The following is a 113,964-nucleotide window of genomic DNA, read 5'->3' on the forward strand; positions in this document are numbered from 1 at the left end:
AAACAACAGTAGAAGAAGATTCAGCTACTTCAAAAACAGAAGCGGGAGCATCACAGGGTGTAAACGCAGCGGTTGAAGGAGAAGATGAATCGGCAAAAGTGAATGCAGATACGGATGCAGCTGTTATGAACGAAACAACAGTAGAAGAAGATTCAGCTACTTCAAAAACAGAAGCGGGAGCATCACAGGGTGTAAACGCAGCGGTTGAAGGAGAAGATGAATCGGCAGAAGTGAATGCAGATACGGATGCAGCTGTTATGAACGAAACAACAGTAGAAGAAGATGCAGCTACTTCAACAACAGAAGCGGGAGCATCACAGGATGTAAACGCAGCGGTTGAAGGGGAAGACGGATCAGCAGAAGTGAATGCAGATACGGATGCTGGAATCATGAATGAAACCATGTACAGTGAAGAAGATGATTCTTTCACTTCCAAAACAGAAGCGGGAGCCTCACAAGATGTAAACGCAGCTGTTGAAGGGGAAGACGGATCAGCGGAAGTTGGAGCTAATACTGACGCTGGTATCATGAACGAAACAATGTACAATGAAGAAGATGATTCTTATGCCACTACTACTTCTGGAAACCTTACTTCCGGTCTGAATGCTTCTGCATCTGATGAAGAGAATGAAGTAATGGCTGATGCTATGACCGATTCAAATGTTTGGGTAAGTGCTGAAAGCAACGAAGAAGACGATTCTTCTAAAGCTTCATTTGGTACTGAATCGACAAATGGTCTTGTATTGGGAACAGAAGATAAAGAAGATGGTGACTCGTCTAAAGTAGAAGCGATGAAAGATACTTCTCTTATGACAACAGTTGAAAACAGCGACGACTATTCTAAGTTTGAAACAAACGCAGCAAACAACCTGATGCTAGGTGCTATGACGAACGATGAAGATAACGAATCTGCCACTAATGTCATGAACGCAGTTGAAGCAGGACTATGGGCTGAATCAATGGATTCTGAAGAAGAAGAGTATACAAGTGCTGGATTAAATGCTGGTACAGATACAACTCTTGGATTCTTGACTTCTGATGAAGAAGATGAATCTTCTCTAATGTCTAACCTTGGTGTAAATGCAGATGCAAGTTACACTCAATGGGAGAATGAAGATTCTTCAGACTCTGAGTTCAACCTTGGTCTTTCGACAGATCTTGGTCTAAATACAATGCTACAGTCTGATGATGAAGGTTCTAATTTAGGACTGTAATATGAGAAAAAGGAATGATCCTCAATGGATCATTCCTTTTTTATTGAACAGCTTTCTTCAATTCCAATTCTTCTTTTTCGAAGCGCTCGAACATGATGAAAAAGAGTCCTGCACTCACCAGAGCAAGGATCGACAGGATGATAAATGTCCAATCATATCCCACATAAAGCGATAGAGTGATGGATAGAGGTGCGATCGTTCTCGCAACTGTGAAGCGCAGGCTGGCTGCGGCAAAATACTGTCCCCTCATATGGTCCGGTGCAAGCTTTGAAACGAAGCTTTGCTGGATACCTGCTGTCATGAGCTCTGCGAATGTGAACACCGCCATGGCAATCACAAACATCCAAACCGAGCTTGTTTGTCCAAACATAAAGATTGAAACGGCGTAGATGACAGAGGATAGGATGAACACATTGCGCTCACGGAATTTAGTGATCCATCTCGTGATGACCACTGTAAGAAGGGCCACCAGGAATCCATTTTCAGATAGTATTAACCCGAATACCTGCTCACTCACAAGGGTCAATGACCAGTCCCCGAAGCTGAACAGAGTGGCTTGATCCATCACATCTTTAATATATACGGGAATCAGCAGGTCCAGTTGCATAAACGTTTGACCCACAAGAATCCCTGCTAATATGAATAATAAAAACGTTTTGTCATTAAAAATAACACTGTAATCCTTCATCTGATCTGATATCACACTATGCCAGGCTTTCTTTTTTCCTTCTGTCACTAATAGCTTACTAGTGTCTCTGGGTGCTGTTTCCCTCGTCATTTTATATAAAAGAAGAGCTAAGAACATGCAAATAAGCGCAGCGGCAATTAAAAGCTCGAAGCGGTAGTGAACATAGAAAATCCCGCCAAGTATCGGTCCTACGACTACCGCGATATTTATGGACGTGTAAAAGACGGCAAACACATGGCTGCGGTCCTTTTCATCCACCACATCGGCGACCATCGCCTGACTTGCCGGCCAATAAAACGAACCGAATACCCCTACTAAGCTAAAACAGATAAAGCCGATCATGGCTGAATCGAGCCAAGGTGAACTGGCAAGGCCAAAGATTAAAAAGGCAAAGCCTTGTCCGAAGGCCGAAATGACCATCATCCGCTTACGCCCGAAGCGATCCGCGCAATAGCCTCCCATCAGATTCGCGAGTACAGCGAATACCTGTGAAAGCACCAATAATAATCCTGCCGTCTGCTTCCCGAATGACTCTGTAAAATAAATCGTCAAAAACGGAAAGAACATCCAGAACGTAATGTTGATCGCTGCTTCCCCAAACAGCCGGACCTTTAAATTACGGTCCCAATCCCGAATTCTCATCTAAATTCCTCCCCTCATGAAACGCTAGATGAACTAGAATATCATAGCTCGATAGGACAAAATAAACAAGACTGATTTACTGGTATTTACAAAATATTTACTCATGTTGAGGCGGCGTCTAAAGATACCAATTTCTCCTTTTTGAATACAATAAAAATATTGATGGGGAAAGGAACGGTGGATGGAGGTGATCGATAGGCTTATCCTTATTACTGGTGCTTGGACGCAGGTGATCGGAACGGTGATTGCAGCAATTGGCGAAACCATGGTCATACAAGAAGAACGATACAGTCAAGAGCCTCTCGGGTTTCGGTTGGTCTCTATCGGAAACGGATTTGAAGCGGCAGGAAATGCACTTCAGGGGGTGGGAGCGGAAAAGCTGTCGGACGGTTCGTTTGGAGAAACGTTAAGAGTGATCGGTGATTGGATTCAAGCTTCAGGGAATGTAACCAATGTCGCAGCAGCTGAACTCCAATTTAAAGGAAGAGAAGAGGAAGGATTGAATCTTGATATATTTGGTGACACCATCCAATCCTTAGGGGCAGGACTGGAAGCCTATGGGGCCACGTTGGGTACGCGGGAGTTTTCAGATCTTCTTGCAGCTGGAAATTCACTTCAATCCCTTGGTGCAGCAATTGAAGCGATAGGAGAAGTATATATTTTAAACGAAATGAAGGATATCGGATTACAGATCACCGCATTCGGAAGCTATGCCCAGGCAGCAGGTGCGACGATTGCAGCCATTGCATTGACGAAGCAGTATGGGTGAGCTTTTAACCGGAAGGGGAGGATTTCTTTCAAAATGTGCTGATAACGTGATGATTGGAAGGTAGAGAGGATCATGGGAGAAGGATACCCCAGATCGAAAGGAAAGGATTGCGTCTTTTTACAGGTTTTTTGCGTCAAAATATTATTATATGCGTCTATATTTTGATTTATGCGTCGTTTTTCAAAATTATTGCGTCAAAATTTCAATCTATGCGTCACTTTCCAGTTACACCCAACGGATTGAGCGCTCAGTCAAGCGATATTCTTCCAATCCAACCTCATCCCCATAAAAAAATCCCAAAAGGCAGCCAAACCACCTTCCGGGATCCTCCACAGTCAAATCTTAAAACGCCCAACCGCCATCGCGGAATACTGCATCAGTCGAGCCGTCTTCTTTAATTCCATCGATGTTCATTTTGTCAGAACCAATCATGAAATCAACGTGAGTGATACTGTTGTTCAAGCCATTCTTCTCAAGCTCTTCTTCACTCATTTTCTTTCCGCCTTCGATACAGAATGCATAGGCATTACCGATCGCAAGGTGGTTTGATGCGTTCTCATCGAATAATGTGTTGTAGAATAACACATTCGATTGAGAAATTGGGGATTGATGAGGAACAAGGGCGATTTCCCCAAGATAATGAGATCCTTCATCTGTATCCACAAGGCGCTTCAGGATTTCTTCGCCTTCTTCCGCCTTAACGTTTACAATGCGGCCGTTTTCAAATGTAATCGTAAAGTTGTCAATTACATTTCCACCGTAGCTAAGTGGTTTCGTGCTTGATACTGTTCCGTTCACACCTGTCTTTAATGGAACGGTGAATACTTCTTCCGTTGGCATGTTGGCCATGAAAGTGGTTCCTTGTTCGTTCACACTTCCTGCTCCTACCCACAGGTGACCTTGAGGAAGCTCGATCGTAAGGTCCGTCCCCGGTGCCGTGTAGTGCAACCTTTTGTAGTTTTTGTCATTCAGGTATTCCACTTTTTCATGAAGGTTTGCGTCGTGATCCTTCCATGCCTGGACAGGGTCAGCCTGGTCGGCACGGACTGCTTTGAAGATGGCCTCCCAAAGTAAGTCCACTTGCTCTTCTTCAGAAGCATCCGGGAATACTTTTGCAGCCCAATCTTTAGAAGGAGCGGCCAGTACGCACCAGCTTACTTTGTCAGATTGAATGAATTGACGGTATTTGGACATTGCTTTTCCAGCTACCTTTTGGAAGTTTGAGATACGATCTGGATCTACCCCTTTAAGCAAATCAGGGCTTGAAGACACGATGCTCATGAATGCAGCTCCGCCTTCAGCAAGCTCTTCCACTTCACGTGCTTTCCACTGAGGGAACTCCTGGAATGCTTCGTCAGGGGCAAGGTCATATTTCGTGCGGTTGACAATATCGTCATTCCAGTTCACATACACGTGCTTAGCTCCTACTTCATAGGCTTTCTTTACCACTAAGCGGACGAATTCTGCCGAATCGATGGACGTGTTGATGACCAGGGTCTGACCCTTTTGAACATTGACGCCGACTTCTACAGCAAGACTTGCGTATTTCTCAAGATTTTGTTGGAAATTAGTCATATGTATTCTCCTTTTTTCAGAATGTTCTATTACATTCTTATTGTATCAGTGCGGGCACCGTTTGCAAGTGTTTACACCCATCTTTCTATCGTATGCGAAAGAATGGAAAAGTATTTGTATCGTGCGCGGTGAAAATGAACGTTCTGTGGCATCCGAACAAGAAACATAGCGAACCTCGGGGAAACTATACTATAATAATTGAAGCAATACTTCAGATCAAAAAGGGGGAAGAAACAGTGCAGTGGAACGTTCTATTATTACGAATGTCTGCCATCTATGGGTTTATTGGAGCATTTCTTGGGTCTCATATGGCAGGAGCCGGATCATATGCGTTTAAGCCCATTCATGCTCATATTTTAGTAGTCGGCTGGTTAAGCTTATTTGCATATTCATCTTATTATCGTTCCTATCAAGTGCCGAAATCTTCGAAACTGGCATTTGCACATGTCTGGACTGCAATCATCGGTTCGCTTGGATTAACCGTTGGAATGTGGATGTATAACTTAAATCCATTCAACCTGCCGGGAAGCTTCACGATGGTCTTCTATATAGTAGGGGGAAGCACGTTATTACTCAGCTTTTTCCTATTCATGTTCATGACATTTAAATATAGTGAGAGTAAGAAGTAGGAGAAGGGCCTGTTTTCAGTTGGAAAACAGGCTTTTTGGTTTTGGTTATGAGTGATTTGTGGTTAAGTTGTACCAGGTACATATCGTGTGAAAGGTAACTGGTGCAATCTGGACACTTCTCCATCCCAAACAAAAAACTCCTCCCATTGAAATGGAGAGGAGTTTTCATAACTAGGTGGAAGCTTCGTCCTGCTGCTCTTGAAATAGGAACCTGTAGTCCATCGGGTTTTGAATCAAATCGGCCAGGGTGTATTCATCAAGGACAGAGAGGTAGGCGTTTAACGCTTTTCCGAGTACATGCTTAAGTCCGCAGACTGGAGTGATGACGCAGCTGTTGTTTTTAGCATCAAAGCATTCGACAAGATGGAAGTCTTCTTCTGTGGTCCGGACGAGCTTTCCGATATTTATATCTTCCGGGGATTGTGCCAGTTTGATGCCGCCGTTTCTGCCGCGGATCGTTTCAATCAGACCGTTTTTCCCCAGTTCATACGTCACTTTCATCAGGTGATTCTTTGAGATGCTGTAGGCATCAGCGATTTCTTTTATATTAGAGAGTTCTTCTTTTGGTTTTGATGCCAGGAAGATTAGGACTCTCAGTGAGTAGTCAGTGTATAAAGTTAGTCTCATTTATCTCACCTTTCCGATCCGATACATTTATTATACAGAAGGAAGCATGTTTGTGTCTAAATGTGGCTGTTTTGTTAAAGATGTATTTTATATATTGCTTTGTGTAAAAAAGAGGAGTACGCTAAAGATGTATTTAAAATATATCTTTAGAGGTGACCAAAATGCTATCTCAAAAAACCATTGAAATCGTGAAGTCAACTGCGCCTGTGCTAGAAGTCAAAGGAACGGAAATTACGTCCACTTTTTATAAAAATTTATTTACTAATCATCCGGAATTACTAAATATTTTCAATCATGCCAATCAGAAAAAGGGCAGACAGCAAACCGCACTAGCCAATACGGTGTATGCAGCTGCACAGAATATCGATAAGCTCGAGATGATCCTGCCTGTTGTAAAACAAATCGCTCACAAGCATAGAAGTTTAGGCGTTAAGCCTGAGCATTATCCGATCGTTGGCGAGCATTTACTGCAAGCCATCAAGCAAGTTCTTGGAGACGCAGCGACAGATGAGATCATTGAAGCATGGGGAGAAGCATACGGTGTAATCGCCGGGGTATTTATTGATGTAGAAGAAGAGATGTACAAAGAAACGGAGAACAAAGACGCCGGATACAGAGACTTTAAACCGTTTATCGTAGCGAAAAAGGTAGTGGAAAGCGGTAGTATTACCTCTTTCTATCTTCAACCAAAAGAAGGGGGCAAGGTCCCAACCTACATGCCGGGTCAATATATTTCTGTTCGGGTGACCATTCCCGGTGAAGAGTTCACCCATATCCGTCAGTACAGTTTATCAAGCGCGCCTATGGAAAACCTCTTCAGAATTTCTGTTAAAAGAGAAGCCGAATTCGATCCTCAAGGGAAAGTGTCTAACTACTTACATGACAAGGTCGCCGTAGGAAGTGAGATTGAAGTCAGTGCACCGGCAGGCGATTTCTATTTAACGGATTGCGAATCACCAGTTGCTTTGATAAGCGGAGGTGTCGGAATCACGCCTATGATTAGTATGCTTGAAACGGTCGCTCGAACGAAACCGGAACGCCCAACTGCCTTTGTTCATGCGAGTAAACATGAAGGGGTACATGCCTTTAGACAAGATGTCGACGGTTTAATGGAAGAGTTGATGAATGGGGAAGCGTGCTATATTTACGAAAATCCACGTGACGAATCTCAAGGTCATTATAAAGGATATGTGAACAAAGAAATCCTTACACAATATGTGGATGGAGAAACGGTATGCTATGTATGTGGGCCGGTCCCATTTATGAAAGCTGTCATCACAACATTGAAAGAGATGGGAGTTCCTGAAGCTAACATTCACTTCGAGTTCTTCGGACCAGCGATGGATTTATCGAAGAAGGAAAGTGTGAGTGTATAAAAAGCGGTTCGGGGGTTGGATTTGAAAATAAAATCCAAAGTTGAAAATAAAAGTGATGAAGTTCCCGAATTCAGCCATTCAAACAGAAAACGCCAGGATTTCCTGGCGTTTTTTGTATTTACAGTCGATGTTCGTCCTCATCCACCCGGTTTTTAAACGCTTCCTGGGTCACAATCAGTTCTTCATCCCCAGCTGGGTCTTCTGAGTGTTTTCCCTCTGGTGTACTATTCTGAGGGAAGTTTCCTGGATGTCCCTTTTTCTTAGATTCGAACGATTTTCCTCGTGCCATGTCAGCCACTCCTTTTCATCCGTGATACAGGTAGTTTTTCCAGCTCATTCGAAAATATGTGAAGATGAATTGTCAGAAAATAGACTCATCTTATGCATACAAACCTTGAGTTTTTTGGATATACTATTGGTAACAAGTGGGGAGTGATCGATAGGTCTGAGACGAGCCGCGACCACAATAGTTTGGAGTAGGGGGGATTATCAATGGATTTTTCGATGATCATGTCCGAGCAACGGATTAAGAAGGCTTATGAGGATGGCGACTTTAAAGAGCTGCCGGGATTCGGTAAACCGCTTAATTTAGATGATGATTTAGGAGTGCCCCAGGAATTGAAGATGGCCCATCGGATGATGAAGAATGTAGGCTACTCAACGGATGAAATGAATGTGAAAAAAGAAATGATGCGCATTGAAGATTTGTTGCGGGTATGTGATGATGACCTGGAGAAGCAGGAGCTGAAAAAAAGCCTGAGTGAAAACATGCTCAAATACAACGCGATGCTTTCGAAGAAAAGAATCAAAACGAATGGTTCACTATTCAAAAATTATGAACATAAAATTGAAAATAAGCTCCTGAAATAATGAAAACACCACTTTCGACTAGGAAAGTGGTGTTTATTTATTTCTTCTCGGGCTCATCTTTAAATAAGAAAAATGAGATCACTCCAGATAAGAGGGCCGCTCCAATGATGATCATGGTTTTGGCTTCGGAAGGGATCTCAGAGTATCCTTTGCCGAGCATCCAATTTGCTACCACGGCTACGATAAACATGATGGGAATCATCATGATGATTCTTCGTTTCAAGGTGCCACATCCTTTAGTACTCTAATGATGCTTTTAGTTTATCACATTTTACACGTCGACACTGCGTTGAATCCGTTCGGCACTTGTGGCGGTTTCTTGAACATATTGAGCGATCATACGGTTATCACCATGAAGGGTTTCAATGGTAGCGCTGATTTCCTCTAGCCCTGCAGAGGTCTGTTGAATGACAGCTGCAAGCTCTTTCGTCGATAGCTCAGCTTCTTCTGTTTGGCCACTTACTTCTGATGCAGTAGAAGTTAAGGTCTCGAACTCTTTTGACAGGGAAGCAAGCTTTTCACGCAGTGTCGTGAAATACTCTGTTACATCACCGGTTGCCCCGACATTTTCATCCAGCTTTTCTGAGCTGAGATTCATGATTTCGACAGCAGAAGAGTTCACTGAGTTAACAGAAGCGAGATTGTCGTTAATGCGGGTGGCCGTGTTTCGCGTAATCTCTGCCAGTTTCCGGATTTCATCGGCTACAATACTGAATCCCCGCCCGGCTTCTCCTGCCCTCGCCGCTTCAATGGACGCATTTAAAGCGAGCAAATTGGTTTGGTCCGTAATGTCTTGAATGCTTCCAATGAACGTATTCGTTTCTTCAATTTTGCTTGTTAATTCGCTGAAAGTTTGACGAAGGCCTTCAATGATATTCTTCAACTCAATCATGTTTTCCTGCAAGTAAGTGACACGTTCACTGCCTGAAACAGCGATGGAATTCGCTTGTGTGGAATGGGCAGTCAGATTGTTTGAAAGCTTGGAAACCTCATCCATTTTACTCATCGTCGTCTCGGAAACAGCAGCAATGTTGTTAATCTGATCACTTTGTGTGACGCTTCCTGCTGATATTTCATTCACGGCCGTCCTCATTTCATCATGTGAGACGAGGTGGGTTTGTATCTGCTCGTTGATTTGATGAATGCTTGTTGAGATGGTCGCTAATTCTTTTTGTAGAAAGTTTCGTTGTTCTTCTTTTTTCATGCCTTCGCTTTCTGTCATTTTGATAAATTCCTGAAGCTGTTTGAATTGATTTCGGTTCAAGTGGATCACCACTCCAAGGACCGTCCCCAATAGTACATATACAAGTAAAGCAGGGATGAATAATTCTGTGAAAATCGGGTCGTTTGCAGGTGCAAGGGCGCCATTCAAAATGAATAAGGCGAGTCCGGACACGTAACCGATCCCAAAGATCACTGGATTAAAATGAATCGCACTGATGACAGCCAAAAATAATAAGATGACCAATTCGTTTGGATTGGACCCTTCTAAAAAAAGCCAGATTCCGATGATGGCATAAACAGTGGGAATGCTGAAATATACAAAGGAATGTGGTTTTTTCAACATTAGCTGCAACACAATGAAATATGCGGCGAGAATGATGATCTGTGATGCGAATACCGTTACGGTAATGATCCCTGACTCATTCATGATGGAATACGTGAGGGCTGCGATCAGGCTGATGGAATAAGTGATCAGGAGCAGCAGATTTTTTCTTTTACTATCGACTTCTTTCAATTGCTTTGGGGTCATGACAGTTCTCTCCTTTAATATAAATACCTATATATTACATATATCGACAAAAATAGGTTGCGCTTTCATAACGGTTTACGGTAATTCGAGAGAAAATTTCGAACTCTTTTATCTATCAATAATTAGAAGTTCCATCCGATATTAGTAGTAGACTACAAAGAGTAAGGTGGAGCGATCGATGGATAAGACGTCTTTGATAGGAGTCATTTTAGGATTGATAGCGGTTGGAGTAGGGATGGTTTTCAAAGGAGTGAGCCCTGTTGCCTTGCTTAACCCTGCAGCCATCTTGATTATTTTACTTGGAACGGTGGCAGCAGTGACCATTGCCTTTCCAACCCATGAAATTAAAAAAGTCCCGAAGCTATTCGGTATACTTTTCAAAGAACAAAAACTGCAGGACCCGAAACAAACCATTCAATTTTTCTCCCAACTGGCAGATCTTGCAAGAAAAGAAGGACTGCTTGCACTCGAGGCCAAAACCCAGGAAGTCGATGATCTTTTTTTGAGGGACGGACTTTCATTAGCGGTGGACGGACAAAGCGCTGATTATATAAGGGATGTGCTGCATGAAGAAATCGATGCCATGGAAGAGAGACACAGTGCCGGGGCGCTCATTTTCACTCAAGCGGGTACCTATGCACCGACCCTCGGGGTACTTGGAGCGGTGATTGGGCTTATTGCGGCCCTCAGTCACATGGACAATACGGATGAACTTGGTTATGCCATTTCCGCGGCCTTCGTTGCAACACTCCTCGGTATCTTCACGGGTTACGTTCTGTGGCATCCATTTGCCAACAAGCTGAAGCGTAAGTCAAAGCGTGAAGTACAGATGAAAATGATGATGGTAGAAGGGATCCTGTCGATCATCGAGGGAGAATCGCCGCGGGTGATCGAACAGAAGCTGGCATCCTACTTACCGGCAAGTGAACGAATATTGTTGTTAAAGGGGGATGAGGATGAGGCGGCGTAAGAAGAAACATGACGACGAGCATATGGACGAGTCCTGGCTGATACCTTACGCGGATTTGCTGACCCTGTTACTTGCCCTGTTTATCGTGCTTTATGCGTCAAGTTCGGTGGATGCACAGAAATTCAGGGAACTCTCCCAGGTGTTTAGTGAAATTTTCACGGGGGGAACCGGAATGATGGAATACCCCAGTCCAGTAGCACCCCAGCAGTCGAGCGATCAGGAAAGCAAACAGGCAGCCTCTGCAGGGAATGATGAGGAAAAAGAGAAGGAATTAAGTAAGGAAGAGCTTGATAAGCAGGCATTTCTGAAGGATCAGGAAGAGTTAAAGGAAATTCAGGAAAAAATCAATCAGTATATCAAAACGAATAATCTGGAGATTCAATTCGTCACGAAGCTTACCGATGAAGGATTGCTTCTCACGATCCGGGACAATGTGCTGTTTGCCTCGGGATCAGCCATAGTCCAAGGCAGTGACCTGAGTGTGGCAGGTGAATTATCGGCACTCCTTGAAATGAATCCCCCACGGAACATCATCATTAGCGGTCACACGGACAACGTGCCGATCAGTAATGCCGAATACGATTCAAACTGGGAGCTAAGCGTCATGAGGGCCGTCAATTTTATGAAAATCATTTTGGACAATCCGAAGCTTGATCCCCAGTGGTTCAGTGCTAAAGGGTTCGGAGAATTTGAACCGATTGCCGACAATGCTACATCAGAAGGCCGTGGGCAAAACCGCAGGGTGGAAGTATTGATTCTTCCCAGGGTTTCAGAATAAGAATCAGGATCTGCAGTCAGAAGTTGGCTGCAGATTTTTTTATTGGTCAGAAGTTGCCGTATTTCCGGGGAAATGAACGGGTTTTGTCGAATGGCCACCCCTCTCAAAACTCTCTTTAATAGACTTTCACCAAATAAATCATCCTCATATTTTCCGATTTTCAAACAAAATGTTTCACACCACCAAATTTAGGGAAAAGTTTGAAAAACCATTTAGAAGCTGTGGCTAATTTTTCAGGAACAGGGGTCTCATTTATGAAAGTGAAGGACATTATACATACTTTTGAACGATCATTTACTTCTGCCCCAACCACCAATTCCAAACCTTAGCCACTGCCTCTACTAAAAAGGAGGAGCACGATTGGATACGTTTTTTGACATCATAGGTAAAGTTTCGGCATGGTTATGGGGACCTCCATTAATCATTGTCCTTGGTGCAACGGGTTTGTACCTGACGTTTTTATTGAAATTCATACAATTTCGCTATCCCCTCTACATATTTAAGCAAACGATAGGGAGCGTTTTTAAAAAGCCAAAGGGCGAGGGAACGGTGACGCCGCTTCAGGCATTGACGTCGGCTCTATCATCCACCATCGGGGCAGCGAATATTGTCGGGGTACCGGCAGCGATCATGTTTGGTGGGCCGGGAGCTGTTTTCTGGATGTGGGTGATTGCCTTAATCGGGATGGCCCTTAAGTTTTCCGAGAGTGTACTTGCGGTTCGCTATCGTGAGAAGAACGAAAAGGGAGAGTACGTTGGCGGTCCCATGTACTACATGACGAAAGGGTTAAACATGAGATGGCTCGGTGTATGGTTTGCCTTCGCCCTTATGATCGAGCTGATTCCAAGTGTGATGGTGCAGGGGAACGCTGTAGCATCAACGGTAGAAGAAACATTTAATGTTGATGGACTTATCACGGGCATTGTCGTTGCCCTCATCGTTGTATTAATCGTATTTGGCGGCATAAAGCGTATAGGTAAAGTGACGGAAATTTTTGTACCATTCATGGCTCTGATCTATGTAGGAAGCGCATTGGTCATCCTATTTATGAATATTGATGCAGTGCCGGAATTCTTCAGTCTGATTCTGTCGAACGCATTTCAACCAATGTCTGCAATGGGTGGGTTCGCCGGTGTGGCAGTGGCTGAGACGATCCGTTGGGGATTTGCACGTGGGTTATATTCCAATGAGGCAGGACTAGGAACGGCACCGATTGCCCATGCTGCTGCACAAACCGATCACCCTGTCAGGCAGGGGCTATGGGCAATCGTTGGAATCGTGATTGATACGATCATCGTTTGTACAGCAACGGCCTTCGTAGTGTTATCTTCAGGGGTCTGGACTGCTGAGAATGCATTGGATGATCCTTCAGCACTAACAACAGAAGCTTTCTCTAGTTATTTCGGGGAGTTTGGTGGTATCCTCGTTACGATTTCATTGATTTTCTTCGTACTATCGACGATTATCGTCATCGTCTTTTATGGAGCAAAGCAGGCAGAGTTTCTATTCGGCTATAAAGCAGCACAAGGGATCAAAATTGTTTATACGGTTGCGATCGTGCTTGGTTCAGTTGGTGCAGCAAAAGTCATTTGGCAATTCCTTGACTTAGCCCTTGCAGCGATCTTAATTCCGAATATCATTGCGGTCCTTCTTTTAAGTAAAGAAGTGAAGAGGCTTACTCATGAATTCTTTACCTCGGATGAGTATTACATGAAAGACACTGGCAAGGTAAAAGAAAAGAAAATCTCATAGTTCAGAAGACTTGTTTTTCCGAGAGGGGGAGCAAGTCTTTTTTTGTGTGTAATTCTAACTGTACTGCGTATTTTGAGCCGTTTTCCAGTTGTGGATGATTATGGAATTAGTGATAATGATTTTCATTTAGTTGTTGACTCCTCTTGAAACCTTATTGTAATATAGGTTTGTATTAGTTGATAATGATTTTCAATATCAATTATATTCAATAAAAGTTTTGGGGATAGTCATGAAGCAACGTTACCTTTTTATTACCCTCATCTTGCTTTCACTCCTGTCTTTATTTGTAGGAGTGAGCCATATTACACCGATGGATTTACTTCAATTTCAATCCGAAGAGACACAGATTTTTCTCATCAGTCGATTACCGAGATTGCTTGCGATCTTACTTGCTGGTGCGGGAATGAGCATCGCAGGCTTGATCATGCAAAGCTTGAGTCGAAACAAGTTTGTATCCCCTACGACAGTCGGAACCATAGATGCTGCCAGGCTTGGGATCCTTGTATCGATGATTGTGTTTGTGAATGCCTCGATACTTGAGAAGATGATTGTTGCCTTTGCATTTGCGTTAGCCGGCACGCTGCTTTTTATGCAAATACTCGATCGGATCAAGTTCAAGGATGCAGTCTTTATCCCCCTCGTCGGGTTGATGCTTGGGAATGTGTTATCTTCGGTGACAACGTTTTTTGCCTACAAGGCAAATGTGATTCAAAATATGGCGGCATGGCTGCAGGGTGATTTCTCATTAATCATGAAAGGTCGATATGAACTTTTATACATAAGCATTCCCATTATGATCATTGCTTATCTTTATGCGAATCGATTTACTGTCGCCGGGATGGGGGAGGACTTCTCAAAGAACCTTGGTGTTTCTTATCGCAAAATAGTGAATATTGGTCTCGTTCTCGTTGCGCTCATCACGGTGACAGTCGTATTGACCGTCGGGATGATTCCATTCCTGGGGTTGATCATACCCAATATCGTTTCCATCTTTAAAGGAGATCACTTACAGAAGACATTACCTCATACGGCCTTACTTGGAGCCATCTTCCTTCTTGTCTGTGATATTTTGGGTCGGGTCATCATCTACCCTTATGAAATTTCGATCAGTTTAATGGTTGGGGTCATCGGCAGTGCCATCTTCTTATACTTGCTGGTAAGGAGGAAGGCATATGCGTAATCGTTGGAAAATGCTTATTTTACTGGGGATTTCTCTATTATTCTGTGGTGTTTATTTATTTTACGAGCTAAATGGAAGCTATGATTATGCACTGCCTCGGCGGGGGATGAAGGTGCTTGCCATGGTCATTACGGGAGTCGCGATCGCCTATTCAACGGTCGTGTTTCAAACGATCACACATAATCGGATTTTAACACCGAGTATTATGGGGCTTGATTCTCTTTATCTTCTTCTTCAAACAGTAATGATCTTTTTCCTGGGATCGGATCACATACTTGTCATAAACAAGAATATAAACTTCTTATTATCGATTACAGCCATGATTGTATTTGCCCTTATCCTGTATCAATTATTATTTCGTCATAGTAATCAACCAATCTATTTTTTATTGTTGATCGGAATCATCGTTGGTACATTCTTTGGAAGCATCACCACATTCCTGCAAGTGTTGATTGATCCCAATGAATTTTTAATGGTTCAGGATAAGATGTTTGCGAGTTTCAATAACATTAATGCAGATCTGGTTTGGCTTGCCCTTTTCATTGTCACCATCGTGATGATGTTTGGCTGGAGAAAGATCCATTACCTGGATGTCATGTCATTGGGAAGGGAAATGTCCATTAATCTTGGCGTCCCGTACGATCAGATGGTGCGTCGTATGCTGGTGATTGCATCTGTGCTCATTGCTGTTTCTACCGCCTTGGTCGGGCCGATTACCTTTTTCGGGTTGATTGTCGCGAACTTAGCTTATCAATTCTTTCGGACCTACAAACATAGCATATTCATTACCGGTGCGAGCTTGATGAGTGTCATTGCCCTCGTTGGCGGACAGTGGATGGTAGAACGGATCTTCACGTTTTCCACGACTCTAAGCGTGATTGTGAACTTCATCGGAGGAATGTACTTTATATATCTTTTGTTAAAGGAGAGTAAAGCCAAATGATACACATTCGAGGGCTGTCCAAGTTTTACGGGAAAAAGCTGGTGGTTGAAGACGTGACTGTCACGATTCAACCTGGTCAAATCACTTCGTTCATTGGACCGAATGGTGCCGGGAAGTCTACCCTATTATCAATGGTAAGCCGTTTGCTAGATTCAGATAGTGGTGAAATCATACTGGATCAGGCCGATCTCAGGAAAATGAATTCAGACGATCTTGCCAAAAGAGTCGCGATCTTAAAGCAATCCAACTTTCTTAACGTCCGTTTGACGGTGAGGGAACTGGTATCGTTTGGACGATTTCCTTATTCGAAAGGACGATTGACAGAAGATGATGAGAGGGCAGTTAACCAGGCGCTTGATTATATGAATCTGGTGGACTTAGAGGGGAACTACTTAGAAGAATTATCAGGTGGGCAAAGGCAGCGGGCATTCATTGCCATGGTCATCGCCCAGGATACCGATTATATTCTCCTGGATGAACCCCTGAACAACCTGGACATGAAGCATTCGGTCCAGATTATGAAAATTCTGCGCAGATTAGTAGATGACCTGGGAAAGACGGTCGTCATCGTCCTGCATGACATTAACTTTGCCTCTGTTTATTCAGACAGAATCGTAGCGATGAAAAACGGAAAGGTCATTAGAGAAGGTTCAACAGATACCATCATACAAACCCAAACATTAAAGGAAATCTATGATATGGATATTCCTGTGCAACAGATGAATGACAATCGGATTTGTGTGTATTTTAATTCATAAAAAAAGAGGAGAAAAGAAAATGAAAAAATGGTCATTTATAACAATATTACTTACAGTCTTAGTAGTTTTGGCAGCGTGCGGTTCAAAGGAAGAATCAACGATAGAAGCGAAGAGGTCCAGTGGAAATGAAGAAACGAAAGAAATCACAGTAAAGCATGAGCTTGGCGAAACGAAAGTGAAACAAAACCCTGAAAAGGTAGTCGTGTTTGATTTCGGTGTCCTTGATACGTTAGATGAACTTGGAGTGGAAGTAGCGGGAGTACCGCAAGCAACCATTCCTCCATACCTGGAAAAGTACAGCAGCTCAGACTATACGAACGTAGGAAGTTTGAAAGAGGCGGATTTTGAAGCGATCAGCTCGATGAAGCCGGATGTGATTTTCATCTCTGCACGCCAATCGGAAATGTATGAAGAATTCGCAAAAATCGCTCCGACTGTGTATGTTCAAACGGATTATACCAATTACATGGAATCGTTCACGAATAACATGGAAACCATTGCAGAAATCTTTGATAAAGAAGATGAAATGAAGAAGGAATTAGAGGATGTTCAAGCAGAGGTCGACAGCATTAAAGAGAAAACTGGAGGCCTTGATAGCAAAGCATTGATCTTGATGGGGAATGAAGGAGAAGTAAGTGCATACGGACCGGGATCACGTTTCGGAATTCTTCACGATGTATTTGGATTCAAGCCTTCTGATGAAAACATAGAAGAATCCACTCACGGACAAAATGTTACGTTTGAATATGTATTGGAACAAAATCCAGATGTACTGTTTGTGATCGACCGTGATGCTGCATTTGATCCTAACGCAAGCGTCAAAGATTCAATTGAAAACGAACTTGTACAAAAGACGAACGCCTACAAAAAGGAAAAAATCGTATATCTGAATGGTGGCCCATGGTACCTTTCAGGAGGCGGACTTCAATCGATGAAACAAATGGTTGAAGATGCGAAGGCAGGTTTATAATATGTTTTATCAAATAAAGAGCCTGGCAGTGAAAGAGGGAACATCATCTAAAGTGGTTGAAAGGTTTTCTGGTGAGGGATTGATTGAAAAGCAGCCAGGGTTTATAGACTTAAAGGTCCTCGTCAAAAAAGTCCGCCGCGGCGACGAAGAAGTGATTGTCATGATTCAATGGGAGTCGGAAGCGGATTGGAAAAATTGGGAGAAGAGCCCTGAGCATATTGCAGGTCATAAAGCGAGTGCCGGCAAGCCTAAGCCCGACCATATCCTTGAATCGAGTCAACATGTGTATGAGGTAAAGGCAAGTAAATAATGAAATTAAGTGTCCTGAGTAATATCGGGACGCTTTTCTTTTATTTTCCATCTTGTCTAAATTCAAACAAAAGTTTAGAATATTAACAAAAGTTATTTTTCTTTATAGGGGTGGGAGCTTGTGAACGAAAAAGAAAAGCTTTTGTTGACGTATATTGAGGAAAATCCATTTATGACTCAACAGGAATTGTCCGAGCGAAGCGGGATGTCACGCTCAGCCGTTGCGGGGTATATTTCGAATCTGGTGAAGCAGGGGAAAATCATGGGGCGTGCGTATGTTCTTCCGAAGAAAAACGGGATCACGTGCATCGGGGGAGCGAATATCGACCGGAAGCTTCAGTTGGACGGAAAATTGATTGCTGAAACATCAAACCCTGCTAGAACAGAGCAATCCAGTGGTGGCGTGGCTCGCAATATTGCCGAGAATTTAGGACGGTTAGGAAAACTGGCCAATTTGATAACAGTTGTAGGAGAAGATACGGAAGGAAGCTGGCTTTTATCTCAAACGAAGTCGTATGCCGATGTATCCGCATCCCAGCGGCTTCTAAATGAAAGCACCGGGGCTTACTCCGCCATATTGGACGAACGAGGGGAAATGCTGTTTGCCCTTGCTGATATGAACATTTATGAAAGCGTTGACATTGGTTTTATTGATAAGAGATGGGGATTGATTTCTTCATCGGAAATGGTACTGCTTGACACCAATTTTCCAGAGGAAGTACTTAAATACATCATCCGCAGGTGTCAAACGGAGGGAGTGCCCCTTACGATCATCCCGGTTTCTGAACCGAAAGTGTTGAAGCTGCCAACATCATTGGAAGGGGTTTCTTGGTTCATATGCAACAAAGGGGAAGCAGAAACGTATTTAGGAATGACGATCGAGACAGAGGGTGACTATTTTAAAGCGGCCAAAGCCATCACTCAAAGGGGGGCGGAAAGGGTCGTGATTACCCGGGGAGATCAAGGATTAATTTATTACACTACTTATAAAGAGGCGAGAGCCGTTCTCCCTCCCAAGGTAGAAGTCGCTGATGTGACCGGTGCTGGAGATGCCCTTGTCGCAGGAATATTATTCGGTTATTTAAAAGGATCCGATACAGACGGAGCCTGCCGGATCGGGGTGATCTGCTCGTCGATTACTCTGCAATCTAAATTTACGGTGGCACCAACGTTGAACAAGACCAAGCTTCAACAAGAGTTTAGTCATTACTATTGATTAGGGGGAAAGGTACGTGAATATCAATTCATATATGGAATACTCACAGGAAGTATCAGAAGCAAGGAAGACGGGAAAGGCGATTGTGGCATTGGAATCAACGATTATTTCTCATGGAATGCCTTATCCACAAAATGTGAAAACCGCCCGTGAAGTAGAGGATATCGTTCGTTCAAAGGGGGCAGTGCCGGCAACGATTGCCATTTTGAACGGGAAAATCAAGATCGGATTGTCTCATGAAGAGCTTGAATATTTAGGACAGGCGACGGATGTGATCAAGGCAAGCCGCCGCGACATCCCATATATCCTTTCTTCTAAAAAGGACGGAGCGACTACGGTTGCTGCTACCATGATCTGCGCAGAGCTTGCTGATATTTCCGTTTTCGTGACAGGAGGCATTGGTGGTGTTCACAGAAATGCAGAGGTGACGATGGATGTTTCAGCGGATCTTGAAGAACTTGCCGTGACGAATGTGGCCGTTGTCTGCGCAGGCGCAAAATCCATTCTGGATATAGGCTTGACGATGGAATACTTGGAAACGAAAGGGGTGCCTGTTTTAGGATACGGAACAGAATCCTTACCTTCCTTTTACACAAGAAGCAGTCCTTTTTCAGTGAACTATAAAGTTGACACACCAGAAGAGACGGCAGACATTTTAAAAGCAAAATGGGATCTTGGCTTAAAGGGTGGCGTGGTGGTAGCTAACCCGATCCCTGACCAGGACGCACTGGATGAAAACGAGATGAATAGAATCATAGAAAGAGCATTAAAAGAAGCAGAAGAACAAGGGATTGCCGGAAAGGAAGCAACACCATTCCTCCTGGGCAAAGTAAAGGAATTAACAGACGGAAAGAGCCTTACAGCAAATATCGCACTTGTAAAAAACAATGCTCATGTAGGGGCAGATATTGCCGTTCAGTATGCAAAGCTTGCGAAGGTAGAAAGTTACTAATCTATGTGAAAAATAGTGAAACCTGGGCAGATGGTCATGCCCAGGTTTTTATTATGAAATGGATTAACCGTTTATATGTTTGAAGAGGTAGGGTAAAATGGTGGTAAATAACGTTACGAAAAAGGAAGGTACTATGGCTGATATGCAACCCTATCATGCATTGAGTGTTGATTCGATTCCAGTCCCGGCTGCAATAATAGATGTGAAAGGCCAAACTTTCATAGTAGAGAATGAAGAGTGGAAAGGATTGACCCTGCAAGAAGAAAATCTTCTTCAGAAAATTTTAGTAGAAAAGAATTGTTCGATCCGATTAAATCATTATACCTACACGGTTAAACGTAAACAGATAGATGAACAAAAAGAATTAGTGATGGTTGTTCCAGAGGTGTGTGGAGAGAAGCACGTTTCCCATGATTATTCGAATAACTCCCGCTCGGCCATATATGAGTCTCTTATTTTCAACACCCCGACGTGTGTTTGTATCCTTGATAACAAAGGGAAAGTAGTGGAAATGAACCAATCCTTCCAGGAGCTGTTTCATATTCCGAATACCGTTCTGGGTGAGTCTCTGTGTAATCAAACACCCCTTCAGAATCAAGCCTTTATCACCTTAGTGATGAACGGAATAAGGGGAGTGAATACAACCGGGGAAGAAGTAACCTTCATGATGAATAAGGAACGGAAGATTACATGCAATATTACAATCTCCCCGGCCAATTACAAAAGCGATGGGACCGTCGACAGTGTCGGAATCATCCTTCACGACATCACGGAAAAGAAAAACTATGAAAACGAACTGGTTTCATTGAAAGCGGAACTTGAGAACACACTTCGGCTCCAAAAGACAATCACCTACAAGATCAATAAGAGAGATAATGAATTTGTTATCGAGATGGCGGCAGGGGAGCTATTGAAAAAATTAAATCTGACTCCTTCAAAGGTGATTGGTAAAACCATTGAAGAAGTATTTGACTCCCATCATTTAGGTAAAATCCAGCCTAAATTAAAGCGCATATGGGAAACAGGGGAAGAGTTGACGTATGAGGATGAATACAAGGATTTAGAATATATCGCCTCCATCGTTCCAGTGGTACAAGATGGGAAAGTAGTGGAAATCATCTGCTCCATCTCAGATATTTCCCTGATCAAAGATATTCAGAGAAAACTGATCGAAAGCGAACAAAAGTATAAGTCGATTGTGAAATATAGCCCTGATAATATTTATATGGTTGATACAAAGGGGATCATCCAGGAAGTGAACCCCGCTGTGAAAACGCAGTGGAATCATATATCTCCTCATATGATCGGAAGTCACTTCAGTGAATTCATAGCAGAAGGCAGCCGTCAAACAGCCGTCAATCACTTTGAAGTCGCCCTTGAAGGAGAAGCGTCAAGGTTTGTCACCACCTTCGAAAATGGAGAAGGTGGCAAAAGCCATGTAGCGGTCACCAACATCCCGATCCGGGTCAAAAACAAGGTCATCGGGATTTATGGATTTGGACAGGACATCACAGAAAAACTGAAGATGGAAGAAGAACTAAAGGAAGCGAAAGAATTACTGGAAGCGTACTTCGAGCATGCCGGGGACGGAATTGTCCTTTTAGATCCAGAGGGAAGCGTATTAAAGGTCAATCAACAGTTTGAATCGATGTTCGGTTGGAATAAAGATGAAATTACAGGAAATAAAATCACTTTTATTCACCAGGAAGACCAGGTAGGACAATTCAAACAGAATTTAATGACCATCAAGGCCGGGAAGCGAATAAAGGATTATGAAACGGTGCGGTACCGAAAAGACGGGACACCGATCGAAATTGCCTTTAATATGAACCCGATCTTAAATGACGATGGAAACCTGATCGGAATTTCAGCCATCATAAGGGACTTATCCGAGAAGAAGCGAAATGAGGACTTACTGAAGAAATCAGAACAGTTAGCGATGATCGGACAGCTTGCAGCAGGAGTGGCCCATGAAATCAGAAACCCGCTGACGACACTGAAAGGCTTCCTTCAACTGATGAAAGAAAATGCGAAGGATGACTTTTACTTAGGGGTCATCCAGGGAGAGCTTGATCGCATCGAAATCATCACCAATGAATTTCTGGCATTGGCAAAACCAAGAGCCGTTCAATTTTCCCTGACTTCCCTGACGACCCTGCTCACAAGCTCAGTCGAATTCATTAAGATGGAATGCCTGAAGCAAGGAGTCGATGTAAGGTTCTCTGTGGAAGAAGCGGAAATCTATTGTGATTCCCATCAAATGAAACAAGTCATATTAAACGTCATGAAAAACGCCCTGGAAGCTATGCCTAGTGGGGGCCTCCTCAGTGTTCAGCTTGAAAAAGAAGACGGTTATGCGAAAATCTCCATCCAGGACAATGGAAATGGAATCCCGCCGGAGCGCATGAAGCATTTAGGAGAACCGTTCTACAGCACGAAAGAAAAAGGTACCGGTCTCGGACTGATGATTTGCCAAAAAATCATCAAAGAGCATCACGGCTCACTATCGATTCAAAGCAATGTAACCGAAGGGACGACTGTTACGATCTTGCTGCCGATTGCAAAAGAAAAATAGAAAGAACTCCACATGTGAGAGAGAACTCTTACTGTGGAGTTCTTTTATTTTGTCGATTTAACCAAGGGAAGTAATCCGACAAAAATTGTAAAAAGTGAGTGGTTCCAAGCTATCAATCACTGATATTTTCCGGGAAATAGTACGTTCTACAAATTTCTTATTTCTCTTTTCATTCTTAAGAACTTGTCTACTAATGGCGATTAGATGGAGCACATCGCCAAGTTTCAACATACTGGAAAAAGGTTAAAGAGAGAGAAAGAGGTGAGGAGAGATGGAGACAAACGTCTTTATAAGTGGTGGAGGAATTGGCGGACTGACACTCGGCTTGAAATTAGCGCAGTGCAATATAGACGTAACGGTTGTGGAACGTTTACCAGGTCCAGGTTCCGTATACAAAGGCGAACTCCTCCAGCCGAAAAGCCTGGAAATATTTGATTCCCTTGGAGTCATCGACTCCGTCTTCGAAAATGGCCATATCATTTCCGATTTGGAACTCATTGAATTGAAAAATGCTAAATCAAAAGCGGAAAATTCCACGATGAGCTACTCGATCCTTCCCAGTCGATACCCTTATTCATTAATGATCCATCATGAAACGTTAAAGGAGATCTTACGGGATAAAGGGCAGGAGTATCCAACATTTCATTATCGATCGAATACAGTATGTAAGAAAATAGACGGTCATACGGTGACCATCGAGGATCGGGAGACGAAAGAGATACAAGAGATTCATAGTGATTTCATTATCGGGGCGGAAGGAAGAAGCTCTGTCACCCGTGACTATATGGAAGTGGAGGTGAAGGGAAAAAAGTACAACCATCATTTCTTGACGGTTACATTTCCACGGCCCAAGGAAATGAAGAAGGGACGCATCATTTCTACATATCAATCATTCCTGGGGCTGTTCCCGTTGCCAAACGATGAAGTACGATCCGTCTATCTCATCCCGGCAGGGGAATATAAAACTCTCAGGAAAAAACCGATTTCAGAATTTCATAAGCTCTATATCCAATTGTGCCCGGATCTCGATGGGTACGTGAACCAAATTGAGGACTGGAAGAAAATCCAGCTGATGGTCCCGTTGAAATATCATGCGGAAACTTACGTGAAGGACCATCTTGCCCTGATCGGGGATGCCGTCCACACGGTACACCCCATGGCAGGAGAAGGAATGAATATGGCGATACAGGATGGGAGCATTCTTGGAGAATTGCTGTGTGATATGTATTCAGCAGGTAAATTAGATCCGGCTAATCTGGAATGGTATCCGAAGGTCCGGAAAAGAAGGGTGGCCCATCAAATGCATCTCAGTCATTTATCGGCCCTCGTTTATTCGTATCCGTATCGCCCGGTTGGCTGGCTGAGGAACAAGAGCCTGCAGCGCATGGAAAGGGATTCAATCTCGCAATACAAGCAGATGCTGAACATATCCGGTCTCGGCATGTGGAGGGAAACCCTGTACGACCGGATGGTCCAGGGGGGAGTGCTCCCAATCAGAAAGGATTCGTTGACAGAAGAAGAAAAATCCCACACAAAATTTACGGAAGTCCAGGATTACCCCTGGAAAGGGAAGGAGGCACTACAATGATCGGAGAAATGGTGAAAGTATGGCGGGCAAGAACTTGGATGAAAAAGAATGTGCCGTTCCTGTACAGCTGGCATGCCTATGTAGGGTATGAAATGGATCTGTTTGACAGCTTTACAAAGCCAGCCTCCATACAGGAAGTGGCACTTGCTAAAAATATCGAAATGGACCTCCTCGAACAGTGGGTGGAGGTCGGCATCACCATCAAGCATATGAAGCGGGTGGAGGATGAGAAAGTCACCACAAGGAACCGCTGGAAGCTGCCGACTTCAAAGAAAGACCCACATTCATCAGGTATTTTGCTGAAAGAAATGATGGAGCTGCACATACCCGCCATGTTGTCGTATCCTCAATTATTGCGCAATCAAACGAAGCAGCATTTCAACTCGGATGTCCATGGCTCGACTGTAGCGAAAACGTCGATCCTGTTAGAGCGCTTTGCCTTTCCGAAGGTGCAGAAGGCAATAAAAAAATACAATGTGAATTCTATACTGGACTTAGGCTGTGGGGAAGGCGGGTATGTGAAAAGAATAGGAGATCGCCATCCTGATAAGAGAATGGTAGGGATCGAGATTCATGAAGCCGTCGCAAAGGCTGCAGAAGAGTCGCTTAGTGACTATAAAAATATTGAAATCCTTTGTAAGGACCTGCATGAATATGAGCCCGGTCAGCTCTTTGACATGATCATGGCCAATAATCTCTTTCACTATATCGATCCATCCGAAAGACTGCAATTCTTTGAAAAAGCATCGACATGGCTTGAAAAAGAAGGCTTGTTCTTTGTTCTGACCCCGATGCAGAAGTCAAAGCACGGGCAGCAGTTTTCCAGCGCCTTCAACAGCTTCTTCATGACATTCCAGAACCTGTATCCGATTCCGTCTCAGAAGGAAATGGAGACATTGGCAGGTAAAACGAATTTCAAGGTGGAGTCCGTCGAACCAATCGTGAAAGAAGGCGGATGGTATGTGATGATATTCAGGAAGAACTGATCCTTGTGGTGGGGATTGGTTTTTTTGTTTGGGCGTATGTCGATTTGTATCGTTTTATCCTTAGTCGATAATATAATCCTAATGTCGAAAATATATAGGGAAACTCGATAATAAAGAGTTTCACAACCCCTTTGAGGTACCGCATCAATACACATTTGTCCCTTTCCCGAACCAATATTCAATCTCGTATAATAAAAAACACCGTTGAGGGTGCAATTCTTAAGGCAAATCAATCAAAATAGTTCAGCAGCTGAATCTCGGACATATTTTGACAGTCAAATTCCGTTTAAAAATCAACTGTTAAATATCCAGCGAAATTCAACAGTCAAAATTTTCACCCACCGTACACATCCGTCACAATTATTTTCACTAAAAAGGGTAATCACTTGTCATTTTAGGGTAAAAATAGAAAAGATGATTACAGATGTGGAGGAGAGCCAATTGAGTAGACAGGATGTATATGATTGTATCGGTATCGGGATCGGGCCGTACAATTTAAGTTTGGCGGCATTAATGGAGGAGAAGACGGATCTGCAGGTGAAGTTTTTCGATCAGACTCCGGAGTTTCAGTGGCATCCGGGGATGTTGATCAATCTGACGGATCTGCAGGTTCCATTTATTGCGGATTTGGTGACGTTTGCAAATCCACAAAGCCGGTACAGTTATTTGAATTATTTACATACTCATAATCGCTTATATAAATTCTTCTTTTTTCAAAAGTTTGAAATGCCAAGGCAGGAGTACAATGATTATGCCCGCTGGGTGGTGAGTCAGCTTAGCTGCTGTCAATTTCATAGTGAAGTGATCGGGGTCACGGATGAGGGCAACTGCTATAAGGTTGTGATCGATAACCGGTTGACCGACGAGCGTGAGATTTATTATGCGAAGCATGTGGTGATGGGCACGGGAAGCAAGCCGTTGATTTTAGACGGAATGGATGGTCTGCCGGATGTGGACGTCCATCACACGAGTAAGTATCTGTTCCATAAAAACACGACGATGGAAGGGTCCTCGATTACGATTGTAGGGTCCGGGCAAAGTGCTGCCGAGGTGTTCTTTGATTTATTAAAGGAGCAGGAGAACAGGTCTTACCAGCTGACATGGCTGACCCGTTCCGAGGGGATTTTGCAGCTCGAGTCGTCGAAGCTGGGACAGGAATTCTTTGCCCCTGACTATGTGGATTATTTTCATGGACTGACGTATGAGAAGCGTGTGGAGGCATTAGCAACGTTAGATCAGCTCAGAAACGGGATCGATCCGGATACCCTCAATAATATTTACAATATCCTTTATAATCATTCGGTCAGTAATAGCTCGCCGGACATTACGATCCAGCCTTTAACGGAAGTGAGTAAGATTCGGAAAGAGGAGGATCAGTACGTACTGAATTGCCGTCAATGGCAGGAAGAGCGTGATTTTTCATATCAGACGGATAAGGTGATTTTGGCGACGGGTTATAAGCCGAATATTCCCGAATGGTTTTTTGAGGAGTTCGAGGACAAAATCGTCTGGGAAGATGAGAAGAAGTATAAAGTCTCGCGGAATTATAAGCTGGAATTCAAAGAGAACAAAGACCGGGGGCATCATTTCTATACGGTGACGAGCCTGGAGCATTCTCACGGTGCAGGGGCAACGAACTTAGGGTTGGCTGTGGACCGGAATATTCAAATCATCAATGACATCGTTGGTAAAGAGGTATATGAAGTGCAGAGGAACACGATTTTTTCTCAATTCACGATGGATAAATAAGGGAGTCGTGTTTGAATGTATGCACAAAGGGTAAAGTACATGTGTGATAAAAAAACAAACGATAACTAGGAGTGTTTCAATTTTATGGCTAAAATAGCAACGTTAATCACAGACATGTTTGAAGACGTAGAATTTACAGATCCTGAAAAAGCGTTTAAAGAAGCGGGTCACGAAGTTGTGACGATCGAAAAAGAAAAAGGGAAATCTGTGAAAGGGAAGCAGGGCGATGCAACGGTGAAAATCGATGAAAGTATCGATAGCGTCAATCCTGCAGACTTCGATGCCTTATTATTACCAGGTGGATTCTCTCCCGATCAGCTGCGTGCAGATGACCGTTTCGTGAAATTTACAAAGCATTTCATGGATGAGAAAAAACCGGTATTCGCGATTTGCCATGGTCCACAATTATTAATTACGGCAAAAGCACTGGAAGGACGAAAAGCGACAGGCTTCAAGTCCATTAAAGTAGATATGGAATATGCAGGTGTGACATACGAGGATAAAGAAGTCGTCGTATGTGGCAACCAGCTTGTGACAAGCAGGACACCGGATGATCTTCCGGCATTCAACCGTGAATCACTGGCGCTCCTTTCTAAATAGGACAATTAAATGAAAGGGGACATTCCCCAAGGTATTTTGTACCTTTGAGGGAATGTCCCTTTTTTCATATAACGACTGACTATTATTTACGCAGGTTACCCATCTCTTCAATGATCGCAGTCATTTCACTAGGGCTGAATCTGTCCTTGCGATCGACCATTACATAAAGGTCATGAAGATCTTCATACATTTCTTCATTGAAATCTTCAGGCTTTACGGCACCGGCATTGACTATTTTCAATTTTTCTTTAATGGCTGTGACCATGAACTCGATATTTTCCGTTGTGTTTTGTGATAAATCCATTAGGGATCGTCCTTTCTAACGTGCATTCATTACATTTATCTTTCCATGATTCGTCCACCCTGTCAACATAACTTCCAACTGAGAAGGATTTTTTTTGGAGAATGTTTTACACTATTAAGGAATGGGAAATGAGTAGGTAAGTTAAAACGTTAGGAGAGGCACGTTCATGGTATCTGTGTTGTTTGTATGTTTGGGAAATATTTGCCGGTCCCCTATGGCGGAGGCGATATTCAGGGCAAAGGTTAAAGAAGAGAATCTGGATGGCGTGATTGAGGTTGACTCTGCAGGCACGGGAGATTGGCATGTCGGGAAGAAACCTCATGAAGGAACTTTAGCCGTTCTTAGAGAAAATAATATAAAGAGTGATGGTTTGCTGGCGCGACAATTTCATGGTGAAGATAAGAAATATGATTACATCGTGGCCATGGACGCTTCGAATGTACAAAACATGAAGAAGATTCTTGATCGTGATCATCACGTAAAGGTGTTCAAGCTCCTGGACCTGGTGGAAGAAAGCCGGGAGAAAGATGTTCCCGATCCGTATTTCACGGGGAATTTTCAAGAAGTGTATGATCTTGTGGAGTCGGGCTGCATCCAGTTATTAGAAAAAATAAAAAAAGACAATCAATTGAAGGAGGGTAATACATATGGGAAGCAATAAATTTTTCAAAGGGGTTTTGTTAGGTGCCGTGGCAGGAGGGCTGGTTTCCCTCTTGGATAGAACGACCCGTCAGGAAATGGGTACATCTTTAAAGAACAGTGGGAATTATATTTCAACATACTCAAAAAATCCTCAAAGACTGGTCGAGTCATCGAAGGAAGTGTATGAGAAATTACGTACGACAGCTGATCAGGTCAGCAGGGATATTCAATTCATCAGTGAAAAGGTAGATGAAATCAAAGGGATGACCCCACAGGTGAAAGAAATCATCGAGGAAACGAAAGAAACCTTTGAAGACTCTTCAGAAGCTTATAAAGATACGTTTTCAGATAGGGAAACATCAAATGAACTAACAACTCAGGATGAAGAGAGCCAACCTATTGCGTCTTCATTTAAGGGGTATTAACGAAACGAGGTGAGAACATGTCGGATGAGACGGTCAAAGGAGGATGGAAAGGATTTTCAAAAAGTCTTTTCTCAAATATTAGTGCGAATGATGTAACGGGGCTGGCCGCACAAATTGCCTATTACTTTCTTTTATCGCTCTTTCCACTGCTGATATTTATCGTAACACTCTTGCCGTACCTTCCCGTCGAGCAGGGGGACATACTGGGGCTGGTCAGGGATTTTGCACCGGGTGAAACGATGTCCATGATCGAGGAAACCCTACAGGACGTCATGTCGAACCGGAATTCCGGTTTACTGTCTGTCAGTATCATCGCCACGATATGGTCGGCATCCAATGGGATGAATGCCATCGTGAAAAGTTTAAATCGTGCCTATGATGTAGAGGAAACAAGATCATTCATTGCGACCCGTCTCATGTCTATTCTATTGACACTAGCCATGATTCTCGTATTTGTCATAGCTCTTTTACTTCCGGTGTTCGGGAAACAGATCGGTCTTTTATTATTTTCTCAATTCGGATTTTCAGAGCAATTTTTAACGGTATGGAACGGGATTCGCTGGGCGATCAGTCCCATCATCCTGTTTATTATTTTCGTTGGGCTGTATTTCTTTGCTCCAAGTAAACGGATCAAATGCTTAAGTGCGTTCCCGGGGGCAATCTTTGCGACGCTTGGCTGGGTACTCGCATCCTTGGCCTTTTCTTATTACGTCGGAAGCTTTGGGAATTATTCAGCCACATACGGCAGCATCGGAGGGATCATCGTCCTCATGATCTGGTTCTACTTAACGGGAATCATCATCATGATCGGCGGGGAAATCAATGCACTGGTCACGATTAAAGATAAAGATTCGTGTTAAAATAGGGGAAATCACTCCCCGGACATAGTACAGGTTCAAGTAGGGGAAGATTCTATTAAACATTCGTGTTTAAGGGGGTCTTCTTTTTTGATGTGAAATAGAAAGCGAGGTGGAGCCTATGTTGATTGCTGCGATGGTGGAGAGGCTTGGTATCATTGTAACCATAGCCTTTGTCATGACGAGGATCAGTTTCTTCCGTCATTTAATCGAGAAGCGGACCCATGTGAAGAAAACCCAGACACTGCTCCTCATCCTGCTGTTTGGATTCTTCGGGATCATCGGTACATATACAGGGTTGATTGTGAATCCGTTTCAAGAGGAATACACGAAATGGCAGTGGCATCTTCAACAGAATGAAGCGATCGCCAACTCAAGGGTGATCGGTGTCGTAGTCGCTGGGTTACTGGGTGGTCCATGGATTGGACTTGGAGCAGGATTGGTCGCAGGAGTCCATCGGTATTTTCTTGGAGGCTTCACGGCATTCTCCTGCGGGATTTCGACGGTGTTAGCTGGATTACTGGCTGGGTGGATCGGGAAGCGGGAAAAGAAGAACCGGCTTGTTTCCCCTCAAAAAGCGTTTTTGGTTGGTTTTGTGGCAGAAGGGATGCAGATGCTTCTCATTCTTCTATTATCAAAGCCATTTGATGATGCTTATTTACTCGTTTCCGATATCGGATGGCCGATGATCCTTGCAAATGGAGTCGGAGCCGGGATTTTCCTGTTGATCATTAAAAGTGTTTTTTATGAAGAAGAGCGAATGGGAGCGGCTCAATCCCAGAAAGCACTGCGATTGGCTGATAGCACGGTGAAATACATGCGAAAAGGATTGAATGTCTCCTCTGCACAGGCAACGTGTGAAATCCTGATGAGAGATGTGAACGCTCTGGCAGTTTCCATCACGAACACTTCCCACATCCTCGCTCATGTTGGTCTGGCCTCGGATCACCATCAACAAGGGCGCCCGATTCAAACGGAGGCGACAAAACGGGTCATTGAAACGGGAGAGCTCATGAAGGTGGGAAGAGAAGATATTCAATGTGACCGGAATGGATGCCCATTGGGAGCCGCGATCATGGCCCCCCTTTTAAAAGGGGATGAAATTGTCGGAACGCTTAAATTCTACTTTCATTCGGAAAAAGAGATCTCGCCGATCCTGATGGAATTAACGAAGGGGATCGCAACCCTGCTTAGCCATCAGCTTGAACTGGCGGAAATCGATACCCATAAAGAGCTTGCGAAAGAGTCTGAAGTAAAGGCGCTGCAGGCACAGATCAATCCACATTTCTTGTTCAATACCATCAATGTCATCGTGTCGTTGACGAGGATCAATCCCGATAAGGCCAGGACCCTGCTGATTTCACTATCTCAATTTGTGCGTCAGAATTTGACAGGAAGCACAAAATCCACCTCGACCCTTAAAGAAGAAGGACAGCATGTAAAGGCTTATCTCGCCATTGAAGAAGCACGATTCTTTGACCGGCTGGAAGTGGTGTATGAGATTGATGAAGATTCTCTGCAGGCTAAAGTTCCGTCTATTACCCTTCAGCCCATTGTTGAAAATGCGATTAAGCACGGGATGAAGAATGTGGAGGAAGGATTTGTGTTAAAGATATCGATTGATTCGAATGGTGATAGGGTGACTGTCCGTGTGGAGGATAACGGTGCCGGGATCGATGAAGAGAGGGTGGAGAAGCTTTTGCTTGAGCCCGTAGAATCACAGTCAGGTACAGGAATCGGGCTCTATAACGTGAACAAGCGATTGGAAATGATGATGGGGAAAGGATCAGGTCTATCGATCACATCATCAATAGGAAACGGAACCGCCGTTGAATTTACGGTAAGGAGTGAAAAAGGATGAAAGTCGCCATTATTGATGATGAGCCCTATAGCCGGGAGGAGATGAAGCATCTCTTAAGCGGTTATTCATGGGTGGAAGTAGTCGGTGAAGCAAGTTCTGCTGAAAAGGGATTGGAAATCATTTTAACAAAAGAACCCGACGTCTTATTTCTTGATATTGAAATGCCGGGGATGAGCGGAGTCGACTTAGCGGAAGCCCTGCAAAAAATGAAGCACAAACCGGAAATCGTCTTTGCCACTGCCTATCCGGATTATGCCCTTAAAGCGTTCCGGGTGGAAGCCGTTGACTACTTATTGAAGCCCTTTGAAGAAGATCAGCTCGCTCAAACGATGGAGCGGTTGAAGAATCTTTTGAAAGTGGGAATGAAAGAGCAGAGCGGGAGCCCGTCCATGGGGAAACTTGCGGTTCAGGATGAAGATAAAATTGTATTCATCAGCCCGAAAGACATTCTATATATCTTCCGAGAAGAGCGGGAAACCTTCATATGTACGGAGAAGAAGAAGTATACGTGCCGCTTGCCGATCAAGGAATTGGAATCGAAGCTCAATACATACCCATTTTTCCGGGTTCATAAAAGCTACCTCGTTCAGCTGCCATTTGTGGAGGAGCTCATCCCGTGGGGAAGCGGCGTATTTCAGTTGAAGGTTCATGGAGCGGATGAGGCGATTCCGGTGAGCAGGAATTATGTGAAGGAATTGAGGGAGCGGTTGGAGTTGTAGGTATTTGGTTAGTACCAGGTACAAGGTAGAGGATTTGTACCTGGTACATATGCGGGTTATTGTTCCAGGTACAATTTTGGCTTTGGGTGTCTGGTACAAATCGCGCATTCGGAGCCGCGCACCAAGCTGTTCATCAGTAACACCTTCTCTTCTTTCTCTGCACATTAACCCCCGCTCAGAACATCTTAACCCCGATTTCCGACATCTTGAACAGAATGTGACGAAACGGTGAATATGCTTGCTATAATGAAAGCGTATTCATAAATGAGCGAAAGGGGATCATAAGCATGGTTACATTTCTGGTCTCGATTGTTGTATTAATTATCGGTTATTTCACATATGGAAAATTAATTGAAAAGATTTTTGGAATCAATGAAAGTCGTTCGACTCCTGCTTATGCGAAGGCGGATGGAGTGGATTATGTACCAATGAAAACAGGTAAGAACTCCATGATCCAGCTGTTGAATATCGCGGGTGTAGGACCCATTTTCGGTCCGATAATGGGAGCACTTTATGGACCGGTTGCCTTCCTTTGGATCGTACTTGGTGCAATTTTTGCCGGAGCGGTTCATGATTACTTAACGGGAATGATATCGATCCGTAACGGTGGAGCTCATTTACCGGAGCTTGCAGGACGATTCCTTGGTAAGACGATGAAGCATGTGGTGAACGCATTCTCGATTCTATTACTCGTGCTGGTTGGTACGGTTTTCGTTACAGCACCTGCAGCATTGATCGCGAATCTGACTCCTGCTTGGATTTCTTTAGGTGTCATTATCGCTGCAATTTTTATTTATTATATTGTCGCAACCCTATTACCGATTGATAAAATCATCGGTAAAGTATACCCACTTTTCGGAGCCCTGCTTGTAGTGAGTGCAGTTGGTATCGGAGCGGGATTAGTGATTACCGGGGCGGATATTCCCGAGATCAGCTTAACGAATATGCATCCTGAATCAGTAGCGATTTTCCCATTATTATTCTTGACGATTTCTTGTGGGGCACTTTCAGGCTTCCATGCCACACAATCACCAATCATTTCAAGAACAACGCAAAATGAAAAGAACGGACGCAAAATTTTCTACGGTATGATGATTCTAGAAGCGATCATTGCGATGATCTGGGCAGCAGCTGCCATGAGCTTATTCCAGCCAGGTGAACTGAATGCCATCCTGAAAGAAGGCGGACCTGCAGCGGTTGTAAGTGAAGTATCGATCCTTATGCTTGGATCAATTGGTGGAACACTTGCTATCCTTGGAGTTATCATTCTTCCTATCACATCTGGTGATACATCATTCAGAAGTGCGCGTATGATCATTGCCGATTATATCAAAGTAGGACAAGTGAAAATGTCCAGCAGACTTTGGATTGCGATTCCATTGTTCGTGATCTCGGTCGTGTTGACACGAATCGACTTTAACCTATTATGGAGATACTTCTCCTGGGCGAACCAATCGACAGCCATGATCGCCCTTTGGGTAGGTGCCATGTATCTGGCCCTTCAAAAGAAACCTCACTGGGTCGCAACGATTCCAGCGATCTTCATGACGATGGTGACCTTCACGTATATCCTGAGTGCTCCGATCGGTTTCGGTTTATCAATGGGCACGGCGTATATGGGAGCAACAGTCGTAACCATCGCCGCAATCTTAGCCTTTATTTACACATTAAGAAAACGCTTGAACGATGGATCCGTCATTCAAGTCGACGAGGACGTTCCTCAATCAGCAGCCTAATTGGGAAAGAGTTTTCCGGTAATTACCGGGAGACTCTTTTCTTTATTTGCACAAAATAAGAATGGTTCAAAAACCACAAGTTTTCTTGATGACGACTAATTATTAGGAGTGATTCAGAATGACAAAGAAAACGAAAAAAGACGGCGGTACAAAGCAAAACGGCAAGCACAAACCGAAACAGAAAACATCCGGTTCTGCAAACGGGCAGAATGGATACCACTAGAACAGGACGGCCAATCCTTTACGGATTGGCTTTTTTATTTGGAACTTGAGATGTTTTCTGATGGTAGATGTATTATAATGAAGGTAGTTTCAAAAATTTAGTAGTCTCAAAAGGAGATTCCATTATGTCGAATAATAATGATCAGCAAATACAGCCAGAAAAGAAAAAAATCAGCCTGCAGGAAGCGATGAAGCAGCAGCTGGCAAAGAAAAAAGAAGCACAGGCAGGCGGCAAGCAAGCAACTGGCGGTCTGGCTTCGAATCAACGCATGCAAAGTCAACAAACAAAGAAGCCCAGCAATACTCGTCGTAAGATGGGGAGCTAATGGGGGAGAGCGCTCGGGAATTGGGGAGTGCTCTTTTTTTGGTTTTGGATGGTGTTTCTCCTGAGGCGGCAAGGTTGGGCTTGGGGCAGCGGTCGGTACTGTGAGAACCTTGGCGAAGTGTGTAAAATGGCAGATATATCAGGAATTCGGCAGATAAACTGGAAAAATGGCACATAAATCGTGAGAACGGCAGATATATCACAGAAGCGGCAGATAATTTTTTCAGTGTAGAGATCAGGCGTCGATTGGTCGTGCGAAATTTGTCAATATATGAAGAACGGTCGATAAGTCCAAATTCCACCACTTCATCCCGCCACACTCCCTTCGAATATCCAATCCCACTAAAAAAATCAAACTTTTTCCTCTCCATATTCGTCAAAGTAGTAGAAAAGAGGTGATCTCCCTTGAATGAAGACCAGGTACGCGATTTCACTCTGTCGAAGGAGGAAATGCTGGAAGAAGTGATGAATGAATACGGCAAAGAGGTGCTATATATAGCTTATTCCTATGTGAAGGATCACAGTCTTGCTGAAGATATCGCTCAAGAAGTGTTTGTCCGGTTTTATCAAAGGTACGAATCGTTTCGGGGAGATTCCTCATTGAAGACGTGGGTCATACGGATTGCGATCAATCAGAGTAAGGATCACCTGAAGAAGTGGGAGACGAGGAAGCTGCTTTTTACAAATAAGCTTAGTGAATTGGTTCATGAGCGAAGGAGTCGATGGCCGGAATCCCAAATGATACATAGGGAAACGGGCAGGGAGCTGCATACCAGATTATTATCTTTGCCAATCAAATTCAGGGAAGTGCTTTTTCTGTATTATTATGAGGAACTGAAAATCACGGAAATTGCCGAGTGCTTGGAGATCAATATCAATACGGCGAAAACTCGATTGAAAACTGGAAAAGAGAAACTGCAAAAAATGTATCCAAAAGGGGTGCATCAGGATGGATAGAGAGCTTCAGAGGCAGGTTAAAAAAATGACGGATGAAGGATTAAAAGGATTCGATTTTAATCATCACATGAAGGATCGTGTAAGGAGAAGAGTGGCTGTAGAGAAGCCGGTAAAAGAATATCGGCGCAGGTGGTATGCGCCATTGATCAGTTTTTCCATTGTTCTCATCGTTGTATTTGCGTTTGCCGTCGTGAAGGGAGAGCAATGGGGAATCCTGGGTAGCGAGAAGCTGAGTGGCTTCTTCACGAATAAATCGAATTTTGATGTGGAAATCCGCTTTGATGGGGGGACGACCATAAGTACGTTTACCGACACGATCACAAATCAAGATGGTGAGGAAAAAGCTCTTACCTTCTCTAAAGAAGAAATGAGTGAAGTTTACACAAAGATAGAGAGCCTGAATCTGAAAGGGAACGAGCAGTTGTCGTACCGGGGAGATTGCACCATTCTATCTCTTGAGAATTACAAGATGAAGATAAGAATGGATGACGATGAATATGAGTATCATCATTCAGATTGTGGAACGACGGCTGACAGAAGGGAATTCGACGAGCTGCGCCAACTGATCATCACCATCATCAAGAGAAAACCAGGGTACGAAGAAATATTGAAACAGAGACTGATAATGTGAAAATTCCATTTACTTCCTCCCTTAATCATGCTATCATAATAAAAATTTCAATTAAATGCCAAGAAGAGATGAGTAGATATCTGAAATCTTTACAGAGAGCTCCGGAAGCTGAAAAGGAGCAAGAGGGACGGTATTGAACCAAGACTCTGAGCAGTACATCGGAACCGTATAAGGGGATGGTGTGACGGGAGCTCCCGTTATCGGGCTAGGGTATAAGCCGGTTGTCCGTACCTGAAAAGGTTAGTATGGTGACATATTAACGAACTGGGGTGGCACCGCGATAAATAATCTCGCCCCCAAGATCAACGTCTTGGGGGTGGGATTTTTTTGTTTCACAAAACATATCGCGGGGAGGAATAATCAATGAGGAAGTGGAAGTATCCTTTATTGCTGTTAGCAGGTATCGGGATTTCGAATGTCGGAGGGTGGATTTATTTAATTGCCCTTAATTTGATTGTATTGGATGAATGGGGATCACCTTTGGCCGTGGTGATTTTATATGTATTGAATCCTGTGGCGGCCCTTTTGACCAATGCCTGGGCCGGAAGCTTGATTGACCGGGTCAACAAGCGGAATTTGATGGCGGGGCTTGATTTTTTCAGAGGGCTATTGATTGCGGTACTGCCTTTTCTTTCGTCGAGTTGGTGGGTGTATGCGGTTGTGTTGATCATCAATATGGGAAGTGCCATGTTTTATCCGGCGTCCATGGCGTACATCACGACCTTCATTCCGCGGGGGAATAGACAGCGATTCAATGCTCTCCGGGGATTGATCGGATCGGGTGCGTTTCTCATCGGACCGGGAATTGCCGGACTGATGTTCATGATGGGGACACCGACGTTTGCCCTTTATATGAATGCACTGGCCCTCTTTTTATCAGGAGTGATCACCCTCTTTCTACCGAAGCTTGAGGATGGGAGCCCCGTTGATAAAGGTGATACCAAATGGGAAGTCATCAAAGATGATTGGCGGATGGTGTGGAGATTCAGCCGGCGCACCGCTTATGTGATGGTCCTCTATGTTTTGTTCAGCTGTATGCTGGTGATGACGGCAGCGATTGATTCCCTGGAAGCCGCATTTTCAAAAGAGGTGCTGCATCTCTCAAATAGCACGTATGGATTTCTCGTAAGCATTGCAGGGGCAGGATTTATACTGGGATCGATCCTGAACACGGCACTTTCTCACAGACTCAATTATATGCACCTGATGGGATTTGGTTCAATGGTTGTTTCGGGAGGATATTTACTATACTCCTTCTCACCTGGTTTCCTTGGTGCAGCAATCGGATTCGCTGTTTTATCCTTCGCCCTGGCCTTTTCGACGACAGGGTTTGAAACCTTTTATCAAGAACATATACCCGCTGAGATCATGGGACGGGTTGCTAGTATATATGGATTATTGGAAGGGGTACTGGTCATCCTTTTCACGGTGCTTATTGGGGTGGGAGCCGAATTGATATCGATCCGTTTTGTGGTGGCTGCGGGGTCGATGATCATGGCAGGCGTTACGTTGGTTCTATATGTATTCACCATGAAGAAATCTTTGGGAAAACAGTTGGAAAATTATTCTGAATGTTATAATAAATAAAAAGGGGGTAGGGTGATGAAGATAACGGTAGATCAGTACTGGGACAGATGGGAAGAGTTGATGGACCGCGTGGAGGCGAGCTTTGAGAAGTGGAACGGCTTGGAGGATCTGTTGTTCATTGCTCAGAAAGAAAAGGACCTCTATAAGGAGTTTTGCTGCCGGTTCGGGATCATGAGGACCGTCAACTATCTTGGGGAGTATGAGGAATTATTCGATCATTTTGAGTGGTGCAATGGCTTTTTTATAGATAATGAAGAGAACCTGCAGGATTGGGTGGAAAGCTTCTTCTGGATCTATAAATGGATGGCGGAGCATCTGGTGAAGATGCCCGGCATTGACACGGAGCAGTTAGATGCATTTTTCAGTGACTTTCAAGAAGCATATGACCGTTATGGCTATAGTCTGCGTCCTTTCTATCAGCATCAGCATAAACGGGCGTTGAAAACAGGGAATGCAGAAGAAGCGGAAGAGTATTATCAAAAATGGATAGGAGCGGAAAGAGATTCCCTTTCAGATTGTGAAGCCTGTGAATATCAGACACAGCTTGAGTATTTTTATTTTACCGGGGAAAAGGAAAAAGCCCGCCCCATTGAAATGCTTTTATTATCAAAAGAAGTGACATGTGGTGAAATCCCCCACTTGACCTATAGTAAGCTGCTCTTACCTTATTATGAAGATGGGCGGGTGAAGGAAGCCTTGCGCTATCAGTCAGAAGGATACTTTTTCATTTATGATAAGCCACACTTTTTAGTAGAAGCTTCCGAACATATCAGGTTCCTTGCCTTAACGGAACCTGTCAGGGGAATTAAAGTTTTAGAGCGTCACATCGAGTATGCGGATAGTGGAAAGGATCCTTATGGGATGTTTTACTTTTATATGAGTGCGATCGTTCTTCACCGAAAGCTTGTTGAAGCCGGCCATCGACCGGGATTTGCCGTTGATGTGATGAGTGAGATTGCAGAAGAGATCGCAGGGGATTTTGATGAGAGGAATGGGAATGATTTCTTTGGTCGTGAGATGGAGAAGCTATATTCTATGTAACAAATATTGACAGCCCCTGCATATCTATATATAATCATCTAAAATAACTGAAACATTGCCGAGGATCAGTAAAGGGATCTTGTCTTTTCAGAGAGGGAGCGGTTTGGTGAAAAGCTCCCATTGATGAACCTTTGAACCTGCCTCTAAGTTCTGTATCGAATGAAGATATCAGCGGTCCGATACCGTTATCATGGAATGAGTGTAAAGCTTTGCTTTGAATCAGGGTGGTACCGCCAGAAATGGTCCCTGATGAGAAGCAGGGCTTTTTTTGATTTATGTGGGTGTCGGGCAGTTCGCCGATATATTCGGAATTTCGCTCGATAAAATCAGGATTTCGCCGTTAAATCTAAAATATCGCCGATAAAATCCAAATATCACCGTTAAAACCAATCCAACGAAAAATGAGGTGCTCACAAATGGCTAAAGAATTTGTAAAAGATGTAACGGGCATGGAGGAAGACTTCGCCCAGTGGTATACAGATGTCGTGACGAAGGCAGAGCTGATTGATTACTCAAGCGTCCGCGGGTCGATGATCATCAGACCTTACGGATATGCACTTTGGGAAAATATTAAAGATGCCCTCGATGCAAAAATAAAAGAAACAGGGCATGAAAATGTGTATATGCCACTCTTCATACCGGAAAGCCTTCTTCAGAGAGAGAAAGATCATATCGAAGGCTTCGCGCCTGAAGTGGCATGGGTGACCCATGGAGGGGAAGAGGAGTTAGCGGAACGGCTGTGCGTGCGTCCGACTTCTGAGGTATTGTTCGGGGAGCACTACAAAAACATTATCCATTCCTATCGTGATCTGCCTAAGCTTTACAACCAATGGGCCAATGTGGTCCGTTGGGAAAAGACCACCCGTCCATTCCTTAGAACATTGGAATTCCTGTGGCAGGAGGGACATACGTGTCATGAGACCGATCAGGATGCTCATGATGAAACGGTGAAAATGCTGGAGGTTTACGCCGAGCTATGCGAAGAGCTATTGGCGATCCCGGTCATCAAGGGGCAAAAAACAGAAAAAGAAAAGTTTGCCGGTGCGAAATATACGTATACGATCGAAAGCCTGATGCATGACGGGAAAGCCCTGCAATCAGGAACGTCCCACCATTTAGGTGACGGATTTGCGAAGGCATTCGGCATTCAATTCACGGACCGTGATGGAAAGCTTCAGTATGTGCAGCAAACGTCGTGGGGATTCACGACCCGCATCATCGGTGCCATGATCATGGTGCACGGGGATGATCGAGGGCTTGTGGTTCCACCGAAGATTGCGCCAACTCAACTCATGATCGTACCGATTGCCCAGCACAAGGAAGGTGTCCTTGATTTTGCCTATAATCTGAAAAGCCAGCTTGCCGGGGTTGCCCGTGTTGACATCGATGCGAGTGATAAAAAGCCGGGTTGGAAGTTTAATGAGTATGAAATGAAGGGCATCCCACTTCGCCTGGAAGTCGGACCAAGGGACATCGAGAACGGTCAGGTGGTATTAGCGAGGCGTGATACAGGTGAGAAGATCACGGTCAAGAAGGAAGAGTTGGAAGGGAAAGTAGCCGAACTTCTGGAACACATTCAACACAATCTTTTAGAAAAAGCGAGAGATCACCGCGATGAAAAAACAACGGTAGCCAAAACGTTTGAAGAGTTCAAAGAAACCGTTAAGGAAAAAGGCGGATTCGTAAAAGCGATGTGGTGTGGGGACCGGGCTTGTGAGGACACGATCAAGGAAGAAACGAGTGCGACATCACGTTGCATGCCGTTTGAACAGGAAGAGGTGTCGGATACATGTGTGTGTTGTGAAAAAGGTGCGAAACACCTGGTCTATTGGGCGAAAGCGTATTAAGAGACAAAAGAATGGTTCTTCCGTCCTTTTTCTCCCCAAAGCCTTCTTTTTCCCGTGTTTGATTAATAAACATAGGTAAAGGAGGCATCGATTATATGGAATTTGAACTCATCCTCGTTTTATTCATGGCAGTCGTGGTCATCAGCCTTTGGGTCGTGCATTCCAAGCTTAACCGGATCACCGAGCATGTGCAGCAGCTGGATGAAGAATACTTGTCCGATGAGCAGATTGAGAAGGAACTAGAGGAAGAATGGTATAAAGACAAGTAATGATGAAGGCGTTTCTCAGAGGAGGGACGCCTTCCGGTTTTTAGAAAAAGGGCTACCATTCTAAATGGCAGGTTGATACTATTAAAAATAGAAATGAACGAAAAGGGAGGGGCAAGGATGAAACATAAGGACTTGACCATCGAAACACCAAGATTGGTCATCAGACCCTTTGTAAACAGAGATTACAAAAACTGGTTAAGGGAAAATCTGAACAGGCTCCCATCCCAGCATAAATATGATGTTGGCTATCAGGACATGAGTGAATGTACGGAGTTTTGGTTCAGGGAGATGCTTCTGAAGCATGATGAGATGATCGATCGGGACCAGGTCTATATTCTGGGGATCTTTCTTAAAGAAGGTGGCGCGAGTATCGGGACCATCGACTTCTCCACTCTGATGCGGTACAACTTTAACTGGGGCAGGGTCGGTTATATGGTACATAATCGCTACTGGAACCGTGGCTACGGGAAGGAAGCGGTGAAGGCAGCCCTTCAGCTGGCTTTTGTGAAATTGAATTATCACAGGATCGAGGCCCATATCAATCTCGATAACGCTCCATCGATCAGCCTTGCAGAAGGTGTCGGCATGCAGTATGAGTGCACGCGGAAAGGATTCATTTATGAGTTTGGGAAGTGGACGGATAATCTGGTGTATTATGTGAATGCTGGTGAATCATAAAAAAACGATGAGAGCTCATGTGCCCTCATCGTTTTTTATTATAATCCTTCGATGGTCAGTTCTTTCACTGGCAGGAATTCTTCCCCTGTATCCATGTACTTCACGTTCACCTTGTCATTTTCCTTCAGGTAGATCGCAAGTAAGCTGTTTTCCGAGGAAACGATATAGTTGTTGCCGTTGTCGAGTAAGAATGATACGACCGTGTAGTCACCTGTCTTTTCTTTATAGACACGGACGACTGTACCATTTGTCTGTTTCTCCTCTGCTTTCGAGCTGCCGTCCACACTGCCGCCTCCTCGTTGGAGTGCCGTTTTGTATTGCTTCAAAGCCTGGTTTGGCGTATTGGCATAGGCTGATATTTCCGGGTTGGCTGCCGAGACGATGAAGTAGTTTTGTAAGAAACCATTCGCATCGAGCACCGGAGTCAGCCAGCTTGCTTCTCCGTAGAAGTTATAGAGCACCGGCATTTCGCCATCCCATTTTTTCTCGATGAATTTCTTTTGGATGATCTGCAGGGCTCCCTGTGAATCCATGTAGGACTCTTCAAGGTTTCCTGTATAGAACGTTGCTTCTCCCGTTCTTGAGTTCGTCAGGGAGTAACCGAGCATGGAATCGACACCTTCTTTTGGCGAGGTGAAATCGGTAAAGTAGTACATGTCACCATTTTCGTCAAAAATAGGGCTTACATTGGCTTCGGTCCCTTCATCTGACGGAAGCTTGACGTCTGATTTACCGAAGCGGCTGTTCCAGAATCCTTGAACGTAGTTACCGAAATAGCTGTTCTGGAGGCTGACGGTTTCCGGTGAAATCGCTCCGTCAATGAAATCCGGTACATCATCGATTTTGTATGACTTGGTATCACCGGATTTAGGATCGACCATGACGATTCCTTTCGCTTCAAATCCGTTTCGTGCAGAAATGAACTCACCGTACGTTCGAATATAGAATGGTTTTCCTTCGTCATCGATCTCCAGCTGAACATCACCATTGAAAATCTGCTTCGGATAGTTCAAGCGGATGTGTCGCTCGATTTTTTTATTAAAGAAGGCAGATGGTGTGTAGACCATTTCTTCTTTGATGAATTTAGGGTTTGCTGATGAATCGGTGGCACTTAGCGTGAAGTAACCAGGTGTTTCATCCCCCTTGAACCATTTGAAGAATCCGGAGAATTCAACCGGTGCAATGTACACGTACTCCCCATTGACCTTTTGAATCTGCAGTCGTCCAAGCTCATAGTAACTCGTATTCGGTACCTGACCGAATGCTTTCTTCATTTTGTTACGGGCAAATTGTGGAGGGACGCTTGCCGGCGTTTCCTTTTCATCAAAGGCTTCTATTTCCGTTTTTACGTCCATTTTCGCTGATTCAAATTTCTGATCGGCATTGAACACAAAGGCGGTCAGGAAGTATGCCCCAACGAGGAGACTACCTAGGAACAGTGCGCCTTTCACCATTCGTTCGGTCCCGGTTGCAAGTGTGGCACCGAACCCGGCGGCAACGATGAGTAAGATCCACATACTTGTAAAGTTTTGATCGAGATTCGTCATGTAATAGAAGACGAATACAATGATCGTCGTGATCAGGAGGGTGGCTCCGAACAGTGCTGCAAAGGACGGATACCCCTCTTTTTTATTCTGCTTTTTCATGATTGCCATCGGTACGACGAGTAAGGCCATGACCAATCCGACAATGACTGAAAATAGTAATATATTTCCCATAGTGTTCCCCTTTCAAGTGCTTCTGTTTATAGTGTATATACGGATGAGGGGGTGTGGAGGTTTCAATTGTTTTTTTTTTGAGGGAGGCGTTGGTCGCCCAGTCATCATTCGCTATAATAGAAAGAAGTAACCATTTCAGGAGGAGCCTATGGATATATTTGATATCGCGAGGATTGCGGGGGTATCACGGAAGACGGTACAGCGGGTGTTGAACCATTCGGATCAGGTACGACCGGAGACCCGAAATCGCATTTTGCAGGTTATGGAGGAGAATCACTACCAGCCCAATGTGTCAGCGAGAAGACTCGTGAAGAAAAAGACGCACACGATCGGGCTATTTATCATTCAGGATCCTCAGAAGCATCGTATTTATTCGGATGACCTTTTTTACAGTGTGGTGATCGGGGCCATGATCAATGCCTGCTCGGAGCGGGGCTATAATATGCTTGTGACCATGACGGATCTGAATGATTCCTCCCCCGTTTTAAAGCTTTACCGTGAAAAGAGCATCGATGCGGGAATCATCATCAGCTGGAGTAACGTCCAATCAATCGTGGATCAAATAACTTCAGCGGGCTTTTTGGTGGGGGTTTTTGATCAAAACAATGTGTCGGGGGGGACACCTCAGATCCCGATGCCCGTATTACAAAACGAAGTGAGTGCGATGGGGGCGACCAATCACTTCATAGAGCTTGGTCATGTGGAAATCGGGATCATTACGGGTGATGAAGATAATCCTGCAGCAATGGAGCGTTTGAGAGGCTATCAAAAAGCGATGGAAGCAGCAGGGATCCACATTCAATCGGATTACATATTCAACGGTAAGTTCATCGAAGATTCAGGAAGGGATGCCGTCAATCATTGGATCGGGCAGGGCACTCTTCCTTCAGCTATCGTTTGTTCCAATGATCATATCGCATTCGGTGCCCTCAAGGCTTTAAAAGATGCCGGAAGAAGTGTTCCTGACGATGTGTCTCTCATTGGCTTTGATAATTTATTGCTTACGGAATATACATCTCCTGCACTGACGACCATGAATGTTCCAAGAGTAGAGATGGCCGTGTCACTGGTAGAGCAACTGATTCACAGAATCGAGGAGATCCCCTATGAAAATATGAGTCCTTTTCAAGCTGCACTCGTCAAACGGGATTCCTGCCGTCAAAAAAATTAAGAAGAAAAAATGCTGTATTCCCAATGGAGTAAGCATTTTTTTTTCGTGGGAAATGGGATTGTTATTGTAAAAAAATGTTGTCAAAGAGTGGAGATGCTTTTATAGTTATATACAAATGTCCCACGTGAGACATAACGAATAACAGGAGGCGTTCCAATGATCAAAAAAGCAGTCACTTCTTTTACCGCCGCATGTCTCATCATGAGCCTTACACCAGGAAACATAGGAAAAGCATCGCATCACAAAGAAAAGCCATATCACCTCAAAGATTCGACGTTAAAGGATAAAACGATTAAAGGTGACTTAGTCATCACCCCTGGTGCAGGGAAGAATATTACATTTGAGAATGTGACGGTCCTTGGCACCACCATTGTGAAAGGGAAAGCGCCTGAAACCTTTGAATTGAAAGATTCCCAGTTACATAGCCTCTCTGTTCAAACACCTGCTCATTCTACTGAGATTACCGTTTCTGGAGAATCCAATGTCAATGATACACGTCTCGATGGACAGGTTTTGTTAACAGAAAATGAAATTACATCGGAAGGGTTTCAGGATGTAACGGTATATTCTTCCCCTTCCAAAAAGAAAAAAGCTACACTGCAAGGTGAGTTTGATACAATCACAACTACCGCCAAAAAGGGTCAGGCTAAAGTAGAGCTTGGGGGTATTGCTGAACGGGTAAAATTGAACGCGCTTTCAAATGTCGCTCTTCCCACTAATGGATTAGTGAAAGAGCTCCATGTGTTGAAGGCAGGTAAGGGATCTGTCATTACTGGTGATGGTTCCGTACAAGAAGCAACTTTGGATAGCCCCGTCACTTTTAATGGAAAAGAAACTTCTGACGCTTCTTCTTTCACCACTCCATGGTCCCTGATGTGGCATGATGAATTTAATCAAACAGAGATTGACCGTGGAAAGTGGACGTTTGATATCGGCAACGGGTATACCGATGCAAACGGTCAATTTATCCCGGGCTGGGGGAATAATGAAAAGCAATATTACACAGACCGCCCTGAAAATGCGAAGACGAAAGACGGTAAGCTCGTCATCACAGCTAAAGAAGAAGAGTATGAGGGGTACTCTTATACATCGGCTCGCCTAAAAACGAAGGGTCTTTTTTCAAAAACGTATGGGAAATTCGAAATGAAGGCGTCGCTTCCGGTTGGGAAAGGGTATTGGCCGGCATTCTGGATGCTTCCTGAAGATGATCGATATGGTGGATGGGCAGCTTCCGGGGAGATTGACATATTGGAGGCCCAGGGAAGCAATCCCCATGAAGCGATCGGCACGATTCATTATGGTGAAAGCTGGCCAAACAACAAGTACACTGGCGCTCACTATGCCTTTGAAGATGGATCGACCATTGCAGACGAGCATGTGTACTCGGTTGAATGGGAACCGGGGGAAATTCGCTGGTATGTGGATGGAAAGCTACGCCAGACCCAAAATAATTGGTATAGCAAAGGAACCGGCACGTCGGCTAATTTCACGTATCCAGCTCCATTTGATCAGCCATTCCATATGCTATTGAACCTGGCGATCGGCGGTAACTTTGATGGGGATCCAACAGAAGATACCATGTTCCCTCAATCCATGAACGTTGACTATGTGCGGGTGTATGATCTGACGGGCCGACCGTATAAGGATCCGGAGTTACCAGTTTTCGAGCAGTCCCCTTTACCAGATGAGGCAAAACAACCCCTTGAAGACGGGAACCTTATCTACAATAATGGTTTCGATCAAGAGTGGGAAGAGGTAGAAGGGATTGCAGGCGTGGAGAACACGGATTACTGGTATTTCTTGACCGTGCCTGATTTTGGCGGGAAAGCGAATGTGTCCATCGATCAGGTGGATAACGTGAACTATGCAAAAGTCGATATACAGGAGCCCGGTAATCAACCTTATTCTGTACAGCTGATACAAGATGCCTCTATCGGAAAAGGACGTTATTATCGTGTGTCCTTTGATGCGAAGTCGAATGCCGTGCGTCCGATCAATGTAAAAGTCAGCGGAGGTGCAGAGAGGGGATATGCCACGTATTCAAGAAGCGAGTCGTTTGAGTTAACGGATCAGGAGCAAACCTATGAAACGGTGTTCCAAATGACTGAGGAAACCGATCTTGCAGCCCGACTGGAGTTTAATTTAGGCTTGTCCACCCTGCCTGTCTGGATAGGAAATGTCCGGGTCGAGGAAATCCCTCCCGTGCAAGTGGATCCGGATGCTTCCAAGCCTGTGCTTCCTGACGGGAACCTTATCTATAATGGAACGTTCGACCAAGGGTTCCCCGACCGTTTGCTTTACTGGAACTTGGTAGATTCCGAGAATGCTGAATCCATGGAGGTGGATCCTGAAGAGCGGGTATTTTCGTCCAAGCCTTTAAACGATACAGACGAAGTACAATTGGTGCAAAAAGGTGTTCAGCTTCAAGCTGGAAGTGAATATAAACTGACACTGGACGGGGTGGCTGAGAGTTCCCGCGATATTCAGATTGAGATGAGAAGCAAGGATGGAGATGTTTCCTATGCAAAGGAAACGATTCCTCTGAATGATGATTGGGAAACTCATGGCATGGGTTTCTCGATGCCGGATATGACGGATTTGGAAGCGCAGCTGGTCATCCACCTTGGGGGCAGCACTCATGAGGTGAAGCTGGATAATATTAAGCTATTGAAAAAGGCGGGACCCGTTGATCCGTTTCCTATTAAAAACGGGACATTCGATAATGGTTTAGATCCATGGGAGTCCTACATCCATTTTGATGCAGGAGCAAATGTTCACCATGATGAAGGTGAGGCAAGGATCTCGATCGAGAATGAAGGTATGGAAGCCTGGAGTGTCCAATTCTTTCAAGGGAATCTGGTGCTTGAGCCCGGGAAAGAATACACGCTTTCCTTCGATGCAAGCTCTTCAGTAGCCCGGTCGATGGCAGTGACGTTGGAAAACAGTCAATATACGAGGTACCTCTCGGAAATTGCGGAACTTAATGAAAATATGGATCGCTTTGAATATACGTTTACGACCCCTTTGAGGGAGGAAACGAGTGTTAAGTTTTTACTGGGGGCCACTGGAGAGGTGCTTGGCTCACATGATGTAGTGATTGATAATGTGGAGTTGAAGTAAGTTGGGGTACAGCGTCTTTGGGCGCTGTGCTTTTTTTGATGTTTTGGGGGGAGGTGGTGAGCGTGTTTGACTGAGCGTTCAGTCAAGTTGTGTCGTGTGGGGAGTGATGAGAAGTTTGTCGAAAGATGTAAGGTGGCAGATAAAACTGTAGTTTGGCAGATAAATCTACAGAGCGGCAGATAAAATAGAAATAGGGCAGATAAATCTCCAGAACGGCAGATAAAACGTGAAAAGTGGCAGATAATTTTCCTGAAGGACAAACCAACAAAATAGAAATCCTGCAGATCAACCATAAAAAGCAATACGATCCCGATCCCGATCCAACCGTAAGCCAAAAACCAAAAAAAAAGCAGCCAATCCAAGATCAGCTGCTTTCTCCTTTACCCAGGACCACCTCAACCCCGAAGTGATCCGAGACAACAGGCTTATTTACATGATTAAAGATGACACGTGAAGACTTAACATCCACTTTCTCACTGGACAACACAAGATCAATCCTCAAATCGACCTTGTTCTCATCCCATCCGGCAATCTTCCCTTCAACGGTGACGCCTCTATCCCGTTGGGCAGCTTCATCAAATGTATCCAGGAGTCCTTTTGAAAGAAGATAATCGTATCCTTCTTCACGAACCCATGCATTGTTATTGAAGTCGCCCATTAAAAAGAAGGGGGATTCAGGAGTGACTTGTTCCATCAAGGAATCAACCTGAAACTTGAACGGTTCTTCTTCGTCCGTCCACCAGCCCAGGTGGCAGGAGTAGAAGGTGAAGGGATTTCCTTCATATGAAATGGTGGCCCCCACGATCTTACGGGTTTTCCAGTAGGATTGGTCATGGCTCTTTGAGATAAAGAAGCGGTGTTCTTCGACGACCGGATGTTTCGTTAATATTGCCACGCCTTCTTCGTACACGTCGTATCCGATATGAGCGAAGTCCCAAACGAGTGTGTAATCTGTCACACCGAGTTTCTCCAGTTCCCCAAGAAGGACGAGGGCAAAATTGTCTTTTTTAACGAAGCACCCGACTGGTTCACTTTCGATCAGCTGACTGACTTCCTGGAGGGCGATGACATCGTAGGATTTCTCCGCGATGTCATGTGCCAGGATCGAGATTTTTTCGAGTTGGTTGTCTTCCTGCCATGAGTGACAATTCAACGTGAGTAGTTTCATGTATTAAGCTCCCAGTAGATCTTGAATGTCAGATTTGATGACGTCTGCTTTCGGACCATAGATGGCTTGTACGCCTTTGTCTTTCAGGATGAGTCCTAATGCTCCGTTTTTCTTCCATTCCTGTTCAGTCCCGACAAGGCTTGTGTCTTTTACTGTTACACGAAGGCGGGTCATACATGCATCCACGTCTACGATGTTTTCTTTACCGCCAAGCATGGCAACGACTTTCGGTGCGATGGAATCAGCACTTACGGTACCGCCGCCAGTTGTAGCTTCATCTTCAATGTAGTTCCCGTTACGCCCCGGTGTCGGGAAGTTGAACTTTTTGATCAGGAAGTTGGCAACCGTAAAGTTAAGAGCAAAGAATACGATACAGGCAATAACGAAGTTCACAAGGTCGACCCACAGGCCAGCTTTGATGATCATCGGCACACGAGTCAGAAGCTCGATGGATCCGAATGAGTGAACGCGGATGTGAACGATATCCACAATCGCGAATGCAAGTCCTGTCATGATCGCGTACACAACATATAAAAGTGGGGCAGCAAACATGAACATGAATTCGATAGGCTCCGTAACACCCGTTAAGAATACAGCTAAACCAGCTGAGAAGAACATGGATTTGTATTTCTTCTTCTTGTCTTTATCCACATTACGGTACATGGCATAAGCGATACCGATCAGGGCAGCTGTGGATAAAATCATTTGACCTACTTTGAAGCGGGCAGGTGTGACGTCATTTAATAGTTGTTTGTAGCTTTCAGTATCTCCTGCAGCCAGGAAATTGTTTAAGTCAGCGATCCAGGCAAGCCAAAGTGGATCTTGACCGGCTACCGTCGAACCTGCACCTGAACCAGTCAGGATTTTGTACGTTCCGCCGAGTTCCGTGTAGTTGATTGGAACCGTTAACATATGATGCAGACCGAATGGTAATAATAAACGCTCCAACGCACCGAAAATGAATGGAGCAATGATTGGTGCCGTGTTCCGGGATGTTGCGATCCATTGACCGAAGTCATTCAGTAACCCCTGGATGAATGGCCATACAATCGCCATGATGACAGCGATGACGATGGAGCCCACAATCACGACAAATGGTACGAAGCGTTTTCCGTTAAAGAAGGAAAGGGCATCAGGCAATTTACTGTAGTTATAATATTTGTTGAAAAGATTGGCTCCTAAGAAACCTGAGATGATCCCGACGAATACACCCATGTTTAAAGCAGGTGCACCAAGGACCGATGTGAAATAATCAGAAACGACTAATGTTTGGCCGAAAAGGGAAGAGACCGTTGCTTCAGGGTCCCCAAGCATATCTCCATTGACTCCGAAGATCGCTCCGGTAATCCGGTTGATCAGGATGAAGGCGATCAGAGCAGCGAAGGCTCCGCCTGCACGTTCTTTCGCCCACGAACCACCGATGGCTACGGCGAACAGGATGTGCAGATTGGTGATGACACCCCAACCGATATCCTCCATTACTCTTGCAATCGTTTGCACTAATGTGATGTCTCCACCCATCATCGCAATCAACTTACCGAGGGAAATCATGATCCCTGCAGCTGGCATGACGGCCACGACCACAAGCAGCGCTTTCCCAAATTTCTGCCAGAAATCAAACGACAATAAATTCTTCATAAACCCGTTCCTCCTTTAATATCAATCTATTTTTCTATATATTTTACATTGAATGACATGTGTGCGTTTACATTTCAAATTAAAATGAAATGCTGATTGGTGCCTATTCATGACTTGCGTGCTTTGTAACATGAAAATAGATGCAACCGTTTGCACTGACTAAACACATTTTATGATATCCCTTTCAAGAAAGCAACAACAAAATATTATTTTAGTAAAATATTATTAGGTGGAGGGACGGACCTTGGTAGGGGGAGGTGTTTGGCAGGGGATGTGGATAACTGGCCTGGTTGTTTAGTAGTGGGAGGAATGGAAGGGAGGAACGAATTCTGAGGCTGTGGATTGTGGATAATTTTAAGAGGAGAAATGGTTGAGTCATTGTGGATGGAATAAGGGTGTGGATAAGTGGCGGAGGATCGATGGACCGACATTCTATTTCAATCATCGCAATTAAATCCCTGACGAATTCACCGCGTATTCAAGAAAAAAGCATCCAAGCCCTCAAGATTGGATGCTTATCAACATTATTTCAACAATCGCAGACCATTCAAGATAACCAAAATCGTACTACCTTCATGCCCGATGACCCCATAAGGGAGATCCAGGATTTGCAGGAAGTTCGACGCGATCAGCAGCATGATCACAGCAATGGAAAACACCACGTTTTGTTGCACGATCCGCTTCATTTTTTTCGAAAGCTTAATGGCTTCAGCAATACGGGTGAGGTCGTTTTTCATTAGGACCACATCGGCTGTTTCCAGGGCAACGTCGGTTCCTTCGCCCATTGCGATTCCAACGTTGGCCGTTGCAAGTGCAGGTGCGTCGTTGATCCCGTCCCCGACCATTCCGACCGTACCAAATTGACGTTTCAGCCTTTTCAGTTCATCTACTTTCGTTTCCGGCAGGCACTCGGCAATGAAGGAAGCAACCTTGGCTTCTTCGGCAATGGCTCGGGCTGTCTTTTCATTGTCTCCTGTAAGCATAATGGTTTGGACGCCTTCCTCTTTCAGGAGTTGCAATGCTTTGATGGTTTCTTTACGCACCACGTCTTTTAATGCGATCATAGCGACAATTTCATTTTCCTTGGCAACGAAGACCGTCGTTTTTCCTTCAGAAGCGATTCTTCCAAAGGCTCCATCCATAAATTGTTCTGCCAACACTTTATCCACAAAATCTGCTTTCCCGATCTTCCATTCAAATCCGTCCACAAGCGCTTTGACTCCCCAACCGGATACGTCTTCGAGGGAATCAGGCTGAGAGAGTTCCAGATTTAACTCGCGAGTTGCGTGGCGGACGATGGCTTGAGCAAGTGGATGGTTCGACTGGTTTTCAATCGAAGCAACGGTGGCCATGACGTCACGTTCATCCACATGATCCGCAACCACTATATCCGTTACGATTGGTTTCCCCTTCGTCAACGTTCCCGTTTTATCAAAGGCAATCGCTTTAATGTTGCTCAAGTTTTCCAAGTGGGCGCCGCCTTTAAAAAGAATTCCATGGCGGGCACCGTTTGAAATCGCCGACAAACTTGCTGGCATGATCGCTGCAACCAGTGCACAAGGTGAAGCAACAACGAGCAGGACCATTGCCCGGTAGAATGTTTCCGTCCAGCTCCATCCAAGGAAGAAGTGTGGGAGGAACATCATCAGGAAGACAACTGCAAGCACGACTTTTACATACGTTCCTTCAAAGCGTTCGATGAACTGCTGTGAAGGCGACTTTTCGCTTTGCGCGGATTGCACAAGATCAATAATTTTTTGGAAAAGTGTTTCGCTGCTTGGTTTGGTCATTTCAACCGTGATGGCACCGTTGATGTTGACCGTTCCAGCGAACACTTCATCTCTTTGATTTTTGGTGACCGGGACGGCTTCCCCGGAGATGGCTGCTTCATCGATGGACGTTGTTCCTTTTACGACAACACCGTCCGTTGGCACTCGTTCACCCGGTTTGATCAGAATATGATCGCCGATTTCAAGGCTTGAGACATGGACTTTCTTTTCGCCGGATCCTGTCACGAGCCATGCTTCTTCAGGCTGAAGCTGCATGAGTGCGGAGATTTCTTTCTGACTTTTGTTCATGGTATACGTTTCAAGTGCCCCACTGACTGCGAAGATGAAGATGAGGATGGCGCCCTCTGTCCAGTAACCGATGATGGCAGAGCCCACTGCGGCAAAAATCATCAGCATTTCTACATTCAGTTCTTTGTTTTCAATGGTTTCTTCGATTCCTTCTTTGGCTTTGGCGAACCCGCCGATGGCAAAGGCAAGGAGATAGAAGATGATGCTTAAGGTGGAGTCGTTGTTTGACGTCAACCATCCCAGTAAAATAAACACACCGCTGACCAGTGCGGCAATCAACTCTGCATGAGGCTTAATTTTTTCAAAGAAGTGTATTTTTTCATTAGGTGTCCCCATGGATAAGGCTTTGGATTGTGAGCTCATAGCGTATTCCTCCCTTTAGTTAAATGAAAATACGAGATTCTCATTGAGAATAATAATCAACGTCAATACCCCTATAAAACGACGAAAGCTGCCACCGATGAAAGGTGACAGCAAAACAGCACGTGCTCTTAGTTGATTTTATATGAAGTTAGTAAATTATAATTATTATAATCTAATCCTATCACATGTATATGATAATGGAAAGAGTTTTGTGCTAGTTATTCTGAGTTATTTCTCCACGTCGATTTTGGATGGAAAAGACGAGCAGGCTCACAAAAATCATCAGCATCATGCATGCGATCAGATAGAAGAAGCTTGAGCCCTTGAACCAGTCGATGGTGATCCCGCCAACGAATGGACCGATCATGCTTCCGAAGCTGAAGAAGATCCCGCACATGATGTTTCCGGCAGGAAGTAATTCTTTTGGCAGAAGATCAGTCATATAACTAATACCGAGTGAAAAAGTCGATCCGACCGCCATACCGGCTAACGTAAAGCAGATAAATAAGCCCATGGTTGATTCAGAGACGATTCCTGCGGCCGAAAAGCAGAGAAAACCGATCATCATGACGATGAGCAGGACATTTTGTCTTCCGTATTTGTCACTCAAAATCCCAAGTGGTACCTGGGATATAATACTTCCCACGGCAAAAGCAGGCAGGAGGATGGCGACGGCTTCAATGGAAAGACCGTTTCGGAGGGCAAAAACAGGGAAATTCCCGTTTAATGAAGCTTCCAGGAATCCATATCCCAATGGAGGCAAAAGGGCGACCCATGCGTATTTGAGAACCTTTCCGAAGCGCTGGAACGATCCAAGGAACGAGGCACTGCCGATATTTTGCTGATCGGGGAATTCGTTTTGTAATTTAAAGACGAACATCCAGACGGTCAGGCTTAATAAGGAAGAGATGATGAATGGCAATGCCTGATGGATGGTGATGAGCTGTGTCATCATCGGTCCCACGGCGAAACCGACTCCAAAAGAGACCCCGTAGATGGATATATTACGTCCGCGATGTTCTTTTGGTGAAAACGATGTGATCCATGTCTGGGTGGCGAAGTGCAGCATGTGATCGCCGATTCCAATGCAAAGACGCAGGAAGAACCAGAACCAGAAGGATTTCCAGACCGGGAACAGTAAGAGTGACGCTGCGACCACGATTCCGCCGATGATGATCATCGGTTTGTATCCGATTTTCTGAAGTGGTCTTTCCATTAATGGAGAAGCGAGTAAGATTCCTATATATAATGCGGTTGCGTTTAATCCGTTCAGGGAGGAAGAAACGCCGTCCTGTTCGAAAATAATGGCGATTAAAGGAAGGAGCATACCTTGTGAGAAGCCTGAAATCGCCACGATTCCGACAAGGACCCAGAAGCGGAAGGTCAGTGTTTGATTCATTTGCAAAAACTCCCAATCATTGATGATTACTTCTTAGATGGTACTCCCAATTTCATTGTTTGGCAATACGAAACGAATGGAGTAAAATCAAAACATCTACTAACATAATAAGGAAGGAATGAAATGAAAATGGAATTTAACATGCAAGAAGGCGGATTTTACACAGATTTAGGGTTTGGGAAACTGGAGGTTTCGGGTAACGAAGAGTATGGCTTTCGCCCATTCCAATTATTGGTTTCATCCGTAGCCGTGTGCAGCGGGGGAGTGCTCAGAAAAGTCCTGGAGAAAATGCGCATCGAATTTGACGACATACATATCAAAGCCGACGTAACCCGCAACGAAGCCGAAGCCAACCAAGTCGAAGCCATCTCCCTCCACTTCACCATAAGAGGGACGGACCTCGACAAAAACAAAATCGAAAAAGCCATGAAGCTCACACGCAAAAACTGCTCCATGGTCCAATCCGTACAAGACAGCATCAAAATCGAAGAAACGTTTGAGTTAGTGCAGTAAAGCGATGAGGGACGGACCTTCATGTTCACGAGTATAAGTCCTGTTGTATCAAGGCTTCTAACTGGGTAAAGGTCCGTCCTTTAATGCTATAGAGTGGTGAGGGACGGACCTCTAACTCAACGTAAGCCCTATTGTATCAAGGTTTATAACTAGATGAAGGTCCGTCCCTCAGTACAGTAAACTGTTAAAGGACGGACCTCCAAATCAGCATAAGCCTCATCAATTCAAGGTTCTCATCTGTTCAAAGGTCCGTCCCTCTTTATGTGTCCTCTATAGGCTTAGTTCCTGGGGTTCTTTGCCTGTTTTTTCGTAGTAGAGGATGGTTTTGGGTGTGAGTTTGAGGAGCATGTATTCCGGGTCGTCGGGGCTTGCGATCCAGGATTTGAGTTGGTCGTTCCAGAATTTTTCTTTGAGTTCTTTGGATTCTTCGACGGAAGCTTCTGCTTCGATTTCTACATAGTGCTCATGATCGGAATCGCGGTCATGGCCCAGAAGTATATGAACATGAGGGTTCTGTGCGATGTCTTCCGCTTTGTGCGCATGTTCATTGGTTGCGGTGTAGAGTGTAAGGTCTTCATGGTAGAACATCATAAAGCGCGAATATGGTTTGTTGTCGCGAATCGTGGCAAGGGTGCCGATTTTATGGTGGGAAAACAGCTCAACGATCTTACCTTCTAAGGTTTGTGCCATGGGTTGTACCTCCTAATTGGGTTCTATCTATAATGTGTCTAATCTCGTGTGATTTAAACAAATTTTCTTTTAGAAAGAAGGATCTTACACATGAATAAAGTATTTGCACTGCTTGTATTTGCCGGAGTTCCGATCTCGGTCATCGGCTCACTGCTTCATTGGCCTAATGTCATCATGTTCGTAATTTACTGTGTGACGATCATTGCCCTTGCTGCTTTTATGGGAAGGTCGACGGAAAGCTTGGCCGTTGTGTCAGGACCCCGTATCGGCGGATTATTGAATGCGACCTTTGGGAATGCGGTAGAACTCATTATTTCTATTTTTGCATTAAAAGCTGGTTTGATCGGCGTCGTACTTGCGTCCTTAACTGGATCCGTACTTGGGAACCTGCTCCTCGTTGCCGGGTTGTCCTTTTTTGTAGGGGGAATCAAATTTAAGCGTCAGAAGTTTAACGTGTTTGATGCCCGTCACAACTCGGGGCTGCTTATGTTTGCCATTATCGTTGCTTTCGTGATCCCGGAAGTATTCGCCCAGGATATGAACGAAGCGAAGACCATGTCTCTATCCATCGGTGTTTCAGTCATCTTGATTGCCCTTTATTTATTTGCCTTATTCTTTAAATTAGTCACTCACCGAGGGGTGTATCAGCATGAAGGCGAAGAAGGTGCGCACGCTCATGAAGAGCCGGAGTGGAGTAAGGGGAAAGCATTGCTGATCCTTGCCGCTTCCACTGCTGCCGTTGCCTATGTATCGGAACGCCTCGTTCATACGTTTGAAGAAGTCGGGAACACATTCGGCTGGAGCGAGCTCTTCATCGGGGTCATCATCGTAGCCATCGTCGGAAATGCTGCTGAGCACGCGTCGGCGATCATTATGGCTTATAAAAATAAGATGGATATCGCTGTGGAGATTGCAGTCGGGTCGACCTTGCAGATCGCAATGTTTGTAGCACCTGTTCTTGTATTGATTTCATTGTTTTTCGAAACAAGCATGCCGCTTGTGTTTACGTTACCGGAGCTGGTGGCCATGGTATCAGCAGTACTTGTCACGATCGTCATATCCAATGACGGGGAGACGAACTGGTTTGAGGGGCTTACCCTTTTGGCAGCCTACGTCATCATGGGGATTGGGTTTTATCTTCTATAAAAAAATGGAGGACCCGGCAGATGAGTCTGTCGGGTCTTTTCTTTGTCCTGTGAAAAATCGTGTGAACCGCCTACTCATTCCTGAATAAGATAACAGAAGAGTTTTTGTGCAAAGGAATGAGAATGGTGAGAAAAAAGAAAAAACCGACCTTAGGCAAAGTTATTGATTGTAAAATCGATTTACCTCCGAGAGGATGTCCCGGGATTTTTCCCTTTGAAGGGTGTACAAATCCTACCATTCAACTAGATCAAAAAGGAATGATAAGCTGTGAAGGAATCATCAGTGGCAGGGTGCTATGCGATTATCATCCCCTTCAAGGTGTCACGGTTAATCTGTCTTCATCATTCCCGGGTCTGGTCTTTGATGACCCGAATCCCGTCACGGACAGCACCGGCCGGTTTTCAACGAGAGTGACGGTGGCTCCGGGAACTTCGATTATACCTAACGTCATCGTGACCGCAACGGCAGTGGTCATTGGGAAGACCATCAGGGACTCGATATCAGTAAGAGTGGACTGTATTAAATGTAAACATCCTGAACTGACGCTGGATCCGATCAAGGAGCCGGTCGGGTGCAAGGGTGCAAAGCTTTCTGGACGACTCATTTGCGATGGAAGGGCAATAGGGAATGCGGCCATCTCATTTATCATTGAATCACAATCCAAACGTATAGTAATCACTCCAAATCCTACGATCACACAAAGTGACGGGAAATTCACTGCAACCCTGGTCCTATTTCCAGATGTGAATGAGACCATCACGATTACAGCAACAACTAAAATTGGCGGTAAAAGGGTTTCCTCAGAAACCAGAGAAGTGAAGGTTCGCTGCGTTAAATGTAAGAAACCGGACATAAAGTTAAAGAACTTAAAGAAGATCGATTGCCGTACCATCGTGGTTGGGAAAGTCACCTGTGATGGCGTACCCCAGGCGGATGTCCCGGTAACATTAACCGGATCCCCAATCCTGAAGTTTAAGCCACCTGTCCCGGTGACCAATGAGAAAGGAGAATTTTCATCGGTCGTCAAGGTGAAAAGTGGAACTGAATTTCAGTCTGCTTTCTATAAGGCGGAAGCGGTGGTTGGCGGGAAAACAGTGACAGACATTGATCATGTCATTGCAGGCTGTAAAAGGTGCGAAAAGCCAAAACTGACTCTCGAAGTGGAGTGCGAGGTCATCCCTTGTAAAGGCGCCAAATTGTCCGGACAATTAACATGTGACGGAATCCCCATCCGACATGCACCGGTCACGATTGATATCTTGGGTTCATCACCAGGTGCTGTGGAAGTGAAGCCAAATCCTGCTCGGACCAATGATCAAGGTGAATATGAAACAATGATAACACCAGTATCGGGAAAATCTGAAGACATATCGATTCAGGCGATGACAACTTTAGATGACAAAGTGATCAAGTCTATGATCAAAACGGTGAAAATCCATTGCCCATGCAAAAATCCGACCATTGAACTGGATCATATAAAAGAAATAGACTGCTGCGGGCAAGTGAGCGGTAAAGTATGTTGTGACAAGAAACCATTGGATAATGTGAAAGTGAAATTGTCCAGTCCGGTTTTACAGTTTGAACCTGATGTTGTGTCTACAGATGAACATGGAAGGTTTACCAGTGACGTCAAAGTGCCGCCGAACACGCCGTTCAAAGATGTTATGTATTCGGCAAGCGCCGTGGTAGGGGATAAGGAAATTTCAAAAAAAGCCTTTGTTTATGCGGGGTGCCTGAAATGTAAGGAGGTCAAACTGACGCTTAAAGTTCCTCCGTATGTGGGGTGTAAAGGAGCCCGCCTCACAGGGAGAGTACTATGTGACTCCAGGCCACTTGAAGATATCAAGGTACACTTTGAAATAGAAGAAAAGCACTTTAAGGGTACCATCGCGCCAAACCCTGCCATCACAGACGAGGAAGGAAACTATTCAGCAAAAATCCTTCCTGAATACGGAATGCATGATCGTATTTCAATCCAGGCTTTTGTCGTCATTGATGGTAAGAAAGTTTCCACCAAACCATATGACGTGCACATCAAATGTGTCTGTCCACCTGAAGAATGTTCCTGTGAGTATGATTAAAAAAGCAGCGGAGTTCAATAACGAACTCCGCTGCTTTTTTAGGGAATGTAGGAATGTTTGAAAACAGACCAGTTTGCTTTGTAGGTAGAAGCCTGACTGTTTTCTTATACTTAATAGTATAAAATGAAATTTGAATTTTGTAAATATTCTTTCAAATAAAGTTTTTGGGATAAGCTTTTCCAACTAGGAAAAACTAACGGCAAACCCTTAAGTTTAGTTTGAAAGGAGTCAATTTCATGAAAATCATGCGCACTGTTCTTATGGTCATACTCGCATTTTTCGTTGCAACAACGGGTATTCACGCTGAAAATAATCCTAAAAAAGAAAACAAGGAAGCGACGGAGAAAACTCCGAAACCACCTGAAGATACTAGCGTAAAGATCCCGAACTCAGTATTAAATATAGCAAAGGAAAATACGTATCCCAACTCAACCCAGGATCAACCGTATCTCCAACCGAGTGAGTGGTCCCAGGAACTGATCGAAACATCGAATGTGAAAATAGAAAATCCGAACCTGATCCGTATGCTGAATGAATCCACGATGAATAAAGCACCAACCATTGGATTACGGGCAACGATTTATTTAGGGGAATGGCCTTTAAACTATGCTTCAACCGAGACATCCCCTAACTGGGAATATCAAAAGGTCAACACGAACTACTTCGATAACCGCGGAGGTAAATCAAACTACCAAATCCACTACGTCCAGGAAGCACAAAAAGTAGTGAAGGGCGGTTTGACGGCTAAAGTACCACACGCAGATGATGTAGAAAAAATGATGCTCATCAAAGCAATGGATAAGTCAAAGCTGCCTCTTGCATTCCAAACGATTGTAGGTGCAGGTACGAAGAAGGATCAGGTGTACAATATTTCACCTAAACGTCTTGGATACCTCTATGCCTACGCTCCGGCGATTAACGAAAAAGGAAAAGTAACCTACGGTGAAGTGTTCCTTGTGATGAAAGGAACAAAACGCTCCGTCGTCGTGAAAAATGTTACATCCCAAGGAGTCGGAGCATGGATTCCGGTCCAGGATCACGTCCACTTCGGCTTCATGGCAAGCGAAACACCAAGATAAATGTTTGAGGAAGAGTGAAATGGGGTAAAACTTATTTCACTCTTTTATTATTTTCTTTGATATGTTATAATAATTAGAATATTCAGAATTGAAGGAGGGATATCATGGAGTATCTACTTATTTTTGGAGGCCTATTAGTGGCATTCATCACTTTAAGAGTATGGTTCGGGGCGAGAAGAGCAAAGATCTATGCTGAGTTAAAAAAACAAAAATACAATGTAATGGATCCAGCCCTGGAAAAAATAGCCCAACCACTCAAGAAAAACGACCGCGGCCCAATCGGATAAGAAGCACACCGGATGAATGTCCGTTGTGTTTCTTTTTTTGGTTGGAGAGGGACGGACCTTGTGTTGGGCTTGTTTTCAATGTGTATTTGGCCTGCGAGTCCGCGTGCTGTCCACAATTTGGCGCAACAAACACGCAAAGTGGCACAAATTTGGGCGGAAGTGGCACAACAAACAGCCAAAGTGACACGACGAGGCATGAAAGTTAGTTAATAAATAGAAAATCAGATCCCAAATTTCCATGAAAAAAGCCCAAATCCATAATAGATTTGAGCCTTCACACTATTTTCACCGGGAAATCTTCGCTTCACGCTTCGAAAAGTCTACATCTCCATAATACATTGATTTCACGAGCACGTTCGGTCCTAGGCAGCGAGCCATTGGACAATGGCAATTCAACTCTTTTGCAAGAGGCTGTTGTTTCCACTTTTCAAAAATGTCAGGCAGGGTATCCTTTGCTATATTTCCAAGTGGTGGCGTGTCGCCGAAGTCTGTGACGATGACATCTCCAGTGAAAATGTTGACGTTTAGACGGGAACGGCCGTCAGGGTCATTGCGGACGCTGACATTTTTAGCGGCATAAAGCTCCTTCAGAAAATCCAAGTCTTCCTGTGAAGAGCTGCAAGGATAGAATGGAAGTGTTCCAAATAGCATCCATACGTTTTCATCACGGAAGGAAAGAATATTTCTGATTGCTTCCCTTGTTTCTTCCAATGAAAGAGTTTCAAGGCTTGACGCGAAATCCGACGGGTACATCGGGTGAATTTCGTGACGGCCACACTTCATTTCATCAACAACCTGGCGATGGATTTTTTCCAGGTAAGGCAGTGTGTTTTTATTTAGCATGGTTTCTGCCGATACAAGGACTCCACGCTCAGAAAGTGCACGGCTGTTTTCAATCATGCGGTCAAATAGCTTCTGGCGCTGTTCCCTCGTTGGCTTTCGTTCCATATTGGCAAAGCCGACATCGATGAACTCATCGATCGTTCCCCAGTTGTGCGAGATGTGCAGGACATCCAGGTAAGGGGCAATTAATAAGTATCGGTCAAGATCCAGGGTCAGATTTGAGTTGATTTGGGTATGTACGCCTCTGGAATGTGCATACTTGAGTAAGGGCAAGACATAATTTTCAACGGACTTCTTTGACATCATCGGCTCTCCGCCGGTAATACTAAGGGAACGAAGTGTTTTGATTTCGTCGAGCTTCTGTAGAATCAATTCAATGGGAAGGGCGCTTGGATCCTTCGGAGATAACGTATAACCGACGGCACAGTGCTCGCATCTCATGTTACAGAGCGTTGTGGTGGTGAATTCTATATTGGAAAGCGTGATATCACCATGCTCATCCACATCTAAATAAGCCTCCCAAGGATCATGGTCAATCGACATTTTCTTGGAGAGAGTATCAGTTTTCATTATAAAAGCTCCTTTATTAATAAGTCACCTATTCATTATTGAGAAACGCCCAGCCCTTGTCAATCCGAAAGTTATTGGTTACCATAGTAAACGTATTGAAAGGAGAGAGAACTCTTGGGTAAAGCTATCAACGATAAAGACTCACAAGTGAGCTATTTAAAACAACGCCTGAACCTGTTCGTCGACGTTCTGGACTCAATCGATCCCGAACAAGCTGACATTGACGATATCGATCGCCTGATCGCCATGATCGATGATATAGAAGTAAAATGCGAGCAATTTAAGAAGAGTGAGTAAGAGTCCTTTAGGGGGCTCTTATTTTTTTTGAGGGACGGACCTATGATTTGGGTCGCGAGGTGGGTAGCGGTGGTGAAGGTGTTTTTGTGAAATTTGTTGGATTTTGTATAACGGTCGATATTCGGATGAATTCGGTTGAAAACATGAAATAACAGTTGATAAATCTGAACAACGGTCGATAAAAATTCATAACGGTCTATAATTTTTATATCCGCCCCATACACCTCACGCTTCATCCTATGCAGAATAGTAGACAAGAATACCAAGCAGGATTTCCCCGCTAAAACGTCAAACTTTAATAAAAACATCTATTAAAGGAGCGATCCATCCCCATGATCATCACACCAATCGAAAAACACCAGTGCGAGCAGGCAAAAAACGTGGTTCTGTCAGGTTTCCTCGAACGATTCGGATTCATCGATCACACCTTGAATCCGGATATTCATGACATATCCGTAGAATATGACGGCACGGAGAATCATTTTTTTGTAGGAAAAGAGGGTGACGACATCATCTGCACAGGAGCGATTCGAAAAGAATCAGACGACACGTATCAGATTGTGAGAATGTCAGTCCGATCCCCATACAGGAAATGTGGTCTCGGCCGTATCATGCTTGGATTCCTGGAAGGAAAAGCACACTCCCTTGGGGCTCGTTACCTCATCCTCGAAACCAACAAACAGTGGTCGGACGCTATCCGGTTTTACCAAAACAACGGGTACATTTATAAGGAAGAAGACGAGGTTTCATGTTATTTCGAGAAGGAAATTCCATTGTGAAATCCCTTTCAATCTCATTCTTATAGGAGTATAATAATGTATGAAAATTAAGACTGTTTTTGAGATCTTTAGAGGGGGAGAACGATGAATAAAGAGACCTTACAGCAAAGTATGTACGAATTGATTGTGGAAACATCCACGAACCTGCCAAAGGATGTCAGACGTGCGATCCGTTCGGCGAAAGCCCGTGAGAACGCCGGCACGCGTTCGGCGATGAGCCTGGATACGATTTCAAATAATGTAAAGATGGCGGATGACAATGTATCACCGATTTGTCAGGATACGGGACTTCCGACTTTTAAAATAAAAACACCGGTCGGCGTGAATCAGCTTGATATCAAAGAAGCGATTTATGCTGCGATGGTACAGGCGACGAAGGACGGAAAGCTTCGTCCAAACTCAGTGGATTCATTGACTGGGGCAAACTCAGGGGACAATCTTGGCTTAGGGACACCGGTCATCAAGTTCGAGCAGTGGGAAAAGGATTATATCGATGCGCGCCTGATCTTAAAGGGTGGCGGTTGTGAAAATAAAAACATCCAGTACAGCCTTCCGTGCGAGCTTGAAGGATTGGGCCGTGCCGGACGTGACCTGGATGGGATCCGTAAATGCGTGATGCATTCGGTGTATCAGGCCCAAGGGCAAGGGTGCAGTGCCGGATTCATCGGTGTCGGAATCGGGGGAGACCGTTCTTCAGGCTATGACTTGGCAAAAGAACAATTATTCCGTTCCGTTGATGATGTGAATGCGAATGAAGATCTTCGTAAGTTAGAAGAGTATGTGATGGACCATGCGAATGAGCTTGGAATCGGCACGATGGGATTCGGCGGCGAAACGACTCTGCTAGGATGTAAGGTCGGCGTAATGAACCGCATTCCTGCCAGCTTCTTCGTATCTGTTGCGTATAACTGTTGGGCATTCCGTCGTTTAGGAGTGAAGCTTGATGTGGAATCAGGCGGTATCGACGAATGGTTCTATCAGGAAGGCGAGAAGATCGATCTTACTCAAGGATCTGAAGCTGAGCTTGAAACGGCAGCGGCTTCATCGGGGGAACAGCCGAACGTTGTGGTACTACAAGCTCCAATCACGGAAGAAAAAATCCGTGAGCTGAAAGTGGGGGATGTGGTTCAAATCAACGGCCGCATGTACACTGGACGTGACGCGATCCACAAGCATCTGAGTGAGAATGATGCACCAGTGGATCTTGATGGTCAAATCATCTATCACTGTGGTCCGGTCATGCTGAAGGACGATGAAGGCAACTGGCACGTGAAAGCGGCTGGCCCGACAACATCGATTCGTGAGGAGCCTTATCAGGGGGACATCATGAAGCGTTTCGGTATCCGGGCGGTCATCGGAAAAGGTGGAATGGGTCCGAAAACCCTTGCTGCCTTGAAAGATCATGGCGGTGTGTACCTGAATGCCATAGGTGGAGCGGCACAGTACTACGCAGATTGCATCAAAGGGGTAGACGGAGTGGATCTGATGCAGTTCGGTATTCCTGAAGCCATGTGGCACCTGAATGTGGAAGGCTTCACAGCGGTTGTAACGATGGACTCCCATGGAAACAGCCTTCATGAAGAAGTGGATAAATCGTCATTGGAAAAATTAGCTCAGTTTAAAGAGCCTGTTTTTAAATAAAGGAAAAAGGACCACCTCGTTATGATGCGGGGTGGTTTTTCTATTGGGTATTTATGTTAAAATATGAAACCATAAACACATGTTTTTCGTATTACATACAAACAGGAGCTGGAGGGCTATGATGATTTTCAATAAATTAGTGAGCATGTTGTTTCTTTCCTTGATGGTGTTCTTAACTGGGTGTGCAAGCAATAGTGAAAAATCGAATATTACTTCCATTGAAGATGTAAACGTTGATATGTTAAAAGAAAACAGCGGAACCTATGTAGGGGATAACTCCAAGGTCAGTGCGATCCTTCAGGAATTACCCGGTGGAGAAACCATTCAGGCAATCGATCTTTCAGGGGAAATGGTGAAGGTGACCTATGGGAATAAAGAAGGGAGCCTTCCTGAAAGTGACGTGGATGAGTTTTGGTTTGACGGTAAGCATGCCGACCGGAAGAACTTTTATTACAACGCCATCTACCTGACACTTCTCGTTCCGAATGCCCAGGAATATCACTTCCAGGTAGATGAATCCATGGTATCCGTTTCAAGGGACAAAATGGTCAAGAACCTCCAGGATGAATTTAAAGAATTCCCAACAGGCGAGGCCATTTGGGATAAAAAAACCGTATCTGAATTTATCGATGAACATAAAGGGAAACTAACTGAAATGGCTACGAAGTATCAGACGTTTTTTGAGTGAGAGGGACGGACCTTGGTCTTTGATGGTTTGCAGTTGATGGAAGTCGTGCTTGCCATTTGCTCAACATCCGGTTAAAGTGGTACAAATTCAAAGGATCCCTGCGCGAGTTTGGACAACCCACAAGCAATTTATTCATTTCCCAAGATCACACCCATTTATGGATACTTTTAGTACACATGAATCCTTCCCGTTCTCAAAAACTAAGGGAAACGGAATGTGAAAGAAGGGTTCAATTTTGCGGAAATCACTAAAAGTGTTGATCATAGCGTCAATCTTAGTATTGCTCATCCCGGCACAAGCCTATGCAGCTTCGAATAACCCGATTGGCTGGGGATTTAAGAAAAGTCAGAATGAAGTCCCTGCAGAAGCAGGAGCACAGCATGATCGGCTGCTTGAGAAATATGACGCCTTTTATAAGGGGTCACCGGATAAAAAAGTCCTGTATCTAACCTTTGACAATGGGTATGAAAATGGCTACACAGGACAGATCCTTGATGTGTTGAAACAGGAAAAAGTGCCAGCAACCTTCTTCGTAACAGGTCACTACTTACTAAGCGCTGAAGACCTGGTCAAGCGAATGGTGAAAGAAGGACACATCGTAGGGAACCATTCCTGGCATCATCCGGACTTCACGGCAAGTTCCGATCAGAAAATCCGGGAAGAGTTGGAGAAAGTAAAAGTGAAAACGAAAGAACTAACCGGTCAGAAAGAAATGAAATACCTGCGTCCCCCAAGAGGCGTATTCTCTGAACGTACACTTCAAATCGCGAAAGAAGAAGGCTACACCCACGTCTTTTGGTCAGTCGCCTTCATCGATTGGAAAACCGATCAGCAAAGAGGCTGGCAATACTCGTACGACAATATCATGGCCCAGGCACATCCAGGCGCGATCATCCTTCTGCACTCCGTCTCCAAAGACAACGCAGACGCCATGGAAAAAGCCATAAAAGACCTAAAGAAAAGAGGCTACACCTTCAAAAGCCTGAATGAACATCCAATGGTGAAAAAATAGAGGGACGGACCTTCATTCCTAGGACCTGGTCCTAGGAATTGAGGTCCGTCCCTTCAAACCAAAGCACACTGTCATCGGGATCTTTCCGGTCACAATCGGCCAACTTGTACATATTGTCCGCCACTTTCCCATTTTGTATATACTTTATATTCTCGCAAGACATCTCTACAATCTCACCCCTACCAAACGTATCCCGGCGTGAGTCCCGAACGGAATGAAGTACATCCCCGTCATACTCGATGTCATGTAAGATAGGATCACCTTCTTCTGTATAAGTAACAATCCGAATGCGATCCTCCACATCATCCCTAACATTCTTAAAAAACTCTACAAAACGCTCCATATTCTCTATATTCCCATGAGTATTCACTACATCTGTTTCTACAGGCTCATAAGCTCCCACCTGTTTCCCTGCTTCAGTCTCCACCTGATCCCCAGGCTCTTCACAACCACCAACACAGAATAAAAGGAACAAACCAGCCATTATCGATTTCCTAACCAACCAAATCATCCCTTTCGGAAATTCCATGAGGTCCGTCCCTATTATTTTAACTGTCCCTATACTTTAGCTGCTCCAGTACTTTTAGAGGTCCGTCCCTCAGCTACTGCATCAGACGGACGACAACGTTGAAGTGTTACACTTACGGTATGCTATAATACACTTACAAGTTTTGTGCGGAAGGATGAGGATGATGGTGATAAGGGATGTTAAGGTTGAAGGACCGTATAATTTTGACCGGGTATTGGAGAGGCTCGCGCTGGATCCGTTGAATGCAGTGGATCAGGAAAACCGAAGCGTGAAGGTTCCATATTATCTCCCGGATGGGAATGGGGAGGTCATCAAGGTTCAGGCGACAGGCACCACGGATCAGCCTGAATTCAGTATGACATTTGAAAAGGAAGAGAGCCTTGAAGAGAAGCAAAACCGGATTTCGGACATTTTTCAGTGGCACACCGGTCTTCGCGACATGCACGAGCACTTCCTGCAAACTGATCTGAAGCCGATTTTCGAGGAGCATATCGGCACGCCCATCATCCTGGAATTCGACCCGTTTGCGACGATTATCAAAAGCATCATCCATCAGCAGCTGAACCTGAAGTTTGCCTTCACGCTGACCCATCGTTTTGTGACGAAATACGGCTGGGAGAAGGACGGGGTCTGGTTCTATCCATCACCGGAAAAAGTTGCCTGCCTCACAGTGGAAGAACTGCGGGAGCTGCAATTCAGTCAGCGGAAAGCGGAATATGCAATTGGCATCGGACAGAAGGTAGCAAGCGGAGAACTGGACCTGGACAAACTAGCCGGGCAGCCGGACGAAGAAGTCATCAAGGTACTTACCAAAATCCGCGGCATCGGCCCATGGACAGCCCAAAGCTTTCTGTTATTCGGACTCGGCAGGCCAAACCTGTTCCCGAAAGCGGACATCGGCATCCAAAACGCCATCAAGAAACTATTCCAAATGGATCAAAAACCGACCATGGACGAGCTTGACCAATTCAGCACATCCTGGCATCCTTATTTAAGCTATGCATCCTTGTATTTATGGAGAAGTATCGAATAGAACGGACGTGAACCAATGAAAAAGCAATACGAAAAAAAGCAGCACAATGAAGTGAAAATCGAGCTGAAACAACAGTTTCCTCTAACGATAAAAAAAATCGGCATCAACGGTGAAGGAGTCGGATTCTTTAAACGAAAGATCGTCTTCGTACCAGGAGCACTGACAGGGGAAGAAGTGGTCGTCGAAGTGACCAAGGTCCACCCGAAATTCACCGAAGCCCGCATCAAAAAGATCCGGAAGAAGTCACCACAACGCACCAAAGCCCCCTGCCCGGTCTACGAGCAGTGTGGAGGCTGTCAGCTTCAGCATCTCTCATATGAAGGACAGCTGGATGCAAAACGGGATATCCTGCTCCAATCCCTCGAGCGTCACACAAAGCTTAGATTGGAAGACCTGGACATCCGCCCGACGATTGGAATGGACAACCCTTGGCACTACCGGAACAAAAGCCAATTCCAAGTGGGGACTCAAAACGGCAAGGCTATCGCAGGCCTATATAGCATGAATTCAAACAAGCTGATCGACATCGACGAATGTATCGTGCAGCACCCGCTTACAAATAAAGTGACAACGGAAATCAAGCGCATCATTAATGATTTCAACATCCCTGTCTTTGATGATAAAAAGAAAAAGCCGATCCTGAAAACAATCGTCACACGTATCGGGTTTGAAACAGGGGAAGTTCAGGTCGTACTCGTGACGTCTGAGAAAAAAATCCCCCGCAAGGAATTGCTGATCAACGAGATCCAGAAACGACTACCGGAAGTCGTTTCCATCGCCCAAAACATCAATCCGAAGAAGACTGCACTCGTCTTTGGAGATGAAACGATTCATCTGTCAGGTAAAGAAAGCATCGAAGAACGCCTGGAAGAGTTCACATACGAACTGTCCGCACGCGCATTCTTCCAGCTAAACCCGATACAGACGAGCAAGCTCTACAACGAAGCGAAAAAAGCAGCGGCCCTCACTGGTGAAGAAAAAGTCGTCGATGCCTATTGTGGAGTCGGAACCATCGGATTATGGCTTGCTGATGGAGCGAAAGAAATCCGCGGCATGGACGTCATCAAGGAAGGGATCGATGATGCGAAGAAGAACGCGAAGAAATTTGGAGTGAGTCATGCCGAATACTTCGTCGGGGGTGCCGAAACCCTCATGCCTAAGTGGAAGAACGAAGGCTGGCGTCCTGATGTCGTCGTGGTCGATCCGCCAAGAACCGGTTGCGACAACAAGCTTCTTGATACGTTAAAAGAAGTAAAACCGAAGACATTCGTGTATGTCTCCTGCAACCCATCGACTCTGGCGAAGGATATCGATTACTTGAAGAAACAGTATAGGGTGGAATATTTGCAGCCGGTGGATATGTTCCCGCAGACCGCACATGTGGAGGTTGTGGCGAAGCTGGTTCTCAAATAAAAATTGTTGGAATCCTCTTTCTTGACAGCGACAATTTTAGAAGAAAGGAAGAGTTTAGTGGGAAAGGTGAAGGTAAGGTATCTAAGATATGATGATATTCATGATAGACACTACTACTCAGATACAATTGGACGCAGATTAAATGATGGTTTTGTGATCACAGATATTGAATTCGGCTATGGGATTGAGAGAATCTTCGAAGAAAGAGATGGGTACTGCTTTGTTCGTGATGGCGATGACTTTACTCCTATTATTGTTGATATAGATAATGCAGGTGACATCGATTTCTCCCATGAAGCCGTAAAGAAATTTTTTGAGTATTTGATTGAAACCACACTACAAAGCAAGTAATAGGGCATTCCTCAGTCGTTGAGGGATGCCCATTTTTCATATTACCGGCACATCCTCCAAGCAGATGTCTGGTCAATAAACCTGTTTATCTATTAAGATGTCCCTTGAACAACCACAAGGAGGCAAAATCATGAACAATAAATATAAAGAGCTATTATCCCCCTATACATTCAAAAACGGAGTCGAATTAAAGAACCGCATCATCATGGCGCCGATGACGAACTTCTCTTCGGATGAGCAGGGTAACGTTACGGATGCAGAGGTCACATACTATGCGAGACGTTCCAAGGATGTCAGCATGGTGATCACGGCTTGCACGTATGTAACACCTGATGGAAAGGGATTCCCGGGTGAGTTCGGCGGGGACTCCGATGAAATGATCCCGAGCCTTGAGAGATTGGCGAAGGGAATCAAAGATCAGGGGGCAAAAGCCGTTCTCCAGATTTTCCACGGAGGTGTACAATGTCCTCAGGATTTGGTTCCAGATGGGGATGTTGTGAGCGCTAGTGACGTAAAGGGTGAGAACGGAGAGAAGAAAGCCCGAGCATTAACAGAAGCAGAGATCGAGAATATCATCGATGCTTTCGGTGAGACGACCCGCCGAGCGATAGAAGCGGGATATGATGGCGTGGAGATCCACGGAGCGAACGGTTATCTGATCCATCAATTCTTTTCCCCGATGACAAATCGTCGTGAAGACCGTTATGGCGGCAGCCTGGAAAAACGTATGACGTTCCCGCTTGCCATCGTGGATAAGGTGAAGAGTGTGGTCGCTGAGCATGCGGATCCATCGTTCCTGGTTGGATACCGTTTTTCACCTGAGGAGCCTGAAGACAATGGATTCACAATGGGTGATACCCTTACCCTTGTAGATGCCCTTGCAGACAGGGACCTTGATTATCTTCACGTTTCCCTGTTTGAGTTCTTCTCGAAGCCAAGAAGAGGCGTTAAGGACATTGAGAAAACAAGAATGGACTATCTATTGGAAACCATCGGTGACCGTACACCACTGATTGGTGTAGGTTCGATCTATTCTGCCGACGATGCACATAAAGCGTTCAGTACAGGCGTTCCGCTATTGGCCCTTGGTCGTGAACTGATCATTGATCCCGATTGGCTGAAGAAGATAGAAGAAGGAAGAGAAGAGGACATTGTGACGGAGATAGATAAAGGGAAACAGGAAGAATTGGTCGTTCCCGATCCGTTATGGAATGCAATTGTGAATACGCCTGGCTGGTTCCCGGGAGTGTAGGGAGTCAGTCTTGGAAAGAAAATGCCCTGTGAAGATTCACAGGGCATTTTTTTCACCTAACTTTCACTATGCTGAGATTCTTTGTTTCCCGGTGCGAACCACCCAAACAAGGCGATAGCCACAAGGACTCCGTAAAACGTGAGGGTCCAAAGGGTGCTATGAGGGAAATCATGATCCAGGATATGAATATCTTCATGAGCCAGTGTGATGACCGCGAGCTTCACTCCGACCCAGGCGACAATCGCATAGGCGGTTGTTTCTAAAGCAGGGCGCTTTTCAAGCAGCTGCACAAACCAGGTTGCAGCATATTTGATCAAAATCAGCCCGGCAATTCCTCCGAGGACAACGATGATAAATTGTCCGCCGTCCATCCCGCCAAAATCATCAAGGGGAGAATCGGGGAGTCCAAGGGCAAGGGCCACAGCTGCTAGGATCGAATCAATGGCAAAGGCAAGGTCTGCCAATGCAATCTTCCCGACCGTCGGCCAGAATCCTTTTCCGGCAGCTTCCTCTTCTGTGTCTTCACGAATATTTTCGTTTTCTTTTCCAAAGCGTGCTTTGATGACATGCTTTAAGCCCAGGTAAAGAAGGTAGGCTGCTCCGATCGCCTGGATCTGCCAGACATTTGCGATAAAGGAAATCGCAAATAAGGCACCAAAACGAAAGGCAAAGGCAAGGAAAATTCCGTATTTGATGGCTCTTTTCTTCTCATCGTCGGGAAGGTGTTTCGCAATGACGGCGAGAACAAGGGCATTATCTGCAGATAATAATCCCTCAAGGCCGATTAGGATCAGTAATGTCCATCCATATTCTAACCAGATTGATTCCAAATAAAGTGCTCCTTTCCACTAAACATCGAGCCAACACATAATGCTGGTCGACCAGTTAATGTAATACTAGACCTCAGTTTTTATCATACCACTGATTGTGAATCTAATCCTTTATTGGTATTGGGTTTTTTTAGATATTTTCAATTTTTTTTGCACTTCCAAATCATTTCATGATATAGTGAATTTACTAAATATTACAGGAGTGATGGGTGGACGATGAAGAACTGATCTTATTTTCGCGAGGTTTGAAATTCCATATTTCAAATTAACTAAAATAGGATTAGTCTGCCCATTTTTATACATTGTTTCAGCTATTGATCGATAATAGCTTTCTTTGAGCGCGACAGGTACGGCTAATCCTTCCAGAAAAAATGGGAGGATTTTTTTGTTCTCCCTTTGATGAGAGGGGAAAATGGTATGAGAGAATTAATGAAGTTAGTGAATATAAGCTATGAAGTGACGAAACAGAGATTATTTGAGAAAGTGAATGCTGGTGTACAGGAAGGGGATGTCATCGGGATCATCGGGCAGAATGGCGCAGGGAAGACTACTCTGCTTCAGTTGATCCACGGGGATTTAGTGCCTTCCGAAGGTGCAATCCAGTGGTTGCATCACGACTTGAACATCGGGATGGTCGAACAGGAAACGGATTCCTATTCCTTTGACGAAACGACACCTTCTGAAGCAAGGCTGCTGGAGAAATGGCAGGTGCCGAATCATGAGTTTCTGCACTTGAGCGGCGGAGAAAAGCTGAAGGCCCGGCTTGCAAAAGGGTTTGCGAATAATGCCGACCTCCTTCTATTGGATGAACCGACGAACCACCTGGATCACGGGAGCATGGAACTACTGACGAATCAGATCAAGGAGTATAGGGGGACGATCATTCTCGTGTCCCATGACCGGTATTTTTTAGATCAAGCGGTGAACAAAATCTGGGCGATCGAACATGGGAAGCTGATTGAGCATCGAGGTCATTATTCGAGCTACATGGAAGCGCGAAAACAGAAACGGCTCACACAGCAGCGTGAATACGAGAAGCAGCAGAAAATGGTGGAACGGATCGAAAATCAGATGAAAGAGCTCACATCCTGGTCACAAAAAGCCCACGCCCAGTCCACGAAACAGGAAGGATTTAAAGAATACTACCGGGTAAAAGCAAAACGGACGGACAGCCAGGTGAAATCGAAGCAGAAGCGTCTTCTGAAAGAGCTTGAAAAAGCAAAGGTGGATGCGGTGCCGGAAGAACATACTGTGCAATTCTCCCTTCAGGCCTCAAACAAAACAGGAAAGCGATTCTTGGAAGTGAAAAATCTGGAGAAAGCATTTGAGGGACGAATACTATTCAGAAAAGCCAATTTCACGATCCAGCATGGGGAAAAGGTGTCGATCATCGGACCGAATGGAAGCGGGAAGACGACATTATTAAAGGTAATCATGGGGCAAGAGGCGGCTGACGGTGATGTATGGATTTCACCATCTGCAGAGATCGGCTATCTGACGCAGGAAGTGTTCGACCTCCCCCTTGACGAAACGCCTGAACAGCTTTTCCACAAGGAAACCTTCGAGGAGAGAGGGAAAGTCCAGACGCTCATGAAGCACCTGGGATTCCAGACGACCCACTGGCGGGAACCTATCGGGAATATGAGTATGGGAGAGCGTGTAAAGTGCAAGCTGATGAAGTATATTCTAGAAGAAAAAGATGTGCTTGTTCTGGATGAGCCGACAAACCATCTTGATCTTGCTTCCCGTGAACAGCTTGAGGAAACCCTCTCGCAATACAATGGGACTTTGATTGTCGTGACCCATGACCGTTATTTTCTAGAGAAAACGACGAGTACGAAACTCGTGATCGCGCACGGCAGGATTCAAAAACAGTTGAATGAGCCTGCTTCAGAACGGGATGACCAGGAAGAGCTGCGGTTGAAGCTTGAGACGGAGAGACAGGCAGTGTTGGGAAGGCTCAGTTTTATGATGGCAGGGGATAAGGAATATGAGGAACTGGATCGGAAATTTAAAGAGCTGACGGAACAAATAAATAAGTTGAAGTAAAAACGGGACAATTCAATCGAATAAAAACGGTTGAATTGTCCCTTTGTTTGAAAGAAAGCAGGTGCTTACATTTCTCTGTATTCTTTTTCCGTCCCATTAGGGAATGTAATCTCCAGCTCGAATTTCTCATAGCCATCCTCAACTGAAAATGCTTCTTTCACTTGTTTGATGACCTCTTGTTCATCGGTATCCTGATCAAACGAGAAATCTTTGAAGATCGGGGTAAGCTTATCCATCGCTTCATCAGAAGTCAAATTTTGATCATTGAGATCATCCTGATATTTCGCTTCCGTCGAGTCTTTCTCGTTCTCGTAATCCACGTCGATTGTTTTCTTTCCCTTGTAGTCAACCTCTAAATCAAAGTTCGCAAAAGTAAAAGCTTCATCTTTCGCTCCCTCATTATTATTGGCAGTGTCCTCAACTGGTGCATTTTCAGGAGGGTTCTTTACCTCTTCCTTGTCATTACAGCCGGCTAAAAGAACCAAAGAGAACAGGACAGAGAAGATACATGTTGTTTTCCTATGCATACAATGACCTCCTTTATGATGATAAGGATAGTTTACCCAAATGTGGATAAATGAATCATGTGCTTTCGTATTTCAACAAGAAAAAGGCATTGCACTCAGCAATGCCTTTCAAACACAACTTCTTCCTTATCAAATTACCGCCCGCCAGTCCAGAACTTCAAATGATTGGACTGTCCCTGGCAATAAGCATTATAGCCCTCACTCTTATGCGTATCATAGCAATCACCAGTAAGGTACCCTTGAGAAAAGTAAGTTTCTTTGATACTGCCCACGATGACCACTCCAATCATGAAGGAAAGGGGAATCAGAACAAATAACCAAACCATTTTCGAAAACCTCCTTTTTTTATAAACCCTGTTAGGTAAAAGCAGGTGAACGTCCTGTAGGTGTTGCTTCTGTTACTATCTTATCATTATCATATGGAAAAATATAGATAATAATACTTGAGCAAAAAGAGATTGCCAATAGGCTATGGATCTTGGTGGAAAAAGGTTTAGATTTAGAAGGAATTGTAGATCACATGCCGGAATAATATTCTTAGGTATGCTCTTTTTTTGTTCCGCATCTAGGTTATAATGAATCTACAAACCTCAGGAGGTACATATGAAACAGCAAAACTATGAAAGTCACAGTAAGATCGATCCGGTCTATCATGTTGGAATTGCCCTATTATCCCTCATTACACTCATCCTGACGATTACGTTTTTCGTTAAGAATGTCGGGACAGAGACTTTGTTAAGCTTTGTTGTGCTATTTGTTGTGTTGACGATAATCCTTATAGGGGTAAAGCTAAGAACCTATGCTCTTCAGCTTCAGGATCGAATCATCCGCACGGAGGAAAGTTTCCGCTATTATCGTTTAACGGGAAAATCGCTGGATGCTTCGTTATCCCTGAAGCAGATGATTGCGCTCCGCTTTTCACCGGATGAAGAATTTCCAGGGCTAGTGGAAAGAGCAGTGACAAAAGAATTATCACCTAATGATATTAAAAAAACTATACAAAATTGGCGTTCAGATCATCATCGCGTATAAACAACACAGAAGGACCGCTCACTATTGGGCGGTTACATTTTTGTAAAAGGAGGCTCGTTATGTCGAACGAAGTCATGGTGGATGTAAAAGATTTAGTGAAAAGGTATGGCTCCTTTACGGCAGTGAAGGGAGTGAAGTTCCAGGTAGAAAAGGGGGAGATCTTCGGATTGCTTGGTCCGAACGGGGCCGGGAAGACGACGACGATTGAGATGCTTGTGGGACTTCGGAAGCCTGATGAAGGGACGGCTGCACTTGCGGGATATGACGTAAGGAAAGAAGTGAACAAGGTGAAAGAGGTGATCGGGGTTCAGCTTCAGTCGACTTCTTTGTTTGAGTTGTTGAAGGTGGAGGAAATCCTTCATTTGTATGCGAGCTTTTACCCGAGTCATGTGGACATCAATCAATTGATCGAGGATATGCTCCTGACCGAGAAGCGGAAGGACCGGATCAAGGGTCTGTCGGGCGGGCAGAAGCAGAGGCTCGCGATTGCCCTGGCCCTGATTCATGATCCGGAGATTGTGTTTCTGGATGAACCGACGACGGGACTTGATCCTCAGGCGCGACGGACATTGTGGGACATTGTGCTGCGGTTGAAGGAGCGGGGGAAGACGGTGATTCTGTCCACGCACTATATGGATGAAGCCCATGTGCTCTGTGACCGGATCGGCATCATGGATCAAGGGGAATTGATCGCCCTTGACACTCCGACGAATCTGGTGAAAACACTGCAGTCAACGAGCACGATTGAATTCCATCTCAACAATCCACCTGAACAGGAGTGGTTTGTGAAAATGGATGGAGTCGAGGAAGCCGCCATCAAGGATACGTTTGTCCAGCTCTATACCGACGAACTTCAGCTGGCCCTGACCGCCCTGATTTCTAAATCGACTGAGCACAACTTGAAAATTCAGGACCTCCAGACGCGTCAGGCGACATTAGAGGATGTCTTCATACATATGACAGGAAGGAAGTTGCGGGAATCATGAGAGCTTATTGGCAGTTAACTTTGGCACAATTACGGATTTTTGGACGAAACAAGCAGGTCCTCTTCTTCACGTTACTCTTCCCGGTCATCCTGATGGTGGCACTCGGGTCATTTGCAGGCGGAGGGAATTCACTCTCTTTAACTGTAGGGGTGACCGACAGGGATGACACCGATGCATCCAAGGACTTAAAGGACTTATTTTATAAAAATGAGGGAATAGAGACTACGAAATATGAGAGCGTGAAGTCGGGAAAAGAAGCCGTTGAAAATGGGGATATCCAGCTTTTGATCGAAATCCCGAAAGGATATGAAGAGAACCTGAAGGACGGGAACGAGGCTTCCTCCCTTCCTGTATATTATAACGAGAAAAACCTGACTACGTCAGAACTTGGATTGACGGTGGTGAATGGAATCATCGATCAATACAGCAAGGACATGGTGGACTATAAGCCGCTAGTGACGGTCGAGAAAGTAGGAATCGAGGCTCTTAACCTCCGATATGTGGATTTCCTTGTACCGGGTATCGTCGCCATGATGATCATGAGCAACAACATGAACGGGGTCGCAGGTCAAATTTCCGCCTGGCGTGAACGGGGGATCCTCCGGAGAATGCAGGGGACGAGATTGAAAGCATCCACGTTCATCGCGGCCCAGATCACGGCACGCCTTGTACTGAACGGAACCCAGGCATTGCTCGTCGTCCTGATTGCCGATCTCATCTTTAATATCAACGTAGCAGGTTCTTGGCTGGCCATGATCTTCTTCATCATCCTTGGGACCCTTGCGTTTATGGCACTCGGCTTTATCATCGCAGGTATGGCGAAGAACCCGGAAAGTGCCGGACCGATTGCTGGATTCGTGACGTTTCCGATGCTATTCCTTGGTGGCGTGTTTTTCCCGATCAACAATATGCCGGATCTTATCCAGCCGATCGTCAAGGTGCTGCCGATCGCCCATCTGAGTTCGGCGTTGCGGGAGACGATGAATCTTGGGACCCCGTTTTTGGAATTGGGTACGGAGACTCTTATATTGGGAGCTTGGCTGGTTGGCGGATTTGCCTTGGCTAGTTATGTGTTTAAGTGGGAGTAAAATAGAGAAGTCCAATCGGATCAACCCGATTGGACTTTTTTCACGCCCTCTTCTCCAAATCCTTCGCAGTTTGACTCGTTTCCACATCCTTTTCATCCTTTAAGGTACCGAATAATGCATCGACGAAAGGCGTGGACACCCCGTACCAGTAGTTCTCGTTTTTGTAATGGTGCAGGATATGTGTTTTTTTGAGCCATTTCCCGAACCGTGTTTTCGGCTTGAGGGGGCGATGGGCGACATAGTGCTTCCACTCGTAAACAAAGAACATGAACAGAATGCCGGTTGCAAAGGCAAGGGTGGCTGAAATCGAGCCGCTCACGAAGTAAAACAGCAGACATAGGATGGACAGGCTTGGAACACTGTACCAAATGGGTAAAAACAGAAGCTTCAGGTCATTGGGTTTTTTATGATGGTCGTAATGCAGACGCTTAATCAATTTCAGAAGAAAAGCGTTTTTCGGTGACTTGATGTGAAAGACAAAGCGGTGGGTGAGGTATTCACTGAACATGTAGGCGACGATCCCAATCGCAAAAAATAAGAAGGTGGATAACGAAAGCTCCATTGCCATCAAAAAGCCGACCACCACAAGGAAGATACCTACCATGACCAAAATATCAAAGTGTAAGAAGAAATCACGATACAATCGATTCTCTTTCATCCTCCATTGCCCCCATTCATTTTTTGTTTCCACAACCGTAAGCTCTCTTCCATCATTTCTTTAATGAGGCGCTCTGCCTGTTTGATGTCCCCTTTTAAGATGAGGTCCAACAGTTTTTCGTAATAGTCACGTGAAGCTTTGCGATGGTCCGGTTCGCTGAAATATTTCTCGGCCATCCTGATGTAGAAGTCTTTGAAGCTATTGAGGATGAGAAGATAGATGGGGTTGGGCGACAGCATGGCCACACTCTGCTGCAGCTGCCAGTCGAAATCCGCATATGATCGGGCATCATCCTGTACCTCTTCAAGAGGGACAAAGAGTGAAATGACCTTGAGCCTGTGATGATGGATGGCATCACTGAAATAGGTAGGGGTCAAAGAGATTCTAAGCTCAAGCATATGATGGATGAATTCATCTGGTACTTCTTCCTGATTCTCGAGGATATTCACGATCGTCATTAAATTCCCCTGCTTCCAATAATCGTTCACAATCGCAGGCATCCCTTTCCGTCCCGCAATCCATCCGTCCCGTTCCAACTTCTGCAGTGCTTCCCGGATGGTGGGTCTTCCTACTTGAAAGCGGGTGGCCAATTCTCTTTCGGATTGCAGTGGTTCATGAACTTTGATGTGCCCTTCCAGTATGGATTGAATGAGTTTGCCGCCGATAATGTCTGATGAACGTTCTTTCACTGTAATGTACACCTCCTAATTGGTCATACCAATTATATATATGGTAATACCATTATATGATCTTTTGTGGTGTGTTTGTCAATTTATTCTGAAAATAGTTTTATTGGTTGAAATTCTTGGTCTTGCTCAGGAGAATTAATATAAATAAACAAGAGTTTGTATGCCTTCTCAATAAGGGTATAAACTAACCACTAAGATTGAATAAAAGAGAGGGAGAGTATAATGAAAGCTGTTCAAGTGACCGGATATGGAGGAATCGACAAATTAGAAGTGGTTGATATTTCGACCCCGACTCCGGATAAAGGTGAAGTCCTTATAAAGGTCAAAGCATGTGCCATTAACAATACTGAAATTTGGATGAGAGAAGGCGCATATGGAACAGGAGAGAAGTCAGGTTGGCGTCCTGAAGGTGTTCAGTTTCCGAGAATTCCCGGCTCGGATATTACGGGTGAAATCGTAGGAGTGGGTGCCGATGTTCCGGAGACCCAGATCGGCAAGAAGGTCGTCCTGTTTCCTTTCACTTCAAGCGGCAAGGGGGGGGTCGAACACATTTCAGAGGATATGTCGTTCATTGGTTCCGAATATGATGGAGGGTATGCCGAATACGTCGTTTGGCCGTCAGAACTCTGTTATGATATGCCTCTCCCTGCATATGATGAAAGTGCCGTTTTTTCTGTCAGCGGATTGACGGCATGGCATATGGTGGAGCAGATCCAGGCTAAGCCGGAAGAGACGATCGTCGTGACTGGTGCCAATGGTGGTGTGGGATCATTGAATGTTCAAATCGCCGCCAGAGTATTTGGTTCAAAGGTGATTGCGATTGTGGGAGACATGAGTTTGGAAGATAAAATGAAAGAATTGGGGGCTACTCATGTATTATCCTACAAGTCCCATACCCTTGCCGATGAAATAGTGGAAGTCAATGGAGGTCCCGTGGATTCTGTATTGGATGTAGTCGGGGATGCGTTGTTTGAGACATCCATAAGCGTCTTAAAGAATGGGGGGAAGTTTTGTATATCAGGCTCGGCTGGGGGACAGAGGACGGAACTCGATTTTAGGACCATCTATTTAAAACATATCACGTTATATGGATCGGTCTTAGGAACGAGAGACGAATTTAAACGGATGCTTGATGCCATCACTGCAGGTATGATCAAGCCGGTCATTGATCGTACCTATCCCCTCGAAAAAGCGGGAGAAGCACAAACGTACTTCAAGAATTCAGGAAAACTTGGGAAGATCATCTTACTTCCGGAAAAATAGCAGGACAAGCAAAGGATGTGGACGATCCTGTTGCGTCCAAAGTAAGAGAACCGTCCACATGCTTTTGATGATTGACGTAAGAAAATCTTCTTTTGCGCTGCCTTCCTATCGACAATAGAAGAATCTCCTCACCTGCCATTGGTAAGAAAAAGAAGTATCAATCCACTCCGATCATAAGGTATGATAGCGTTAGATTGTGACCGGAGGATCTATATGATAAAAATTATGGCTGATTCAACTTGTGATTTATCAAATGACGTATTGGAATTATACGACATTAGCTTGGCCCCATTGACGATTAATATCGGGGGAAAGATCTATAGAGACAGGGTAGACATTGGGCCGGATGAATTCTATGGAATCATGGAGGACTTACCGGAATTCCCTACTACAGGTATGCCGAGTCCGGCTGAGTATGTTGCTATTATGCAGCAAGCCGTTAAGGATGGATATAAGGAGATCATCTGTATCTGTATGTCCAGCGGAACGAGTGGGGCGTATCAATCAGCGGAGATTGCCAAAGGGTATTTCTATGAGGAAGATCGTGACTCTACGGTGAACATACATGTTGTCGACTCAACCTGCATGAGCCATGGAAGCGGCATGCTTGTGATGCAAAGTGCGCATATGAGGGAGCGGGGAGCGACATTTGATGAAATCGTCGCATTTAATGAAACATACAAAGAGAAGGTAAAGCATTTTCTTTCCGTAAACGACCTGGATCATTTGTTGAAAAGCGGCAGACTCACCAATGCCAGCGCTTTTATTGGCAAGCTGCTCATGCTGAAGCCCATCATGTCCATGAAAAAGGGAAAAGGCGCAATCGTTGGAAAAGAAAGAGGCCTTAAAAAAGTATTGAAGCATTACGTGACGGAATTCTCCATCCGGTATGACCGTGAGATGACCGAATTCGTCATCATCGGATATACATCCGATATAAAATTAGCTGAAAACCTGAAATCCAAAATCCAATCTGAAACCGATTACTCCGGAGATATCTACATCATGCAAATGGGCGTCTCGGTGGGAACACATGTAGGATTGGGGGCCATTTCCATGTATTTCTTCGAAAAGAGGGAAAAGAAGGGCTTCTTTGATAGGGAGTAAAAGGGGACTGCCTCCTGTATGTGTGAGTGATCAACGTACAGGAGGCAGTCTTTTTTTTATGGACTTCGAGCGAAACAATTCCCTGGTTCCAGCAGCAATTTGAAACCACTCCACAGGTGTGAAAATGTACGTATGAAAAACGACACTAGGTGGATTCTTTACCTTGGAGTTTGCCTCATTTATGACCGGCATAACTGAATCTTCATTTCCTCCATATCACTCTTCTCATAAGCCTCAGCAATCCCCATCTCTTCAATCAATCCCTTTGTGACTATTTTGTACTGCAACGATACGTGGAAGTCCTTGTTAAAAGGATAAGGATCAAGGGTCACTTCCTTTTCATTCATCCATCTGACTGTGAGTGGCTGATGATCATGGTGAAATATCTCTGTATGTTTAAAGCCGTTCCTAAACCACGGATGCTCATCCTCTTTACCCACACCGGGCTCATTCAGACACAGATATAAAGACAGATTATCTGAGAATTGGAGTAAGTGAAAATGCTGCTGAAGTAATTCTTCATCAAGATCAGGAAACGATTCCTTAAGTCTCATTTGTCTCCTGGCTTCTCCTGTTAAGAAAACAAGGCAGTCTTTATTTTTAGACTGTGAAAAGAAGGAGCAGAAGTGCAGGCTACACAGGAGACTCGCATAGGTGTTCACTCTCTCGATCTCGTCCACCCCGATTTTATAGAATGCGAGCTTTGGCAGGAGTGGGTAGTCTGAAAAGGTGTAGGGGGTCTTCTCCCTGTCATTCCAGATCGGTGTCTCGTCCAAACCAATCCAGCTCCGGTCGTGCTGATAGGCTGCATATAAGGCATCTTCAAAGAATTCATCTGATTTTAGTAGATTCCGGTTAAAGTGCTTGATGGTTTCGCCGGATAAAAAGGCGTGGTCGTGCTGCCTGATCATGATAAATGAATCTTTGGTTTCCCGAATAATCATGATGGGGTCTCCTTTCGGTGGTTTGTCTATGAATCCATTATAGCAAAGGTGTAGTCTCTTAGAGGGAAAATATGGGGGAGTGATTATGAGGGAAGTTTTTTATTCAGAAGAAAAGACCGGAAGCAAGTATCTGCTTTTGGTCTTTTGACATCAGTGGTGAGATTCATGGTTTCCACTATCACCTGGAGTTTGATCGTTCAGGGCTTCGACGTCAGCTTTGGACAGCTCACCGACAGCGAAAGGCAGGGTCGGCATGATGGTGGATCCGTTGCTTCCGGCATGGACCTTGATGTAATAGAGTCCATCGTCCGTCAGCTTTTTGTTAAATGTATAGGTACCATCTCCGGCATTTTCGGCTTCTTCCATTTGATCATGGAAGGAGCCGTCACCTTTCCATATTTCGACATGGACAAAATCGGCATCATCGACGGATTGACCGCTTTGTGTAAGGGCAATCTTGATCGGCTCACTTCCTGAAAAGTCTTCAGGCATGGTGATATCCACCTGAAGGGGGGATTCCTGACGGTAAAGGTCTGCAGCATCCTCCTTCGGGGAACAGGCACCGAGCATCGTGCAGATCAGGATGAGACCAAGGTATTTCTTAAGGTTTTTCATGAAGCATCGTCCTTTCTTATTCCGCACCGAGGAATTTATTTAAAGCAGGAATCCGTTTGATAACCAGCCAGTCAAGAATAAGTATCACGATCAAGGAAATTCCAACCAGTGGGAAGAGGATGCCCAAGATGATCATGAGAAGCAGGAAGAGCTTCATTTTCAAGATGCTTGGCGCTTTCGGTGCGCCCATTTCTTTTTTCGGTTTCCGCTTTAACCATAGATAGAATCCGCTCACCACCACCAGGATGATCCCTAGGCAAATGAAGAGACTGATCAATTGGTTGATGAAACCGAATTGTGTGCCAGTATGCAGGGTGATCCCCATGGCGACGATTTTCCCGCCGATACCGTAATGGTCGTAGCGATAATCAGCCAGGACGGCTCCTGAATATTGATCAAGGTGCATGGTGACCTCATTCTGTGCTTTGGCAGGGAAAGCAGAAAGGGTATAGACGCCTTTCTCACCTTCTGGGATGTATACCGTGTAACTCGGGTCGATTCCTTCTCTGTCGGCGATGCTCACGACATCATTGATTGATACGGGAGTGTAGCCTTCGAGTGCCGAAATAGGGACTTCCAGGTTTTCCGCAGCCCATGGGACGTCGGCGATTTCTTTTGTTTTCACGACTGACTGAGGTGCTTCCCCTGTCCAAATCGATGGAGGATACCCGGCACCGGCATTGGTCATGAGATTCTGGAAGTTCGTTCCCCAGAAGCCCGACCATGGCAAGCCTGTCATGATCAGGAACAGCATTCCCGCTGTAATCCAGAAAGCGGGTACAGCGTGAAGATCCCGGCGCAGGATGCTCTTTCCTTTACCAAAACGTGGGAAGAACACTCCCGAAAGCTTGTCCTTTTTACGTGGAAACCATAGGAATAGTCCTGTGACAATCAGAACGATGGCCCAGGAGGCGACAAGCTCGACGATACGGTCACCGAGAGTTCCCGCCATCAGCTCCCCGTGGAATTCCACTATTTTTTCCATGATCCGGTCTTCAGGCTTTAACTCACCCAGCGACTTCCCTGTATAGGGATCTATGAAGACAGTGGTAGAGCCTTCTTCTGTGCTGATACCGATTTCACTGGAGCGTTCGGGGCTTTCTCCCGGACGATACTTGGTGATTTGTGCATCCGGGTGGAGTTTCTTCACTTCTTCGATTTGTTCCGAAGCAGGAAGTTTCTCCCCTTGTGCTTTGACCTCGTAATATTCTTTGTAAAGATTCTGTTCGATCTGTGGCTTGAATAGATAAATGGACCCCGTCACAGCCAGGATGAGCAAGAACGGGGAAATGATGATCCCCGCATAGAAATGCCATCTCCAAATCGTTTGATAAGGAGACATGTTCGATTTTTTACGCATAGTAGATTCCTCTTTTCTTAGTCATGACAGCAGTCTGAGCCCGACATTTCTTCTGAAATAACCGCGATGGCCTCTTGAAAGCTGTGAAGATGCCCTCCAAATCCCGCTTGGAATTGGCGGGCATGCTTGTTCGATTCGAATGCGATGACCTGGGGCTGGCAGCAGTTCAGGTTTAAGTCGGCGTCGATCAGGAATGTGGCGGTCTTCCCACTTATCGTCATATCCGTTAAGAAGTCACGACACATAATCTGCACCACCTCTCCCTGAATGTCCCCGTAACGGAGTAATCCACAGTGAGGGCAGCAGGCCTGCTCGATTGTGTGATCCTTCTTCACTAATTGAACCGATCTTCTGGAAGTGGCAGGCTTCAGGCAATAGATACAGGTATTCGTAGGAATGCCTTGATCCTTGGTGGTTGAAATGCCGTTGGAGGTTTTGTGGACCTTGTTCTCTTCAAGAAGAGGTTTCAAGTCCCGATACACCGTCATCTCAGAAACCTCAAGCCGGGAGCTGATTTCCGATACCCGAAGTGTCCCTTCCTCTTCCAGCCATGTTAAAATTTGTTGTTGTCTGTCGATGGGCAGCATAATCAACGTCCTTTCGAATGAAATCGCTTTATAGTTAAATAGTATGGAAGGATCATAGGTTATTCAAGAGAATGATTGTTGGAAAATGTGAAAAAATGTTGATATGTAACAAGATGGACAATTGTTTTTCATATTTCTCACACAATTGGGTTTCTGACATATAAATTCTTTAGATCAATGCGCTAAGGGAACGCATCTAAATATGATTTGGATCATAGAATTTCAGATTTCGATTTAATTTTGAAGAGACCTCAAGGAAAAAGAAGGGATTTTGGTTCAAAAACAGAATGATTATAGTGAATGATAGAATTCAAGGAGGTATGAACAATGGGGAGATTAGTGCATTTTGAAGTACATGTGGATGATATGGAAAGGGCAAAAACGTTTTATGGCGGAGTATTCGCCTGGAAGTTCGAGGACTGGAGTGAATACGCAGGAATGCCTTACGTCGGAGCTGTGACCGGGGACGAGAACGAGATGGGAATCAATGGTGCGTTGATGCAGCGTCAAAGTGCCCCTCCTGAACCGAACCAGCCGATGAACGGATATTCGTGTACGATGGGTGTTGAGAATTATGATGAAACGGAGAAACTCATTCTTGAACATGGTGGCAAGGTAGCGATGCCTAAGTACGCCCTTCCGGGAATGGCGTGGCAAGGTTACTACATAGATACGGAAGGCAATGTATTTGGAATTCACCAGCCGGATAAGGATGCGAAATAGGATTTTTCAGATTGAAAGATACGATGTTGCCTGACCTGTTGTGGGTCAGGCAACATGTGTGAATGGATGAGTTTATGAAGGATCAGGCAATGGGAAATGGATTGAAAATAGTAAGAAGATTAATAAGCATAGTCGTTTTGTCTTTATCGGTTCATGGTTTGTTCACTGGGAAGTTTGATCTGTTACCGCTCATGATGCTATTTTTAGCTGTGCTTATGTTCATCATAGGAGTGGAAGAATTTCAGAAGAACCAGAAGTCTTATAGGGGGTATGTATTTCTAGTGGTCTCTTTACTTGGGTTTCTGGTGTCGATTCAGGGTGTTATGTACTAACGGGCTACCGTATGTCAATAGAACGAATCAGTAATGAGGGGCATATCTGTATGACGAAACAATTTGAAAACATGATTCATACAATTGATTCCTTAACGGAAGAAGAGGTCAAAGCATTGTTAAAATTGATTTATGCCAGGATGGATATCGTAGAGAATGGGAATGGATATTCAAGTGAACAATGTGTCTCTGATACTCTTAACATGTTCAAGGAGATTCCGAGGATTAAACATACATAGGATTAACCATTCTACCCGGTCAACGATTTGTGTATGGTTGTGCTTGGCTGGATAAAAACGACCCGTCAAGTTGACGGGTCGTTCCTTATTTCTCCTGTCTATAGAAAGCAACTGCAGCTTCTGCCAGTTCAAGAATTCTCTGGTGAAGTTCCTTCGGTTCGATGACTTTCACCTGATCGGCAAATCCGAGCAGATACCCCTTGGCTTCTTCCTCTGTATCAAATGAGAGAGTAACGGGTATCCATTCCTTATTTCTCCTATCTCCTATTTCAAGTACTCGTGCAAAGCGGCCGGTGAATGTCAGCCTCGACAAGGTGGAGGCGGTGACTTCCACCTTCACTTCGTATGAGGGTAATTTTTTGATAAAGGCCTGGGTGGAAGAATTCCAATATTGAGCCAGGTTGAATTTCTTTGGTCGTTCAAATGTTTCCTCTAAAGGAACGGCAGATTGGATCCGGGAAGCCCTGTAATTGCGGATGTCTCCATTTTCTTTGGAGGCGATCAAGTACCATAGATCCCCCTTGGCCACCAGACCAAGTGGTGACACGGTGCGATCGTCCGTATTTCCGTCAGCCCTTTGATAGGTGATGGTCAGTTTGTTTTCTGTCCATATGGCTTCTTTGATCACTTCCAACGATGCTCGCTTCTCTTTCTGCTTCCGCCATGAGCTTGTGTCGATGTGGATGCGATTCCATACGTCTTTCGCGCTTTCCCGGTAGATCAATGGAATGGAGGCAATAAGTTTGTTTCTCGCTTCCTCGGACGTACGGGTCAAGCCGAGATCGTCGAGGAGATGGGCTGAAGGTGAAACGAACAACGCACGGATTTCAGATTCTTTCAAACCGGTCAGATCCGTCTGATAGTCTTCAAGTAAGGACCAGCCTCCGTTTTTCCCGCGCTCAGCCACCACGGGTATCCCTGTTCCGCTTAGTGCTTCCATGTCTCTGTAAATTGTCCGTTCGGAAACTTCCAATCTCTCTGACAGTTCTTTTGCAGTCATTTGGCCGTGTGTTTGTAATAATAAAAGAATGGATACCAGTCGGTCGCCTCTCATCTTTTTCACCTTTTTTCTTAAACGATTAGTTTAATTTAATTAAATATGACAGTTGGTGTCAAGAATAGGATCGTATAATGAACGTATCTTGTAGATGAAAGGAATGGGATATATGAAATCACTGACTGGTAAGGTTGCACTTGTAACGGGAGGAAGCAGGGGAGCAGGACGCGCGATTGCCGTTGAATTGGGAAAAGCGGGAGCGACGGTATATGTCACGGGACGCAGCACAAAAGGGAATTCCACGCAAAATTTTCCTGGAACAATCGAAGACACAGTTTCCCAAATAGAAGAGGCTGGTGGGAAGGGGATTGCGGTCCGTTGTGATCATACCATTGATTCAGAAACAGAAGCGGTCATCAAACAAATCCGTGAAGAACAAGGGAAGTTGGATATTCTGATCAATAATGTGTGGGGAGCCCATGACATCGGAGTGAATCCGGGTCCGTTCTGGGAACTACCCCTCGTCAATTGGGATACGATGTTCACTGCCGGGGTGCGGGCTCAGCTGGCGACGAACCACTTTGCCATCCCGTTGCTCCGTGAGAATAAAGAAGCGCTTATCATTCACACGACTTTCTGGGATGATGGCAAGTACACGGGGCAGTTCTATTATGATCTGGCGAAAAATGCACTGGTGCGTATGGCGTACGGACTTTCAGAAGAACTAAAAGAGGATCATATCACGGTCCTTGCCGTTTCGCCGGGATTCATGAGAACAGAGCTTGTACTCGACCATATGGGAGTGGACGAGGAAAGCTGGCAGGAATCTGAAGACTTAAGGAAATCGGAGACCCCTTATTATGTTGGACGTGCCATCAAGGCGCTCTCGATGGATCCAGGGGTGATGGAGAAGACGGGTCACGTGTTGAAAGCCGGAGACTTGGCGAAGGAGTATGGATTCACGGATGTGGATGGACGTTACATTCCGCCGTTTACGATGTAGGATGGGGGTCCCCCTTTTAAAGGGGGCTTTTTCTATTTGTAAACTCCATTCTTAATCAACCTATAAGCCGAATAGACTATTCATGATAACCACTTTCAAAAGGAATAGGGGTGGCATGATGTTTTCGGTGACAGAGATGCAGACGTTCGAGTTGTTTTCTGTTCCACATATTGCTGTGCTTTTGATGTTTGCGGCTATATCGTTTACGTTGATTTACTTTAGACGATTCCTAAAGAGGTATCAGTCATTCATAAAGGGGACGTTATTCTGGATGTTGGTCCTGAGTGAAGTGTCGTGGCATATCTGGCTTGTGGCAACAGGGACGTGGGAGGTGGGGGATCTGCCACTTCAGCTTTGTTCTGTCAGTACATTCATCGCGATTTATTTATTCCTCAAGCCGAATCGGAAGGCCTTCTATCTGCTTTTCTTTATCGGGTTTCTCCCTCCGATCTTAAGCATGGTAACACCAGAAATGGCTTATCAATTTCCTCATTTTCGCTTTCTTAAATACTTTCTCCATCATGCGGCCATTGCCTGGTCCGTCCTTTATTTCATCGTGTATGAGGGATACCGGGTACCAAGAAAAGCTGTATGGACCGGCTTCCTGATGGTCAACCTTCTCGCCCTGCCGATCTTCTTTCTTAACCTTCTTCTCGACACGAATTTCTTCTACTTAGCCAATCCGACGGAATCCAAAACGATCCTTTCCTTTTTCGGTTCGGGTGTCATGTATTATATCAATCTGGAAATTGCGGCACTCTTGGTGTTTTTTGTGACGTATCTTCCGATGGGGATGCTTATGAAGCGGGAGAGGTTGAATGGGTAACTCTTTTCTGATTTTTTTTCGGTGGAAGTAAAATAAGTGAATCTGAAAGGCTCTCCCACCATTTCGGTGGGAGAGCCTTCTTTCCTTAAACCTGAACCTCAAACTGCTTCGAATACAGTCTTGAATAAGGACCAGCTTGTTTCAGTAACGAATCATGTGATCCTTCCTCAACTATCTTCCCATCTGACAAAACCACAATTCTTTCGGCATTCCGGATTGTCGATAAACGATGGGCGATCACGAGCGTCGTTCTTCCCCTTGCCAGCAATTCCAGGGATTCCTTGACGATGCTTTCACTTTCATTATCCAAGGCGCTTGTGGCTTCATCTAGAATGAGGATGGGCGGGTTCTTCAAGAAGACGCGGGCAATACTGAGCCGCTGCTTCTGGCCTCCGGATAATCGCACGCCACGCTGGCCGATTTCGGAATGATATCCTTGAGGCAAACGAATAATGAATTCGTGGGCGTTGGCTTGCTTTGCAGCCATCATCACCTCTTCGTCTGTCGCGTCGGGATGACCATATCGGATATTATCCATGACGGTTCCGGAAAAAAGGTACACATCCTGCTGCACGATCCCGATGTTGCTTCTGAGGAACTTCAAGTCCAGGCTATTCACATTTTCACCATCTACATAAATCCCGCCAGAGGTGACGTCATAAAAACGGGGGATCAGGGAGCTAAGGGTTGTCTTTCCGGCTCCGGATGGTCCGACGATAGCTACGTATTCCCCCGGGAGTACTTCAAGAGATAAACCCTCAAATACCGGTTCTAAGGATGGTTCGTAGTGAAATGATATGTTTTTTAATAAGATATGTCCCTTCACGTTTGAGAGAGACTTTGCTTCAGGCTCATTCTCGATGACCGGCTTGGTATTCATGATTTCCATGAATCGCTGAAATCCTGTCACACCCTCCTGGAATTGTGTACTCATATGAGTGAGCCTCTGGATGGGTTCAATCATAAAGCCTATATACAGGAGAAAGGTGATCAAATCAGCCAGGTCAAGGGACGCATTCACAATCTGAACGGACCCGAAAATAATGATGGTTATCGTAATCAATTGAATGAATGCTTCCGTCCCGTTATAGAAGTATGCCTCCGCTCGGTAAGTCCCTCTCCTGCTTTCCAGAAACCGTTGATTCTCCACGTTGAATTTCCTGATTTCAAGAGATTCATTGGCAAACGACTGAACGACCCGGATGCCCGATAAGGAATCCTCCACCTGGGCATTGATATCGCCGATCCGCTCTTTGTTATCCGTCAACGACCGGTTCAGCCTCTTATTGAAATATAGCGAAAAGAATCCGAGGACCGGAAAAAAACAAAAAACGGCAAGGGTAAGCGGAGCATTGACCCAGAACAGAATCACAAACGCTCCAAGAAAACGAACGAGATATTTCACATAATCTTCAGGTCCGTGATGATAAAGCTCCGATACCATTAAGAGATCATTCGATACCCGGCTCATCAACCGACCCGTGTTCTCTTTATCATAAAAGCTGAAAGAAAGCTTCTGCAGATGAGCGAATAATTCACCTCTCATATCGGTCTCCATTCGTGCCCCGATCTCATGCCCCTTGTAGTCCACAATATAATTACCGATATTTTGGGCGATTACAAGAAGGATCATCAAAACGCCGACCCAAAGGACATCGGCAAAAGCCGTGGAAAGACTTCCTGCCAGAACATCCTTCGTCACATAACGAACAAGCATCGGAAAAACGAGAGTCAGGGAAGACGTGATCAACGCACAGAACAACACCATAAGAAAAATCGAACGATACGGTTTGTAATACGAAAGAAATTTTTTAATTGGAAAACGCATAATGTACCCCTTTAATGTGTTATTTCACAGAACACATATAAGGGGGAAGACCGTCAACGTTAAAAAGGTGTTCCACCCTTATATGATTGTACGGTTACCATAGCAATGTTTCTCATGAAAACAGCCTCCTTTAACTTCGATATATTCATTGTATGATGGGGTGGAAGAAAAATAAAGTTAATTTTCTGATAATGAAGGTGAATCATGTTCAAAGAATAAGGATAAAAACCTTCATCACAAGGTATCCAGTTTTGATTCAAAACTTTATATAAAGGTTGAGGGTGAATGGGCGATCAGTGGAAGGGGGTAACCCAAAATGGTGATAAGGTACGAATTCAATTACTAGAGGCAGGGATATACACCTAGAATGGCGACCCATTATTCCCCATGCCCGTAACGATGTGAATCAGTCATAAATACGGTACGGAACAGACGCGAAAACAAAAAGAAGATTTTTAGAGAAAAAAGAGATAGTAGAGAACAACAACAACAACAACGCGCCTGTGGTGGGCGCGCGTTAGGCTTGAGGCGATCCAAAACTTAATTGACACTGCCCAACCAACATTTACCGGAATGCCATTAGAAAGTCTCAGAAACCAAATGGACCATTACGAGAAAACTGAACCTCTTTTTGTTCTGGACGTCCATTACAGGGGTAAAAAGGTTTTAAGAATGGATGAGAACATGTGTTAAGAGCAGGAGATCAGGTGGGGGAATTCTATCGAATAAGCAAAGTCTTTCTTTCAGGTGTCACCCGAAAGGAAGACTTCATAAGTATTGATTTAACTTCTCGTATATTGATAAAAGATGTTGTCTTTCCTCTTTGGTTAGCTTCTCAAAAAGGTTTTGCCGCAGGGCTTGTCCTTCTTGTGATGCTTTGTGGATCATGTCGATTCCCTTATCTGTTATTTCTAAATAGCTGATTCTCCGGTCGTTCTCGTCGACGAGGCGGACCACCAATTGCTTGGTGACGAGCTTTTCGGCTAGGTGGGTCAGGGATGGGGGAGTAATCCCCAGGTTCTTAGCGATATCCGACGGACGGCTTTTGCCGTTTACCTGCAGGTGACTTAGGACAAGAATGTGGGAAATTCCGAGATTTTCTTTAAAACCCTTGTTCCACTGGATAATTAATTTATTTGTAACCTGATCCATGGTATGGAGCAATTCAAATATTGTTTGATCTTTCATCATGTGAAGGGCCTGCTTTCTGTAAAAGGATAAGAAGCCCCTGGTAGGAAAGGGGCTTTAAGAATTCTTTTCTTACCATACCATATTATTGAGCGGAAAAACCTCCGTCAATGACTAATTCGGCACCTGTGATATATGAGGATTCGTCCGACGCGAAATATAATGCCGCATTGGCGATGTCCTCGGGCTTACCTAAGCGTTGCAAGGGGGTTGCCTGAACCAATTGTTGAAGAAGGCCTTTGGATTCCTGCAGGGCTTGAGTCATTGGAGTTTCAATAATCCCAGGAAAAAGGGCGTTTACTCGCACGCCTTGGCGACCGAATGTAGTGGCCGCTGCTTTTGACAGGGATCGCACAGCTCCTTTTGAGGCTGAATAATGATTAAATCCCTGACCGATTTGTGCGGTATAGGAAGAAATATTAATAATGGATCCCGTTTGCTTTAGTGCCATCAAAGGTGCTACATGCTTGATACCTGCAAACGGACCATAACCATTGATTGATAGCATCTTATCCCAATCTCCGAGTCCGATTTCCTGGTAAGGCTTTTCTGATGAAATACCGGCATTATTGACCAGGATATCGACTTTACCAAACCGGTTATTCACGTCATGGGCAAGCGTCTCCCATTCTTCATCGGACGTGACGTTTAACTTCATTCCATACACATTCTTCTTTTCACTCGCTTTTTTTAATGCCATTTCATTAATATCTGCAGCGATGACAATCGCACCCTCTTTACTGAAGAGATCGACCATCTTTTCACCTATACCTGAAGCACCGCCTGTAATGATTGCTACTTTATTGTCCAGTCTTCCCATCATGTTTCCCTCCGTTACCTTCTTTAGTTGATCAATTTTCGATTCTATCGACAATGGCAGCCTGAGCCTCCTTGCTATTATTTAGACGTCTAATTATTAGACATCTAAATAATAACATCTTTTACATCAGAAATCATGAGGTTTGACTTGAATGATTTTACCAGGAAAGAGGTTGTGCTAGCTTGCCGGGGGACAGGCACTTAATCAATTTATACACTCAAACGTATCAGATATAAGGGCAGCATGAGGAAAACGTGAAGCGAGGGGGCAAAGCCGGAAGAATGGTCGGAGGAACCAACATGTACAGGTTTCCTGCTTTTTTAGGTGGTTGATGGCAAGTTGGTTTATGTTCCATGGAACCGGTTAAACTAGCTTTAACCAATAGCCACAATGAGGAGGAAAAGGATGTTCTTGCAAGGGCAAATGATAACAGGTGAGTTTGACTCAACCATGAATGAATTTTCTTTACAGAAAGTGAAAGAATTCGATACACAAACGGTCCTTAATAAAAATCAAATCGATAGTATTTATCACTATTTAAAAAAGCATGAACACGACAAGGATGGGCAGATCATCACGTTAAACGATCAAGTCCTTGTACGCTTAACTCATAGTGAATTAAACCAGTTACTTGGTGATATGGAGAGAGTGTTGTCCATGTACCACTAGTATGGATTTGGGGAATAGGTGTTGGTGTTGCTGCATACCGGCCCTTAGAATCTGGTGATTGATTAGTAAAGAAGGTCCGTCCCTCATGTGAATTGAGGGACGGACCTTCTTTACTTTCCTATAAATTGATGTAACGATTGAAATGAGAGCTTACTGCCTCGGACCAAGCAGCATCACACCAACCCCAACCAAACAAATCCCGGCACCGACCCAGTCATACACATCGGGAGTCTTCTTATCGATTCCCCATCCCCATAGGACGGACAGTACAATGAACACCCCGCCATAAGCTGCGTAAACCCGGCCGAATGAAGGGAAAGACTGAAAGGTGGCGATGACTCCGTAGAGGGCAAGGGCGATTCCGCCGGCCAATCCCCAATAGGATGGCTTCCCTTCCCGGAGCCATAGCCATATGAGGTAGCCTCCGCCGATTTCTGCGATTCCGGCAAGGACGAATAAGATGATGGCATTTAACAAGTGGATCACTTCCTATATAAGTTTATGTACTTGGATTATAACGTACTTCGATGCCTAAGGTTTAAACTCCATCTTTCCAAACATTTGTCTATTTCCAGTAAACCTTCTACAATAAAAGGAACAAGAGACGTTCACTCGTCTCATGACGGAGGTGGAAGTGAAATGGATAACACCGAAAAGCATTTTTCAGAGGAAAAGTTTTGGGATAAGTTGAAAAGGTATGGCTTGAAGGCGGGACATTCCGTCGTGTATACGGCGCTTCTCCTTTATTTTGTCCTGCAAAAGCCGGATGTTCCGAAGAAGTCGAAGATGGTCATCATCGGGGCACTCGGGTATTTCATCCTTCCGACAGATTTCATTCCGGATATGGCAGTGGGAGTAGGGTTTACAGATGACCTTGGTGCCCTGGGTCTCGCTTTATTGCAGGTTGCGATGTATATCGATGATGAGGTGAAAGCGAAGGCCAAGGCGAAGTTGAGTGACTGGTTCGGCGATGATGTCGATACGTCGGAGGTTGACGGGAAGTTGTAGGGAACTCCTTTGGAAGAGAATCATCCCATTGCTTCAAAATAATAGGCGCCTGGTCTGACGAGTTCCCTCTTCAGACCAAGTGCCTTTTTTAATGGTTATTCATCATGTGATCAATCTGCACCCGATCATAATCCAATATCCAATCATTACATTCTTTGTATAGGGAACGCAGGTCCTCTTTATCAGACGCAATGATGTCGCAACCACGGTCATCGTATAGATGAAAAATCATCTTTCGTGTGACATTCACGAAGTAAATATCTATACCCGCGTGTTGGGAGCCTTTTAAAAGTTGCGTCGGATGGGGGAAGTCCTGATATGAAATCGCCATTAGGAGTTGTTGATACCGGATATCATGCTTTTGACACGGCAGGATGAACCGATGTGTGACCATATTTTCATCTTCTTCTTCAAAATGGAAGAGCTCATAAAAAAGCTTGTACCTAGTGTCCTTACGCCTGATATATTTCTGATACACTTTTGTGGGCCTATTCTCAAGAAACCGGTCATGCTTCATGGTGTGAACATCCGTAATGAGAAGAATATCATCTGAATCTTTGAATACGTGGTCGAATAGACAAGTCGTTCGATCCTTCATTTGCTTCAGGTTCCTCTTGTTTAAATGATCGACGCCTGGAATGGATATTTCAAAGCGCAGACCATATGTAGACGAATAAAATAGGGATGGCCGAAGCACTATACCATCAAAATGGTTTTGCATAAAAAGGAATAATTTGTTCTGCATACATGACTCCTACTGAACGGATTTGCTGTCTTTATGATATGGATCATACATTGTCCAATGTCTTCTGTTCCTCATTCTTTTCATATTTTTTTGTGAAGTAAAGCGTAAGGATTATCCCGAGTACCACAATGCTGATACAAACAGATAGAGGGAAGTCCCAGCGTGTATAGAGGACCGTTGAAGCCCCGATGATCGTGATCCATTCGAAGGCTAAAAAGGATTTAAGGTATTTCATCGCGTTATCTCCTTTAGTTCCATTTATTGTTAATTAATAGTACCATATTTTGATTGGAGATAGTGATTAATATCCGCCCATTACTTTTCGTCGTATAAATCCTCGTCCCCCTGAGGTTCTTTAATGCCATGCTTTTCTTCAAGAAATTGCCCAATGGAGGAGTTGTTGATACCGTCCCGGACAGCTCTTTCAATAACCAGGTAGAAGATTAGTAGAGTAACCAGTGCCCCTAGAATCATGAATGGAATCTCCATATTTTCACCTCCGTTTACTTCACGCTTATTCTATTCTTTGAATCTTTAAGTTAGGTACAGAGTGTATTAATCTCCTGTAATAAGCGGAACGAATGGAAAAGCCGCCAAATTCCTCATGGGAGGTGGATGAAAACCAGGTGAACGAATTTTTGATAAAGGTTAAGTCTTCCGGCAACTCTGGGGCCACCCAGTCATATAAACCATTGGCATAGTGTTGCAGTAATTTGCAGGTCTGTTCATTTGCTTCCATTAGATAAACGGTGGCTGGTGGGCCCAAGGTGATGGTATTTGCCCATTCTTTTGTTTGGTATGATTCGGTGATATGTGGTTTGAATTCTGCAAGAACATCCTGATCGTAAGACAGTTCTTTTCTGGTGATGAAGTAAAAAGTATCTGAATGCTCGCAAAGCAATTTAATAAGGGAATGGTACGTTTCATCTGTAGGGTTAGTGATCAGGTCCCAGTATTCTATTATATTCATCTATTCATTCACTCTCCTTCATAAAGAACTGAAATTTAATTTATCCACCCATTCAACACCATCCCCATATTCATCACCATATGAAAAGCGATCGAAGGATAGATGCTTTCGGTCTTTAACACCACGATGGCATAGAAGAGTCCTCCGAAAGAAAAGAGGAGGCTGAGAAGCAGCGGGATTCCGATGGATAGATGTAAGAGACCGAACCCTAGGCTTGTGACCGTGACGGCATAAAGGACGGAGACGTTTCGTTTCAACGATGACAGCATGACGCCTCTCCAGATGAGCTCTTCCATGGTAGCGTTGAGGATGGTGAATCCTAGAGCAAAAAGGAATAATGATTTCACTTCACTTATGCTTGAGGACCAGATGAGTGGGATGAAGATGGTGCTTGATCCCGCTAGCCCAATCAGTAAGAATAAAGGCATAGAAATGGTATGGGAAGGCATGGGGATACGCTTTTTCCAATTTGGAAACTCAGTGAAGAAACGGATCTTTTCTTTTAATCTCAAATGTGAGAGTACTAATGCCAGCAGAATGAATAGAAGGAAACTTCTGTTCAGCAGGATTTTTGTTTCTTTTGACACATTCCATTCGTTGATCCAGGCGGTTGCGAATTGAAATGCCAGTAACCCGAGCAGGAAGAAAATGAATAGGGAATTGACGGATCGGTTCTGTTTTGTAGAGAGATGGAGGGTGAAAAGGCCTAACACCGGCAGCATTCCCAAACCGTATGCTCTGTATGAAAGAAGGATGATGCCTGAGAGAAACAGGGCGGCAGAACCGATAAGGAAAAGGTGATACTGGGAGCGGGTCATGGTGGCCCTCCTTGATTATTTTATAAAGATAGTTTAGCATAATTTTCCTATTTTGTAGATGTCCGTTTTCTCCTATGGACGAAGAGGGCATTGCTTGTGGTAAAATTAGGATAGTTTACATAAGAGGGGGAATGACCGTGTACAAACATATCATTTGGGACTTCGATGGCACACTTTTTGATACATATCCCGTGATGGCGGGGAGCTTCAAGGAAACGCTTGATAGTCATGGATTCGAAGAGCCGTTAGAGGAGATCATGAAACAGATGAAGGTATCGATGACATCCGCTCTGAAATACTATGAACAAAAGTATGGGATTGGGAAAGATTTTGTTACAGCCTACGATTCCCGGAGAAAAGAAGTGGAATTCGATTTGTCCAAGCCCTTTGAAGGGATTGTGGAACTTTGTAAGTATATTCATTCCACTGGCAGAAGGAATTATTTGTACACCCACAGAGGCGAGTCTTCGATCAAGATGCTGGAGAGTTACGGGCTGACTGGCTATTTTACTGACTTCATCACCTCCCAGCACGGGTTTGAGAGAAAGCCGAGTCCGGATGCCATTCAGCATTTGATTCGAACTCATCATATCGATCTTTCTGAAGCGATCATGATCGGGGATCGGGATTTGGATTTGGAAGCGGGGAAGAATGCCGGGATCAGCTCCTGCTTTTTTACGGATAAGATGGAAGAGAATCCTCATGCAGATTATGTTGTGACGAGTGTGGAGGAGTTGTATTCGATCATTTGAGGCTTGAACTATGAGAGGCCATACAATGAATGACAAGCTTAATGGGGTGGGGCGAATAAGATTATTTTCCTTGCCACGAACTATATATTGGTATATGCTGATTTCGAAAATATATAGGTGACATAGGGAAACTATGTTGGCGTCCAATTGGTTAATGACGATTTGTTATCGTAGCGCAGTGCCTCCTGAGTATCGGGGGCACTTTTATTTATATGTAAGGGGGAATGGGTAGTGTGGATAAAGGATGAGCTGTACGGAGAATACAAAGTAGACAAGGTACTGGAAGAACTGATTCTAAGTGATACGGTTCAACGTTTAAAGGGGATCCATCAAGGCGGAGCCAGCTTCCTGGTCAATGAGGAGTGGAATGTAACCAGATACGAGCACTCAGTGGGTGTGATGCTCTTGGTCAAACAACTGGGAGGGCAAATAGAGGAGCAGATTGCAGGATTGCTGCATGATGTGTCCCATACTGCCTTCTCTCACGTCATCGATGGGGTTCTTGATAATCTTTCCGAGGATTATCACGAAGACATATTTGAACAGGTCATCCTTGATTCTGAAATTCCTGAAATCTTGGAGAAGTACGATTATGACTATAGGGATATCCTCCTTGATGATTCCCAATGGTCCTTACTTGAGCAACCCGCACCTGAACTTTGTGCAGATCGAGTGGATTACACGTTGAGGGATATGTACAGATACGGGTTTATTTCATTGAAAGAGGCTCACGATTTCCTGGATGAAGTCGCAGTGGTGGAAGGAAAGATCTGTGTGAAAACCATTGGTGCAGCGGAGTGGTTTGTGAAAACGTATTATACAGAGGTCATTGACTTTTTCATGAATCCATTGAATATATATGGAAATCACGCACTTTCCAACGTTCTAAAGGCTGCATTAGAAAAAGGATGGATCAGCTTGGATGATTTTCTTGGGCAGGATAAAGAGGTACTCCTGAAACTCCAAAAGACGGATGACCACATTCAGATGCTCCTAAATGAACTGACTCAAGATGTATCTATAGAAGAAAATAAAGCCGAATTTGACATTCATCATAAAGGGAAGGTGAGACTGATAGATCCCTCGGTTATAGATGGGAATGGATTGCTGAAGTCGTCTGTTTTGTCGGTAGAAGTGAGAAAAAGAGGGCAATCCGCTTATGAGATCAGTAAATCTGGCCGGTATTTGAAGGTGAAAAGGCGTGGGGATCAGTTTGGTTGAATAGGATCCTGCTTTTTTACACTTCATGACCCGGTTTCCGTTACTTATAATCCGGTTATTGAAGAATGATCCGCTTTCCCCGAGTTTTAATCCGGTATCCCGAAATATAATCCGCAAATCATTTTATAATATTTTGTCGAAAAAAAGGCAAGGTATTGCTGCTGCCGGAGCATTCTTCAGTTGAAGAGAAAAAAGTAACAAGCATCGATGGTTAGGAAGAAAAGCGGGTCGTCCTATAGGAAGACCCGCTTTTTGTACGGGAAAACATATTCGGTCCTATTCATGCTCATACTATAGCATATACGTTTAAAGGAGCGAGTACCATGACTGAATCCCAGCAGACAATGCTTAACCGTTTAAAAGAGATCCAGGAGAATCAAACCGAAGTGTGGAACAGCTACTGGCAGGAATATTCTGATTTTGCCACCTGGCCGTTTTGGGTATTGGCTGCATTGTTTATTCTTCCATTGATCGTGCTTTTTTTTAGAATAGATAAACGAAAGGCCCTTCTTTTAGGGTTCTATGGATATAATGTCCATGTTTTCTTTACATACGTAGATGCGATAGGAGCTAACATGGTGAAGTGGTTCTATCCATATAAAATCTTTCCAGTGCTTGCAAGCTCGGTTTCATTGGATGTGTCCGTGGTCCCGGTTGCCTATATGCTCATGTATCAATTCACATTGAACCATCACAAAAATTACTATCTGTTCATGTTACTGCTCAGTGCAGTCTTTGCATTTGCTTTCAAGCCATTACTTGTTGCGTTCGGTCTGTTTGAGATGAGCAGGGGAATGAATTATTTCACCTTATTCATTGGATACGTAGTTGTCGGTCTGATCGCGAAATGGATCACGAATGTCTTTGTTTATTTCGAAAAGAAAGCTCAATAATCTTTTATGGTTTCCCATCTGCCTTTCCCATGACATTGATAAAATCTTCTACAAACATTGGATAGTCCAATTCAAGGAAGATGTTGATGTTTTTTTCAGCGGGCTTGGAACTGGGCCTGAAGTCTGCGATGGACGTTCCCATTCCTGTTCCCGTGGTCAAGATGTTGATCTCCCTTCTGATGGACTTCCCCATTTCCGGGTTCACCATCAGGGATAGGGTCACGACATCGTGCATGGGTGCACCGTTTATACCAGGGACGAGCTTCTTATAAGCATCAATATAGTATTCCATGACTTCATCCATGATTTCGATCAATGGGTTATCTGACATCTGCTGGATGTAGCGGATTTGGTCCATGGTGATGATGGCTTTGTTCGAGACATTCAAGGGTACGACGTAAAGGTTGTTCAGATCCCTGACCACCACCTGTGATGCAATGGGGTCCCCATAGAAGTTCGCTTCTGCAGAGGGGGTGACGTTTCCTGGAACCAAAAAGGCGCCTCCCATAATGTAAAATTCCTTGATTTCCTCGACGATGTTTTCACCTAATAAGTGAAGGGTGGCAAGGGATGTATTTCTCCCCACGTCAACGATGGTGATATCGTCCTGGTCCTTGATGATCTTGTAGAGTTCTGAGAAATTGGTCAGTTCACCAGATAAGCTCTCAGGGGGTCTGATTGGACCGAGACCTTCCTGTCCGTGTATCTCAGGATAATACGTAGGGATTTCCCCTGACGATGGACTATTGGTTCCCCCGATGATCGGGACATCCTCTCGTCCGGCAAGCTTGAGTAAGTAGGCGATATTATCCGTTGCCTGCTCTTTTGATGTATTCCCATAGCTTGATACGATGGCGAGGACCTTGATGTCGGGGTTCAGCAGGGCGTACATGATGGCAATGGAATCATCAATGCCGGGATCCGCAAACAAAATGATTTTCTTCATCGGACATTCTCCTAACCAATTATGATGTATTTATATAACGTATCGATAGAAAAAAAGGAATATGCCTTTGATAGAGTCCAAACAGATGATTTGTCATCATTCACCAAACATGTAATGATGAATTCATACCAAATTTATCGGAATAAGGAGATGAGGATATGAACGTAGCAGTAGTAGGAGCGAACGGACAAATCGGGAAGCAAGTGATCGGGCTCTTAAAAGAAAGCAGCGAGCATACACCAAGGGCCATCGTGAGAAAGGAAGAGCAGGCCAGTGCCTTTGAACAGGATGGGGTCCAATCTTCACTGGTTGATTTGGAGGGAACGGTGGATGAGATTACACATGGTCTGAAGGGTGCCGATGCCGTCGTATTCACAGCCGGTTCAGGTGGCAAAACAGGAGCTGATAAAACCTTGCTCATCGATTTAGACGGAGCGGTCAAAACGATGGAGGCGGCCAAACAGGCAGGAATCGACCGGTTCATCATGGTGAGTGCCCTTCAGGCTCACAATCGTGAGAACTGGAACGAGTCCTTGAAGCCGTATTATGTGGCAAAGCATTTTGCCGACCGGGCATTGGAACAGAGCGGATTAACCTATACCATCATCCGTCCCGGCGGTTTGCTGAATGAAGCGGGTACAGGGAAAGTGACCGCAGGAGAGAATCTATCAAGAGAATCGATTCCACGTGAAGATGTGGCGGCCACGATCGTAGCGAGCCTGAACGAAGAACGGACATTTAATAAAGGCTTCGATTTGATTTCAGGTAATGATGGTATTGAAGAGGCTGTCAGAGACGTATAATGGAGATGAAGGAATGATCATCCTGTGGGTGGTCATTCTTTTTTATTCTAAAATGATTGGGTATAGAAGATTCCTTTTTTTGATCCATTCATGCTTAGAGATGCAAATATCTCCAAGCTTTTTTGAATGACGAGGCGAGTCTGAAAAATAAACGGAGAACTTACTCTTCATTAGGAAATAACACTAAAAATAGCTTAAATAGGCGGAAAGATTTCCCCTATTGAGTCAAAAAACGTGAGAATCGTTAATTTTGCTTTGCATAAAGGAAAAAACTCCGCTTATTCACCCCGAATAGAGCTCTATTATACAGAATACCGGGAAATTCTCCGCTTATTTTACATATCACTGGTTGCTCAATTAAGGATAAGATTTCTTACTAAATCACACCTAATTCGCATATCCTCCAATAATTATTTCATACCCCTGTGATTTAGTATGTGAATTAGGAAACAATAAGCAATTAACATTCGTCAAAATGCTGCTGAATCAATAAAAAACACACTGTGAATGATATTGTGAATTCAAGTGCGTTTTCCTATGTGTTTTACAGTGTTTGTACCTCAAAAGTAAACCCGTTTTTCTGAGGGTGGTCATTCTTTTTTCTATGAAAATTAATGATTGTGATCAGGAGTCTATTTTGAAATAATTGGTAGTAAGGCTGGGGGGAATTAAATGAACTGTACTCATTGCAAAAATGAAATGGTAAAAGGGTGTAATGTCAATGTTGAAGGCGTCATGTATGGGATAAAAATAAGTAAAAAACGGAAAGGTTTTTTTAATAAGGTGTCGGCAAAGCCTAAAGCAGCCGTATGTTCAAATTGTGGTTATGTAGCTTTCTATATTGATGATTATAGTCAATTCAGAGAGTAGACATATGTACTAAAAGGGAGATACATAACAATGAAATTTTTTAAGGGAATTTCAGGTGAATCTTCAGTTTGGCAGGAAGGGGACTTAGAATGACTAAGAAAAAAGGATTCATTCCTTCATTGATATTCGGAAGTATCATTTTGTGCACGATAGCAATCGTTGCATTCTTTGTAATTCAAGGTGATAAGGCGAGAGAAATGATCAAGGATGGATTCTCAGATGATGAGCAAGTCTCCCAAACGAACGTAGAAGAAGTAATCAATGAACATGGAAACATCAGTAATCTCGAAGCCTTGGATACCTATATTGATAAGTTGAAAGATAAACAAAAAGCAAAAATCAATGTGATTCATTATGGGATTGAGGGGCAGAGAGTGGTTGAAGAATTGACCTATAATGGGGATGATGTCCACGTTTATCGCAGTGTAGATGAAGAATTCATTGAAGAATACCGGTGTGAAAATGTGGTGATAAATGAAGATGGTCGAAAGAAGCAGTATGTTTTGAAGCGATGTACGGGTGATTTTACGGGGGATACTTTTTTATTATCAAAAACTATAGAGGATTAGGGATAGTTTACTGGCCAGCGGAAGAGAAATCTGAAAAAGATTGAATTGAATGGCTGGAAAATCGTCGACATACCTACTATTACTACAATCACAAGGGGGTTCCTCAATAAGGGGAAGCTTCCTTATTTTTATGAAATAAAATATTGAGTTCACTGCCTTTATTTGAAATAATTGGTAGTAGAAAAATCCTTTTTTTAGAGAGACGGAAGAGCGAGTTTCCATTTATGAAGAGCGGATCAGGAAGAAGGATTGGAAGGGGACTTGGCCGGGGGTTATGGTTCATCATGTATAGAAGAGGGGGAGAAGACTCTTTTGTGGGATGATAATGAGGGATTTGAACTGTCAACTGGGCAAACATAGAAGCGGTTATTTTAGAAATTCAAGCAAGGTTACATAGAATATGAGGTAAAAAAGTAAAAGGTCATTAGAAAAGGAGAGGTGACTTCCATGTACAGCGTCATTTATTTATATCCTGTTCCAAAACACAACAAGGATAAGTTCATTCAGATTAACAAAAAAGCATCTCTTATTTATAAACAGTATGGAGCGATTGAGGATGATACGTTTCAAAGTGCTTTTGTTGATCCTGTATATGGTTGTGTTGGAATGAAATCATCAGTGAGTTTAGATGAAAATGAAATGTTGATGGTATCAATCTCTACATTCTATGACCAAGACCATCATAATCGTGTGATGGAAATGGTAGATAACGATAAGGAAATCATAGATTTATATCATGAGATGCTGACCGTGATCGATATGAGTCGTGTGGTCCGTGGTGAGTTTGAAAAAGTGTAAGCAAATTCTAAATCATGGGAGAAACATGTATGGAAGAGAAGAAGGTACTAACATTGGAATCATTTTGTCATACTGATATTCCCGGTCTTATTGATCTCTCTGCCTCGGTGGGATGGGATTATGATCAGGACGAGATTGATACAGTTCTAGGATCGGGGAGAATATTCGGACACCGAAATGCTGAAGGAATCATTGTGTCAAGCGCAGCCATCATACAGTATGAGAAGGTGGCATCACTTGGAATGGTCATTGTCAACGAACAATATAGAGGGATGGGGTTAGGGAAAGAGGCTACCCAGCAATGCATCGATAGTGTTCCGGAAAACACGACCATCTTGTTAATCGCAACAGAAGAAGGTGTTCCCTTGTATGAAAATATGGGCTTTAAAGTGGTAGATCATGTTCATAAGTATATAAGTGATGGTATGAAGGGACCTAACCCTTCCAAACTATATCTTGACGAATATAAGGAAAGTGATTTAGAGGGCGTTATCAAGGTGGATGAAAGAGCATTTGGTGACAACAGGCGGCCATTTTTGATCAATAGGATCAAGCAATCGAAAAACTGTGTAGTGGTAAAAGATGAGCATTCCCATATTATTGGCTACGGGATGTCTGTTTTGGGACCAGTCAATCTGATTGCAGGTCCGATCGTTGCACCTGATCACCAAACAGCGGAAGAGATCTTCCGAAAGTTATCTTCCTTTCATCAAGGGAGGGTGAGGATCGATGTACCTGCTGGTCAGGATGCGTTTAGACGTTTCTTAGAGGATCAAGGGTTTACTCAAGTCAATGCACCTCCCGTTATGGCTTTGAATGCAGTCGTTATGCCACAACGAAACCGCGAGTTATATGGAATCGCAGCTCAGATTTTCGGGTGATCCTTCCTGAAACCAAGAATAGAAGGGAGATACCGTGAAACACTCTACAATTCTCAAATATGTTTTTTTATTTATGGTTGTTAAAGCCCTTACCGCTTCCTGGGCTTATGCAGAAGACCAGGACTCTTATACGGAACCGTACCAAGCCATTCTAGCGGTTGATAAGGATCTCCAGTTGATTCCTGCCTACAAGCTAGGGGATGAGTCCCTGTACTTTTTCATTAAAGATAAGACCAATCTTGGGGCTACGAAGGTTCGAACGGGAATATTCGGCTGGAAAAGCGGGATGTTTACCTGGGGGCCATTGGATCCAGACAGGGATTATGAAAATCTGCAAGGAATTCAAGGACATGGAGAGGGCTTGGTGTATGGGTTGATCAGAAGTGGTGATGAGAGAGTGGTAACCGTTGGTGATCAAGAAGCCTCGATGGTCAAATTGTCCTTGTTATCCCCCTCAGTAGTAAAGGAACATCAATTGGAGGGGCTATATCTTTGGTATGTTGAAAGCGATAAAAATCTTAATGCTCAGCAGGTTAAGTTACTGCGTAAGGATACTCGGGAAATTATTGATTCGGTAGATTTATAGAATCCAATAGACAGGGAGGGGGAAGGCGTATGATGGATCACTTCTGGTTGAAATTCATTCTGTTTATAGCGGGTTATGGTTTATTGATATTTTTGTTTAATAAAGGAATGCGAAAGTTCCAGATGATCTTCAGCTTTCTTTGCTTTTTTCCAATAAATGAAACTTTCACCAGTTTCAAACGTATGTAAGAAAAAGTAAAAAGGGCAGCAGTGTAAAAGATGCTTTTTTCATTTTTAAGGATAGAAAAGAGGATGGAGAGCGTGGTTGAAAAGGAAAATGTGGTATTAGAATGGGTCAAAGCTTTGGTGATAGCGTTAGTGGTTGTATTTATTGTCCGTACTTTTCTGGTCACACCAATCATGGTGAAGGGATCCTCCATGAATACGACTCTGCAAGACAGGGAGCGGATGATTGTGTCCAAATTAGGGGACACAGAGCGCTTTGATATCGTTGTGTTTCACGCAAATGAGGAACAGGATTATATTAAGCGCGTGATCGGCCTGCCTGGGGATAAGATCGAGTATAAAGGGGACACGTTATACATAAATGGAAAAGCGTATGAAGAACCTTACCTGAATGAACAAAAGGAGAATATACAAGGTGACTTGACCAGGCCATTTACCTTGAAGGATACGGCTGTCGGACAATCGACCGTCCCGGAAGGCCATCTTTTCGTGATGGGGGATAACAGAAGGGATAGTAAGGATAGCAGGCATATTGGGGCGATTCCTATGGAGAAGATTGTAGGGACTACGAATGTTGTATTTTATCCGCTTAAGGATATGAGGATTGTTGGGGAATAGTTCATTTTTAAAGACGCTACAAATTTGTAATAGCTTTCGTGATCAATCTGGAAGGTTTTGTCGGAATTTTCGTAAAATAAACATGAATAGGAGTGAAACATATGGAATTAAAAGTATCAAAGAAAGACGAAAACTTAAATATCAAATGGCAATTAAGCAACATCAACATTCCTTTATCCGATATTAAAGAGGTGCGGAATGATGATACTTATGGCGGTGAAGAGAAAACAGCAATGAGGATTGGTTATCCATATGGACACACGGATAGAGTCGTGATCCAGACAAGGTCAGAAACGTATATTCTGTTCACGAGTCAGGCTGGTTTGAAAGAGAAGATTATGTCGTACATTGGGGCACAAGGAGCACAGTCCTGATCACTACGCGGACATCGAGTTAAGCAAGCACTTATAAAAAGGGGGAACTACATATGAACAAAACCATCACCATTCTTCACACCAATGACCTTCACGGAAACTATGAACTGGTCATACGCCAGGCTGCGTACATAAAGAAACGTGTCAGGGAGCTTAAAGCGCAAGGGGAGAGTTACTTATTGCTGGATGGCGGGGATCACATGGATATGAGTATCAATGAGTGCCTTGCGACGAATGGCCATATGCATTTAAAGATGCTTGCGGATGTCGGGTATCATGCGATGTCGGTGGGGAATAATGAGCTGCTGAGATCGACACCGGCGTTGGTTCGAAAGCATAGCCTGGAGTCAAGTGTTCCGTGGTTGTTATCGAATCTTGTTGAGGGCGATGGGACTCCCATCGGCGGGATGAAAGAAACGCTCCTCGTGTCAATGGATAACGGAGTGAAGGTTGGACTTTTTGGAGCGACCGATCAATTCGAGGATCTTTATGAAAACAAGCACGGATTCAGGAATCTGGAAACCCTTACAGCCATCAAAAAATCCGTGTCCGATTTGAAAGCGCAGGGGGCGGATGTCATCGTCTTTCTATCCCATCTGGGTTATGGTGCCGATGTGGAAATGGCGAAAGAAATCAGTGGCATGGTCGATGTGATCGTAGGAGCTCATTCTCACACAGTACTTCAAAGTCCCGTTGTGGAATCTGGTGTCCTGATTGTTCAAGCAGGGTCTCACGGACAATATGTCGGAGAGCTACAATTGGATTTGCATATCGAGAATGGTCTTCATAAGATTGAATCCTTCGAAGGGAAATTAGCCGAAATCACTCTCGAATCCGAAATCGATGCCAGCATGGAAGCCATTTTAGAAAAGGGTCGCGAGGAAACAAATGAGTTTCTGTCTGAGGTATTGTATACCACAAGGGAAGACCTTACTCATGCTGATGTCATTCAGTTAATGGCCGAAGCCGTTCGGGACTACTGGAAGTCTGAGGTTGGCATTATGTATGGTGGAGCCGCTGTGGACCGAGGCTTGGAATCCGGTGATGTGACGAAGGGGGATATGTACAACAGATGCAGAAGCATGCATTCTCCTGTATTGATGGAGCTTAAAGGTGAACAAATTGTGAGATTGATAGAAGATAGTTTTAATGGGGAGGTTACCTCCAAACAGGTATACGGAAATGGATTCAGGCCGCATGGGATCCCGATTGGGGCTTTAGCGTTTTCTGGAGTGACGTGGAGTCACCATGACGGCATAATTTCTGATATTAAAGTGAATGGGGAAAGCCTGGTGGAAGAGAAGGTCTACAGGGTAGGGACAGGGTCGCCGTTATTGTACGAAGAAGTATGTGGATATTCTTCGGTGAAGGGGAACACATTGATCGAGGTTGGGAAGACAGAGATGGTGAAGGATGTGTTTATGAATTATTTAAGAGCCAACAAGGAAGGCTCAGTCATGTTCAATTAGGTGGTGTGTAATCTGGAATATTGGAGCTTATGGTCCCTTTATTTTAAAAGAAGAAACGATCAGCAGTTCAAGAGCCGCCGATCGTTCTTCTATACCTATCCCTGAGCTGCTTTCCCTTTTCTCGACTTCCAGAATACCATCCCGCCCAGTATCAACGGGATAACGAATTGTACTGGTATATGGAGGTAGTAGGGGACGAGTTTCAACCCCACATATAAGTGCTCGGCGATATTGTCACTTCGGTGGAGGGAAAGCAGGTAGATGGCCACCATGAAAAGGAGGACATGCCAGCTCTTTTGTTTCAACTTCAACAATTGTGTCAGTACGACCTGTGCTGCGTAAAGGAATATAGATACCTTCATAAAGCCTCCGCCGATTAATAGCAGATAGGTGAAAATTTCCAGGTGTTCGACGATGCCTAGATAGGTAACCAGTTCCATCGCTTTGACAAATGGAAAGTAATACGTGTTGGCGAAGGGGGCATGGAGGATACCGATGACCATCTCCATGGTGATCATGACTATCAGACCGGCGATGACGATGGGAATCCATACAATTTTTTGAAGCTTTTCTTTTCCTGCAATGGACGGTAGTAAGACGAGAAACACGACCAGTTCGCCGTAGGGAAAGGTGAGACCGGTCGGGAAGATCATTTTCTTCAGGGGCTCCCATCCTTGTGAGAACAATGGAAACAGATATTGGGTGTGAAATTCTTCTGACAAGAAACCGAGTAACCATAAGAACACCAGGATTATGAAGGAACAAAAGGACAGGATGACGGCACTCCTCGCAATCGTTTCTATCCCAAGCATCGTACAGTAGCCAACGATAAGCAGGAATGGGATGGAAGCGACCCAATTGGGGGCATCGGGATAAAGGATCTGGGTAGTAAAGAAGGCAAAATCATTTATCACCCGCCCCGCTATGTAGAGAAAATAAAAGCTGAATACCACGGCGAGAATCTTGGATAGGAAGGATCCGAACCCCATTTCCAGAAGAGGGATGAATTCCAGCCATAAACTCCTTTTTACTATGAGATAGTAGAAGTAGAAAAGGATGATTCCAAATGCTATTTCCATCCCTGTTGCCAGTATGCTGTCTTCCATGGCCGTGAAATTCAAGCCGATGACGATGGTACTACCGGTTAAGAAGAGAAGCATCATCGAGCATAATTCAAGCCCGGATATGGATACTTTGTTCATCAATTCCATCCCCCTTCATTGATTATTGCTTAGTATGCCCGAATCGGATAAATCGGACATCGATGCTAGTGTCCACATTAATCGTTGAGAAAAAATCCTTGTCTTTCCGTTTCTTTTTCCATACATCCGGGTGCTGCCGGTAAAGGGCATCACTCAGTCCAAGAGTATCCGTTCCATCCTCACTTGACTTTTTGATAAGTGCCTGTATATCGGATTTGATCTTTGTCTTCAATTGGTTTTCAAGCTTTTTTTGTATTGCCGGTTTTGTGAAATCCATTTTGCACGACTTTTCTTCCAGATTTCCTTCAATGGCTATCTTCAGCTTGAAAGAGACCGGATCCGTTTCCGCCTTAAGGGTTGAAGATGTCTTGAACGTGCTGATGGTGAAATCTTCTTCTGCATCCGGACATGGAGCGGATAGGGATACGACTTGGTTGATTCCTCTAATTAAAGCTAATGTATTGCTCTCCTCTAGTGTTAAATAGGAATGGAGATTTTCCCCTTTGAATGTGGCAAACCCCTCAAGTGACACATGGGCTGCTGGTGAGAAATCCTCGATATTGCTTTTAGCTGTTCCTCCTTCAATATCGCCATGGACCTCTATATATGGGATGACCATGTCTGACGTATTGTCTTCTAAATAGCTTTTGATCCGTTCTGAAGAAGAGTTCACTAAATGCCCCCAGGCTTCTTTGGAATTCTTCAGCATGATATTCGTGTATAGAGCGGATAGTTTCTGCTGAGGGGTGAACAACTGCAGAAATAATTCCGGACTTTGATTCTTAATGACAATGGTGCTGATATTTGCTGGAACCCTTGGGTCACGTACAAGAAAATCCAATGTTTCTTTCAAGCCTTCTTTTTTTGCAAGCCTATCACTCAATGCCACGACCTGTAATGTGTCGAGAATCGGATCTTTGAGGGTTTCTTTCTTGATTTTCTCGATGGCCTCAGGAATGGTTTTCCCCGTCTGGTTATAAGTGAAGCCGCCAGTCGGGTCAACGGCATTCTTCTGATTGGCGGAAGGATTGAAGACCTGCAGGGTAATGGAATAATGATCATCCACCTTGTCAATGCCGAGACCGGATACCAGCTCGACTTCATTTAAACGGCTAGTCTTCACATAACCAACGATAACGCTAGCCATCAAAATAAAAAGGATGATGAGGTGACGGAAATTGGAAAGGTTCACGAGTCATTTCCTTCTTTCTCAGGGTTTTCCATTGGTTCCTCCTTATGAAACGCTGGAATGTTCTTATTAATGTCCGGGATGGAATTCCGGAAGAATACATCCTTCGCCATGTCCTGCCAATTGAAAGGGGACACGGGTGCCAGATAAGGGACCTTGAATGATCTTAAATAACAGAGATGCACTAATAGCATCAAGGTAAACAAGGCGATCCCATACAAACCGAGCAGGGCTGCAATTAAGATCAAACTGAGCTTAATGATCCTGGTGGCATAGCTCATGATGGCGATCGGGATGATACTGGATAAGATGAACGATGTACTGATTATCACCAGGGTGATGGGTTGAACAAGCTGAGCTTCCACAGAGGCCTGGCCGAACACGATCGCCCCAAACAGGGAGATGGTGATGACAACGCTCTGGGGAAGGCGGCTTGATCCCTCATAAATGGCCTCTGTCAAGACGAATACGAGTAGGATTTCAAAGACCGTCGGAAAAGGGACCGACTCCCTCTGGGCCAAGAATCCCACCAGTAGATTGACTGGCAACAGTCCCTTGTGGAACGTCGTAAACGCCACATAGAATGCCGGGATGTACAGGGAGAGCCAGAACAGGATGAAGCGCATGGGTCGGATGAATTTTGTTGCTTCACTGTTAATGTAATAGTCATCCGATGATTGAAAGAATTGCATGAAAACGGCAGGGGCTATCAGGGCGAAGGGGGTTCCGTCAACCATAATGCAAACCCTTCCCTCCAATACTTCCGCCGCCGCTACATCCGGCCTGTCCGAGTTCATGACTAAGGGAAAAATGGTTTTTGACTCTTTCGTCAAATATTCCGAAATATAGTTAGACCCGATGACAGAATCAAGGGAGATTTTTTTAAGCTTGTTCCTTATTTCATTCAGGATGTCCCCGTCGACCATGTTTTCCAAATAAATAAGGGAGACGGATGTACTGGTGAATTCACCATATACTTGAGTCTCGACATGCAGGGAGGGATTTTTGATGTATTTCCGAAGCAAGGCGACGTTTCCACTCCGGCTCTCCGTAAATCCGACGTCAGGCCCCTCTATGGTCCGCTGCCCCTTCGGATTGGTAAGGGAGCGTTCCTCCCACTTCGATGTATCAGCGGCAAGGATGTCCGCCAGTCCTTCGAACAGAATCAAGGTGGATCCATCCACCAGTTTGCCGATGGCATCATCCATATCCTTTACCACTTCTATATCAGATACCTGAATGACGGACTGAATCAAGAAAGGGATGAAGAGTTCTTCTTCCTCAGGTGTCGGGTCGTTCAATAAAGGTTCGATGATATGTTCCTGGATGGACGCAGTATCAACGATGCCATCTATATAGAGGAGGCATGTCGAAAGAAGTCCCCCGGGCAACTTCAGGTATCGTGTTTTCACATCCGAGCTATCGCTCAAGCTAGTGAGAAGCCGGGAAACACGTTCTTCCAATGGTGCAACATGGTTTATGTTCATTACTCTCACCCTTTAGATTATGTCAATATGGTAGTATGCTCTAAGATTGCTTGATTATTCCATTGGAGAATTGAATTAGTCTTCACGTAGGTTAAAGTGGTTAGTGGTCAATTGGCTATCTTATTTTTAAAAAATATTGTAAATTCAGATAAACAGAAGTTGGAAGAAAGTTCAAAATAAAGTAAAATAAGAACGTATGTTTTGATTGGTGTAAAAATAGGGGGAACGTATGATGACTCAAACAAAGTATCCACAAGTGTGGAATCTCAACAGCATTTTCGAAGGTGGAAGCGAATCGCCTGATTTACAAGAACATATGAAACAGACTGAAGGCAAGATTTTGAAACTGGATGATAAGCTGAAAAAGTGGATGTCACCCTTAAGCGATTCATATCAATTAGCGCGTTTTCTTGATTATCTTAGAGAAATAAAGCTTTCCATATCACAAGCCAGATCCTACGCTATCTGTCTTCTTTCGGAAAATCCGAAAGACCAGGGGGCACAATTGTATAGAGGGGAAACCACGGTTCTTCAATCAAAATATGATTCTATTACCGTTGATCTGAAAAGGAAATTAGCTCATACGGAGGAATCAGTATGGGAGAGTTTGCTTGATTCAGAGGACTTAAAGGAGTATCGATACATCCTGGGTGAATGGCGTGAAGAAGCGGACCGGGAGCCTTCCCGGGAAGTGACGGACCTCATGGCAGACGGGTACCACGCCTGGGGGTATTTCTATCAATCGTTCATGAGCAGTATCAAGGTGCAGGTGAATGGTCAGGATTTCTCAGTAGGACAGGCCATCAATCTGCGTTCGCACCACGATGCTTCGATTCGAAAAAAATCTCATGAGGCACTGGTGGAAAAGTGGACGGAGCATGAAGGGCAGTTCGCGCAAATCCTGAATCATCTCGCAGGATTCAGGTTGAGCATGTATAAGAGCGTGGGGATAGAGGACGTACTCCATGTTCCTCTCGCCCAAAACCGGATGAAGGAAGAAACGCTGAATAGCATGTTTTCAGTCATGGAGAGATATAAAGAATCGTTTGCCGAATACCTGAACGTGAAAGCACGGATGAACGGTGATGCCAAAATGAAGTCCTATCACTTTTGGTCCCCAATGAATCACCATCACCAAGGAATCGAATACGGAGAAGCCGCTGCGTTGATCGAGGAACAATTTCGTACGTTCGGGCCGGAAATGGGACGGTTTGCGGAGACGGCTTTCCGTGAAGGCTGGGTCGAAGCTGAAAACCGACCAGGAAAGTCTGCGGTTCCCATTTGTGCGGGGTTTCCGTTAACAGGGGAGTCCAGGGTGTTCCTGACATTCCCCGGCACATTCAAAGGGGTGTTGACCCTTGTGCATGAACTGGGTCATGCCTTTCATAACCATGCGATGAAATCGGTGAACGGGATGAACAAAGCCTATCCCATGAGTTTGGCCGAAACGGCGTCGACCTTCGCAGAGATGATCATCTTGGAGGCGGCCATGGAAAAAGCGGAGTCTGACGAAGAGAAGCTGTTTCTTCTTGATGAGAAACTAAAGCGCAGCGTCATGAACTTTATGAACCTACATGCTCGGTTCATCTTTGAAAAGGACTTTCACGAAGAACGGAAGAAGGGGTTTGTCCCCGCAGCACGCTTGAACGAACTGATGGAGTCTGCCATGGAAAAAGGGTATGCCGGTTCCCTTGATGAGGTCCCGGTGCACTCCTGGGTATGGACGCCCCATTTCTATAAAACAGAATCTCCTTTCTATAACTTTCCCTACACCTTTGGGTACTTACTTGCACTCAACTTATTCGCCAGGGCGAAGGAAACGGGGAAAGGATTCGAGGAGCATTATATGGACCTCTTGCGGGATTCAGGCAGCATGTCGGCAGAAGACCTCGTCATGAAGCATTTGGGGGAAGACATTACCGGAGAAGCCTTTTGGGAAAAAGGGATGAGGTTATGTATAGAGGATAGCGAGGAATTTGTAAGATTGGCCACTTCCCGATGAAAAAGATTCAGTTGCTGATAGCCCTTCCTTCTATTCTATTATTATGTGTTTCTCTGTTTTTCGATCTCGATTACTTACTCTATCTATCCCTGGCCGGATTCTTACTGGCAATGGTCATCAAGCAATTAAGGATGCGGAATCGGATGTATGAACTGGGGCATCCAGACCGGAATTTTGATCGGCATGAGGATGGGGACGAGGGTGATTCAGAAATCGATGTCAGCGGGGATGATTGAAAATAGCTTTTAAATGAGGAGAGAATTCATGGACAAGGTCTTACTTAACATAGTCAATCGATTAAACAAGCAGGATGGGAGAATGGTCATCGGCATATCAGGCCACGGTGCTTCCGGTAAAACTACGTTTGCCAAAAAGCTTTTGACGCTTCTGGAAGGAAAAGGGGTCAATTATATCAACACCGATCCCTATATCGTCAATTCCGACGTCAGAAAACACACCTCCATCCAATATGAATACAACAATGACACCCATCAATCCAAAATGACCGCCTGTCATCCTGCGGCTCACCATCTATTCGCCCTCGATCGGGATATCAGGATGGTGAAGGAGGGAATGGATATCTACACACTGGACGTCCCCTATGAACGAAGTCAGCTTATCTCGTCCCAAAATAACCTTACGATTGTAGAAGGGATGTCCGTTGCATTCAGCAAACCGGATCTTTACGACCTTAAAATTTACTTTTATACGGATGGTGATACGGAGCTCATGAGAAGGGGAATCCGCGATGTTTCCGAAAGAGGGATGGATGTGGAGTATTTAAGGAAA

Annotated in this window: 115 protein-coding genes and 2 other annotated features (1 of these 117 cut by a window edge); of the genes, 77 read left to right on the forward strand and 38 right to left on the reverse strand. The window is 44.5% G+C overall.

Annotated features, from left to right (window positions below):
- A partial coding sequence (locus ACQKFO_RS08175) for a hypothetical protein (protein ID WP_427597895.1) occupies nt 1-1,214 on the forward strand: 1,214 nt, incomplete at its 5' end.
- Nucleotides 1,215-1,254: 40 nt separating this feature from the next.
- On the opposite strand, the gene ACQKFO_RS08180 is transcribed toward ACQKFO_RS08175, so the two are convergent.
- The gene (locus tag ACQKFO_RS08180) at nt 1,255-2,544 is read right to left on the reverse strand and encodes an MDR family MFS transporter (protein ID WP_427597896.1); all 1,290 of its coding nucleotides are present in this window, start codon (nt 2,542-2,544) and stop codon (nt 1,255-1,257) included.
- 187 nt (nt 2,545-2,731) lie between these two features.
- Here ACQKFO_RS08180 and ACQKFO_RS08185 point away from each other — a divergent pair, with 187 nt between their 5' ends.
- Nucleotides 2,732-3,313 carry a DUF6944 family repetitive protein gene (locus ACQKFO_RS08185; RefSeq protein ID WP_427597897.1) on the forward strand — a complete coding sequence of 194 codons (582 nt, stop codon included), beginning with the start codon at nt 2,732-2,734 and terminating at the stop codon, nt 3,311-3,313.
- Between the two features lie 342 nt (nt 3,314-3,655).
- On the opposite strand, the gene ACQKFO_RS08190 is transcribed toward ACQKFO_RS08185, so the two are convergent.
- On the reverse strand, nt 3,656-4,888 hold the full coding sequence (locus ACQKFO_RS08190) for an aminopeptidase (protein ID WP_427597898.1): 1,233 nt from the start codon (nt 4,886-4,888) through the stop codon (nt 3,656-3,658).
- A 236-nt stretch (nt 4,889-5,124) separates the two neighbouring features.
- Between ACQKFO_RS08190 and ACQKFO_RS08195 the strand changes: the two genes are divergently transcribed.
- Nucleotides 5,125-5,517 carry a hypothetical protein gene (locus tag ACQKFO_RS08195; protein WP_427597899.1) on the forward strand — a complete coding sequence of 131 codons (393 nt, stop codon included), beginning with the start codon at nt 5,125-5,127 and terminating at the stop codon, nt 5,515-5,517.
- Between the two features lie 171 nt (nt 5,518-5,688).
- Here the strand turns inward: ACQKFO_RS08195 and ACQKFO_RS08200 are convergent, their stop codons facing one another.
- The gene (locus ACQKFO_RS08200) at nt 5,689-6,144 is read right to left on the reverse strand and encodes an RrF2 family transcriptional regulator (RefSeq protein WP_427597900.1); all 456 of its coding nucleotides are present in this window, start codon (nt 6,142-6,144) and stop codon (nt 5,689-5,691) included.
- Nucleotides 6,145-6,305: 161 nt separating this feature from the next.
- Between ACQKFO_RS08200 and hmpA the strand changes: the two genes are divergently transcribed.
- Entirely contained in the window at nt 6,306-7,520 is a 1,215-nt protein-coding gene (hmpA, locus tag ACQKFO_RS08205; RefSeq protein ID WP_427597901.1) for an NO-inducible flavohemoprotein, read from the forward strand.
- A gap of 118 nt (nt 7,521-7,638) precedes the next feature.
- Here hmpA and ACQKFO_RS08210 read toward each other — a convergent pair whose 3' ends face one another.
- Nucleotides 7,639-7,809 (reverse strand): hypothetical protein, encoded by a 171-nt coding sequence (locus ACQKFO_RS08210; protein ID WP_427597902.1) that lies wholly within the window; start codon nt 7,807-7,809, stop codon nt 7,639-7,641.
- A 203-nt stretch (nt 7,810-8,012) separates the two neighbouring features.
- Between ACQKFO_RS08210 and ACQKFO_RS08215 the strand changes: the two genes are divergently transcribed.
- A complete protein-coding gene (locus tag ACQKFO_RS08215) occupies nt 8,013-8,390 on the forward strand; it encodes a DnaJ family domain-containing protein (protein ID WP_427597903.1) in 378 nt (125 codons plus the stop codon).
- 37 nt (nt 8,391-8,427) lie between these two features.
- Here ACQKFO_RS08215 and ACQKFO_RS08220 read toward each other — a convergent pair whose 3' ends face one another.
- Both ACQKFO_RS08220 and ACQKFO_RS08225 read right to left on the reverse strand, forming a co-directional pair.
- Nucleotides 8,428-8,613, reverse strand: a complete 186-nt coding sequence (locus tag ACQKFO_RS08220) for a histidine kinase (protein ID WP_148967385.1) — start codon at nt 8,611-8,613, stop codon at nt 8,428-8,430.
- 48 nt (nt 8,614-8,661) lie between these two features.
- Nucleotides 8,662-10,143 (reverse strand): methyl-accepting chemotaxis protein, encoded by a 1,482-nt coding sequence (locus tag ACQKFO_RS08225; protein WP_427597905.1) that lies wholly within the window; start codon nt 10,141-10,143, stop codon nt 8,662-8,664.
- A gap of 178 nt (nt 10,144-10,321) precedes the next feature.
- Here ACQKFO_RS08225 and motA point away from each other — a divergent pair, with 178 nt between their 5' ends.
- The 15 genes from motA to ACQKFO_RS08300 all read left to right on the forward strand — a co-directional run bounded on the left by motA (nt 10,322) and on the right by ACQKFO_RS08300 (nt 27,469).
- On the forward strand, nt 10,322-11,113 hold the full coding sequence (motA, locus tag ACQKFO_RS08230) for a flagellar motor stator protein MotA (protein WP_427597906.1): 792 nt from the start codon (nt 10,322-10,324) through the stop codon (nt 11,111-11,113).
- Complete coding sequence (gene motB, locus ACQKFO_RS08235; protein ID WP_427597907.1) at nt 11,100-11,891, forward strand: flagellar motor protein MotB; 792 nt, start codon at nt 11,100-11,102, stop codon at nt 11,889-11,891. The genes motA and motB overlap by 14 nt, the downstream gene beginning before the upstream one ends.
- Nucleotides 11,892-12,251: 360 nt before the next feature.
- Nucleotides 12,252-13,643 carry a sodium:alanine symporter family protein gene (locus tag ACQKFO_RS08240; protein WP_315634848.1) on the forward strand — a complete coding sequence of 464 codons (1,392 nt, stop codon included), beginning with the start codon at nt 12,252-12,254 and terminating at the stop codon, nt 13,641-13,643.
- A gap of 229 nt (nt 13,644-13,872) precedes the next feature.
- Nucleotides 13,873-14,823 carry an ABC transporter permease gene (locus tag ACQKFO_RS08245; RefSeq protein WP_148994975.1) on the forward strand — a complete coding sequence of 317 codons (951 nt, stop codon included), beginning with the start codon at nt 13,873-13,875 and terminating at the stop codon, nt 14,821-14,823.
- A complete protein-coding gene (locus ACQKFO_RS08250; protein WP_427597909.1) occupies nt 14,816-15,766 on the forward strand; it encodes an iron chelate uptake ABC transporter family permease subunit in 951 nt (316 codons plus the stop codon). The genes ACQKFO_RS08245 and ACQKFO_RS08250 overlap by 8 nt, the downstream gene beginning before the upstream one ends.
- The gene (locus ACQKFO_RS08255; RefSeq protein ID WP_427597910.1) at nt 15,763-16,524 is read left to right on the forward strand and encodes an ABC transporter ATP-binding protein; all 762 of its coding nucleotides are present in this window, start codon (nt 15,763-15,765) and stop codon (nt 16,522-16,524) included. The genes ACQKFO_RS08250 and ACQKFO_RS08255 overlap by 4 nt, the downstream gene beginning before the upstream one ends.
- Nucleotides 16,525-16,543: 19 nt before the next feature.
- Nucleotides 16,544-17,494, forward strand: coding sequence for a siderophore ABC transporter substrate-binding protein (locus ACQKFO_RS08260; protein ID WP_427597911.1), 951 nt, complete (start codon nt 16,544-16,546; stop codon nt 17,492-17,494).
- 1 nt (nt 17,495) lies between these two features.
- Nucleotides 17,496-17,804 carry an antibiotic biosynthesis monooxygenase family protein gene (locus ACQKFO_RS08265; RefSeq protein WP_148994972.1) on the forward strand — a complete coding sequence of 103 codons (309 nt, stop codon included), beginning with the start codon at nt 17,496-17,498 and terminating at the stop codon, nt 17,802-17,804.
- Between the two features lie 120 nt (nt 17,805-17,924).
- A complete protein-coding gene (locus ACQKFO_RS08270) occupies nt 17,925-19,019 on the forward strand; it encodes a carbohydrate kinase (protein WP_427597912.1) in 1,095 nt (364 codons plus the stop codon).
- Nucleotides 19,020-19,053: 34 nt separating this feature from the next.
- Nucleotides 19,054-19,971 carry a pseudouridine-5'-phosphate glycosidase gene (locus ACQKFO_RS08275; protein ID WP_427598875.1) on the forward strand — a complete coding sequence of 306 codons (918 nt, stop codon included), beginning with the start codon at nt 19,054-19,056 and terminating at the stop codon, nt 19,969-19,971.
- Nucleotides 19,972-20,068: 97 nt separating this feature from the next.
- Nucleotides 20,069-22,546 carry a PAS domain S-box protein gene (locus ACQKFO_RS08280; RefSeq protein ID WP_427597913.1) on the forward strand — a complete coding sequence of 826 codons (2,478 nt, stop codon included), beginning with the start codon at nt 20,069-20,071 and terminating at the stop codon, nt 22,544-22,546.
- 271 nt (nt 22,547-22,817) lie between these two features.
- Nucleotides 22,818-24,134, forward strand: coding sequence for an FAD-dependent oxidoreductase (locus ACQKFO_RS08285; protein WP_427597914.1), 1,317 nt, complete (start codon nt 22,818-22,820; stop codon nt 24,132-24,134).
- On the forward strand, nt 24,131-25,120 hold the full coding sequence (locus tag ACQKFO_RS08290; protein ID WP_427597915.1) for a class I SAM-dependent methyltransferase: 990 nt from the start codon (nt 24,131-24,133) through the stop codon (nt 25,118-25,120). Before ACQKFO_RS08285 ends, ACQKFO_RS08290 begins: the two co-directional genes overlap by 4 nt.
- A 441-nt stretch (nt 25,121-25,561) precedes the next feature.
- Nucleotides 25,562-26,869: a lysine N(6)-hydroxylase/L-ornithine N(5)-oxygenase family protein gene (locus ACQKFO_RS08295; protein WP_427597916.1), complete on the forward strand. Its 1,308-nt coding sequence runs from the start codon at nt 25,562-25,564 to the stop codon at nt 26,867-26,869.
- An 84-nt stretch (nt 26,870-26,953) separates the two neighbouring features.
- Nucleotides 26,954-27,469 (forward strand): type 1 glutamine amidotransferase domain-containing protein, encoded by a 516-nt coding sequence (locus ACQKFO_RS08300; protein ID WP_427597917.1) that lies wholly within the window; start codon nt 26,954-26,956, stop codon nt 27,467-27,469.
- A gap of 82 nt (nt 27,470-27,551) precedes the next feature.
- On the opposite strand, the gene ACQKFO_RS08305 is transcribed toward ACQKFO_RS08300, so the two are convergent.
- Nucleotides 27,552-27,773: a DUF1128 domain-containing protein gene (locus ACQKFO_RS08305; protein ID WP_044338940.1), complete on the reverse strand. Its 222-nt coding sequence runs from the start codon at nt 27,771-27,773 to the stop codon at nt 27,552-27,554.
- Between the two features lie 166 nt (nt 27,774-27,939).
- On the opposite strand from ACQKFO_RS08305, the gene ACQKFO_RS08310 reads away from it, so the two are divergent.
- The 14 genes from ACQKFO_RS08310 (at nt 27,940) to ACQKFO_RS08375 (ending at nt 41,570) form a co-directional block, all read left to right on the forward strand.
- Complete coding sequence (locus ACQKFO_RS08310; protein WP_427597918.1) at nt 27,940-28,434, forward strand: low molecular weight protein-tyrosine-phosphatase; 495 nt, start codon at nt 27,940-27,942, stop codon at nt 28,432-28,434.
- Entirely contained in the window at nt 28,421-28,840 is a 420-nt protein-coding gene (locus ACQKFO_RS08315) for a hypothetical protein (RefSeq protein WP_427597920.1), read from the forward strand. Before ACQKFO_RS08310 ends, ACQKFO_RS08315 begins: the two co-directional genes overlap by 14 nt.
- A 17-nt stretch (nt 28,841-28,857) precedes the next feature.
- Nucleotides 28,858-29,700, forward strand: a complete 843-nt coding sequence (locus ACQKFO_RS08320; RefSeq protein ID WP_427597921.1) for a YihY/virulence factor BrkB family protein — start codon at nt 28,858-28,860, stop codon at nt 29,698-29,700.
- A 118-nt stretch (nt 29,701-29,818) separates the two neighbouring features.
- Complete coding sequence (locus tag ACQKFO_RS08325; protein ID WP_427597922.1) at nt 29,819-31,558, forward strand: LytS/YhcK type 5TM receptor domain-containing protein; 1,740 nt, start codon at nt 29,819-29,821, stop codon at nt 31,556-31,558.
- On the forward strand, nt 31,555-32,277 hold the full coding sequence (locus ACQKFO_RS08330) for a LytR/AlgR family response regulator transcription factor (RefSeq protein WP_427597923.1): 723 nt from the start codon (nt 31,555-31,557) through the stop codon (nt 32,275-32,277). The genes ACQKFO_RS08325 and ACQKFO_RS08330 overlap by 4 nt, the downstream gene beginning before the upstream one ends.
- A 287-nt stretch (nt 32,278-32,564) precedes the next feature.
- Nucleotides 32,565-34,013 (forward strand): carbon starvation CstA family protein, encoded by a 1,449-nt coding sequence (locus tag ACQKFO_RS08335; RefSeq protein ID WP_324746740.1) that lies wholly within the window; start codon nt 32,565-32,567, stop codon nt 34,011-34,013.
- Nucleotides 34,014-34,360: 347 nt separating this feature from the next.
- Entirely contained in the window at nt 34,361-34,561 is a 201-nt protein-coding gene (locus ACQKFO_RS08340; RefSeq protein ID WP_113968695.1) for a hypothetical protein, read from the forward strand.
- A gap of 404 nt (nt 34,562-34,965) precedes the next feature.
- Nucleotides 34,966-35,517, forward strand: coding sequence for a sigma-70 family RNA polymerase sigma factor (locus ACQKFO_RS08345; RefSeq protein WP_427597924.1), 552 nt, complete (start codon nt 34,966-34,968; stop codon nt 35,515-35,517).
- On the forward strand, nt 35,510-36,148 hold the full coding sequence (locus ACQKFO_RS08350; protein ID WP_427597926.1) for a hypothetical protein: 639 nt from the start codon (nt 35,510-35,512) through the stop codon (nt 36,146-36,148). The genes ACQKFO_RS08345 and ACQKFO_RS08350 overlap by 8 nt, the downstream gene beginning before the upstream one ends.
- 51 nt (nt 36,149-36,199) lie before the next feature.
- Nucleotides 36,200-36,449, forward strand: a binding site (T-box leader).
- Nucleotides 36,450-36,511: 62 nt separating this feature from the next.
- Nucleotides 36,512-37,735, forward strand: coding sequence for an MFS transporter (locus ACQKFO_RS08355; RefSeq protein WP_427597928.1), 1,224 nt, complete (start codon nt 36,512-36,514; stop codon nt 37,733-37,735).
- 15 nt (nt 37,736-37,750) lie between these two features.
- A complete protein-coding gene (locus ACQKFO_RS08360; RefSeq protein ID WP_427597929.1) occupies nt 37,751-38,776 on the forward strand; it encodes a hypothetical protein in 1,026 nt (341 codons plus the stop codon).
- 46 nt (nt 38,777-38,822) lie between these two features.
- Nucleotides 38,823-39,027: a binding site (T-box leader), on the forward strand.
- A gap of 165 nt (nt 39,028-39,192) precedes the next feature.
- On the forward strand, nt 39,193-40,623 hold the full coding sequence (gene proS / locus ACQKFO_RS08365; protein ID WP_427597930.1) for a proline--tRNA ligase: 1,431 nt from the start codon (nt 39,193-39,195) through the stop codon (nt 40,621-40,623).
- Between the two features lie 95 nt (nt 40,624-40,718).
- The gene (locus ACQKFO_RS08370) at nt 40,719-40,892 is read left to right on the forward strand and encodes a hypothetical protein (RefSeq protein WP_187443194.1); all 174 of its coding nucleotides are present in this window, start codon (nt 40,719-40,721) and stop codon (nt 40,890-40,892) included.
- A 117-nt stretch (nt 40,893-41,009) separates the two neighbouring features.
- Nucleotides 41,010-41,570 carry a GNAT family N-acetyltransferase gene (locus ACQKFO_RS08375; RefSeq protein ID WP_427597931.1) on the forward strand — a complete coding sequence of 187 codons (561 nt, stop codon included), beginning with the start codon at nt 41,010-41,012 and terminating at the stop codon, nt 41,568-41,570.
- A 38-nt stretch (nt 41,571-41,608) separates the two neighbouring features.
- Here the strand turns inward: ACQKFO_RS08375 and ACQKFO_RS08380 are convergent, their stop codons facing one another.
- A complete protein-coding gene (locus tag ACQKFO_RS08380; protein ID WP_427597932.1) occupies nt 41,609-43,288 on the reverse strand; it encodes a hypothetical protein in 1,680 nt (559 codons plus the stop codon).
- A gap of 148 nt (nt 43,289-43,436) precedes the next feature.
- On the opposite strand from ACQKFO_RS08380, the gene ACQKFO_RS08385 reads away from it, so the two are divergent.
- Both ACQKFO_RS08385 and ACQKFO_RS08390 read left to right on the forward strand, forming a co-directional pair.
- Nucleotides 43,437-44,459, forward strand: coding sequence for a LacI family DNA-binding transcriptional regulator (locus ACQKFO_RS08385; RefSeq protein ID WP_427597933.1), 1,023 nt, complete (start codon nt 43,437-43,439; stop codon nt 44,457-44,459).
- 156 nt (nt 44,460-44,615) lie between these two features.
- Complete coding sequence (locus ACQKFO_RS08390; protein WP_427597934.1) at nt 44,616-47,579, forward strand: carbohydrate binding domain-containing protein; 2,964 nt, start codon at nt 44,616-44,618, stop codon at nt 47,577-47,579.
- A gap of 364 nt (nt 47,580-47,943) precedes the next feature.
- On the opposite strand, the gene ACQKFO_RS08395 is transcribed toward ACQKFO_RS08390, so the two are convergent.
- The 4 genes from ACQKFO_RS08395 to ACQKFO_RS08410 form a co-directional block, all read right to left on the reverse strand.
- Nucleotides 47,944-48,747, reverse strand: coding sequence for an endonuclease/exonuclease/phosphatase family protein (locus tag ACQKFO_RS08395; RefSeq protein WP_427597936.1), 804 nt, complete (start codon nt 48,745-48,747; stop codon nt 47,944-47,946).
- Nucleotides 48,748-48,750: 3 nt separating this feature from the next.
- Nucleotides 48,751-50,385, reverse strand: coding sequence for a PTS transporter subunit IIBC (locus ACQKFO_RS08400; RefSeq protein WP_427597937.1), 1,635 nt, complete (start codon nt 50,383-50,385; stop codon nt 48,751-48,753).
- A 524-nt stretch (nt 50,386-50,909) separates the two neighbouring features.
- A complete protein-coding gene (locus ACQKFO_RS08405; RefSeq protein WP_427597939.1) occupies nt 50,910-52,826 on the reverse strand; it encodes a heavy metal translocating P-type ATPase in 1,917 nt (638 codons plus the stop codon).
- Nucleotides 52,827-53,040: 214 nt separating this feature from the next.
- Nucleotides 53,041-54,225: an MFS transporter gene (locus tag ACQKFO_RS08410; RefSeq protein ID WP_148994948.1), complete on the reverse strand. Its 1,185-nt coding sequence runs from the start codon at nt 54,223-54,225 to the stop codon at nt 53,041-53,043.
- A gap of 129 nt (nt 54,226-54,354) precedes the next feature.
- Between ACQKFO_RS08410 and ACQKFO_RS08415 the strand changes: the two genes are divergently transcribed.
- Nucleotides 54,355-54,738: an OsmC family protein gene (locus ACQKFO_RS08415; RefSeq protein ID WP_427598876.1), complete on the forward strand. Its 384-nt coding sequence runs from the start codon at nt 54,355-54,357 to the stop codon at nt 54,736-54,738.
- 270 nt (nt 54,739-55,008) lie between these two features.
- On the opposite strand, the gene ACQKFO_RS08420 is transcribed toward ACQKFO_RS08415, so the two are convergent.
- Nucleotides 55,009-55,428: a pyridoxamine 5'-phosphate oxidase family protein gene (locus ACQKFO_RS08420; RefSeq protein ID WP_427597940.1), complete on the reverse strand. Its 420-nt coding sequence runs from the start codon at nt 55,426-55,428 to the stop codon at nt 55,009-55,011.
- A 90-nt stretch (nt 55,429-55,518) separates the two neighbouring features.
- On the opposite strand from ACQKFO_RS08420, the gene cax reads away from it, so the two are divergent.
- From cax to ACQKFO_RS08440, 4 genes are all read left to right on the forward strand, one after another.
- The gene (cax, locus tag ACQKFO_RS08425; RefSeq protein ID WP_427597941.1) at nt 55,519-56,574 is read left to right on the forward strand and encodes a calcium/proton exchanger; all 1,056 of its coding nucleotides are present in this window, start codon (nt 55,519-55,521) and stop codon (nt 56,572-56,574) included.
- A gap of 125 nt (nt 56,575-56,699) precedes the next feature.
- Nucleotides 56,700-58,655, forward strand: a complete 1,956-nt coding sequence (locus ACQKFO_RS08430; RefSeq protein WP_427597942.1) for a hypothetical protein — start codon at nt 56,700-56,702, stop codon at nt 58,653-58,655.
- Nucleotides 58,656-58,891: 236 nt separating this feature from the next.
- The gene (locus tag ACQKFO_RS08435) at nt 58,892-59,734 is read left to right on the forward strand and encodes a YfkD family protein (RefSeq protein WP_427597943.1); all 843 of its coding nucleotides are present in this window, start codon (nt 58,892-58,894) and stop codon (nt 59,732-59,734) included.
- A 104-nt stretch (nt 59,735-59,838) separates the two neighbouring features.
- Entirely contained in the window at nt 59,839-60,021 is a 183-nt protein-coding gene (locus ACQKFO_RS08440) for a hypothetical protein (RefSeq protein WP_427597944.1), read from the forward strand.
- A gap of 285 nt (nt 60,022-60,306) precedes the next feature.
- Here ACQKFO_RS08440 and yfkAB read toward each other — a convergent pair whose 3' ends face one another.
- Nucleotides 60,307-61,434 (reverse strand): radical SAM/CxCxxxxC motif protein YfkAB, encoded by a 1,128-nt coding sequence (gene yfkAB / locus ACQKFO_RS08445; RefSeq protein WP_427597945.1) that lies wholly within the window; start codon nt 61,432-61,434, stop codon nt 60,307-60,309.
- A 114-nt stretch (nt 61,435-61,548) separates the two neighbouring features.
- Between yfkAB and ACQKFO_RS08450 the strand changes: the two genes are divergently transcribed.
- The 5 genes from ACQKFO_RS08450 (at nt 61,549) to pdaA (ending at nt 65,851) form a co-directional block, all read left to right on the forward strand.
- Complete coding sequence (locus ACQKFO_RS08450; protein ID WP_034761313.1) at nt 61,549-61,731, forward strand: SE1561 family protein; 183 nt, start codon at nt 61,549-61,551, stop codon at nt 61,729-61,731.
- Nucleotides 61,732-62,063: 332 nt separating this feature from the next.
- On the forward strand, nt 62,064-62,510 hold the full coding sequence (locus ACQKFO_RS08455) for a GNAT family N-acetyltransferase (protein ID WP_427597947.1): 447 nt from the start codon (nt 62,064-62,066) through the stop codon (nt 62,508-62,510).
- A gap of 84 nt (nt 62,511-62,594) precedes the next feature.
- Complete coding sequence (locus tag ACQKFO_RS08460; RefSeq protein WP_427597948.1) at nt 62,595-64,151, forward strand: fumarate hydratase; 1,557 nt, start codon at nt 62,595-62,597, stop codon at nt 64,149-64,151.
- A gap of 118 nt (nt 64,152-64,269) precedes the next feature.
- Nucleotides 64,270-64,839 carry a DUF4825 domain-containing protein gene (locus ACQKFO_RS08465; RefSeq protein WP_427597950.1) on the forward strand — a complete coding sequence of 190 codons (570 nt, stop codon included), beginning with the start codon at nt 64,270-64,272 and terminating at the stop codon, nt 64,837-64,839.
- Between the two features lie 235 nt (nt 64,840-65,074).
- Entirely contained in the window at nt 65,075-65,851 is a 777-nt protein-coding gene (gene pdaA, locus ACQKFO_RS08470) for a delta-lactam-biosynthetic de-N-acetylase (RefSeq protein ID WP_427597951.1), read from the forward strand.
- A gap of 31 nt (nt 65,852-65,882) precedes the next feature.
- Here the strand turns inward: pdaA and ACQKFO_RS08475 are convergent, their stop codons facing one another.
- Nucleotides 65,883-66,380, reverse strand: coding sequence for a DUF4362 domain-containing protein (locus ACQKFO_RS08475; protein WP_427597952.1), 498 nt, complete (start codon nt 66,378-66,380; stop codon nt 65,883-65,885).
- Between the two features lie 163 nt (nt 66,381-66,543).
- Between ACQKFO_RS08475 and ACQKFO_RS08480 the strand changes: the two genes are divergently transcribed.
- The 4 genes from ACQKFO_RS08480 (at nt 66,544) to ACQKFO_RS08495 (ending at nt 70,429) form a co-directional block, all read left to right on the forward strand.
- A complete protein-coding gene (locus ACQKFO_RS08480; RefSeq protein WP_427598877.1) occupies nt 66,544-67,413 on the forward strand; it encodes a DNA-3-methyladenine glycosylase family protein in 870 nt (289 codons plus the stop codon).
- Nucleotides 67,414-67,428: 15 nt separating this feature from the next.
- Entirely contained in the window at nt 67,429-68,826 is a 1,398-nt protein-coding gene (gene rlmD, locus ACQKFO_RS08485; protein WP_427597953.1) for a 23S rRNA (uracil(1939)-C(5))-methyltransferase RlmD, read from the forward strand.
- Between the two features lie 21 nt (nt 68,827-68,847).
- On the forward strand, nt 68,848-69,177 hold the full coding sequence (locus ACQKFO_RS08490; RefSeq protein ID WP_427597954.1) for a hypothetical protein: 330 nt from the start codon (nt 68,848-68,850) through the stop codon (nt 69,175-69,177).
- Nucleotides 69,178-69,307: 130 nt separating this feature from the next.
- Nucleotides 69,308-70,429 carry an NADH-dependent flavin oxidoreductase gene (locus tag ACQKFO_RS08495; RefSeq protein WP_427597955.1) on the forward strand — a complete coding sequence of 374 codons (1,122 nt, stop codon included), beginning with the start codon at nt 69,308-69,310 and terminating at the stop codon, nt 70,427-70,429.
- A gap of 56 nt (nt 70,430-70,485) precedes the next feature.
- On the opposite strand, the gene ACQKFO_RS08500 is transcribed toward ACQKFO_RS08495, so the two are convergent.
- Entirely contained in the window at nt 70,486-71,259 is a 774-nt protein-coding gene (locus ACQKFO_RS08500) for a TerC family protein (protein WP_148967434.1), read from the reverse strand.
- 399 nt (nt 71,260-71,658) lie between these two features.
- Here ACQKFO_RS08500 and abc-f point away from each other — a divergent pair, with 399 nt between their 5' ends.
- Complete coding sequence (abc-f, locus tag ACQKFO_RS08505) at nt 71,659-73,308, forward strand: ribosomal protection-like ABC-F family protein (protein ID WP_427598878.1); 1,650 nt, start codon at nt 71,659-71,661, stop codon at nt 73,306-73,308.
- A 65-nt stretch (nt 73,309-73,373) separates the two neighbouring features.
- Here the strand turns inward: abc-f and ACQKFO_RS08510 are convergent, their stop codons facing one another.
- Entirely contained in the window at nt 73,374-73,835 is a 462-nt protein-coding gene (locus ACQKFO_RS08510; RefSeq protein WP_427597956.1) for a YusW family protein, read from the reverse strand.
- A 134-nt stretch (nt 73,836-73,969) separates the two neighbouring features.
- Nucleotides 73,970-74,161 carry a hypothetical protein gene (locus ACQKFO_RS08515; RefSeq protein WP_427597957.1) on the reverse strand — a complete coding sequence of 64 codons (192 nt, stop codon included), beginning with the start codon at nt 74,159-74,161 and terminating at the stop codon, nt 73,970-73,972.
- A 277-nt stretch (nt 74,162-74,438) separates the two neighbouring features.
- On the opposite strand from ACQKFO_RS08515, the gene ACQKFO_RS08520 reads away from it, so the two are divergent.
- Genes ACQKFO_RS08520 through ACQKFO_RS08530 form a run of 3 tightly spaced genes read left to right on the forward strand, consistent with a single transcriptional unit; the run spans nt 74,439 to nt 76,941 of the window.
- The gene (locus tag ACQKFO_RS08520) at nt 74,439-74,867 is read left to right on the forward strand and encodes a DUF6526 family protein (protein ID WP_427597958.1); all 429 of its coding nucleotides are present in this window, start codon (nt 74,439-74,441) and stop codon (nt 74,865-74,867) included.
- A gap of 59 nt (nt 74,868-74,926) precedes the next feature.
- Entirely contained in the window at nt 74,927-75,853 is a 927-nt protein-coding gene (locus ACQKFO_RS08525; protein ID WP_427597959.1) for an ABC transporter ATP-binding protein, read from the forward strand.
- Entirely contained in the window at nt 75,850-76,941 is a 1,092-nt protein-coding gene (locus ACQKFO_RS08530; RefSeq protein WP_427597960.1) for an ABC transporter permease, read from the forward strand. Before ACQKFO_RS08525 ends, ACQKFO_RS08530 begins: the two co-directional genes overlap by 4 nt.
- A 40-nt stretch (nt 76,942-76,981) precedes the next feature.
- Here ACQKFO_RS08530 and ACQKFO_RS08535 read toward each other — a convergent pair whose 3' ends face one another.
- Together ACQKFO_RS08535 and ACQKFO_RS08540 are read right to left on the reverse strand one after the other, a co-directional pair.
- Nucleotides 76,982-77,599, reverse strand: coding sequence for a sterol desaturase family protein (locus ACQKFO_RS08535; protein WP_427597961.1), 618 nt, complete (start codon nt 77,597-77,599; stop codon nt 76,982-76,984).
- Complete coding sequence (locus tag ACQKFO_RS08540) at nt 77,596-78,294, reverse strand: GntR family transcriptional regulator (RefSeq protein WP_427598879.1); 699 nt, start codon at nt 78,292-78,294, stop codon at nt 77,596-77,598. Before ACQKFO_RS08540 ends, ACQKFO_RS08535 begins: the two co-directional genes overlap by 4 nt.
- A 216-nt stretch (nt 78,295-78,510) precedes the next feature.
- On the opposite strand from ACQKFO_RS08540, the gene ACQKFO_RS08545 reads away from it, so the two are divergent.
- Nucleotides 78,511-79,551: a zinc-binding dehydrogenase gene (locus tag ACQKFO_RS08545; protein WP_427597962.1), complete on the forward strand. Its 1,041-nt coding sequence runs from the start codon at nt 78,511-78,513 to the stop codon at nt 79,549-79,551.
- A 213-nt stretch (nt 79,552-79,764) separates the two neighbouring features.
- On the forward strand, nt 79,765-80,658 hold the full coding sequence (locus ACQKFO_RS08550) for a DegV family protein (RefSeq protein ID WP_427597963.1): 894 nt from the start codon (nt 79,765-79,767) through the stop codon (nt 80,656-80,658).
- A 179-nt stretch (nt 80,659-80,837) separates the two neighbouring features.
- On the opposite strand, the gene ACQKFO_RS08555 is transcribed toward ACQKFO_RS08550, so the two are convergent.
- The 4 genes from ACQKFO_RS08555 to ACQKFO_RS08570 form a co-directional block, all read right to left on the reverse strand.
- Nucleotides 80,838-81,602: a DUF3891 family protein gene (locus ACQKFO_RS08555; RefSeq protein WP_427597964.1), complete on the reverse strand. Its 765-nt coding sequence runs from the start codon at nt 81,600-81,602 to the stop codon at nt 80,838-80,840.
- Nucleotides 81,603-81,752: 150 nt separating this feature from the next.
- Complete coding sequence (locus ACQKFO_RS08560; protein WP_427597965.1) at nt 81,753-82,217, reverse strand: FixH family protein; 465 nt, start codon at nt 82,215-82,217, stop codon at nt 81,753-81,755.
- Between the two features lie 16 nt (nt 82,218-82,233).
- Nucleotides 82,234-83,577: a PepSY-associated TM helix domain-containing protein gene (locus ACQKFO_RS08565; RefSeq protein ID WP_427597966.1), complete on the reverse strand. Its 1,344-nt coding sequence runs from the start codon at nt 83,575-83,577 to the stop codon at nt 82,234-82,236.
- A gap of 17 nt (nt 83,578-83,594) precedes the next feature.
- Nucleotides 83,595-84,164: a DeoR family transcriptional regulator gene (locus ACQKFO_RS08570; RefSeq protein WP_427597967.1), complete on the reverse strand. Its 570-nt coding sequence runs from the start codon at nt 84,162-84,164 to the stop codon at nt 83,595-83,597.
- A gap of 327 nt (nt 84,165-84,491) precedes the next feature.
- On the opposite strand from ACQKFO_RS08570, the gene ACQKFO_RS08575 reads away from it, so the two are divergent.
- The 3 genes from ACQKFO_RS08575 (at nt 84,492) to ACQKFO_RS08585 (ending at nt 85,458) form a co-directional block, all read left to right on the forward strand.
- Nucleotides 84,492-84,887: a VOC family protein gene (locus ACQKFO_RS08575; protein ID WP_427597968.1), complete on the forward strand. Its 396-nt coding sequence runs from the start codon at nt 84,492-84,494 to the stop codon at nt 84,885-84,887.
- 74 nt (nt 84,888-84,961) lie between these two features.
- On the forward strand, nt 84,962-85,219 hold the full coding sequence (locus tag ACQKFO_RS08580; protein ID WP_427597969.1) for a DUF3953 domain-containing protein: 258 nt from the start codon (nt 84,962-84,964) through the stop codon (nt 85,217-85,219).
- 50 nt (nt 85,220-85,269) lie between these two features.
- The gene (locus tag ACQKFO_RS08585; RefSeq protein WP_427597971.1) at nt 85,270-85,458 is read left to right on the forward strand and encodes a hypothetical protein; all 189 of its coding nucleotides are present in this window, start codon (nt 85,270-85,272) and stop codon (nt 85,456-85,458) included.
- An 85-nt stretch (nt 85,459-85,543) separates the two neighbouring features.
- On the opposite strand, the gene ACQKFO_RS08590 is transcribed toward ACQKFO_RS08585, so the two are convergent.
- The gene (locus ACQKFO_RS08590) at nt 85,544-86,512 is read right to left on the reverse strand and encodes a helix-turn-helix transcriptional regulator (protein WP_427597972.1); all 969 of its coding nucleotides are present in this window, start codon (nt 86,510-86,512) and stop codon (nt 85,544-85,546) included.
- 112 nt (nt 86,513-86,624) lie between these two features.
- Here ACQKFO_RS08590 and ACQKFO_RS08595 point away from each other — a divergent pair, with 112 nt between their 5' ends.
- Nucleotides 86,625-87,458, forward strand: a complete 834-nt coding sequence (locus ACQKFO_RS08595; protein WP_427597973.1) for an SDR family NAD(P)-dependent oxidoreductase — start codon at nt 86,625-86,627, stop codon at nt 87,456-87,458.
- Between the two features lie 118 nt (nt 87,459-87,576).
- A complete protein-coding gene (locus ACQKFO_RS08600; RefSeq protein WP_427597974.1) occupies nt 87,577-88,284 on the forward strand; it encodes a TIGR02206 family membrane protein in 708 nt (235 codons plus the stop codon).
- Between the two features lie 85 nt (nt 88,285-88,369).
- Here ACQKFO_RS08600 and ACQKFO_RS08605 read toward each other — a convergent pair whose 3' ends face one another.
- From ACQKFO_RS08605 to ACQKFO_RS08615, 3 genes are all read right to left on the reverse strand, one after another.
- On the reverse strand, nt 88,370-90,112 hold the full coding sequence (locus ACQKFO_RS08605) for an ABC transporter ATP-binding protein (protein ID WP_427597975.1): 1,743 nt from the start codon (nt 90,110-90,112) through the stop codon (nt 88,370-88,372).
- A 768-nt stretch (nt 90,113-90,880) separates the two neighbouring features.
- Nucleotides 90,881-91,303, reverse strand: a complete 423-nt coding sequence (locus ACQKFO_RS08610; RefSeq protein WP_427597976.1) for a MarR family winged helix-turn-helix transcriptional regulator — start codon at nt 91,301-91,303, stop codon at nt 90,881-90,883.
- A gap of 82 nt (nt 91,304-91,385) precedes the next feature.
- On the reverse strand, nt 91,386-92,120 hold the full coding sequence (locus ACQKFO_RS08615; RefSeq protein ID WP_427598880.1) for an SDR family NAD(P)-dependent oxidoreductase: 735 nt from the start codon (nt 92,118-92,120) through the stop codon (nt 91,386-91,388).
- A gap of 405 nt (nt 92,121-92,525) precedes the next feature.
- Here ACQKFO_RS08615 and ACQKFO_RS08620 point away from each other — a divergent pair, with 405 nt between their 5' ends.
- Nucleotides 92,526-92,789 (forward strand): hypothetical protein, encoded by a 264-nt coding sequence (locus tag ACQKFO_RS08620; RefSeq protein WP_427597977.1) that lies wholly within the window; start codon nt 92,526-92,528, stop codon nt 92,787-92,789.
- A 150-nt stretch (nt 92,790-92,939) separates the two neighbouring features.
- Here ACQKFO_RS08620 and ACQKFO_RS08625 read toward each other — a convergent pair whose 3' ends face one another.
- Nucleotides 92,940-93,266, reverse strand: a complete 327-nt coding sequence (locus ACQKFO_RS08625; RefSeq protein WP_427597978.1) for a YnfA family protein — start codon at nt 93,264-93,266, stop codon at nt 92,940-92,942.
- Nucleotides 93,267-93,428: 162 nt separating this feature from the next.
- Between ACQKFO_RS08625 and ACQKFO_RS08630 the strand changes: the two genes are divergently transcribed.
- Nucleotides 93,429-93,797 carry a YkvA family protein gene (locus ACQKFO_RS08630; protein ID WP_427597979.1) on the forward strand — a complete coding sequence of 123 codons (369 nt, stop codon included), beginning with the start codon at nt 93,429-93,431 and terminating at the stop codon, nt 93,795-93,797.
- 88 nt (nt 93,798-93,885) lie between these two features.
- Here the strand turns inward: ACQKFO_RS08630 and ACQKFO_RS08635 are convergent, their stop codons facing one another.
- The 5 genes from ACQKFO_RS08635 to ACQKFO_RS08655 form a co-directional block, all read right to left on the reverse strand.
- Complete coding sequence (locus ACQKFO_RS08635) at nt 93,886-94,542, reverse strand: DUF3885 domain-containing protein (RefSeq protein ID WP_427597981.1); 657 nt, start codon at nt 94,540-94,542, stop codon at nt 93,886-93,888.
- Between the two features lie 43 nt (nt 94,543-94,585).
- Nucleotides 94,586-94,777, reverse strand: coding sequence for a hypothetical protein (locus ACQKFO_RS08640; protein WP_427597982.1), 192 nt, complete (start codon nt 94,775-94,777; stop codon nt 94,586-94,588).
- Nucleotides 94,778-94,857: 80 nt separating this feature from the next.
- A complete protein-coding gene (locus ACQKFO_RS08645; RefSeq protein ID WP_427597983.1) occupies nt 94,858-95,031 on the reverse strand; it encodes a hypothetical protein in 174 nt (57 codons plus the stop codon).
- A 25-nt stretch (nt 95,032-95,056) separates the two neighbouring features.
- Nucleotides 95,057-95,512, reverse strand: a complete 456-nt coding sequence (locus tag ACQKFO_RS08650; protein WP_427597985.1) for a hypothetical protein — start codon at nt 95,510-95,512, stop codon at nt 95,057-95,059.
- A 35-nt stretch (nt 95,513-95,547) separates the two neighbouring features.
- A complete protein-coding gene (locus ACQKFO_RS08655; protein ID WP_427597987.1) occupies nt 95,548-96,330 on the reverse strand; it encodes a CPBP family intramembrane glutamic endopeptidase in 783 nt (260 codons plus the stop codon).
- A gap of 131 nt (nt 96,331-96,461) precedes the next feature.
- Between ACQKFO_RS08655 and ACQKFO_RS08660 the strand changes: the two genes are divergently transcribed.
- From ACQKFO_RS08660 to ACQKFO_RS08670, 3 genes are all read left to right on the forward strand, one after another.
- Entirely contained in the window at nt 96,462-97,082 is a 621-nt protein-coding gene (locus ACQKFO_RS08660) for an HAD-IA family hydrolase (RefSeq protein ID WP_427597988.1), read from the forward strand.
- A 231-nt stretch (nt 97,083-97,313) separates the two neighbouring features.
- Nucleotides 97,314-98,303: an HD domain-containing protein gene (locus tag ACQKFO_RS08665; protein ID WP_427597989.1), complete on the forward strand. Its 990-nt coding sequence runs from the start codon at nt 97,314-97,316 to the stop codon at nt 98,301-98,303.
- 323 nt (nt 98,304-98,626) lie between these two features.
- A complete protein-coding gene (locus ACQKFO_RS08670; RefSeq protein WP_427597990.1) occupies nt 98,627-99,196 on the forward strand; it encodes a CBO0543 family protein in 570 nt (189 codons plus the stop codon).
- Nucleotides 99,197-99,200: 4 nt separating this feature from the next.
- Here ACQKFO_RS08670 and ACQKFO_RS08675 read toward each other — a convergent pair whose 3' ends face one another.
- Nucleotides 99,201-100,142: a nucleoside hydrolase gene (locus tag ACQKFO_RS08675; protein WP_427597992.1), complete on the reverse strand. Its 942-nt coding sequence runs from the start codon at nt 100,140-100,142 to the stop codon at nt 99,201-99,203.
- A gap of 158 nt (nt 100,143-100,300) precedes the next feature.
- Here ACQKFO_RS08675 and ACQKFO_RS08680 point away from each other — a divergent pair, with 158 nt between their 5' ends.
- The 8 genes from ACQKFO_RS08680 to ACQKFO_RS08715 all read left to right on the forward strand — a co-directional run bounded on the left by ACQKFO_RS08680 (nt 100,301) and on the right by ACQKFO_RS08715 (nt 107,295).
- On the forward strand, nt 100,301-100,945 hold the full coding sequence (locus ACQKFO_RS08680) for an SDR family oxidoreductase (RefSeq protein WP_427597994.1): 645 nt from the start codon (nt 100,301-100,303) through the stop codon (nt 100,943-100,945).
- Between the two features lie 959 nt (nt 100,946-101,904).
- Nucleotides 101,905-102,384 (forward strand): DUF4362 domain-containing protein, encoded by a 480-nt coding sequence (locus ACQKFO_RS08685; RefSeq protein ID WP_427597996.1) that lies wholly within the window; start codon nt 101,905-101,907, stop codon nt 102,382-102,384.
- A 447-nt stretch (nt 102,385-102,831) separates the two neighbouring features.
- Nucleotides 102,832-103,182, forward strand: a complete 351-nt coding sequence (locus tag ACQKFO_RS08690) for a DUF1428 family protein (RefSeq protein ID WP_427597998.1) — start codon at nt 102,832-102,834, stop codon at nt 103,180-103,182.
- 29 nt (nt 103,183-103,211) lie between these two features.
- A complete protein-coding gene (locus tag ACQKFO_RS08695) occupies nt 103,212-104,063 on the forward strand; it encodes a GNAT family N-acetyltransferase (RefSeq protein ID WP_427598000.1) in 852 nt (283 codons plus the stop codon).
- Between the two features lie 34 nt (nt 104,064-104,097).
- A complete protein-coding gene (locus tag ACQKFO_RS08700; RefSeq protein WP_427598002.1) occupies nt 104,098-104,649 on the forward strand; it encodes an aspartyl-tRNA synthetase in 552 nt (183 codons plus the stop codon).
- A gap of 260 nt (nt 104,650-104,909) precedes the next feature.
- Nucleotides 104,910-105,452 carry a signal peptidase I gene (gene lepB, locus ACQKFO_RS08705; protein WP_427598004.1) on the forward strand — a complete coding sequence of 181 codons (543 nt, stop codon included), beginning with the start codon at nt 104,910-104,912 and terminating at the stop codon, nt 105,450-105,452.
- A 101-nt stretch (nt 105,453-105,553) separates the two neighbouring features.
- Entirely contained in the window at nt 105,554-105,826 is a 273-nt protein-coding gene (locus ACQKFO_RS08710; RefSeq protein ID WP_427598006.1) for a PH domain-containing protein, read from the forward strand.
- A gap of 53 nt (nt 105,827-105,879) precedes the next feature.
- The gene (locus tag ACQKFO_RS08715; protein WP_427598008.1) at nt 105,880-107,295 is read left to right on the forward strand and encodes a bifunctional metallophosphatase/5'-nucleotidase; all 1,416 of its coding nucleotides are present in this window, start codon (nt 105,880-105,882) and stop codon (nt 107,293-107,295) included.
- Nucleotides 107,296-107,390: 95 nt separating this feature from the next.
- On the opposite strand, the gene ACQKFO_RS08720 is transcribed toward ACQKFO_RS08715, so the two are convergent.
- From ACQKFO_RS08720 to ACQKFO_RS08730, 3 genes are read right to left on the reverse strand one after another with little or no spacing between them, the layout of a single operon-like run.
- Nucleotides 107,391-108,497 carry a GerAB/ArcD/ProY family transporter gene (locus ACQKFO_RS08720; protein WP_427598010.1) on the reverse strand — a complete coding sequence of 369 codons (1,107 nt, stop codon included), beginning with the start codon at nt 108,495-108,497 and terminating at the stop codon, nt 107,391-107,393.
- Between the two features lie 22 nt (nt 108,498-108,519).
- Nucleotides 108,520-109,689, reverse strand: a complete 1,170-nt coding sequence (locus tag ACQKFO_RS08725) for a Ger(x)C family spore germination protein (protein WP_427598012.1) — start codon at nt 109,687-109,689, stop codon at nt 108,520-108,522.
- Nucleotides 109,686-111,173 (reverse strand): spore germination protein, encoded by a 1,488-nt coding sequence (locus tag ACQKFO_RS08730; protein ID WP_427598014.1) that lies wholly within the window; start codon nt 111,171-111,173, stop codon nt 109,686-109,688. The genes ACQKFO_RS08725 and ACQKFO_RS08730 overlap by 4 nt, the downstream gene beginning before the upstream one ends.
- 229 nt (nt 111,174-111,402) lie before the next feature.
- Between ACQKFO_RS08730 and ACQKFO_RS08735 the strand changes: the two genes are divergently transcribed.
- The 3 genes in view from ACQKFO_RS08735 to ACQKFO_RS08745 are tightly spaced (at most 28 nt apart) and all read left to right on the forward strand, a layout consistent with a single transcriptional unit that may run on beyond the window.
- Nucleotides 111,403-113,175 carry a M3 family oligoendopeptidase gene (locus ACQKFO_RS08735; RefSeq protein ID WP_427598016.1) on the forward strand — a complete coding sequence of 591 codons (1,773 nt, stop codon included), beginning with the start codon at nt 111,403-111,405 and terminating at the stop codon, nt 113,173-113,175.
- Entirely contained in the window at nt 113,172-113,411 is a 240-nt protein-coding gene (locus tag ACQKFO_RS08740; protein WP_427598018.1) for a hypothetical protein, read from the forward strand. Before ACQKFO_RS08735 ends, ACQKFO_RS08740 begins: the two co-directional genes overlap by 4 nt.
- Before the next feature lie 28 nt (nt 113,412-113,439).
- Nucleotides 113,440-113,964, forward strand: partial view of a uridine kinase family protein gene (locus ACQKFO_RS08745; protein ID WP_427598020.1) — the 5' portion only. It continues 117 nt past the right edge of the window; 525 of the gene's 642 nt are visible here — the first part of the coding sequence; its start codon is at nt 113,440-113,442; its stop codon lies off the right edge, out of view.

Origin of the sequence: Rossellomorea sp. NPDC071047, assembly GCF_050270195.1 — a bacterium.
Classification (GTDB): Bacteria; Bacillota; Bacilli; order Bacillales; family Bacillaceae_B; genus Rossellomorea.

Excerpts from the sequence above, each read along its gene's own strand:
- ACQKFO_RS08575 (WP_427597968.1), top strand. The coding sequence starts at position 84,492 with ATGGGGAGATTAGTGCATTTTGAAGTACATGTGGATGATATGGAAAGG.
- ACQKFO_RS08375 (WP_427597931.1), top strand. The coding sequence starts at position 41,010 with ATGAAACATAAGGACTTGACCATCGAAACACCAAGATTGGTCATCAGA.
- ACQKFO_RS08670 (WP_427597990.1), top strand. The coding sequence starts at position 98,627 with ATGACTGAATCCCAGCAGACAATGCTTAACCGTTTAAAAGAGATCCAG.
- ACQKFO_RS08335 (WP_324746740.1), top strand. The coding sequence starts at position 32,565 with ATGGTTACATTTCTGGTCTCGATTGTTGTATTAATTATCGGTTATTTC.
- ACQKFO_RS08685 (WP_427597996.1), top strand. The coding sequence starts at position 101,905 with ATGACTAAGAAAAAAGGATTCATTCCTTCATTGATATTCGGAAGTATC.
- ACQKFO_RS08370 (WP_187443194.1), top strand. The coding sequence starts at position 40,719 with ATGGAATTTGAACTCATCCTCGTTTTATTCATGGCAGTCGTGGTCATC.
- ACQKFO_RS08715 (WP_427598008.1), top strand. The coding sequence starts at position 105,880 with ATGAACAAAACCATCACCATTCTTCACACCAATGACCTTCACGGAAAC.
- motA (WP_427597906.1), top strand. The coding sequence starts at position 10,322 with ATGGATAAGACGTCTTTGATAGGAGTCATTTTAGGATTGATAGCGGTT.
- motB (WP_427597907.1), top strand. The coding sequence starts at position 11,100 with ATGAGGCGGCGTAAGAAGAAACATGACGACGAGCATATGGACGAGTCC.
- ACQKFO_RS08620 (WP_427597977.1), top strand. The coding sequence starts at position 92,526 with ATGTTCTTGCAAGGGCAAATGATAACAGGTGAGTTTGACTCAACCATG.
- ACQKFO_RS08245 (WP_148994975.1), top strand. The coding sequence starts at position 13,873 with ATGAAGCAACGTTACCTTTTTATTACCCTCATCTTGCTTTCACTCCTG.
- ACQKFO_RS08255 (WP_427597910.1), top strand. The coding sequence starts at position 15,763 with ATGATACACATTCGAGGGCTGTCCAAGTTTTACGGGAAAAAGCTGGTG.
- ACQKFO_RS08440 (WP_427597944.1), top strand. The coding sequence starts at position 59,839 with ATGGAGTATCTACTTATTTTTGGAGGCCTATTAGTGGCATTCATCACT.
- ACQKFO_RS08260 (WP_427597911.1), top strand. The coding sequence starts at position 16,544 with ATGAAAAAATGGTCATTTATAACAATATTACTTACAGTCTTAGTAGTT.
- ACQKFO_RS08535 (WP_427597961.1), bottom strand. The coding sequence starts at position 77,599 with ATGAAAGAGAATCGATTGTATCGTGATTTCTTCTTACACTTTGATATT.
- ACQKFO_RS08460 (WP_427597948.1), top strand. The coding sequence starts at position 62,595 with ATGAATAAAGAGACCTTACAGCAAAGTATGTACGAATTGATTGTGGAA.
- ACQKFO_RS08520 (WP_427597958.1), top strand. The coding sequence starts at position 74,439 with ATGAAACAGCAAAACTATGAAAGTCACAGTAAGATCGATCCGGTCTAT.
- ACQKFO_RS08525 (WP_427597959.1), top strand. The coding sequence starts at position 74,927 with ATGTCGAACGAAGTCATGGTGGATGTAAAAGATTTAGTGAAAAGGTAT.
- ACQKFO_RS08215 (WP_427597903.1), top strand. The coding sequence starts at position 8,013 with ATGGATTTTTCGATGATCATGTCCGAGCAACGGATTAAGAAGGCTTAT.
- ACQKFO_RS08395 (WP_427597936.1), bottom strand. The coding sequence starts at position 48,747 with ATGAAACTACTCACGTTGAATTGTCACTCATGGCAGGAAGACAACCAA.
- ACQKFO_RS08380 (WP_427597932.1), bottom strand. The coding sequence starts at position 43,288 with ATGGGAAATATATTACTATTTTCAGTCATTGTCGGATTGGTCATGGCC.
- ACQKFO_RS08190 (WP_427597898.1), bottom strand. The coding sequence starts at position 4,888 with ATGACTAATTTCCAACAAAATCTTGAGAAATACGCAAGTCTTGCTGTA.
- ACQKFO_RS08695 (WP_427598000.1), top strand. The coding sequence starts at position 103,212 with ATGGAAGAGAAGAAGGTACTAACATTGGAATCATTTTGTCATACTGAT.
- ACQKFO_RS08605 (WP_427597975.1), bottom strand. The coding sequence starts at position 90,112 with ATGCGTTTTCCAATTAAAAAATTTCTTTCGTATTACAAACCGTATCGT.
- ACQKFO_RS08285 (WP_427597914.1), top strand. The coding sequence starts at position 22,818 with ATGGAGACAAACGTCTTTATAAGTGGTGGAGGAATTGGCGGACTGACA.
- ACQKFO_RS08385 (WP_427597933.1), top strand. The coding sequence starts at position 43,437 with ATGGATATATTTGATATCGCGAGGATTGCGGGGGTATCACGGAAGACG.
- rlmD (WP_427597953.1), top strand. The coding sequence starts at position 67,429 with ATGAAAAAGCAATACGAAAAAAAGCAGCACAATGAAGTGAAAATCGAG.
- ACQKFO_RS08545 (WP_427597962.1), top strand. The coding sequence starts at position 78,511 with ATGAAAGCTGTTCAAGTGACCGGATATGGAGGAATCGACAAATTAGAA.
- ACQKFO_RS08250 (WP_427597909.1), top strand. The coding sequence starts at position 14,816 with ATGCGTAATCGTTGGAAAATGCTTATTTTACTGGGGATTTCTCTATTA.
- ACQKFO_RS08320 (WP_427597921.1), top strand. The coding sequence starts at position 28,858 with ATGTCGGATGAGACGGTCAAAGGAGGATGGAAAGGATTTTCAAAAAGT.
- ACQKFO_RS08495 (WP_427597955.1), top strand. The coding sequence starts at position 69,308 with ATGAACAATAAATATAAAGAGCTATTATCCCCCTATACATTCAAAAAC.
- ACQKFO_RS08710 (WP_427598006.1), top strand. The coding sequence starts at position 105,554 with ATGGAATTAAAAGTATCAAAGAAAGACGAAAACTTAAATATCAAATGG.
- ACQKFO_RS08585 (WP_427597971.1), top strand. The coding sequence starts at position 85,270 with ATGACGAAACAATTTGAAAACATGATTCATACAATTGATTCCTTAACG.
- ACQKFO_RS08515 (WP_427597957.1), bottom strand. The coding sequence starts at position 74,161 with ATGGTTTGGTTATTTGTTCTGATTCCCCTTTCCTTCATGATTGGAGTG.
- ACQKFO_RS08415 (WP_427598876.1), top strand. The coding sequence starts at position 54,355 with ATGGAATTTAACATGCAAGAAGGCGGATTTTACACAGATTTAGGGTTT.
- ACQKFO_RS08580 (WP_427597969.1), top strand. The coding sequence starts at position 84,962 with ATGAAGGATCAGGCAATGGGAAATGGATTGAAAATAGTAAGAAGATTA.
- ACQKFO_RS08325 (WP_427597922.1), top strand. The coding sequence starts at position 29,819 with ATGTTGATTGCTGCGATGGTGGAGAGGCTTGGTATCATTGTAACCATA.
- yfkAB (WP_427597945.1), bottom strand. The coding sequence starts at position 61,434 with ATGAAAACTGATACTCTCTCCAAGAAAATGTCGATTGACCATGATCCT.
- ACQKFO_RS08225 (WP_427597905.1), bottom strand. The coding sequence starts at position 10,143 with ATGACCCCAAAGCAATTGAAAGAAGTCGATAGTAAAAGAAAAAATCTG.
- ACQKFO_RS08400 (WP_427597937.1), bottom strand. The coding sequence starts at position 50,385 with ATGAAGAATTTATTGTCGTTTGATTTCTGGCAGAAATTTGGGAAAGCG.
- ACQKFO_RS08455 (WP_427597947.1), top strand. The coding sequence starts at position 62,064 with ATGATCATCACACCAATCGAAAAACACCAGTGCGAGCAGGCAAAAAAC.
- ACQKFO_RS08530 (WP_427597960.1), top strand. The coding sequence starts at position 75,850 with ATGAGAGCTTATTGGCAGTTAACTTTGGCACAATTACGGATTTTTGGA.
- ACQKFO_RS08640 (WP_427597982.1), bottom strand. The coding sequence starts at position 94,777 with ATGAAATACCTTAAATCCTTTTTAGCCTTCGAATGGATCACGATCATC.
- ACQKFO_RS08555 (WP_427597964.1), bottom strand. The coding sequence starts at position 81,602 with ATGATTATTCGGGAAACCAAAGATTCATTTATCATGATCAGGCAGCAC.
- ACQKFO_RS08465 (WP_427597950.1), top strand. The coding sequence starts at position 64,270 with ATGATGATTTTCAATAAATTAGTGAGCATGTTGTTTCTTTCCTTGATG.
- ACQKFO_RS08690 (WP_427597998.1), top strand. The coding sequence starts at position 102,832 with ATGTACAGCGTCATTTATTTATATCCTGTTCCAAAACACAACAAGGAT.
- ACQKFO_RS08390 (WP_427597934.1), top strand. The coding sequence starts at position 44,616 with ATGATCAAAAAAGCAGTCACTTCTTTTACCGCCGCATGTCTCATCATG.
- ACQKFO_RS08655 (WP_427597987.1), bottom strand. The coding sequence starts at position 96,330 with ATGACCCGCTCCCAGTATCACCTTTTCCTTATCGGTTCTGCCGCCCTG.
- ACQKFO_RS08300 (WP_427597917.1), top strand. The coding sequence starts at position 26,954 with ATGGCTAAAATAGCAACGTTAATCACAGACATGTTTGAAGACGTAGAA.
- ACQKFO_RS08610 (WP_427597976.1), bottom strand. The coding sequence starts at position 91,303 with ATGATGAAAGATCAAACAATATTTGAATTGCTCCATACCATGGATCAG.
- abc-f (WP_427598878.1), top strand. The coding sequence starts at position 71,659 with ATGAGAGGGGAAAATGGTATGAGAGAATTAATGAAGTTAGTGAATATA.
- ACQKFO_RS08200 (WP_427597900.1), bottom strand. The coding sequence starts at position 6,144 with ATGAGACTAACTTTATACACTGACTACTCACTGAGAGTCCTAATCTTC.
- ACQKFO_RS08510 (WP_427597956.1), bottom strand. The coding sequence starts at position 73,835 with ATGCATAGGAAAACAACATGTATCTTCTCTGTCCTGTTCTCTTTGGTT.
- ACQKFO_RS08635 (WP_427597981.1), bottom strand. The coding sequence starts at position 94,542 with ATGCAGAACAAATTATTCCTTTTTATGCAAAACCATTTTGATGGTATA.
- ACQKFO_RS08595 (WP_427597973.1), top strand. The coding sequence starts at position 86,625 with ATGAAATCACTGACTGGTAAGGTTGCACTTGTAACGGGAGGAAGCAGG.
- ACQKFO_RS08310 (WP_427597918.1), top strand. The coding sequence starts at position 27,940 with ATGGTATCTGTGTTGTTTGTATGTTTGGGAAATATTTGCCGGTCCCCT.
- ACQKFO_RS08720 (WP_427598010.1), bottom strand. The coding sequence starts at position 108,497 with ATGAACAAAGTATCCATATCCGGGCTTGAATTATGCTCGATGATGCTT.
- ACQKFO_RS08480 (WP_427598877.1), top strand. The coding sequence starts at position 66,544 with ATGGTGATAAGGGATGTTAAGGTTGAAGGACCGTATAATTTTGACCGG.
- ACQKFO_RS08675 (WP_427597992.1), bottom strand. The coding sequence starts at position 100,142 with ATGAAGAAAATCATTTTGTTTGCGGATCCCGGCATTGATGATTCCATT.
- hmpA (WP_427597901.1), top strand. The coding sequence starts at position 6,306 with ATGCTATCTCAAAAAACCATTGAAATCGTGAAGTCAACTGCGCCTGTG.
- ACQKFO_RS08560 (WP_427597965.1), bottom strand. The coding sequence starts at position 82,217 with ATGAAAAACCTTAAGAAATACCTTGGTCTCATCCTGATCTGCACGATG.
- ACQKFO_RS08265 (WP_148994972.1), top strand. The coding sequence starts at position 17,496 with ATGTTTTATCAAATAAAGAGCCTGGCAGTGAAAGAGGGAACATCATCT.
- ACQKFO_RS08315 (WP_427597920.1), top strand. The coding sequence starts at position 28,421 with ATGGGAAGCAATAAATTTTTCAAAGGGGTTTTGTTAGGTGCCGTGGCA.
- ACQKFO_RS08740 (WP_427598018.1), top strand. The coding sequence starts at position 113,172 with ATGAAAAAGATTCAGTTGCTGATAGCCCTTCCTTCTATTCTATTATTA.
- ACQKFO_RS08600 (WP_427597974.1), top strand. The coding sequence starts at position 87,577 with ATGTTTTCGGTGACAGAGATGCAGACGTTCGAGTTGTTTTCTGTTCCA.
- ACQKFO_RS08355 (WP_427597928.1), top strand. The coding sequence starts at position 36,512 with ATGAGGAAGTGGAAGTATCCTTTATTGCTGTTAGCAGGTATCGGGATT.
- ACQKFO_RS08405 (WP_427597939.1), bottom strand. The coding sequence starts at position 52,826 with ATGAGCTCACAATCCAAAGCCTTATCCATGGGGACACCTAATGAAAAA.
- ACQKFO_RS08570 (WP_427597967.1), bottom strand. The coding sequence starts at position 84,164 with ATGCTGCCCATCGACAGACAACAACAAATTTTAACATGGCTGGAAGAG.
- ACQKFO_RS08420 (WP_427597940.1), bottom strand. The coding sequence starts at position 55,428 with ATGGCACAAACCTTAGAAGGTAAGATCGTTGAGCTGTTTTCCCACCAT.
- ACQKFO_RS08615 (WP_427598880.1), bottom strand. The coding sequence starts at position 92,120 with ATGGGAAGACTGGACAATAAAGTAGCAATCATTACAGGCGGTGCTTCA.
- ACQKFO_RS08435 (WP_427597943.1), top strand. The coding sequence starts at position 58,892 with ATGAAAATCATGCGCACTGTTCTTATGGTCATACTCGCATTTTTCGTT.
- cax (WP_427597941.1), top strand. The coding sequence starts at position 55,519 with ATGAATAAAGTATTTGCACTGCTTGTATTTGCCGGAGTTCCGATCTCG.
- proS (WP_427597930.1), top strand. The coding sequence starts at position 39,193 with ATGGCTAAAGAATTTGTAAAAGATGTAACGGGCATGGAGGAAGACTTC.
- ACQKFO_RS08730 (WP_427598014.1), bottom strand. The coding sequence starts at position 111,173 with ATGAACATAAACCATGTTGCACCATTGGAAGAACGTGTTTCCCGGCTT.
- ACQKFO_RS08290 (WP_427597915.1), top strand. The coding sequence starts at position 24,131 with ATGATCGGAGAAATGGTGAAAGTATGGCGGGCAAGAACTTGGATGAAA.
- ACQKFO_RS08565 (WP_427597966.1), bottom strand. The coding sequence starts at position 83,577 with ATGCGTAAAAAATCGAACATGTCTCCTTATCAAACGATTTGGAGATGG.
- ACQKFO_RS08650 (WP_427597985.1), bottom strand. The coding sequence starts at position 95,512 with ATGAATATAATAGAATACTGGGACCTGATCACTAACCCTACAGATGAA.
- ACQKFO_RS08590 (WP_427597972.1), bottom strand. The coding sequence starts at position 86,512 with ATGAGAGGCGACCGACTGGTATCCATTCTTTTATTATTACAAACACAC.
- ACQKFO_RS08680 (WP_427597994.1), top strand. The coding sequence starts at position 100,301 with ATGAACGTAGCAGTAGTAGGAGCGAACGGACAAATCGGGAAGCAAGTG.
- ACQKFO_RS08475 (WP_427597952.1), bottom strand. The coding sequence starts at position 66,380 with ATGGAATTTCCGAAAGGGATGATTTGGTTGGTTAGGAAATCGATAATG.
- ACQKFO_RS08180 (WP_427597896.1), bottom strand. The coding sequence starts at position 2,544 with ATGAGAATTCGGGATTGGGACCGTAATTTAAAGGTCCGGCTGTTTGGG.
- ACQKFO_RS08735 (WP_427598016.1), top strand. The coding sequence starts at position 111,403 with ATGATGACTCAAACAAAGTATCCACAAGTGTGGAATCTCAACAGCATT.
- ACQKFO_RS08330 (WP_427597923.1), top strand. The coding sequence starts at position 31,555 with ATGAAAGTCGCCATTATTGATGATGAGCCCTATAGCCGGGAGGAGATG.
- ACQKFO_RS08410 (WP_148994948.1), bottom strand. The coding sequence starts at position 54,225 with ATGAATCAAACACTGACCTTCCGCTTCTGGGTCCTTGTCGGAATCGTG.
- ACQKFO_RS08280 (WP_427597913.1), top strand. The coding sequence starts at position 20,069 with ATGGTGGTAAATAACGTTACGAAAAAGGAAGGTACTATGGCTGATATG.
- ACQKFO_RS08645 (WP_427597983.1), bottom strand. The coding sequence starts at position 95,031 with ATGGAGATTCCATTCATGATTCTAGGGGCACTGGTTACTCTACTAATC.
- ACQKFO_RS08210 (WP_427597902.1), bottom strand. The coding sequence starts at position 7,809 with ATGGCACGAGGAAAATCGTTCGAATCTAAGAAAAAGGGACATCCAGGA.
- ACQKFO_RS08660 (WP_427597988.1), top strand. The coding sequence starts at position 96,462 with ATGACCGTGTACAAACATATCATTTGGGACTTCGATGGCACACTTTTT.
- ACQKFO_RS08305 (WP_044338940.1), bottom strand. The coding sequence starts at position 27,773 with ATGGATTTATCACAAAACACAACGGAAAATATCGAGTTCATGGTCACA.
- ACQKFO_RS08360 (WP_427597929.1), top strand. The coding sequence starts at position 37,751 with ATGAAGATAACGGTAGATCAGTACTGGGACAGATGGGAAGAGTTGATG.
- ACQKFO_RS08275 (WP_427598875.1), top strand. The coding sequence starts at position 19,054 with ATGGAATACTCACAGGAAGTATCAGAAGCAAGGAAGACGGGAAAGGCG.
- ACQKFO_RS08630 (WP_427597979.1), top strand. The coding sequence starts at position 93,429 with ATGGATAACACCGAAAAGCATTTTTCAGAGGAAAAGTTTTGGGATAAG.
- ACQKFO_RS08340 (WP_113968695.1), top strand. The coding sequence starts at position 34,361 with ATGTCGAATAATAATGATCAGCAAATACAGCCAGAAAAGAAAAAAATC.
- ACQKFO_RS08550 (WP_427597963.1), top strand. The coding sequence starts at position 79,765 with ATGATAAAAATTATGGCTGATTCAACTTGTGATTTATCAAATGACGTA.
- ACQKFO_RS08350 (WP_427597926.1), top strand. The coding sequence starts at position 35,510 with ATGGATAGAGAGCTTCAGAGGCAGGTTAAAAAAATGACGGATGAAGGA.